We start from the raw sequence: 115,343 nt of genomic DNA, 5'->3' as shown, positions 1-115,343 counted from the left end.
TAACGCATCGCCGCCGGTTCGTCGCCATCAACAGAACCGTAGTTACCCTGGCCTTCAACCAGCAAGTAGCGCAAACTCCACTCCTGGGCCATACGTACCATGGTGTCATACACCGATTTATCACCATGCGGGTGATATTTACCCATTACCTCACCCACAATACGGGCAGACTTTTTGTAGGGCTTGTTATTTGTTAAACCAAGGTCGAGCATACCGTAAAGTACGCGCCTGTGTACGGGTTTCAGTCCATCGCGGACATCGGGCAGCGCCCTGGAAACAATCACCGACATTGAATAATCAATGTACGCCGATCGCATTTCCTCATCAATATTTATCGAAATTATCCTGTCTTCTGCGTGTGAATTATCGTTTTCTGTTCCTTCAGCCATTTTTTATTATTTGTAGAACCTTCTCTTATAATTGCGTGTTAAAATTGATTTTTCAACGACCTGCGAAGTTAAAAAAATACTTGGGATTGCACCAATTTAGTAACAATAAACCATGCTGCTTATTGCTGCAGAACCAACAATTTTGTTACGTTAATCAGGGTTTATTTAAGTTTCACCCAGTAATCTTCAACCTTGTTGCCGTTGGGTAAAACGGAAAGCAGTTTAAGTGTATCGTTACTGATTGTGTAGTTGTATTTTATGGTTTTGTTAAGCAGCTTTGACTCCTGCATGCAGTATGTTTGGGTTTCAAAGCACGTATCGTCTTTCAACTGATAATCGCCCTTTTCATATATCTGGGTCTTCTCCCCCTCCTCAATCACTTTGGCTTTATAGTGCTCATTGTCATAATCCCTTTGTAATTTATAAGCTGTGGGAGCAGCATCAAGTTTACCATTAATTATCCCTCCGCGATATTCCCAGCTGCCTTTCAGCGGACTATCAGCGGAATTAAAAGAGCATAACAGCAGTATCACTGCCAGAGGTAAAAAAAGCTTTTGCATAGATGATGTTTGTACCGGACTAAATTTTGATTAAGCCCAGTTAATACCTTTTTTTAGTAAAGATAGTGTTTTTTCCTCTTCGCTGCCGGTTACCGGATGATAGTCATAAACCCATTTGGCTGTAGGCGGCAAGCTCATCAGTATCGACTCAATCCTGCCGTTGGTTTCCAGCCCGAATTTGGTGCCGGCATCATAAACCAGGTTAAATTCGGCATAACGGCTGCGACGCTGGTATTGAAAAAGCTGCTGCGCTTCGGTAAATGATTTATCCCGGTTACGGCTCACCAGTTCGGAGTATATTGGTGCAAAAGAACGGCCAACCGTTTTTGAAAACTCAAAGATATCCTCCCAACTCAAGTCATCGTTGGCAGTGAGCCTGTCATAAAATATGCCGCCTATACCACGGGTTTCGTTACGGTGTTTGATGAAGAAGTAATCGTCGGCCCATTTTTTGAAGCGGGGATAAAAATCGGCATAGTATTGATCGCACGCAGCTTTCAAGCCACTATGAAAAAACCGGGCATCATCTTCAATTACATAGTGAGGGGTTAAATCAATGCCTCCGCCAAACCAACGAACAGGCTTTTGACTATCGCCCATAGTAGTGGGCATTTCAAAGTAACGGATATTCATGTGGATGATTGGCACCAACGGATGATTGGGATGGATCACAATAGATACACCGGTGGCAAAAAAATCATCCTGCTCAACCTGCAAAGCCCGCTTCATGGTATCGGGCAAATGACCGTGAACCGCCGAAAAGTTAACTCCGCCTTTTTCAAGGATGTTTCCGTTTTGGATAACCCGGGTACGGCCTCCACCTCCACCCTCGCGCTCCCAAAGCTCCTCCTCAAATTTTGCTGCGCCATCTAATTGCTCAAGTGCGGCACAGATCTCATCCTGTATCTGCTTATAATCTTCGGCTATTTGTTCTTTGCTGATCATAGGCCGTAAAAGTAATGAATTTTAGGAATTGCCGCAGATGACCTTTTTCAACGTGTAGTCCTGTGGCTACCTATATCAAACACGTGATAATGGAAAGTGTTCAATTTTTTCAGGCGTGAACACTTGCTAAAATAAAATTAATTGATAATCAATGATTTACATGTTCATTATTTTGCTATCAAAAACATAAGTAACTGATAATCAATGCCTGTATTTTTAATTTTAGACTAAGCAGAAGCTTTTTGAACACCCGTTTTTTGAAAATTGAACACCCGGCCGATTTTAACTTATTTCGACATAATTCAAATCCTTGCCAAAAGTTTCCTTTAGCTGGCTTAAGGATAATAGCGCTACCGCGGTAAGTATGCCCATCATGATATATCCCGATTTGATATATCCATATTTTGCGTTGAAAGCATTAAATGCTACAGTTATAGGGATCAATGAGCCGCGTACAAAGTTTGGCACTGTAGTGGTAACTGTTGAGCGGATATTGGTGCCAAACTGCTCGGAGGCAATGGTAACAAATGTTGCCCAATAACCTACTGTACAGCCCATAAAAAAGCTTAATACAGCAAATTTTTCGGGGGTAATGCCGTAGCTGCCTAGATAAAAATGCACACTTACTAATGAAAGTATTAGAAATACAGCCATGGTTAATTTCCGCGATTTGGTAACCTGGGCAAGCAAGCCCGCCACAATATCTCCAATTGCGATCCCTATATAACTGTAAAAAATACCGTCGCCGGGCTTAATCAGTGTTTTGGCCCCTAAGGCAGCGCCAAACTTATCCGAAAAACTGATCAATACACCTACCACATACCATAATGGTGCGCCTATCAGGATACAGAAAAGGTATTTTTTTAATCGTTCCCAATTAGTAAACAACATGAGCATGTTGCCTTTGGATACATCGCTGTTCTCGACATTTTTGAACATACCCGATTCAAAGGTACCAACACGAAGCAGCAGCAATAAAATTCCTAAACCACCACCTACAAAATAAGCATTACGCCATCCAAATTTAGCTACTGCATAAGCAGCAGTAGCTCCAAACAAGCCAATAACAGCCACCATCATGGTTCCGTAACCACGGTTTTCCTTGCTCAATGTTTCGCTAACCAAAGTAATGCCTGCACCAAGCTCACCTGCCAGGCCAAGACCGGCAATGAATCGTACAATTGCGTAGGTATTTACATCATGCACAAGGCCGTTGGCAAAGTTGGCCACAGAGTAAAGTAATATCGAACCAAAAAGCACTTTAATACGCCCCAGCTTATCGCCAACAATACCCCATATGATACCGCCAAGCAATAATCCAAACATCTGGATGCTGATAATGAATTGGCCTTTGTCAGTTATTTCCTGCGCATTTAAACCAATATCTTTAAGGCTGGGGATCCGTACTATCGAAAAGACCAGAAGGTCATATATATCAACAAAATAGCCCAGAGAAGCAACAAGTACTAAAAAAACGGCATTCCTTGTAACTTTGGCATTAGCAGCGTCGGTCATAAACTATAAAAATTGGTTGGCTAATGTAGGGCATTTACGCAGATAAAAGCAAAAAAATGAACACAAAAAAAACCCCTGTTGAGTCAGAGGTTCTGTGAGTAAATGTTGTTCAATAACTTTATATATTTTTATACCTTTTTCACGTTAACTGCCTGTAATCCTTTTCTTCCTTCTTCAACATCGTACGTTACGCTGTCGTTGTCTTTTATAGCATTTACACCGCCCTGAACGTCTTTAAAGTGTACAAAAAGATCTTTACCTTCTTCGGTAATAATAAAGCCATAACCTTTCTGCGTGTTAAACCATTTTACTTTTCCAGTTTTCATAATTATAATAATCGTAATAAAAAATTCGTGTTAAGATCAACTAAAACCAAACTGAAAAATAAAATAGGTTTATATGTTCAGAAGGAATAGATATCCCGCTTCCCTCAAATATATAAAATTATTAAATAAACCAAATAAAATTATTTATTTGGTTGCGGTGTCAGGCGCAAATAAGGCTTAACCGCAGTAAAACCCTTTGGAAATTTGGCAGGGATATCTTCAGTCTTGATTGCAGGTACTACAACTACGTCTTCCCCTTCTTTCCAGTCGGCCGGCGTAGCTACGCTGTAATTAGCGGTTAGCTGCAGTGAATCAATCACCCTTAAAATCTCCTGGAAATTACGGCCGGTTGATGCTGGGTAAGTGATGATCAGCTTTACCGCCTTATCAGGGCCTATAATGAATAAGGAACGCACAGTTGCATTTACCGATGCATTTGGGTGGATCATATCATAAGCTTCAGAAATTTTGCGGTCTTCATCGGCAATGATCGGGAAGTTAACCTCAACGCCCTGTGTCTCGTTAATATCCTGGATCCAGCCATGGTGCGATTCTACCGAGTCAACGCTAAGTGCCAATACTTTAACATTACGTTTGGTGAATTCGTCTTTTAAAGCGGCAGTTTTGCCAAGTTCAGTAGTACATACAGGTGTATAATCGCCAGGATGTGAGAATAATACACCCCAGCTATCGCCTAAATATTCGTAAAAGTCAATTTCGCCTTCTGATGTTTTTGCTTTGAAATTTGGCGCTTTATCGCCCAGTCTTAAACTCATAATTGATAGAATTTTGTTTTAAATTAATACTACTAAGTTACTATACATTGTTAAACAAATGCAAACAAACTTTAAATAATCATATTATTTACGCCAACATTACAAAGGCTGTGTTGTTGAAGTTTGAAACAAATAACAGCTATCCATGAGCAAACACACCTATGATACCGGGATAATTGGCAATTGCGCCTTTTTAGCCCATATTAATAAAAATACCAATGTCGACTGGCTTTGCTGGCCATGTTTTGACAGCACCTTTATTTTTGGCGGTTTACTTGATAAAGATAAAGGAGGTGAGTTCTCCATCCGCCCGGAGGGTGATTATACTTCCCAACAACATTACCTGGAAAACACCAATATTTTAATTACAGAAATAAGCCCGGCAAGCGGTGGCAAATACCGGATAACTGATTTTGCGCCACGTTTCTACCAGCATCAGCGTTACTACAAACCATTGATGCTGATCAGGAAGATTGAGGCTATTGAAGGCTCGCCAAGGATCATTGTTAAATGCGCGCCCGTATCTGAATATGGCACTATTAAGTTGAGCGTAAACCGCGGCAGTAACCACATCCAATACCAGGGGGGCGAAGAAAACATCCGCCTTACAACCAATATCCCTATAAGTTATATTTTTGATGAGCAGGCATTTGTGCTTAACGAAACCAAGTACCTGGCCATGACCTACGGTGAGCCGCTTGAGGCCCCGCTCATCAGCACCGCCGATCGTTTTTTGGCCGAAACAGTGCAATACTGGCGTACCTGGATCAAACACTCATCAATTGCAACTTATTTTCAGCCTTTTGTTATCCGTTCGGCCCTGGCCCTTAAAATACACCAGTTTGAAGACACGGGCGCCATTATAGCTGCAAGTACCACAAGTTTGCCCGAGTCGCCGGGAAGCGGCCGTAACTGGGATTATAGGTATTGCTGGCTGCGCGATACCTACTATGTAATAACTGCGCTTAACCACATCGGCCATTTTGAAGAGATGGAAAAGTATTTCAGCTATGTTACCGATATCACCTTCTCCGAAATGGAACGGTACCAGCCACTGTATAGCATCACCGGTAAAAAGGACCTTGTTGAAAATATCTTGACCGATTTGGTGGGCTATATGGGCAATCAGCCTGTGCGCATCGGTAACCAGGCATCTGAACATATTCAGAATGATATTTACGGCCAGGTGCTTATTTCTCTGCTGCCATTGTATACAGATCATCGATTTGTGTTTTCAGAGCGAAAAGACTCCGTTCGCTGGGTAGAGTTTTTGTTAAATAAGATAGAGCATACCATCGACGAAAAAGACGCCGGGATCTGGGAATTCAGGAATATGGCTAATATCCATTGTTACAGCAACCTGTTTCAGTGGGCAGGCGCATCTGCTGCTGAAAAAATGGCACGCACCATTCAAAATCAGGAATTAATTGATAGGGCCATAGCCCTTAAAGAGCGCGCAGCAGCACATATTGAAAGCTGCTATGACCCGGTGCGCAAGGTTTACACCAATTCTGCCGGGAGCAGTAACCTTGATGCCAGTACTTTACAGCTTATCATGATGAACTACCTTGATCCAAGCTCACAAAAAGCAAAAGACCATTTAGCTGCACTGGAAAAAGAGCTTAAGACACCTAATGGATTATTTTACAGGTATTTATATGCTGATGATTTTGGCAAACCTAAAACCACTTTCCTGATCTGTGCATTCTGGTACGTAGAGGCCCTGGCAACTGTTGGCCGGCTGGATGATGCCCAGCGGGAGTTTGGCAACCTGCTGCAATATTCTAATCACCTGTTGCTGTTTAGCGAGGATGTTGATGAGGAAGATGGCAGCCAATGGGGCAATTTCCCCCAGGCTTACAGCCACGTAGGTTTAATGAATGCGGCCTACCGGATAGCTATGAAATTGGACAGGCCGATATTTTTGTAAGTGCCCGTAAGGACACGGGCACGGGGGACAACAACAATATCTCCCGATCCGTGTCCTCACGGATCGTCCCCTGCCCGTCCATTTTCGCATTTTATTTATTAAAGCCGTTTTTTCTACACAGAAAAGCCCGATTGATCTTTTAAACCAATCGGGCTTTGTTTTTTTGCCGCTCCGTTGTTGGTGTTATCATTATATCTCGTACAGGGCATCAGCTTTAGCGTAAAGTGTGTCATTTTCAGGCTCATCATGAACCATAAAATTAAACAATGCTAATGCGTAAAAAATCTTATACCTTTCGGGATCACCCCCGTCCATCATTAAATCAGTTTTCCAATTGCCTCCGGGATATAGTATCCGATATTTTTTTTCAAAGTCTTCGAACTTCGTAAACAGATAGGCATGGTCAAACATATGCGGCAGCGCATAAAAACCGGTAATACTACCTACTTTATCGCGCATGGCATATTCACTTTTTTTTGCCTTGCCATAAAAAAAGCAGAAATAAACCCACAAAACTGCCGCTATAACCGATATAGTTAACATTAATAGCTTAAAGTTTGTATCAAAAATATCAGGCAGAAATCCTAAATAAAATGTTATTACCGCGATAGCGGCAGTAAATAACCGTGCATAAGCTGCACGTATGCTTTTACTGTTTGTGCCGATATCTAATCCGCTTCTGCTCCTGAAATCAGACCGGGTGACATATATTGAACTTACAGGGAAAAGCGGGATAAACATAAAGTGAAAAAACTTGCTTTCAATCCATTGATCGTTGTAGGTACCAACTTTACCGTAAAATGCGGAGCCAAAAAAGAATATCATGTGATAGGGTTTTAGAATACAAAACTGCATTATTCACTTACACTGTAAGCAATCGCGGTCAAATAAATGTTTAATATTTACCTTATCTCCACCACACCAGCCGCAACCTTAGGAAAGATCTCAAGCTGTTTTCCATCATGCCCCGGGATTATAAATTTAACATTACTGGCAAGCATTTTCATTCGTTTCATAGCCTTTACATAACCTGCCGGATCAAGCGTTCCACCTTGTGAAGGCGGCACCAAATGCTGAAGGCTATAATAGATCCAAATGTTATCCGACGCTACTACCACCCTGTTTTTTCCTGCTTGCACCAACACATATTGCGAATTATAGGTATGCTTTGAACCGGTATAAACTTTTATGCCTTTAATGATCTCTTTGTCATCACCATCAACCAATTTAAGCCGGCCAGCCAAATTTAAATTTACCATATTAACAACATCCCGTTTTGCGTAGCCGCCAGCCTCACCAGGCTTTTGCCAGGCCGATCCTACAAAAAAACCATAATCCAGCTTTTGCATCCAAACTTTTGCTTTCGGGAAAAGGCTTAAACCATCGATATGGTCCCAATGCGGGTGGCTTACAATAATATCGGTTATATCGCCGGCCTTAACACCCAACTTTAAAAGTGCTGAATCGGGACGCTGATAAGTTTTTAGTTTAAATTCCTTAGCATCTTCAATATCGCCCAAAAAACCAGCGTCAACCAAAATGTTTTTCCCGTTGCTACCTTTAATGAGCCATACCATAAAATCAATTTTAACAGGTTCGTTTTTGGCGCCATTCAATGCCCAATCGCCCACTTTAAATGGATATCCGGATTCGGCGAATTTTACAGCATAAATTTTATAGTTTGGGGTTTGCGCATAAATGATATGGCAGCAAAGCATCAAGGCAAAAGCAAGCAGGCTAATTTTCTTCATAGCAAGTTACGTATAATGAACCGAATATAAAAAATGCCCGCGGCTAAACCGCAGGCACTAATAAATTTTTAAAATTACCGCCACTAAAACCCACCACTTACTTGTCTGCCGTTTCCTCTACCGGCGTATACTTCGCAAAACTGGTAAGCAGCTTTCTCACTTCTCCCGGATTCCGCAAATAAAATTTCGCTGCCGAAAGATTGCTGCCTACTTTGATGGTTATGGCGCTTTCGGGCAGGGCTTTAAAAATATCTTCGTCGGTATAATCATCGCCAAAAGCTATTACAAAATCATAATCCTTACCTTCGGTGAGTGTTAAAGCTGCCTTACCTTTATTGATATCCATATTCTTCACTTCCAGAACCTTATCTCCTGCCAACAACTGCAACCCTTTATCGCTTGCGAGGTATTTCAAGTTGTTCATCAACTCATTAGCCCTTAGTTCACCAAGCCCTGCCTGTGCTTTGCGGTAATGCCAAACTAATGAGTATGTTTTCTCTTCAATAAATGAACCCGGTGTACGATCGACGTAGGTTTCCAGTATAGGGTATATATCATGCTTCCACTGATCGCTTAACCCTCCTATTTTATGCCAGGAAGTCCCCTGTTGTTTAAACCACGATCCATGTTCGGCTATAAGATAAATATCATTGCCCGCAAACCACTCATCAAGGTTCTCATGCTTTCTGCCGCTTATTAAAACCAATTGATTTGCAGGGTCTTCTGCAAGTTTATTAATGATACTATATAGATCTTTATCCGGACTGGCCTGATCGATATTCGACTTGAAATTTACCAGCGTGCCGTCATAATCTAAAAAGATGATACGCTTTTTAGTTTTAATGTAACGGTTAATAATGCTTTGCTCAGTTGTGTTGCTTACGTGCCTGGCCTGCATGGAGCGCTGCATGAGTTTTACCTCTTTCAGCCTGTCCATAAAAATTTTAACCCAGTGCGATGTATTGAATTTTGCAACCAGCTGCCTCATCGGGATCATGCGCCGGCGTTGCTCTTCAAGCGGCATGTTGATGGCTTGCAGAATAGCCCGACACACTTCGCCCGTGTTGTTGGGGTTAACAATTATGGCATCTATAAGCTCTTTAGATGATCCTGCCATCTCACTCATAATCAGCACTCCATCGTTATTTATCCTGCTGGCTACATACTCTTTGCTCACCAGGTTCATGCCATCGCGCATGGGGGTAACTAAACAAACATCGGCCGAATAATACAGCGCCGAAAGTGTTTCGATTGGGAAAGACCGATAATAATAATGGATCGGGCTCCAGTCCATAGTGCGATATAAAGCGTTGATCTTGCCTACTTTTTTATCTATTTCATCGCGAAGGTGAGCATATTGTGGTACGGTATCCCGGGACGGAACTACGATCATGTAAAGCGTGATATGCTCGATACATTCCGGACATTGCTCAAGCAGAAGTTCAAACGCTTCGAGCCTTTGCAGGATCCCTTTGCTATAATCAAGCCTGTCGATAGAAAGGATTAGCTTTTTATTTTGGAAATTCTCTTTTATTAAGCCAATCTGCTCCTTCACTTCATCTTGCAGTGGTAACGACGAATATCTTTTTTCATCAATCCCCATCGGAAATGACTCAATAACTACAGAGCGTTCACCATTACTGATGATATTGGCACTTGATGATACCGGGAGCAAGCGCGTAGCCGCGCCTAAAAAATGCCGCACATCATCAAAAGTATGTAAACCAATCAAATCGGCACCGAGCATACCCTCCAAAAGTTCTGACCGCCAGGGAATCAACCTGAACATTTCATTTGAAGGGAATGGGATATGCAGGAAAAAACCTATAGAAACATCGGGTAACTCCTGCCTAACCAATGCCGGCAGTAATAATAACTGGTAATCATGAATCCAGATCACATCGCCGGGTTCGGCAATGCTCAGGATCATATCCCTGAATTTTTTATTTACTGCCTTATAATAATCCCAGTTTGATTGCTTGTATGCCGCGTACGTTGAAGCATAGTAATGAAAAACGGGCCATAAAACCTCGTTACTAAAACCTTCGTAATATTGATTGATCTCTTCCTGATCTAAAAAAACGGGGATCAGGCTTAATTCCTTTAATTCTTTGGTAACCTGCTCTTTATCCTCTTGTTCGGCTATTTCTATTCCAGGCCATCCTATCCATACATTATCGCCCTGTTTATATATTGAACCTAAACCGGTAGCTAATCCTCCCTCGCTTGGTGATGAATGGTAAGCACCATCAGTTTTGGAAATTTTAACAGGTAAGCGGTTTGATACAATTATTGTTTTCGACATACTAACTAAATATTAATTAATATTTAAAAGGCGAAAACAGCGGTTTTGTTTTATAAAATGGCGTTTTATGACATAAAAACGTGATTTTTAACCATAAAAAAAGCCGCCCTAAATATCAGGACGGCTTTCAATTGTTATAATTTTTCGGAATTATTTTACTTGTTGGAAAAACTCAATGTTAGCTTGTTGAGTGATCCTTACTAAAACTTCGTGTTTGTCGTTTTTCAAGTCAACAAAGTATGAAGTTGGCTCGATAGCGTCATTGATTGAAGTGTTAGCCTGGTAAACGATAACTTCGCCTACTTCGTAACCTTTGTAATCGCTGTTAATTTGTTGAAGAGCTTTTGCGGGGATAGCTTTGTTGTCAACACGTTGAGTTGTACCTAAAAATTCACCTTGCAGGTTGTAGAAAGCAGTTTTTTGAACACCATCAACAGTGAAAGTAGCTTTTTGAACGTTTTTAGTTACAGTCCAGTTAACATTGGTAGCTTCAGCAAAATCAGCAGTAAAGCCGTGTAAAGCAATGTAAGAAACGTTGGTACCACCGTCAGATTTTTTGCCACCATCGGCGAAAGCGTTAACGGTAAATAATGCTGCGGTTGCTATTGTTAAAAATATCTTTTTCATGTTCGTTTAAATTTTAAATCCTGCAACAAAAATACAGTGTACTTATCAATATTTAAAATTTTCTGAAACTTTTATGAATATTTAATAATTATAGCCTTTTATAGCCTCAAAATTTAAATTTTATCAATGACCTTAGTGTATATTTTACAATATCTAAAAGAAAAAACGCCAATTAATGGCGTTTTTATAATGCTAAACCGATTTATGTTGTCATAAAAATGTCATTTAGCCATTATCTGCAAAGCCCGGGTATAAAGTCATGCCCCCATCTGCAAAAATTGTTACCCCTGTAATGTAATCCGACTCATCAGAAGCCAGCCAAACGGCCAGTTTTCCGATATCCGCCGGTTGTCCTATCCGGTTATAAGGAATGAGTGTCAGCAATTTATCCAGGGCTTCTGGCGTATCCCAGGCGTCCTTATTAATAGGTGTTTGTATAGCGCCCGGTCCTATACCGTTTACCCTGATCTTATGCGGGGCGAGCTCCTGCGCTATGCTTTTCATGAACATCATGATACCGCCTTTGCTGGCAGCATAGTTTACATGGCCTGCCCATGGGATAACTTCATGTACGCTGCTCATGCAAATGATTTTACCGGCCGCCTTGCTTTTGTCTTCAACAACACCTCTTTTAATAAATTCTTTAGCAGCTTCCCGGGCGCACAAAAACTGACCGGTAAGGTTAATACTGATCACTTTGTTCCAGTCGTCAATTGTCATATCAACAAATTTGGAATCTTTCTGCAACCCGGCGTTATTCACCAGAATATCCACGGTACCGTATTGCTTAAATATTTCGGCAAACATGGCCTTTACTTCATCTTCGTGGCTCACATCGGCCTGAAATGCAAATGCTTCGCCACCGGAAGATTTGATCTGGCTAACTACATCATCGGCCGCGGCCTTGTTATGCGCGTAGTTGATCAGCAATTTTGCGCCTGCTTCGGCCATGGCTAATGCAACGCCTTTGCCAATGCCACTATCGGCACCGGTTATTAAAGCTGCTTGTCCTTTTAATAGTTGGGGGGTATTGCTCATAGATAAACATTTTTGTGTTTAAGATAAGCAATTGAATTGAGAGCGTAATTGTTTTTTCTGAACCGGGATTTGGGTAGATTTACTGGATTACAGGATTAAGATTTCTGCTTTATAAATCCGGGGATCCTTTAATCCCATAAATCATGGTTCAGATTACAACGCCTTTATATAATCATGAAACATATACAAGGCTTTCTTCTTATCCACAGTAAGCTCGTAATCTATTTTAACCATCAAATAATCAACAAGGTCAAAGTCTTCACGCATTGGTAGTTCCTTGAACAGGTCTTCCCGGTGGTCGAGGCCGTATTTTAATGACGCATTAAACTCGTCCATAAAATGCTGCGGAATAGGTTTATTGGCTATCCAGGCCGCAAAGGTAAAAGGCAGGCCTGTCATCTTTTGCCACTCTTCGGCAAGGTCATAAACATATTTATATTGATGTTTTTTTCCAAAGGTACGGTCGCCTATTTGCACAAAGGCAGTGTGTGCATCTGTTGATTGAGCATAATCCGGTGCATTGGTAACCTGCTCCGGATTTACCTGCCAATGGTTTTTAAGCAAAACACGGGCAAGGTTATTTGATGAGCGCGACTGCGGATCAAGCTGAATAGTGGTTACATCCTTAATATCGCAATTGCTAAAAATAAAGACAGAATTAACTGCGCCGACCGCGCCAATGCAATAATCAGAAACAATTTCCCATTGTGGCAGGCTCAAAGCTGCTGCAACAGGGATAAGGCCGATATCAACCACATCGTCAATGAGCTTTTGGGCACAATCTGACGGGATGTCGAGGCTCAGGTCTATTTTATTTATGATGTCGGTATGTTGAATGCCGTATAAAAAGGGTTTGGTGTTAGTGTAGCTTACTGCTGATATTCTGATCTTGTTCACAAATGCGCTATTACTTTTCTTCGGAATGTTTTAGATGTTCGGCATTATTAAAGTCGGTAATCTCAAATATTTCACCGTTGTAGGTTACTTTATATAATACCAGGTTTTGGTGCGGGAAGGTATCCATTTCGGATAATGGCTTGCCGGTGAGGATACAAAGCAACAAGCGTAAAGCACGGCCATGCATACATATAAGTACAGTTTTTTCTTCGGGATGGCTCATAATCACCTTCATGGCCTCGCGCTGACGTACTTCAACCTCAAGCGGACTTTCTCCTCCTTCAAATTTGCTGTCGAGTTTTCCGTCCAGCCAATCACGCATGATCTGCAGGAAGGCTGCCTTATTATCCGTAGTTGGTGCCTGGCCTTCATGAATGCCCCAGGCCAGCTCATCCAAACCCGAAAGTTTTTCATAAGGAATGCCGAGGTCAATAAAAGGCTGAATACTTTGTTGCGTACGCTTTAATGCCGATATGTAAATTTTATCGAACGGAACGGTTTTGTAAGCCTCAAAAAACTGGCAGGCCTGTTTGCGCCCTTCGGCATTTAAATCGGTATCAACCCCACGGCCCTGTATAATACCAAGTTTATTATACTCGGTTTGGCCGTGGCGTACTATGTATAAGGTTTTTTGTACCATTTTTTTGAGCTGAAAGCTAAAGCCGAAGGCCGAAAGCTTTCTTGCTTTTTGAATCATTTTATTTTTGCTTTAAGCTTTCAGCTTTTAGCTTAAAAACTTAATTAATTACCGGTAACTTATAATACTGGGGCTTAGGTTCGTCACCAAACACAAAGTTGGTATAATCCGTGACCACATTATATAGAGTATCGCGTTCGATGGGTTGCCGGCCTACATGTTTAATTAACTCAACCACTTGTTTGGTGCTCATGCCCGGATGCTGCTCTTCGGCACCGGCCATTGAGTAGATCTTGGTGGTATCATCAAGCGTGCCATCAATGTCGTCAACGCCAAAGTTAAGCGAAAGCTGTGCGGTATTACGGCTAATCATAGCCCAGTAAGCTTTGATATGATCAAAGTTATCCAGGTAGATACGGGCCACGGCGTAATTTCGTAAATCTTCAATCACGGAAACCTCGGGCACATGCGACATCTGGTTATCTTTATTGCGGAACTTAAGCGGAATGAATGTTTGGAAACCGCCTGTTTTATCCTGCAACCGGCGCAGGCGCTCCATGTGATCAACACGGTGCTTATATTCCTCAATATGGCCGTAAAGCATGGTAGCATTTGAACGACCGCCAAGCTTATGCCACTCTTCATGAATAGCCAGCCACTGATCGGCAGTACATTTATCTTTCGAGATCTGATCCCTGATTTCCGGATCAAAAATTTCAGCACCACCACCAGGGATAGAATCCAGACCTGCTTCCTGCATGAGGCGCATGCCTGTGGCGTAGTCAATTTTGGCTTTTTTAAAGATGTAGTGATATTCAACCGGGGTAAGGGCTTTAATATGCAATTCCGGGCGGTGGGCACGGATGCGGGCAAAAAGTTCCTGGTAAAAAGGCACATCATATTGCGGTAATACACCACCAACAATGTGAACCTCTGTAACCGGTTCGCCATCATATTTGGTAACCATGTTGAACATCTCATCCATGGTATACTCCCACCCTTCTGATTTTTGTTTCAGCAGGCGTGAGTACGAACAAAATTTGCAGTCGTAAACGCAAAGATTGGTAGGCTCAATATGAAAATTACGGTTGAAATAAGTTTTATCGCCGTGGCGCTCCTCGCGGATGTAGTTGGCTAAAGTGCCAAGATATCCAAGCTCGCCCTGCTCATAAAGCAAAACGCCTTCATCAAAAGTGATGCGTTGTTTATTTAGTACCTTTTGGGCAATGTGCTTTAAGTCAGCAGATAAATTCGGATCCTGGAGCAATACCTGTAAATTATCTGAATTTTGCATCATTATAAATTTGGCCAAATGTACAAAAAAGCATAAAAGTAATATGCGTTATGACATATATTGGCCAAATTATCCGGTAAATTACATTAAGGTTACAGAGCCTTGATCTCACTGATGGAGATCCCTATTGAGCAATCGTCCTGGCAACCATTGGGTACATAACTGGCGCCTGATATCAAACCATTATTGTTGGTTTCAAAGTAAATGGTGTTCTTTTTCCTATCGACGGCAAGCCATTCGGTTTTGGCTTTTTGATAAACCTGGTCAAGCGTAAGTAATGCGGCACCCGAATTATGTTGCCCCAATGATGTTTTATCTTCATGCCACTGTTCCCTTATTTTTTTAGTGGGAGCGCTGTTGGGATTTTGCTCTAAAGTATATGATAGAAAATCTCGCCCTACCACCACGCCGTTTTGCACAGTAATTTTTGTTTCGGATCCATAGCCAAAAACCGAACCGGCGTTAACAGTATAAGTATATGAGTTTTTGCTTTCAATCTTAAAGCTTTGCCATGCCTTATAACTTTTATCATAAGCGGTTTCATTGGCATCTTTTTTACAGGCAATTAAGCTGCCAATCATAAGCAGGACAAGAATGCAGGCTCTTTTCATTTGGATAGGTTTTACAGCCTATTCGGATAAAAAGAAAAAAACGCTACAGTTAATAACAAATATTCTTTTTTACTTTGAGCGATAAGCACAAATGCCAATGAAAACTGAAACTATAGCCATACATGCCGGCAATCATATTGATGAAGCAACAAGGGCCGTTATACAACCCATTATTATGTCAACCACGTTTGAGCGTGGTGAAGATGGTGGCTTTCCGGCGGGGTATATTTACAGTCGCTCATCAAACCCTAACCGCCATGCGTTGGAGCATGTGCTGGCTAAGCTGGAAGGCGGTGATGAAGCGGCTTCTTTTTCATCGGGCAACGCTGCAGGTATGTCGGTATTTCAATCGCTTGAACCAGGTACACATATTATTGCTCCTGATGATATGTATCATGGCTTGCGTAACCAGCTTAAAACCCTGTTCAACGGCATCCTTACCTTTGATTTTATTGATGTAAACGACAAAGAAGTTTTACAACAGCATATTAAGCCCGAAACAGGTTTGATCTGGATAGAAACACCTTCAAACCCTTTGCTTAAAATAACCGATATTAAAAAGGTAATGGCAATTGCCAAAGCAAAAGGCATTAAAGTTTTATGCGATAATACTTTTGCCACTCCTATTTGCCAACGGCCGCTTGAGTTAGGGGCAGATATGGTGATGCACTCGGCCACCAAATATTTCGGCGGGCATAGCGACCTGATGGGCGGTGTTTTGATCACTTCTGAAAAGAATGATTGGTGGACAAAAATCCGCCAGGTGCAGGAAATGGGCGGCGCTATCCCCTCGCCTATGGATTGTTATTATTTGGTACGTAGTATAAAAACCTTGCCATACCGCGTAAAAGGCCACGTACAAAATGCACAACTATTGGCAGAATACCTTGAACAGCATCCTAATGTTGAACAGGTAATGTATCCAGGTTTGCCATCGCACCCGCAGCATGATATCGCTAAAGATCAGATGCTGGCGTTTGGCGGCATGTTATCCTTTATTGTTAAAGGCGATGAGAACGATACGCATAATATCATCAACAAGCTTAAACTGTTTATCAAAGCAACCAGCCTTGGAGGTGTTGAAAGCTTAATAGAACACCGTGCCACGGTTGAAGGTCCGGATACTAAAACGCCTCGTAACCTGTTGAGGGTTTCGGTTGGACTGGAGCATATTGATGATTTAATTGCCGATATGGAACAGGCTTTGGCTTAGTGCTTGTTTTTTTCTTGTTCCTTTTCCTTGTCTTTATTAAATGAATTAACCGGTATATCGGCAGTAATTATTACACCATAATCTTTATTCGTGACCCCATATTGTTTCATAAGCTGACGCTTGTTTATAATTATGAGCCCCTTGAATATTTTATCATTTATCCCAGCTAAATTACCTTCGTAATTATTGGTCAGTACCTTTTTATTAAGAATGTATTGGATCTTGGGGGCGTTTGCTGGTGTGGAAATTAGCCTGGTGTAATCAGCAGATTTCGATTTAAAATAGTTTTGAAACCGGTGAATATCAAATTTTTTAGTTTCTATATAAATTAGTCCATATTTCGCTTCGCGGCCATATTTTATTATTGCGTTTGCACCCCTGTAAACAGAAACCGTGGCTACATCATTACTATTTAACTTGTTTAGGCCTTCCCCGGTTACGCGCACACTGTCAATAAAATATACAGGTTCGTTGTTTTCAGTCTCACCTGTAACATACTGTTGAGTATCTTCCTTTACTGCCCCGTGACAAGACAATATTAAATCAGCTGCTTCCACAGGCTTATCCATATAATACGCTTCATCTATCGGGAATACTGATTTTTTGGCCGAATCTATCTTAACATAAAAAGAAATAGTGTCGTTAGAGAAATTCCAATAATCAGAACAGCCTCTCGTGTACCATTGCTCCTTAAATGCAGGATATAGTTTAAACAAGTCCTTAAGTAATAACTTACTAAGATCAATTTCCTTTCCGTCAGGTAGTTTTCCAGCAAATGCTTTAGTCAGCCTGATTTTGCTGATAAGGTCATTTTTTTGATCTTGCTGGAATATCATTCCAGGATATTTTGACGTTGAATATCCGCTACCTGCGATATATCTCGGATCATTTCCGACACAAACGGCGTTCAAATCCATTTCTTCAAGCACCGTGTCTTTCAAGTCCGAATCTGACTTTTTTAAATCAGCAATTGTAGTTTGACACAAACAGATATTATTTACAATTACTTTTTTCGAAAGAGTAGAATTATCTATTTGCGCAAAACCCTCTGTATAAAAAATAGATAAAAACAGAACGATTATAAATGATTTTCGAAGCATAGTTTCCTGCATAAGGGATAGGCATAAAAAATATCTGCTAAGGTATAAAGTTTTCATTTGTATTAATAAATGCAGCTTTCGAAAATAAAATTTGGTGCATTATCCCATAATCCCTTATATTCGCAACATTATTTGGTAGCAATACCAAGGTCGATCAATACTCCGCACGTAGTTCGGGTTTTGATTTATAAAGAAGCGGCGAGAGATCAGGCTCAATGACCCGCTGGCAACCCTTCAATGTTGAAGAAGGTGCCAATTCCTGTCCCGGCAAATAACACCGGGGAATATAAATTTATAACCATGAAAAGTTTAATTAAATTTACGCAACGCAACACTTTTTACACCGCAAACGGTAACGTACAATATATTGGCTCCCCTATTGGCTGTATTTGTATGTGTTGCTGCTGTTGATGCTTAACACGCTCTTTTTCATCTCTCTGAAAAACGCGTGTGTGGTTAACCGGTTATCTTAACCGGCATACTAAATCCATCTTAACATTAAAAATCTAAATTAAACACATTTAAAAATTTACAACTATGTCTGCCTTAAAATTCGAAACCTTACAATTACATGCCGGTCAGGAAGTTGATCCAACAACAGGTTCACGCGCAGTGCCCATTTACCAAACCACTTCTTACGTATTTAACAGTGCCGAGCATGGCGCAAACTTATTTGCATTAAAGGAGTTTGGTAACATCTATACCCGCATCATGAACCCTACAACCGATGTGTTTGAGAAACGCATCGCGGCTTTAGAGGGCGGTGTGGCTGCGCTGGCTACAGGATCAGGCCAGGCCTCGCAATTCCTTGCCCTGAATAATATATTGCAGGTGGGTGATAACTTTGTTACCTCCCCTTTCCTGTACGGCGGTACTTATAACCAGTTTAAAGTAGCATTTAAACGTTTGGGTATTGATGTGCGTTTTGCTAAAGACGATACAGCAGCTAATATCGAGGCGCTTATTGACGATAAAACAAAAGCTATTTTCCTGGAAACCATCGGCAACCCGGGTTTTACCATTGCTGATTTTGAAAAGGTTAGCGAAGTTGCCAAAAAACATGATCTGCCGCTGATTGTTGATAATACTTTTGGTGCGGGTGGTTACCTCTTCCGCCCTATTGAGCATGGTGCCAACGTGGTTGTTGAGTCAACCACTAAATGGATTGGCGGGCATGGTACAAGTATTGGCGGCGTTATTATTGATGCCGGCAATTACAATTGGGGCAATGGCAAATTCCCTCAATTTACCGAACCGTCTGAAGGTTATCATGGCCTGATCTTTAACGATGTTTTTGGCATCGGTGGGCCGTTTGGTAATATCCAGTTTATTATTCGTGCACGTGTTGAGGGCTTGAGGGATTTCGGCCCGTCACAAGCTCCATTTAATTCATGGTTGAATATACAGGGACTGGAAACACTTTCATTACGTGTACAGCGCCATGTTGACAATGCCCTGCAATTAGCTAAATGGTTGGAGCAGCACCCGCAGGTGGCAAGCGTAAATTATCCGGGACTGGAATCATCGCCATACCATGACCTGGCTAAAAAATATTTAAAGAACGGTTTTGGCGGTGTATTGTCGTTCGAGATCAAGGGTAATAAAGAGCAGGCCAGCCGGTTGATCAATAACCTTAAACTGGTAAGTCATTTGGCCAATGTTGGCGATGCAAAAACACTCATCATCCAACCATCGGCAACCACGCATCAGCAATTATCTGACGAAGAACAATTAGCTGCCGGTGTTACACCTGCTTCATTACGTGTGGCTGTTGGTATTGAACATATTGATGATATTAAAGCCGATTTTGAACAGGCTTTTGCAAAAATTAAGCAAAGCGAGGGTGAGTTAGTTTAACAATGTATAGTTTTTTTAAGTGATATAGTAAACGTTATTGCAGGTTGCAGCCGGAAATACCGGTTGCACCTGAAATAACAAATAACAGAATGAACGCAGAGATATTTAAATACACTGATACTTTTGAATTTGAATCGGGCCGCACAATTGAAGGTTTAGAGATAGGCTTTCATACTTATGGCCGGTTAAATAAAGAAAAAAATAACGTTGTTTGGGTTTGCCATGCGCTTACTGCTAATAGCGACGTGTTTGACTGGTGGAAAGGGCTTATTGGTGAGGGTTATTTTTTTAACCCGGAAGAGCACTTTATAGTTTGCGCCAATATTTTGGGTTCTCCTTATGGTACTACAAGTCCGCTGAGCATTAACCCGGTTACCGGCCAGCCTTATTATCTTTCCTATCCCCAGTTTACTACACGGGATATGGTTAAAGCGCACCAGTTGCTTGCCCAGCATTTGAACATCAATAATATCAGTGTATTGATTGGTGGTTCATTGGGTGGTCAGCAGGCTATGGAATGGGCTATTATTGAGCCGGAGCGGATTAAAAACCTTATCCTGATAGCAACCAATGCCAAGCACTCGCCTTGGGGCATAGCTTTTAACGAGTCGCAACGTTTAGCCATTAGTGCCGACCGTACTTTTTATGGCAATACACCGGAAGGCGGCCAAAAAGGCTTAAAAGCAGCCCGCAGTATCGCGCTGCTAAGTTATCGTACTTATAAAACCTACGGCATTACCCAACAGGAAGAAAGTGATGACGTTAAGGACGGATTCCGCTCATCATCATACCAAAATTATCAGGGCGAGAAATTGGTAAACCGTTATAATGCCTATAGCTATTGGTATTTAACAAAAGTGATGGACTCGCACAATGTAGGCCGCGGCCGTAACGGGGTTGATAAAGCATTAAGCCTGATTAAGGCAAAAACATTGGTTATCGGGATCTCATCTGATGTGTTATTCCCTATTGAAGAGCAGCAATATCTGTTCAGACATATCCCTAAAGCAGCCTTTGCCGAACTGGATTCGTTTTATGGGCACGACGGATTTTTAATTGAAACAGAAGCATTAACAAACATATTTACATCGTTTTTTAAAACGGATGTAAAAGGAAAAATTATAGAACTGCAACGTACAGCGTAATGAGTAAAAAGTTAAATATCGGCCTCTTCGGATTTGGAGTTGTAGGCCAGGGCCTATATGATATCATCAAAACAAAGCATTTAAATATCGAGATAGTAAAGTTTGCTATTAAGGATCCAAATAAAAAACGTTCTTTACCGGCGCATTTATTTACTACCGACAAAGAAGAATTGCTTAACAACCCCGAGATCAATACCATTGTTGAACTCATCAATGATACTGAAGCTGCTTTTGAGATTGTTTCAAGAGCGTTAAAATCTGGCAAGAACGTAGTATCTGCCAGCAAAAAAATGATCGCACTGCATTTGGAAGAACTGATCGAGATCCAGCATCAATATGGTACATCGCTATTATATGAAGGTGCGGTTTGTGGCAGTATTCCTATTATTCGTAACCTGGAAGAATACTATGACAACGAGTTACTGCATTCCATAAGTGGTATTTTCAATGGCTCCTCAAATTATATCCTTTCGAAAGGTTTTATTGAAGGGCTTGATTACGATAGTGCATTGAAGCAAGCCCAGGACCTGGGTTTTGCCGAAACCGACCCAACCAGCGATGTTGGCGGTTTTGATGCTAAGTATAAGCTGGTTATAGCGGCGGCCCACGCTTACGGCGTTGTTGTACAGCCCGATGAGGTATTTAACCTGGGTATTCAGAACCTTGCAGCTGCCGATTTACAGTATGCCCGCGAAAAGAACCTCAAAATTAAACTGGTACCTGTAGCCAAAGAACTTGATGACCGTAATGTTGCCCTGTTTGTATTGCCTAAATTTGTGAACGACAAAGAGTTTTTATATAACGTTGAGTACGAATACAATGGCGTAACCGTACAAGCCGCCTTTGCCGATCAGCAATTCTTTTTCGGAAAAGGCGCCGGTGGCCACCCTACCGGTTCGGCAGTATTATCGGATATAGCAGCTTTGCGTTATAACTATCAGTACGAATACAAAAAGGCTAAAGAGAAAACCGATCTTAATTTTACCAATAATATTGAGTTAACCATTTACCTGCGCTACGACGATGAAGAACTGGTTGAGGCGTTAAATTTTGAGCACATCAACGAACGCTACTATTCTGGTAACTACAAATTTGTTATAGGAAAAATCAATTTACAAAATCTGATCGCCAATCAACTACGTATATCGGAAAGTAAGGCCTTCGTGGCCTTTGCCGATCAGCTTACGGGGGTCAGCTTAGCATCGGCAGCTAAACAAACAGCCGAAGTTTTTTAGTAGATTCTTCAGCTGTTTTTAACATAAAAAGGCTTCTCAAATTTGAGAAGCCTTTTTACATTTAATTTATTTCTATGGCTTATTTAGCCGGTTCCGCAGCTTCTTTGGCTGAGTTCAGGAACACGAACTGGTTATCGAACATATCGATTTTGATAACGCTGTCTTTATCCACCGTACCGGCCAGGATCTGTTTACTCAACTCATTAAGGATCTTTTTCTGGATCACACGTTTTAACGGACGTGCGCCAAATTGCGGATCGTATCCTAATTGTGCCAGCCAATCCAAAGCTTCGTCGGATGCCTCGATAGTTACACCCATTTCTGCAAGGGTTTGCTGAACCTGTTTAAATTGCAGCTTAACAATATCATGGATCTCGTCGCGGTTAAGCGGGGTAAACATGATGATCTCATCAATCCTGTTCAAAAACTCCGGACGGATAGTTACCCTTAACAGGTTAAATAGCTCGTTCTTTGTTTTTGCAACCAGCTCATCGCGGTTTTCGTCTTCCAGGTTCTGGAAGTTTTCCTGGATAATGTTGGAGCCGATATTGGAGGTCATGATGATGATAGTGTTTTTAAAATTCACCACACGGCCTTTGTTATCAGTTAAACGGCCATCATCCAACACCTGCAACAAGATGTTAAATACATCGGGATGGGCCTTTTCAATTTCATCCAGTAAAACCACACTGTAAGGCTTGCGGCGAACGGCCTCCGTTAACTGCCCGCCTTCATCATACCCTACATAGCCCGGAGGCGCTCCTATCAGCCTTGACACAGCATGCCGTTCCTGGTACTCGCTCATATCTATCCGCACAAGCGCAGCTTCATCGTTAAACAGGTATTCGGCTAAAGCTTTTGCCAGTTCGGTTTTACCCACACCGGTTGTACCTAAAAATATGAAGGAGCCTATTGGCCTGCGTTTATCCTGCAAGCCTGCACGGCTGCGGCGGATGGCATCACTTATAGCTTCGATAGCTTCTTCCTGTCCGGCTACACGTTTGTGCAGCTCATCTTCGAGGTTAAGCAGTTTTTCGCGCTCACTCTGGATCATTTTGCTCACCGGGATGCCTGTCCAGCGGCTTACTACACCTGCAATATCATCGGCGGTAACTTCCTCTTTCAGCATGCGGCTGTCGCTTTGATTTTCAAGCAGGGCAGCTTTCAGCTTTTCAACTTCGGCCTGGGCTTCTACTATAGTTCCATAGCGTAATTCAGCTACCTTGCCATAGTCACCTGCTCTCTCTGCTTGTTCAGCTTCCAGTTTGTAATTTTCTATCAGCTCAACCTTGGTGTTAATGCCATCAACAAGGTCTTTTTCACCTTTCCATTTGGCACGTAACGAATCACGTTGTTGTGAAAGGTTGGCAATTTCTTCACTCAGTTCGGCAACCTTGCGATCATCTTTTTCACGTTTGATGGCTTCGCGCTCAATCTCCAGCTGCATGATGCGGCGTTCGAGCTCGTCAACCACTTCAGGTACCGAATCCATTTCCAAACGAAGCTTTGAAGCGGCTTCATCCATCAGGTCGATAGCTTTATCCGGTAAAAATCTATCGGAAATGTAGCGTTGTGACATTTCGACAGAAGCGATGATCGCTTCGTCTTTGATCCTCACTTTATGGTGGGTTTCATAACGTTCTTTCAGTCCGCGTAAAATAGATATGGCATCGGCAGTATCAGGTTCTTCAACCATTACTTTTTGGAAACGGCGTTCTAAAGCTTTATCTTTTTCCAGGTATTTCTGGTACTCGTTAAGCGTAGTGGCTCCAATGGAGCGAAGCTCGCCACGTGCTAAAGCTGGTTTAAGGATATTGGCTGCATCCATAGCACCTTCTCCCCCGCCTGCACCTACCAGCGTATGGATCTCGTCAATAAACAGGATGATCTCCCCGTCACTTTGGGTAACTTCCTTTATAACGGCTTTCAATCGCTCTTCAAACTCACCCTTGTATTTGGCACCAGCAATCAGGGCTCCCATATCCAACGAGTATACCACCTTGGTTTTCAAGCTTTCGGGCACATCGCCCTTAATAATCCTGAATGCAATGCCTTCGGCAATGGCTGTTTTACCAACACCGGGCTCACCAACCAATATCGGGTTGTTTTTGGTACGGCGCGACAGGATCTGGATAACACGGCGAATTTCATCGTCGCGACCGATAACCGGATCCAGCTTGCCCGAACCTGCGTATTCGTTCAAATTACGGGCATATTTATTAAGGGCATTGTAAGTAGCTTCGGCGTTTTGATCAGTTACTTTGCTATCACCGCGTAATTCAATGATAGCTTTTTTTAGGTCTTTTTCATTAACACCTGAGTCCTTAAGCATAGTGCTCACCGCACCGCCGGCTGCCAGAATACCTAACAGCACATGCTCAACCGATACAAATTCATCTTTAAATTCTTTTAAATATCCCGAAGCTTTTTGCAAAGCCGAATTTGCCTCAGACGAAAGATATACATTGCTTCCGCTTACTTTAGGGAACGATGCAATCTGTGCATCTAAAGTATCATTTAACCTTTTCAGGTTAACGTTTAGTTTCTTTAATAAGTAGCTAATTACGTTTTCATCAACCAGTAACAAGCCTTTAAGCAGATGTGCGGTCTCAATTGCCTGCTGTTGGTTACCAACAGCAATTTCGGAAGCCTTCTGCACGGCTTCCTGAGCTTTTATGGTAAAGTTGTTAAAATTCATAGTACTCAGTGTTAATCAAATTATCGGCCATAGTACACATAGTGAAAAATTGTCATTTAAAATTAAATTACAATGACACTTTGCCATGATTGTTAGCAATTTAGGCGTTAATATTAACAATAGTACGAAGCAATTTGTCGTTTAATACGTTAAAACAATAATAAAAGTATGCGTCAGGTGGAAATGTTTAAGGACGCCAAAGCTCAGTTGAACTTAACAAACACCTCACTAACAGACAGGCGTGGGCTTGCCTGTTAGTGAAATATTGTGTAACGGATAAAGCTGATTGCGAGGGTGCAATTCTTATTGTCTGTAAAATGGGGACTTATAATGTGACGAGGGTTTAGTCAGCCAGGCGCGGGTTTAATTATCCAATTTTTCAACTTTAACTAAATTGCAGGTCCAGGCAAGTCCTTTTCCGCCATTTCTTCCGTCAACCACGCCACTTGTCTTCATCGTTTTTCTATTGCTGCTTAACGTGTAATAATTGGCATACTGTCTTCCTTTGAGATCATATGTGGCGTTGGGCCTCGCATCTGTAATCGTCAATACATAAATACTGTCGGATAAGACTTTAAAAGTACCGCTGTGTGTAACAATCTGTACATTATTTTCTTTTGCAATGTTATAAAAGCTGCCATCCGACCTGAATACGACTTGAGATCCTGGATTGGTTGTATCCTTCCAAATGCCTACAAACGGTTTAATTTCTTTCTGATTAGCCCTTTCTACAGTTCTGCAGGAAAAAGTTGTTAATACAGTAATAACAATTGTGATAAATTTAATAGATTTCATTAACATGTGATTTTGGTTTTATGATGTGTAAATTATATTTTTCCTTTCTTTAAAAACAATCAAGGTTCATCAAAATAGGCTTATATGTTATCTGACCTAATATTTGTAAAAAGGGTTAATTGTGCTTTGTCACATTTCCGTTACGTTGTTTTTAAATATTTTCATAATTTTGTTTAATCCATAAAATATAATTGAACACCCATTTCTTTTTTAATAGTCTTCCAATCAAATACCGGTCGCAATACCGTGATCATTATACTTACCAAAATCTGGTGGCTATCAGGGGTGCCAGTATGATATTTTTGCTACTTAATTTAATTATCCGCATCCTTTACCTTGTATTCCCGGTTAGTTTAACCAAAGCACAAAATTTCCCTGAATTTAATTTCAGTAACTGGGTTTTCATTATCGTAACCCCGGTTTTCCTGATAGCCAGCAATCTTTTTATAGTTGGATTTAAAGGACGTAAAAAAGCAACAACAGGCATGTCTCTGCTTGTGTTTTTGTTTGCCCTGTATATTATTGTTTGTGGTATGTATTCGAGTTTTATTGCCACGTCCGATCCAAGCAATGCACTCACTTTGTATCTTGTTGCACTGAGCCTCATTAGTGTAATATTTGTATTTGAATACTATGAAACTGTATTGCTGCTTGTAGCAGTTGAAGTATTTTTTACTTCGCTGTTATTTTACAGCCAAACACCCGCTACAGATATGCTGTATAACCAGCTGATATCGGCCATTTTGCTTTCAGGATTTTATTTTACTTCCAGATACTTTTTTACTTATAAAGCCAACTATTATTTGCAGGTGATCGAGATTCGCGAAAAAAACTCGGAAATTGAAAAAGCAAGCGAATTTAAAAACCAGGTATTAGGCATGGTAGCTCATGATCTCCGAAATCCAATAGCAGCAGTAGAGTCGATTGCCATGATGATGGAACTTGATGAGGTTGATGAAGATACGCAGGATAATATCAATATGATGAAAGCTTCATGCGTAAAAGCACGAAGTATCATTGATGATTTGCTGGAGGCAGCCCAAAATGAAAACATAGCGGTTTTTGAAACCCGCAATACCGACCTTAACCAATGGCTTAACGGCATTGTAAACGAATGGAAATTGCAGCAAGGCAACAAGGTTGATGTGCTGTTCATCAATACGGCAGGTGCTGTTAATGCACTCATCAACCATGAAAAATTCCACCGGGTTATCGATAACCTGATCAGTAATGCCGTTAAATTTTCAAAAGACAGGGACCGGGTGGATATTCGATTATCTCAACAAAATAATGTGGTAACCATCGAAGTTCAGGATTATGGCGTGGGCATCCCGGCTGCTATGCTGCCTGAGATCTTCAATCAATTTTCAAAAGCAGGGCGAACAGGTTTGCGCGGTGAAAAATCAACAGGGCTTGGCTTAAGTATAGTGCGCCAGATTATTGAAAAGCATAAAGGGAGCATCAGCGTTACCAGTACCGAGGGTTTGGGATCAACATTTACGATCACGCTTCCGGCGGTTAATCCGCTTTAACTTTAAAAAGCGGATTAATCTTCATTTGACTTATAAAACCTGTTATCAAAGTTAACCAAAAACAGTTCGGTAGTGGCCCGGGTTAGGGCTGTGTAAAACCATCGCAAAAAATCCATATTGATCATCTCATCAGTTACATACCCCTGATCAACAAAAACGGCATCCCACTGGCCACCCTGGGCTTTGTGACAGGTGATGGCGTAAGCAAATTTTATTTGTAAAGCGTTGTAGTATGGATTAAGCTTTAGCTCGTTATGCATGACTCTTTTACTGGGCAAATGCTCATAGTCCTTCATTACTTCCTGGTAAAACCGTTTCTGATCTTCCTGGTTTAATGCCGGCGAATCGGCATAAAGCGTATCAAGCAGCACCTTGCAATCAAGGGTTGGATCTTCGGCATAATCTATAAACTCCAATTGCACATCGGCAAAACGAAAGCCATACATCTCTTCGGTGCGGCGCACTTTTACTATCCGGGCAATATCGCCGTTGGCAATAAACGCCGTACTGTTCTCGTCCTTATCCTGCAGCCAGAAATAATTGTTCTTCACTATCATGATCTGGTCGCCACCAGTGAGTTCTTCCTCCCGGTACAGGATGCGGTTACGGATTTGCCCGTTGTACAAATTGGCATTTTTGTTTGAGCGGCAAATGATAAGCGTGCGGTCATAGCCATATTTGCGATAAGCATACTCTAAGCCTTCCGGCAATCGTTCGCCGGTCATTCTGTAAACGTCCTTAAACCCTTTGGTTACAATTTTAGGTATCTCAATGAGCTCTTCGCGTATCAGATCACGAATATTGGTGGCGTTATATAAAATGCCTGAATTCTTTTGCTGTCGCAAAACCTCGGTAAGCTCATAACTGAATATTGACAGGCCAAATTTATCACCCATAAGCTGCCCATCGAGCGCGGGGCTATCATCAGCTCCAACCGGAGGCAGCTGTGCAGTGTCGCCTACCAGTATCAGCTTACAGTTTTTATCGTTATAAACGTATCTGAGTAAGTCAAATAATAACGATACGTGGTTATTGCCCATTGCTTCATCCGAGATCATGGAAGCTTCATCCACAATAAAAAGCGTATCACTGGCCAGGTTATCGGCAAGGGCAAAGCCATCATCAATAGTCAGCGCTGATTTTTTACGGTAGATGCGTTTGTGAATAGTAAAAGCCTTACGCCCGGAATAATTGGTAATTACCTTGGCTGCGCGACCTGTAGGGGCTAAAAGCACAGCTTTATAATTGTAGTGCCTCAACGCTTTTACCAGCGCACCCACTATGGTTGTTTTCCCGGTACCCGCATAGCCCTTCAGGATAAAGCATTCATCGCCCTCTGCGCTTTTTAAAAAAGCATGCAGTTTGCTAAAAAGCTCGGTTTGCTGGCCTGTTGGCTCATGCGGAAATGCCTGGCGGATATGATCGGGATTTGACACCCTGCAAAAATGATGATAAGTATTTAATTCAGTAAGATTAGTTTTACATTTGGGCCATGGAATTTGACGAAAACAAAGAGGAAGAAAAATACAACGAAGACGATTATGTAGATATTTACTCCAAAAGGGCAATATTTTGGTTCTCGTTTTTTAACCTGATATTTGGCGGGGTGCTGCTAGTTATCAATTTATACAACGCCGGTTATAGAAAAGCGGTTCCGGCGGTACTGGCCTTTGTTTTATTTTTTTCCTATCTCTCCTACTTTGTTATCATGCATTCGGGCGTTAACCTGCAACAGGTTGTTGATGCCATGAATGTAACTGCAAAAGGCGGCCAGCCAACACCGGCACAGGTTACAGCAATGCTTTCAGTAGCAGGACTTAACATAGGTTTTGGACTGATTGGCGCGTTAATTCTTAGCCAGTTTTTTTTCAAAAGATATTTTCCGGATAATGATTACTATCCTAAACCGGTGGGCTTACCAATTTTGATATTTATCTTCCTGATGATATTAACCCGCATTTTATAACGGCATATCAATTTGGATTGCGGTAATTGGTAATTACTGTATCTGCTAAAAAATATTACTTTTGTTAAAACCGGTATGAACGAACACAATTACACTTACCATGATGATAACTTTAGTTTAGATAGAACTGAAGATTACACTTTATTAATACAGGTTGAAGACAAATCGTTTTCGTATGCCATAAGCAATAATGAAACTTTAATTGCCTGGGCCGAAAACTATCCCTTTGATGAACTCAGTGATCCGCAGGAATTGCTCGATCTCTTATCTCCTAAGTACAGGCAAATAGTTATTGGTTTACCGGCACATAGCTTTACACTTGTGCCTGCCGAAATATTTAGCGCCGACCGCCTTCCCAACCTTGCCCGCTTTCTTGATGTAAAGGCAGACAGTAAAGTTTTAGCACAGGTGTTAGACCAGGAAAATGTTATTGTATACAAAACCAGCGAGGCTGTTGTAAATGCAGCTGAGGAATTTGGCATTCGTAATACCGTTTTTACATCAAAAGGATGGTTAACTGCCATTGCTCAAAATAACCCCGGCAGCAGTGACCTTTACCTCAATATTGAAAAAGATAAGGTAGAAATAAGCTATTTCGCAGGCGATAAACTCCGTTTTTATAATTCATTTGAGTTTAAGGAGGTTGATGAGCTTGTTTACTTTACCGTATTGGTTACTAAGGAGCTTGCCCTGGAACCCATAAACACGAATCTATACCTGAGTGGAGACCTTGAAGCCGATGATAAGATTTTAAACCGCCTGGCTGAATTTTTCGGCAAAGTTGAAATCAATAATTTACGGGTATTACAACTACCCACAGAAGTTGTTGCACACAGGGTGTTATCAATATCAGCTCTTTCATTATGCGCATCATAGGAGGCAGCTTAAAAGGCTTAAGGCTTAATCCTCCTAAAAACCTTCCCGTTCGCCCCACAACAGATCTGGCAAAGGAGGCTTTATTTAATATCCTGCTTAATCAAATTGAGTTTGAGGGGATTAAAGTGCTCGACTTGTTCAGCGGTACGGGTAACATTTCGCTTGAGTTTGCCTCACGTGGGGCATCAGAGGTTATATCAGTGGATAGAAGTATCCACTGCGTAAATTATCTTAAAGATACTTCGCGCCAGCATAAGCTTACACAAATAAAAACCTACCGCGAAGATGTGTTCAAATATCTGAATGTTGAAACTGAACAATACGATCTGATATTTGCTGACCCGCCGTACGACCTGAACAGGATTCCTGATTTGCCAAAAGTTGTTTTTGAAAAGAACCTGCTTAAACCCGATGGCTTGTTAATAGTTGAGCATCAATCGCTTCAAAATCTAAACAATCATCCAGCTTTCGTGGAACAAAGAAAATACGGGCATTCATCTTTTTCATTTTTCAGACCGGTTTAGACATCCGCCTTTAAAACAGCAATCTCGCTTTCCTCAAAGATTTTGACCTTGCTGTTATCAGCATCGGTAATGATTGCATTGATGATGTTTAAATCAGCGAAATTAAGGTAGGTTTCTTTTCCTATCTTGTCCGCGTCGCAAAGGATATAGGTGTAAGTGCTGTTTGCCGCGAAAGCAGTTGTTATAGATGCTTCATGCTCGCTATTGGCAAATAAACCTGCTTGTGAAATGCCATCAATACCTAAAAAAGCCTTGGTTGCCCGGTATTTTTGGATGTGCTCAATAGCCGTAGTGCCATGTACGGCCTGTCGCTCCCTGTCCAGCTCCCCTCCTATAACATTCACACTCACGACGCAGTCCTGGAGGTCATATATTACAGGCAGTGAATTTGTTATAACCTTTATCTTCTTATTTTTAATGAACTGGCAAAGCCTGAAAACGGTGCTTCCACAATCCATAAAAATAATGTCCCCGTCGTTAACTTGTGCTGCTGCCCTGCGACAAATAGCATCTTTAACAGCTGCATTTTGGGCACTTTTATTCGCGAAGCTGTGCGGCTTTTCGTGAGGGTTAACTTTTGTTGCGCCTCCATGTGTGCGGTAAAGAATCCCATCGGCTGCTAACTGGTTCAGATCGCGCCTGATGGTTATTTCCGAAATATTCAAATCGGCAGCCATTTGCTTTATATCAATTTCTCCGCAAAGGTTAAGCTGCTCAATTATTTTTTGTTTTCTCTTAGGAAAGTTCATTTTATTTGTTTTAATTCGATCAAAAATAATCATTATTAATCATATATGATCAATCAAATGAAACAAGTCAACATTCTTAATACTGAAATATTATCAGATAACTGGTATACCCTTAAAAAAGTAACTTACGAGTTTACCGAAAAAAACGGAGAAACATCTGTACAGCATCGGGAAGCATATGACCGTGGCAATGGTGCAACCATCCTGCTTTACAATAAAGCGCAGGCATCGGTGATATTAACCAAACAATTCAGGCTACCGACTTACATTAACGGCAACACCGACGGAATGCTGATTGAATGCTGTGCCGGTTTGCTTGATAAGGACAATCCGGAAGACTGTATCCGCAAGGAAACCGAAGAAGAAACGGGTTATAAAATAACCGATGTTAAGAAAGTTTATGAGGCATACATGTCGCCTGGGTCAGTTACCGAAATCCTTTATTTTTTTGTGGCCGAATATACCAAAGAAATGAAAGTTAGCGATGGCGGCGGCCTCGCTCACGAAAATGAGCATATCGAAGTTTTGGAATTATCTTTTAGCCAGGCTTTGAAAATGGTACATACAGGGGAAATAAAAGATGCCAAAACAATTATGCTTTTACAATACGCACAATTAGCCACCCTGGTTTAGGGTTGATTTTGTTCATTAGGTGAATGGTTTATACACTGTGGGTTTAATTAAATACAGATAAAAGATAAAAAACAACTGTGCATTTAACTAACCCTATCAACTATTCACTATTTTTGACCTATGAAGATAGCCCTTTTTCCAGGTTCATTTGATCCCATTACAAAGGCACACGTTGATATTGTAAAGCGATCTGTTGAGCTGTTTGATAAGTTTTATATAGGCATAGGCGTAAACAGCAGCAAAAAAGGACTTTTAACAATTGAACAGCGGGAGCAGATGATCAGGGCTGTTTTTGAGCACGATGAGCGGATCCATGTAATAGCGTACGAAGGACTTACCGTAGATTTTTGCAAAAGCATAGGTGCGGCCTACATGATCAGAGGGATCCGTACAGTATCTGACTTTGAGTACGAAAAAGCCATAGCCCAGATGAACCATTCGCTGGCACCCGATATTGAAAGCATATTTATTGTAAGCAAGCCAGGATATTCGTCCATAAGCTCAACCATTGTGCGCGAAATCATCCGCTATAATGGCGATGTAAGCCAGTTTATTCCGAAAGAGGCATTACCTTATTTGTAACCAGCTTTTCTTTATGCAGCACATCCATGATGGATGGAAAAGTATTTTCAACTATCGGTTCAATATGATGGTGCTCAAACCAGCGCACATCGGTAATACCTTCTTCTTTTTGAGGTTTTAGCTTTTCTTTGCCTTTGCTTTTCATTGCAAACCAATGCGTTTTTTTAAGTACTACCTCGCCTCGGTTAACATAAACATGGTAGGTTTTACAAATTTTTTCGCCGAGCTCGCTTACTTTTATGCCGCACTCCTCCTCTACCTCACGCACCGCAGCTTCTTTTACCTTTTCGTCTTTTTCAATTTTGCCTTTGGGTAAATCCCATTTATCATTACGATAAATGAACAAATATTGCCCCTTAGTGTTCATAACCAGCCCGCCTGCTGCTTCAATTAGTGTAATGTTTTTCTTAACAGCTTTAAAATACACCTTAGCATTGGCTGTTTTTATATAGAACAATTTGTTGGGGTTAGCGAGGATCCAGGTATATATAATTTTAAGATCAAATGTCTCTGCATCAAGCCTTTCAAAATTATCCGCATGCTTTGGTTCAGATTCTGTGAGCAGGATAACCTTTTCGTTAATATAAATTCTGTATTTTTGAGCCATGTTTACTAATAATGAGATCGAACAACAAGTAGCCGAATTCCTGCTGCAAATTAAAGCAATTAAATTACAACCCAATAATCCTTTTACATGGGCATCGGGCTGGAAATCTCCAATTTACTGCGATAACCGCGTTACCCTTTCTCATCCAACCATTCGTACTTATATCAGGCAGCAATTAGTTGCAGCTATTCAGGATAAATTCGGATCAGTTGGCTGTATTGCGGGTGTAGCAACTGCAGGCATTCCGCAAGGTGCATTAGTAGCACAGGAATTAGGCCTTCCTTTTATTTATGTGCGTTCAAAACCTAAAGAACATGGTACCGGCAGTATGATTGAGGGTGATGCTCCTACTACCTCAGGCAAACGTGTTGTGGTTATTGAAGATCTGCTTTCCACCGGAAAAAGCAGCCTACAGGCTGTTGAAGCTTTGCGTGCCGCTGGTTATGACGTTGCCGGCCTTGCTGCCATATTTACCTATGGCTTTGATATTGCCGACGAAAATTTCAAACAGGCCAATTGCCCTTATGTAACCCTGTCAAACTACAACGCGCTTATTAAATATGCCGAGGAGCATCAATTTATTAATGAGAAAGATGTAAACCTGCTTAAACAATGGCGCGAAAATCCATCAACCTGGGGCGAAATAGCAGCAAGTTAATACAGCTGAGTTTTTTAGATTTATATGATTACGTTGATTTTTTACAAAACGTATAATCTGTCTCAAATCTCACGTCTAATATCTCATATCTGTTCATGAATACATTTACCAGTACTATCAGCATTAACAAGCCTTTAACAGAGGTTTATAATTTTTTGGCCGATTTTAATAATCACAAGCAGCTAATGCCCGATAACATCCAGGAGTGGACATCTACCCGGGATGAGGCGCGTTTCAGCATTCAGAACATGGCTAAACTTGCTTTGAAAATTGATGAACGTACTACAAATGAGCTGATAAGGATTATCCCCGCGGAGAAACCTCCTTTTAATCTTGAACTAAAATGGTCGTTATCTTTCAATAACGACCATACCGATATTTTATTCACCATTAATGCAGAACTCAGCATGATGATGAAGATGCTGGCATCTGGTCCGCTTCAAAAACTGGCCGACCATGAAACACAGAGTTTGCTTAATATTTTAAGTTAACTCCTACAGCATCATAACAAAGTTTATTAGTATACTTTGCGTTTTTGTGTATTGTTAATGGCTATTACCACATTGATGATAATTAAACCTATAATTAAAGCTCCCATGACCATTGTTAAATATTTTTAGTAATTGTTATATCAGTTATTAGTCAAAGGCTGTACCATTATGAATAATTGGCGAAATGTCCCTTTAAAACGGCAGAAACGCACTTTTAGTCTGTAATCAATTATCATTTCTGTGTAATTGTATTCCCACGAAATAAATTATGGGGAAAATTGCTGCTCAAAAAAATTCCCCATTTATAATATCGGCACCTGATATCGTTAAAATGAAGATTTTAACGTACTTTTGCGCCAAATTAGAGGTGCAGCATGATCACGGTATCCAATCTTTCTTTACGTTACGGTAAGCGTACTTTATTTGAAGACGTTAACCTGAAATTTACACAAGGCAACTGTTATGGCATTATTGGCGCCAATGGTGCCGGTAAATCTACATTCCTGAAAATTCTTTCGGGCGATATTGACCCAACCAGCGGTTCGGTGAGCTTTACTCCCGGCGAGCGCATGGCTGTTTTAAGTCAAAACCATTACGCTTTTGACGAATTTACAGTTCTCGAAACTGTAATGATGGGCCATAAGGAAATGTATGCTGTAATGAAAGAAAAGGACGCCATTTACCTCAAGGAAGATTTTAGCGATGCCGATGGCGAACGTGCCGGTGAGCTGGAAAACCTTTTTGCCGAAATGGATGGATGGAACGCCGAAAGCAACGCCGCTACCCTACTAAGCAACCTTGGTATTAAAGAGGAATTTCACTACCAGTTGGTTAAAGACCTTGATAACACGCAAAAAGTACGCGTGTTGTTAGCACAAGCTCTTTTTGGTAAACCAGATATTCTGTTACTGGATGAGCCTACCAACGATTTGGACATCCACACCATTAGCTGGCTGGAAGATTTCCTGGCCTCATATGAAGCTATCGTACTGGTAGTATCGCATGACAGGCACTTCCTTGATACCGTATGTACCCACGTGGTAGATATCGACTTTGGTAAAATGACCATTTATACCGGTAACTACACCTTCTGGTATGAATCAAGCCAGTTGGCCCTTAAACAACGTGCTGAACAAAACAAGAAAGCCGAAGATAAAGTTAAAGAACTTCAGGAGTTTATCCGCAGGTTTAGCGCCAACGCCTCAAAATCAAAGCAGGCAACCAGCCGTAAAAAAGCTTTGGATAAGATCAACCTGGATGAGATCCAGCCATCAAACCGTAAATATCCTGGCATCATATTCAACAACCTGGGCCGTGAAGCCGGCGATCAGATCCTGACCGTTGAAAATCTGGGCAAAACATTGAATGGCGAAGTGTTGTTTAACAACATTACCTTCACGGTAAACAAAGGCGACAAAATCTCCATCCTGTCGCAAAATAGTTTGGCAACCACTGCCTTCTATAATATTTTGACAGGCCGTGATAAAGATTTTACCGGCACCTTCAAATGGGGTGTAACTATTAATGCCGCAGATATCCCTAACGATAGCAGCGAATATTTTGATGGTAAAAATGATAACCTGATCGACTGGCTGCGTGAATATTCACCTGGCGAAAAAGATGACCAGTTTATCCGCGGCTTTTTAGGCAGGATGCTTTTTTCGGGCGAAGAGGTTATGAAAAAATGCAGTGTACTTTCGGGTGGTGAAAAAATGCGCTGTATGTTTAGCCGCATGATGCTGCAGCAAGCCAACCTTTTGATGTTTGATGAGCCGACCAACCACCTCGACCTGGAATCTATCACCGCGCTTAACAATGGCATGAAAGACTTCCGTGGTACAATACTGTTTACCTCCCGAGATCATGAGTTAGTTGAAACAGTAGCTAACCGTATTGTTGAATTAACACCGGGCGGTTACATCGACAAGTTGATGACCTACGATGAATACATCAATAGTCCCGTGGTACAAAAACAACAGGAAGACTTATACGCTGCTGTATAATAAAAATACAACATTGAAACGGTCCGGTAGTATCACACTACCAGACCTTTATATTTTATAGCTTACCATAAGTTTACCCCAACAGCCTGAATTCGAGTTGATTGATAGTAGACTCGTCACTATAAAGGTAAAAATGATCTTTGGTATAAGAATATTGAACATTTAAACCATTTTGGGAGATAAAGTCTTTAACAACGCTTTCATACTGCAGCTTGTTAATTTTGAGTAATTTTCTTTTTTTCATAAGGAGTAGATATTAAGTTTTACAATTTAAGCAGCATTCATTGAAATTCCAATAAAAAAATCAATATTTTGTTATGAAGTTATTACTAAATCTATTTAGCAAGAACCGGTATTAGTAAAAATACCGGATAACATTGGCAAAAGTTTACTGCTGATGCTAAATTATTTTACAATGAGTCAATCAAAATAATTGTTAACAAAGGATGTTTTTCACAGCTTAAAAGAAAATAATTCGCATATTTGCAACCCTACCAAAATCTGGTACATGACTCCGTAGCTCAGCTGGTAGAGCAAATGACTCTTAATCATTGGGTCGAGAGTTCGAATCTCTCCGGGGTCACTTTTTTAGGCAAGTTGTCAATTTTATTGACAACTTTTTTTATGATTTCGTTTCCGATAAATCGACTATTTTTAGGCAAGTTGTCAATATATTGGCGACTTTTTTATGATCTACACAGTTTCATTTGTAAATATGTGAATGAACAATTTATATGTATTTAGAGAAACTAATATCACAAACCTTATTCAGATCTTAAATTAATTGAAGGAGTAACCATGGCCGCACGTAAAGTTTGATAACCTGATACTACTAATCCGATAATCAAAACGCATCCACCACTAATGGCAAATATCCACCAACTAATTGCTGTGCGATCATTAAAGCTCTGTATCCACTTATTCATTGCCATCCACGCAAAAGGAGCAGCTATAAAAAAAGCGATTAATATGAGCATTAATTGTTGCTTAGAGAGCATCACCATTAACTGGATGGTTGTAGCTCCCATTACTTTCCTAATGCTAATTTCCTTTCTCCGCTGATTTGTTGTGTAAATAGTCAAGCCGAGTAACCCCAAACAACTAATAAAAATTGATAGTCCGGTGGCCCAGTTTAACAATTTAATTATTTTATGTTCGCCTTCATAGAAGTGTGATATACTGTCATCGAAAAACCGATACTCAAAATCATATTCGGGATAAGCTTGTTTCCAAGCGGTCTGGATTCCAACAATAGTCTTATTCCAATCATTTTTTCCTGACTGAGACTTTAAGGCTATATGAAAAATACGATTAGAATATTGGCCTCCCTTCGTTGATATAATCAACGGTTTTATTGGATCATGCAAAGACGATTGATAAAAGTCGGCAATCACTCCTATAACACTACTTCGTCCCCCTTCGATATTTATTTCTTTACCTATTGCATTAGCATAATTTTTAAATCCTAAATCGTGTGCTAATTTTGTGTTTATAAGAATTCCACCTGTTGTATCTGCAATGGTAAGGTTACGGCCGCTCAATATTTTTAGATCATAAATTTTTGTATAATTTTCATCTCCTGATTTGACTATAACGTCAACGTTTGTTTCATGTCCCCCGTTGTTATAGGAGGCTTTCGTGATGTTGTTATTTTCAGAAGCTGGGGCATCTAAGCCCATACTTACCTGACCAATCTGGGGTATTTGTTTCAATTTTTCCCTGAAGAAATATTGCACCTGCATGGATTGGTTTTGCCAAGGCGTTTCAATAATTAAAATCGCATCTTTTTTGTAGCCTAAGTTTTTATTCAATGCATAGTAAATTTGCTTTCCAACAAAAAATGTACACATGACAAAAAATTGCGCTACGATGAATTGGGTAATAGTGAGCCCTTTACGCAAAACGATGCCTCGATTCTGGGCATTATTATGACCAATTTGATTTTTAATGACGCTTGATATGCCATAGCCAGAAAGAATCCTCGCGGGATAATATCCTGCGAGGACAGTTACCGTTAAGGTTAACAATATTAGAAACACAATAAGGTAAGGATCATTATAGTCGATTGTTATTCCTTGAGCAATAAAAACCGAAAAAATATTGAGCAAAATGGGGGTCGTAGCGACAGATATTAGGACCGCTATAATTGTGATAAGAAATGTTTCAAATAGAAATTGAATTGTAAGTTGTTTCTTACTACTACCCAAAACCTTTCGAACTCCTATTTCTTTTGCTCTTTGATTAGCTTGGGCAGTTGTTAAGCTGATAAAATTAATACAACCTAAGGACAACAACATGATTGCAATCAATATCAAACCATAATCAACAGATTTATTTGAGGTAGGTCTTCCGTAAAATGTGCCATATCGGGAATCAAAGTGCAATTCATTAAAAGGCTCCAAATGGAATTGATAGGAGCTATTTTTAAATTGCTGATCTTTCGCAACATGATCAATGAGCAGAGAATTTAATGATTTTTCAATTGAGTATGGATTTGCTGAAGCTGCGATTTTAACGAAATATTGGTCCCAAGGCAAATTAGTATTTGGATACCAGTCAGCAAATTTGTGTTTCAGGTTAACATTTGACTTTAAAGTGTTGTAAGAGATAAAATCGTGGAAAGTAAGATCTGTGTTTCCGGCTGGTAATTCCACGATTCCGGTAACAACGGCCGTTTGTTTATCGTAATGACGATCATAGACAATTGTTTTTCCGATTACATCTACAGGTGACAAATTGGGGAAATACAATTTTGCTCTTGTAACAGTTAGTACTACCTGGTTGATACCGGTTAAAGCATTTACTACATTTCCGGCAATCCAGCGATATTCGAACAAATTGAAGTAGCGCTCATCTGCAAATAGGATATCATCCTGCTCTTTATAACGCTTTACGCCACCAATACTGTCATCTACAATTACATCCAAATGTGCTATAGTTTCAAAAGGAGCAGCTTTTTCTATACCATTAAGCGTTTTAGCCGCTGCATCCGGCAATGCACCTGGAGCAGCACTGGTATAAGCCAAGTTTCCGTTCACAACGTAACTCGTAACGACCCGATATATTCTATCTCCTTCTGAGTGAAATTTATCAAATGTGAAATCATGATAGACTATGGAGAATATTGCAAGCCCGGCACTGATGCCAATGGATAAACCGATTACGTTAATTAATGTAAATAATTTGTGATTAACGAAATTCCTAATTGCAGATTTAAAGAAGGCTCGAAACATAAAGTTAGGTTTACTAAGTAATAATTTGAATTAACAATATTCGTATATTAAATGCTGCTTTTTCCCAGTACATGAAGATTAATCTCACTTGCGTGAGGTATGCCAAGCGTTTGGCCAGCTTTTGCTTTTATGTAATATTTCAAGTAACTCTTCATTATAGCAGTCGAAAAATACACATAGCGTTCTCTAAAAATTTCATCAGAGAATGGAATTAAGGGTTTATTGTAATGTAATTCTCCGTTAGTGTCTACAAATACACTGAACGAATAATAGAAATTAGTATACGCTTTATTGATGACTATATCAAATGTGGGGTTCATATAGCTTTCGGAAGTATCGAAATTATCAAAAAAGTCGCTTTCCACTGTCCACTTTTTTATTTTTACTAAAGGGCTTTTACTTGTTAGAATGACCGGCTGACGGGCAGCAAACGATTTATGATAATCACGATTTGATCTTTCTGCAAGGGATTTGATATATAAAGAATCTTTTCTACTTGCTCTTTTCAAAATACCAGTGTCGCTTCTTAAAATATTTTTAATAAACGAATCCGCATAAAAAGTCATGTAAACCTTTGCTCCACGTGTGTCAATCGTATCCCCATAAGTTTCTAAAATTTCAAACTTAAGGCTATCCTTGTCCATACTCTTTACTTTTAACCATGTTCGCGCGGTATTGAAAATTGAGTCGTAACCGCGAGTCAGTGGAAAATTGATAAATTGATGCTTTGTCGGGCTATAAATGCTAACTGAATCATTTGATATAAAATTTATGCGCCACTCTGGTGCTAATTGATAGCCGTATTCATTAAAAGATAGACCATCGGCTTTTCGACGTGAAATTTCAGTGTAATTAATGCCCCTTACTTTTTTAAACGAAATCCTGTCTTTTTCGCCGTTATGTTTGACAATATTGGGTTGTTTACATCCCCAAAAAAGGCAGGCAACGCCGATAGCAACTTGAAGTAACGATGTTTTAAACATTTAGTAGACGATCAAATTATTCAAAATTTAATAATAACTATGCCAATGTCTTAAAATGTTTGTTATCAGAAATATACATAACAGATACAATTTCGACATGTACGATATTGAACAGGTTATGAACGAAAATGATATATTGTTGTCAATTATTAAAATTAAGTATGGGTATTATAAACAAGCAATGAAACAATTAGTACAGAAATGGTCAGTGGAGAAAGGCCGTCACTTAGGCTTAAGTAGAATTACTAAAGTCGGATTAAAGGTCATTTAGAATGAGCGGTTGGAAACTTTGAACACTAATATATTCGAAAAAGATGATAGCAATTAAAAGCTATGTTTCCAATAGATAACGAATGAGCACCAAATCATTGTAATAATTATTGCTTCTTGGATTTTACAATCGTTTTTTAATCATAAGTCTAAATCAGCAATTACCCCCAAATCAAACAGAAAATAGTTCGAGATTTGTACAATAGGGGTCACTTTTTTAGGCAAGTTGTCAATATTATCAGCAACTTTTTTATGATCCAACATTACTATATTACCCGACTAACATTGCCGGCTCCTAATATCATTTCAACGCCAACGCTGCCGCTAAATAAATATTGGGATTCTCACTCCGTCCGCAAACTCTTCACCGGCTTACCGATGGCTGCTTTAATCGCCTGGAAACAAACGGTAAGCAATGCTACAAAAATGATTGCCATGCAACCTATACCAAAAAACCACCATTCAATAGTTATCCTGTATGCATAGGCCTGTAGCCATTTGCTCATTAACCACCATGTTATTGGAGTTGAAATGAATAAAGCTAATACAACAAGCCTAAAAAAATCTTTCGAAATCAGGCTGATGATAGTTGAAACAGATGCCCCCAGCACTTTGCGGATACCGATCTCTTTGGTGCGATTGGCAACTGTAAGCGCTGAAAGTCCCAGTAACCCCAGGCATCCCAACAAGATGGCGATTCCACTAACCCAGCTAATAATATTTCCCAACCTGGTTTCTGCTTTATAGAAGCGGTCGATATCTTCGTCGAGAAAATTATATTCTAAGGGGTAATCGGGTGCAATTTTTTTCCATGCGGATTGTACCACATTCAAAGTTTTTGACTGATCACCCGGTTGGAGGCGCACATAAAGAAAATTGGGGCTTTCCCCGCTTCTTTTAAACTGATGAAACAACGCGGGTGCTACACGATCTGTAAGAGGCTCATAGTTAAAATCACGAACAACGCCTATCACCGTCGGATTTTTAAAGCTCAGCTCACCATAGCCTTCCAATCGGCGGCCGGTACAGTTTTCGCGCTTCCATCCCAATTCATTCATCATGGATTCATTAATAATGACAGCGTTTACGGTATCTGAAGCTATTGTCGGGTTAAAATTTCGTCCCACAAGCAGTTGCATTCCCAGGGTGGGTATATAATCGGGGTCGATATGAAATTGTTTTGTATTGACAGACTTGCCCTGGTAACTAAAGTCTGTGAAACTCGTCCCTTCATGGTCACCGAGGCCATTATCGGCGCCGGTCAAGCTCGAAACGCCGGGATATCCGGACATTTCCTGTTTAAAGAGAGGCAGTAAGTGTTTCGTATTTGGAACGCCTAACGTCTGCAAAACAAGCACATTCTGTTTATTAAAACCTGGGTTTCTTAATTCCATGTAGCGTAATTGCTGCGTGATGATTATGGCAGAAACAATAAGCGTGGCGGAAAGTACAAACTGAAAAGTGACCAATGCCTTTGTGAAAAAATTGGCTCCGCCAAACTTGATTTTAGCCTTCAACACATCCACTGTATTAAAACCTGACAATATTATAGCAGGGTAGCATCCGGAAAGCAGACCAACAATTAGTACTAAGCCGGCAATGAGACCCGTTATCTGTGGGAATTGCACAAAAGAGAAACTCAGCTCCCTGCCCGACAATTGATTGAAGTAAGGTAAAAGCAGGTATGCAAGTGCCAGGCCTATCAGCGTCGAAAAAAAAGCGAGCATTAATGATTCTGTTAAAAACTGAACTACTAAAGCCTTTTTGGTGCCGCCAATAACTTTGCGGACGCCTACCTCTTTTGCGCGGTTTGCTGAACGGCCTATGGAAAGCGTTGTAAAATTAATACAGGCGATTAATAATACACCGGCAGCGATACTTAGTAATATCCAAATCGATTTTGGATCGACAGGCGGGATCTTAATACCTACCAACGCCGGGCTTGTGTGCACATCCTTGATTGGCATCAGGTTATACCCGCCCGATCCTGCATCTGGAAAATGCCTGTGCCAGAAATTGGCCAACAACTTATTGTTATTTGCCAGTGTGCTTCCGGGCTTTAGCTGAACCACGGTGACAAAAATGTTCATCCACCAGTCATGTGCACCCATCTTCCCTGACTTTGTGTTACCAAAACAATCAAAGTTGACAAGCATGCTGTATTGAAAGGAAGAATTAGATGGCGGATTTTCAGCTATAGCCGTAACCGTAAAAGTTTCAAACACATCGCCAATCTTTACCTGGAATGATTGACCAATGGCATTTGTTTTACCAAATAACCTATTAGCGGTTTCTTCGGTTAAAACCATACTGTGCAAACCACTGATAGCCGATTTGGCATTCCCGTATTTAAATTTAAACGAAAAAACATTGAAGAACGAGGAATCGGCGTAGGCTATGTTCTCCCGTCTCGCCTCATTTTTTACTTTTATAAATGTTTCATAGGGCTGAATATAACGGACATAGTTCGCCACTCCCGGCAGCTCCTGTTTCATAGCAGGGCCCAGAGGCATTGGGGTGTAAATTGTTCCTGCAAGTGCCTTTATATTTTCCTTCCCATTTTTATCCAAAACAAGGTAGGTATTAGCAGCATTTTTATGGAAACCATCAAAACTAAATTCATTGATGGCATAAAGCATAAATAGACTGAAACAGGCTATTCCAACAGATAAGCCAAATATGTTAATGAACGACAACGTTTTTTGTTTAGCCAATGTGCGAAGGGCTATTTTCAAATAGTTTCTAAACATATAATTGCGGTTTAATATTACAGGGGCCCTATTTGGCGGGCTTCCTGAACGCAATATTACCGCCTGCAAGTGTGATGGAATGGCCAACTTATCATTTGGCAACTCTTTCTTCAGGCCGTTCTTGTATTCTGCCGGGGTTTTGCCGGTCATCTCTTTGAAAACGCGGTTGAAAGTTCGTTGAGAATTAAACCCCGACTCGTAGGCTATTCCCAGTAACGTGAGATGGGCGTGTGCCGGGTCCCGCATCTTCCGGGCAGTTTCACGAACCCTGAACTCATTAATAAAGTCGTTAAAGTTTTTTCCCATTCCAACATTAATAATTCGTGATAAATCGTGCGGATGGATATTCAGCTTTACTGCCAGGGTGGTCAACGTCAATTCGGCATCCTCGTAAAAACGGTTTAAGGCTACAGCTTCCTTTAGTCCGCGGCTTTTTTCCTTTGCAGTATATCTATCTGTTAGCGGCATGGTCATTTCTGTGCCTTTATCCCATTTTAGCATCACTTCGGCGGCTACGCCAATAAGTACAAAAGCAACGATAAAACTCGAAGCGTCGTTAAACAGCCATAACACGCAAAGAAAGCCGAGCAGGTGAATGGCCTTTTCCAATCGGCGGAAGGCAAAGCGCGACCTATCCATTAGCACTGGCTGCAAGTGGCTATAAAAATGCTGGATTAACTGGTGCGACAGGTATAAATAAATAACAACAGATATTAGCACCAGCCAGCCGGGCATCCAATATGCAACCAACAAAGGGCAAAAATGAAGGAGATCATTTCGGCGAAATTTTAGTTTTGGAGACGTTAGCTGCCGTACATAAAGATAGAGCAACGGTCCCAGCGCCGGTAAAAAAAACGGCGAAAGCCCGCCAGTCTTCATTACAATTACAGTTAAAGCGGCACTTAGAAACAGATTGGCTCTTTGGTCTTGCCTTTTTGCGAAAGTCAAAAGCAATGCAAGCGTCAATCCCGAAAACAGGGTTGCCATGGCAGTCACGTGGGAAAAGTCAGTATGGAGTATATCAGGGTTCAAGTTATTTAATAAGTTCAGGCACTGTTCCAAATTTACAATATTGATCTATACAAATGACGTACATCATCACTCCGATGTATTATATCTTTAAGTTAAGCATTCCAAGTCGTTTCATATATCCAAATCCGCCATTAGACTTAAATCAGATAGAAAATAGTTCGAAATTTGTAAGGTACGGGACCTTCAATTGTTTGCCTTTAGTAGTTTTTGGGGCCTCTATTAATTCAAAACAGCGTTTCTTCGGTTCGTCAGGGTCCTTTTCCTTCAGGTTGTCTGTTTTGACATCCATGATATGCTCACCATGTACACATCAGAAGGCATCAGTTGAACCAGCTGTTCGAGCTCGCGGGAAGTGCCTGCCATCAATTTCATTTCGATCCAATGGCCCAGCAGCACGATGAGGGTCAGCGTGCCCGGCTCCAAACAAAGAAATCCATCCCCTTTAACCCAAAAGCGGCGGCGGCACTGTATCCCTTGGTAGCCGTTATGACAAAACAGATCAGCGTCATCATACCCGGATTTTTGCCTCTTATTTCCGAAAGCCAGTAGCCGCCATAAGCGATATAATACCGGAGAGCGCAAAAAGGACATACTGGCTTCCCGGAAAACCCATCTGTAAATGCAGCCATTGCCGGATCATTTGGGGTAAAAGCGATATGGGCACCGTTAGTACCAATACTACATAAAAACGTTTCCGAAAATCGGCGATCATGCTACTATGATGATGACCTGCGTGCGCCATGTGCTGGTGAGCCATAGTATTTTCTTCGTAGTGATGTTCATGCGGATGTTCCATATTGCTCATTTATTTTAATAGGTCAGGGTTAAGCCTGCGCCCAGTCCCATATCGCTGTCATAATGACTGGAAACAGAAAAGCTTTTATTTACGATATACCGTAGTCCCGTGCTGTATTCTTTATCGGTATTGCCCACGATAGAGAACCTCAGCCTGCTGGTTAAGGCAATATCCTCGCGCCCCAGCTGAAACCTTAACTTTCCATTGCCATCGATACGCGCGTCAGCGACAAACAGCATGGGCAGCGTATAAGCCAAACCGACGACTACCGTATGGCGGTTGTTTTTGTTACTGATTTGTCCGAACAGGTTTTTCTCCGGTTCATTAGTCTTTTTGTAATGATAGTCGAAGCCGGTATAGGCATACAACCATTGCATCCGGCCAAAGTAACGCCCTAACATGGTTTCGCTTTCGTAGCCCTTTGTGGCATTAATACCCAGGTGCCACATCGTGGAGAATTTCCAGCGGGTGTTGGCCAAAGCGGCATTGCCGTCACTGCCGTTCGTCTCTAAACCGGCCTTAACGGAGGCGTAAAACCGGCGGTCGTCAGCCGCGACTTTTTTAAATCCGGCTACAGGATCGGGCACTTCGGGATTTGCGGGCGAATTTTCGTAACTGAAGATACGCCCCATGCCGCTCATCATGTGGTACAGGATATGACAGTGAAAGAACCAGTCGCCGCTTTCGGTCGCACGGAACTCGATGGTATCACGCTCCATCGGCATGATGTCCAGCGTATTTTTGAGCGGCGAATATTCTCCTTGCCCGTTCAATACCCTAAAGTAGTGGCCGTGCAGGTGCATCGGGTGGCGCATCATGGTATTGTTGTATAAAATGATGCGCACATTTTCGCCTTGCTTGATCAATATTTTATCGGATTCGGAAACGGTTTTATTATTGATCGACCATACATAGCGGTTCATGTTGCCCGTCAGCTCAAAGTTGAGCACTTTGGTAGGGCCTTCGGGCAGCGTAGTGGTATGAACTGCCCTTAGCATCCCGTAGTTCAGCGTCACCGGCGGTTCGCCTTCACCGATCTCCGGATACATGACGGTGTTCATATCCATCACCTGGTTGGTCATTTTCATGCCTTCCATTTCTTTCATATTGCCGTGCATGTCCATCATGCTGTTCATCATGTTCATGCCGTCGAAGTATTTCAGTTTCGGCAATTTCTGAGCCGGATGCTTTGGCCCGCTACCCAACCACAATGAGGTATTTTTAGTACGATCTTCGGGAGTAGCCAGAAACTCATAGCTGCCGTCTTGGGGTATGGTGACCATAACATCGTAGGTTTCCGCGACTCCCACAATCATACGGTCAACCTCCACCGGCTGAACATCTTCGCCATCATTGGCTACGACTTTCAGTTTGCCACCAGCCCAGCCCAGCCAGAAATAAGTGGACGAACTGCCGTTGATCACCCGCAATCTCACCTGATCACCCGCCTTGAATTGCCGGGCGGTATTTTCAGCTTTGCCATTACTAAAAAAGCGGTCATAATACACATCGCTCACATCCATAGCCGTCATTCTTTTCCACTCGTTGGTGAGTTTTGTACTTAAATGTCCGGTTTGGATGGCCTGCAGATAATTCTGTGTACTGCCTTTGCGGATCGCGTACCAATCAGAAGCGTTATGCAACCTGCGCTGTACTTGCTCCGGGTTCTCATCGGTCCAGTCACTGAGCAGCAAAGTATATTCCTTCGTCAGTGAAGGCTGCTTTTCATGGATGATGAACGCGCCATACAAACCGCTTTGTTCCTGGGTCATGGTATGCGAATGATACCAGTAGGTGCCGTGTTGCACTAATGGGAACTTAAATAAATGCGTCTGTCCGGCTTGGATCGGCGTTGTGGTCAGATAGGAAACGCCGTCATAGCGATTAGGAAGGATTAGCCCGTGCCAGTGGATGGAGGTTTCCATCATCATTTCGTTGTGCACATAGATCTCGGCGGTATCGCCTTCAGTAAATTCAAGCGCGGGTGCAGGAATGCTGCCGTTAATGGCCATCGCCGGCCGCGCTTTGCCGGTATAATTGACTGTGGTATCATTAATATAAAGGTGATAGATCTCCCGCTTCCCAATCCTGGTGTAAAGCGGGAGATGTTTGCCTTTGTTCATGTTGCGTCCCATGCCCATCATGGCATGTTGGGCAAAGGTGCTTTGCAACAGGAGCAAAAGGAATAAGAATAAAATTAACTTCTTCATCGTAGTATAAAAAAAGGCCGTAGCTTGCACCCCGGCCCTCTGAAATTATTTTGCTGCGGGCAATGTTTCTTTCATTTCGCCGCAGGTTAACATTTGATTACCATAGTAAGGGTTTTTGATGGCCAGAGATTCGCTGAGCCAGTACGATTTTTTCATCGGACAGTAGTCGCGGTAAACCGGTGCGCTGTTAAACTTACCGTTTTTGACCAGCGTATACAGGTTTTCCGACAAGCTGGCAAAATGTTCCCGCTGGTGGGCAATATTATCGCTCTCGCCGATGTGCCGGGCATCAAACAGTAATTTGTCTTTTTGCGCCTCGGTCATCTGATCGGCTGGAACAGCATTTACCGCACTTTGAAATTCTTTGGCCCTGGTATTGGTCGTGGCCGCATCACCACTGATCAGCGCATTTTTTACGCCGTAATAAGCGGTCAATACCGCGTTTTTCGAGACATTGGTTTGTGCTTTTACTTGAATGGTTGAAAGCAGCGCGATAAAAGCGCATACAAAAATTTGAAGCTTTTTCATGTTTTGAAATAGTACAATAAGTGAATATCAATTGTCTGCCAGGCAGACAATTATTGATTAAAGAAGTTTTGTTGCAGGTTAGGTAACTATATAAGTCACATCTTTCTTCAGAACGAAGAAATCAAAAAAAGGAAAATCAGATACGAAAATTGCGGTTGCGGAGAAAAACGGGAATTGCCGCTACAGGTGGCGGTGCCTTGTTCACGGGATACTCAACGGTAACCGAAGGCAAATGATAGCCGACCCAAGCACAAGACGGAAATGCCGGAAGAATCACGGCACTTGTTCCTAAAGTGACCTGGGTGTAAGTAACCGCGCCGCTTTTCTCGGATTTCAACTGCTGGTGTTTATCCGTACAGCATTTTTTTGTCGCCTTTTCCTTCAGCGGCATACCACAGGTATGGCATTTTTCATTATGACTGTGCCATAAAGAAACCTTGATCAGCTTGCCCATGCAGTATTGGTAATGCAGGGTTGCCCCGGAAGAAACTCCGAGATACAACAGGGCTAAAAAGGTTACAAACAGCTTTTTGATCACGATACAAATATTAGGAATAAAACGAACAAATGTTTACATAATTATCAATACTTTTTATATTTAATTAATATTTAAAACACAGCTGATGGCGCAAATCTAAGATTAACCTGCGATATGATTGTGATGCCTGTTACTTTTTACGTGCAACTGATCAATGATTTATTTCGCAGGCGTCTGTTTATTTGCTAAAAGCGCTCATCCTATTCCTGACAACAGACGCTATCCTCTTAGTGTTTGCGCAAACGGAGCCGAAAAGGGTTCCGGCAACGAAGATTCATATCAATAAAAAACGCAAGATCCACAATCATAGAGGCCACCTGCTATGGCCCGCTATGGAACAATAAAATCGATACTGCCATAAAGACCATAGCGTCACTTTTGAGTTAGTTAAGCATTCAACTTACCCCGGGTTGGCTATATCCAGCACCGTTCTGCCCTCTATTTCACCTGCTTTCATCCTGTCAAATACCTGGTTAATATCATCCAGATTGGCGGTATGAACAGTGGCTTTCACTTTACCGTCGAGTGCAAATTCAATGGCTTCCTGCATATCTTTCCTGGTGCCTACGATAGAACCACGAATAGTGTACCGGTTTAAAACAGATTCAAAAATCGGCAGCTCGAAATCGCCTTTGGGGAGCCCGTTTAACGCTATGGTACCTTTTTTCCTTAACACCGAGATCCCCTGCTTAATGGCAACTGGTGAAACTGCTGTTACTAACACGCCATGCATCCCCCCTGTATTTTTTTTCAGGAATTCTCCCGGATCCTGATTGAGGGCATTTACCGTTAAATCGGCACCCAAATCTTTTGCTAATTGCAGTTTATCGTCTGCTATATCAATGGCAGCCACATGCATGCCCATAGCCCTGGCATATTGAACAGCGAGGTGCCCTAACCCGCCAATGCCCGATATGGCAATCCATTCGCCGGGTTTAGCTTCTGTTTCTTTTATGCCTTTATAAACTGTAACGCCAGCACAAATAATAGGTGCCATCTCAATGAAGTTTGCATTAGCGGGAAAATGGGCTACATAACGCGAGTCCGCAATTAAATATTCCGCAAAGCCCCCATCTACGCTGTACCCTCCGTTCTGTTGAGAATCGCAAAGCGTTTCCCAGCCAGTTATACAAAATTCGCAGCATCCGCAGGCGCTGTACAGCCATGGCACTCCCACAATATCACCTTCCTTAACATTTTTCACACCGTTACCAAGTGCAGCTACATAGCCAATGGCCTCATGCCCGGGGATCAGAGGCATTTTGGGCTTTACGGGCCAGTCTCCCTCACAGGCGTGCAAATCGGTGTGGCATACGCCGCAAGCCATAACTTTTACCAATATTTGGTTTTCGCCCGGTTCTTTCACGGGCATTTCCTCAATTTGAAGCGGTTGACCAAATTGATGGACCACCGCGGCTTTCATTGTTTTAGGCAGCATCTCTTTACTTTTTATTGATTGACGGTGAACGGCTTACTTTTTAGAAGGAAATACCAACAGCGGAATATTGAGGCGACCGGCCATTTTTTCGCTATGACTGCTTTTCAATAAGCGGTAAATTAAACTATGCGGCCGATGCACCATTACCAGCATATCAACCTGCCCGTGTTCGCAAAGCCAGCTTAAACCAGCTTCAACATGGCTGTTTTGTACACTGCGATAATAGATATTCGGATAATTGGCTTTATTCGAAACCTCAGTCATAAAGTCACTAATATTTTTTCTTAATTCCTCCGGCAGTGTTTCGCCATTATATATATGTGTCAGCAAAATTTCAGCACCTAATATTCTGGCAAAAGGTATTAAGTGAAATAAACTTTCAAGATCATTTTTGGGGTCGGTAAAATCTGTAGCGAACGCTATTTTTTTAAGTGGCACAAAACGGGTTTCCGGCGAGATGAGCATTAAAGGTTTGGTAGTAGCTTCGATCATGTTCTTACAATGATTGCCTAATAAAAAACTGTTCATACCCTCACCATGCGTTCCTATCACCACAAGGTCAATGAGGTTATTTTCGGCATAGCTTTCTACTACATCGGCTACGGTTCCGGATTCGTTTTTGAGTGCAATTGCCGGTTTAAACCCGTCTGGCCGGGCGTTTTTTTCCAGGTCTGATTTAAGGTTTTCGAGTTCGCAGGTACTTCCAAACAGTAATAAATCATGATCGTCCATAGGCCATACCAACACACCTGATTGCGGTGTTTCTGCAGGAACAATTACCGCGTTACAGAGTACCATATCAGCTTTAATCTGTTTGGCCAAATCATAACCATATTCAGCAGCATGCCTTGCATTAGCTGAAAAATCGGTAGCAACAAGCAGTGTTTTCATGTTTTGAGTGTGATTGTTTTACATCACAAAATTGCCTGTTTTTGCAGGTGGAGATAATGACTTCCGTCACCATTCCGCGTGATTCAAAACCCAAAACAAACTGGAGTAAACACATCCAACTTAGTACGCTCTGCAAGTTCGACATGACACGTTTAGCCGGATTGGATACCAATGGATGAGGTTGACAGGCTTAACATAAACTAGAAAGCAAGATTATAAATAATTAAAAATCAAATAAATAAACAATAACAAGATTAACATTGAATCCTTTGTTCAAGAAAGATTTATAAACTTTATGATATCAATCAATTAAAAAAGTGACGATGGTCATTTTTTTTAAACGGGCTGATGGCTACCCTTATAGTATGGAACAAATCAGTGTAAAACAAACCTGTCCCCTTCACCACGAATGGCTGCGCTGGCTTGATTTTTATCATTTTGAGCTGTTTCTTATCCAGGAACAACTGGACGAAGTAGCTGAAGACCGTGCAGACAAGGATATCTTAGAAAGAGCCAAACATTTTAAAGACCGGCTAACTATTTGCAAAAACGATATCGATAGATTGAGAAACCGGGTCCGCGAAAATCTTGCCCGTCTGGCAATCGAAATAGCAGATGAAACCAATATTGAATACACACTTAAGGCGTTCGAAATTTTAAGTCAGGAATGCCTGTCACAACAGCAATCGGTTAATGAATTAAAAAAAGAATTCAATCATTTTAACACTGAATTAGTCTAAAGCCAACTCGCATATAAGTAAAAAACGCAATCAAAAATTGATCAATACCATTTTTAAACTACACATGATTATTCCGTGCACCCTGCCGATGTAACCGGCAAAATGTATCAGTCCGGCTACCATTACCGAATTTGCTGGTGATCCTATCTTGCCCGCATTAGTTTTCAGGCTTCAGTCCGCTAAATGCACCTGAAAGTTCCATAAACCGGATCAAATATTGGAATATTCGCTTTTCCAACTAACTATTTCCTTGTTGTACAAAGCTTTATTAGCCAGATGGACACATATAGCTGTCCGGGCGCCAGTATAGATATTGGAATCTGGTAATTTGCCTGAACGTACTTTTTCATAAAAGTCATTCAGGGCATACCAGGTGCCATCTTTGGTGGGCTCGGGTAAAATTGGCGTGCCGCCTTCTTTATTCCAGGTAATACGGGTAGCACCGGTAACCCCATCAACCACGCCCTTTTCCTTTAGCAATTGCTTTTCGGGATAAAACATGCCCTGATCGGTTAGCAGGGATACAGTTCCTTGTGTCCCTTTAATCTTGAACAAAAAACCATCCCGTGCGTTACCGCATGTTGCACCAAAGTTACCAATCATGCCTTGCTGGGGATATCGCAGCATAACCTGTACATTATCGTAAGTTTCGCGTCCATCCTTAAAAACATCAATGCCTCCTGTAGCCTGAAAATCTGACGGATTGGTATCAAATGCCCAATTAATAAAATCAATCTGATGTGATAATAGCTCGGCCATCAGGCCTCCTGAATATTCTTTGTACATGCGCCAGTTGATTTGTCTTTCCAGCGATGGATCCGGTACCGGCCTACGCCAATTGCCATTACGGTCCCAACGGCAATCAATCTGGGTTATTTCGCCCAGGTAGCCCTTATTGATCATCTCTTTCACCCTGTAATAAAGCGGCGAATAACGATACTGGTGCCCTATCTGTACTGTTTGTTTAGGCTTGCTTTTTGCCAGCTTTACCAGTTCCAGCGCTTGTTCAATATTGTAAGTCATCGTCTTTTCGAGATACAGGTGTTTGCCCGCATTAAGCGCATCCGCAGCTATTGCATAGTGCATATTAAGCGGCACCGCAACCAATACCGCATCAACGGAATTATCACCTAACAGGCGCCGGTAATCAGCGTAGCTTTTATAAGGTTTATCTTTACTTAGTTTTTGTGCTTCGGACAGGCGAAAATCCAAAACATCACAAATGGCAACAATCTTAAATTTATCGGGCGACTGGTTGATTACCTGCATTACGCCTTTGCCCCTGTCCCCGCAACCAATAACACCAATTTTTATTACTTCCGCATCATCGGCTTTAGCAAAATCTATATTACCCAATAATAACCCTCCTGCTATCAGTCCGGTATTTGCAACAAAAGTTCTTCTATTCATTTTGTAGTTTCATATGGCTTTTAAACCCGGCAGTTACGGTATCGGCGACCATTCCATCAGGTTTTTTGTAAATAATGTATGCCCCAATATCTGTTCTATTATTCAAAAAACGAAGTGTTTTTTTTAAACCCATGGCAATAAAGCCATTATCATACCCGTCGGCTGTGATACCGTCTTTTGCCCAAACAGTAACACTGATCATTTCATTTTGGGTTGGGTAACCGGTTTTAGGATCCATGATATGCGAAATTTGCCTACCGCCGGCCTCTAAATGCTTACGGTAATTACCTGATGTGGTTACCGCGCCATTACCCGGTTCAATAATTTTACGTAAGGGGCCGGGGTTTATATCATTCCCGTCAATAGCTTCAATACCTATTTTAAATTGCTCACCACCTGGCTTATGGCCTTTTATGCGCAGTTCGCCGCCTATTTCAGCTAAATAATTATAAACATGGTGCTGTTCACACAAATTACCAAGCAGGTCGGCAGCATAGCCCTGGGCAATGCCGTTCAGGTCTATCTGTACACCCGGGGTTTTCTTGTGCAGAAAATTCCCTTTCAGCCAGATTTTATCACTGCCTACGTCTTTAAGTATACTTTTTACTTCCGCATCATTTGGGAAGATTTTCGGCTTTTTCACGCCGAAACCCCATGCGTCAACCAGGGGCTTTACGGTAATATCAACAACGCCGCCGGTAGCACGGTTTATCTCCAAAGCTTTTTTAACCAGCAGCTTAAAATGGCTATCAATGACTATACCTTTTGCTGACAGGTTAAACCTGCAGATTAACGAGGTAGGCTTATATAAGGATACAGATTGATCCAGTTGCGCCAGTAAGCTATCAGTTTGTTTCTGTGTAATTACGCTGTCGACAGCATAATAGGTAACCTGGTAAGTTGTTCCCTGCGAATAGCCTTCGATGTGAAATTTATTGGGATGGCCCTGCCCAAAAACATGCGTCCCGCCTGTCAAAAAGCATATTATGGCGATAGCAGCAACCCATTTGTTTTTAATATTTAAATATTTTACCATTTACAATAACCTCTTGCCTATTTTCGTCAAACATAGCTTTTCCACCGGTATCTATGGTCATAATGTTTGTAATAGCTTGATGACAACCTGCTTCAAGGTGTGCAGCAATAGGTGATTTTATACTCTAAATGGTTCCTTGCCAGAGGCTATAGTTATTTTATCAGTTTAGCATAAATCTCGCTTAGTTTAGCATTACGAAGCTCTTTTTCATCTGCCAGTTCACCCGCCTTCAGGAAGCCACCGTTTAGCTTGTTAAATTTTTCATCGATCAATACCGATTGACGTTTTAAGGCAATAATAGCCGGGCGATATTTATCTTTTGATGCCACATTAAAATGCGCGCTGTTCATGGCAGCCTCTACCTGCAATACATGGAGATAAAATAACCTGATTTCGGCCATTAACCTGTAATGTTCAAACTCACGCAGATTTTTCTGCGGTTTAAGTTTGTTCAACGTTGAAAGTGCGGTACCTGTACTGTCAATAAGTTCATCAAGCGATAAATTTGTTTTTCCTTTTACTTTACCCATAGCTACCGGGTATGGTGCTGTAAAAAGTGCCTGTTTAAACAGCTCGGCATCCGACTGGTTAAAGCCATAATTTGTTTTGCAATAATTGCGGATAAATGCTGTTACATCAAGCGGCTGATTACTTTTAACGGCTTCGGTGTAGGCCGTGATAAGCAAATTAAAGGCAGATAAAGGATAAACACGGCGTATTGGGTATAGCGCAACCGGATCATCATTTGAATCAAAAACGGTTGAGTATGCGCCTGATGTTGACCATGATGTCATCACTACGCCCTGATAATGCAATGATTTGATTTGCGGTACAAAATTGCGGATGTTCTCGAAATGGTTAAACCATTTTTCGATGTAAAAATTATCGGGTTCGCTACGGATTGACGGCGCTCCCCACACCTCATAGCCGCTGGCCAGTAATTTGCTGCGGTCGCCAAAAAGATTGGGGTTCCAGCCATAATTCCAGTCCACAAAAACGGTTTCCTTAGGCAGCAGATGAATATAGTCAGGATATTTCAGGGCGATATCTGCCCATACCACAGGCTTTTTACCAAGGCTCCTGACAATATCACAGATGAGTTTGATATGGTCAAAATACAGGCGTGAAAGCCCCACTTCAGCGGCCTTTTTCTTGCATTTTTCGCAATGGCCAAGCAAAAAGGTCTCATCGCCTCCAATATGTACGTAAGGCGAATCATGTAGACTGATCATATCTTTAACCAGCTTGGTGAACAATTCGCGGTTTAATTCGGGTTCACTCGGGCATACCTGCGAAAAATTTTGATCATCCTCCCTTAAAGCTGCATATTTATAATGCCTTAATATGTATTCAACATGGCCAAAGGTTTGTTGTAAAGGGATAACATCGATATGCAGCCCATCGCAATATTTTATAAATGCCTTAACCTCATCCCGCTTATAGGCGTACTTATTAGATATTACCGCTTCAGTGCTGTACGGATATGAACCCTCCCATTCCATAATTAACGTATTGATTCCCTGGCTATGAAGTTTCAGTGCCAACTGCTTTAACGCCGGCATAGTCATTACCTGTATCCGCAAATCAACATGAAAAGCCTTTACCTTCAGATTATCCTGCCCAAAGCTTTTGACAGTTATGGCACAACATAAAAAGGCTAATAATAGATAAAGTTTTGCGAGTTTGAGACCGTTAGTGCGAGGATTTTTCATTTTCGTGACTTACGTGTACGCACACGTAAACGAAAGTAATTGGTTCATTTTAATCTTCCAAATATTTGCACCAATAAAATTATGCTGAGGTTTTGTTATGTTTAAAGTTGATTTTATCATGTGCTCAGTTCGTTCTGCCATGTGATTTTAAAATGCTTATAAGTTTGTTTATTGCTAAACTGATCTTTTGGAAAGTTTCCCTTATCGACATCATTTAAAAATATATCTTTTGATATAAAAATTTCGCTAAATTGCATTGTGTACGTACACGCAAAATAACAAGCTAAGGAACAACTAATGTCACGTTTTTTAAAAATAAGTAACGCGCGTATCGTAACGCCCAATGGCATTTACTCAAACGGTACTTTAATAGCCGAAAACGGCAAAATCAAAGCCATTGAAAACGGCCCGATTGAATTTACATGCGATAACGAAATTGATGCCGGTGGCAATCTTTTATGCCCCGGATTTATTGATATTCATGTGCACGGCGGGGGCGGCTTTGATTTTATGGATAATAATGCGGATGCCTATCTGCAGATAGCAGAAATGCATGCCCGCTTCGGCACTACCGCTATGGCCCCTACCAGCCTCAGTTCAAGCTTCTCCGATTTAGAGAAAACTCTGGAGTGCTACAAATCAGCCTCGGGACTTAACGATAAGGGGGCCGAATTTATTGGTTTTCATATAGAGGGCCCTTATGTTTCAATGGCGCAAAAGGGGGCACAAAACCCCCGTTACATTAAAGATCCGGATCCTTCGGAATATAAATCGATCATTGAACGGTTCCCTTTTGTAAAGCGTTGGAGTGCGGCACCTGAATTACCAGGTGCAATGGATTTTGGCAGGTACCTGAAAAGCAAAAACGTATTGCCGGCCATAGCTCATACCGATGCTGTTTTTGAAGATGTGGTTGAAGCTTTCGATAATGGGTTTACCCATGTAACACATTTTTACAGCTGCATGTCAACCGTATTCCGAAAAGATGCTTATCGTTATGCCGGTTCAGTAGAAGCTGCTTACTTTTTGGATAATATGACAGTTGAGATCATTGCTGATGGTGTTCACCTTCCCCCTGCCCTGCTTAAACTGGTTTGTAAACTAAAAGGATATGACAATATTTCGCTGATCACCGATGCTATGCGCGCCGCAGGACTGCCACCGGGCGAAAGCTATCTCGGCACCATTGACGATAATTTTAAAGTTATTGTAGAGGACGATGTAGCTAAATTGCCAGATCGCTCGTCATTCGCCGGAAGTGTGGCTACCTGCGATAAACTGGTTAAAAACATGGTTCAGCTGGCCGATATCCCGTTAATTGAAGCCATAAAAATGATAACGATAAATCCGGCTAAAATAATGGGTGTCGATCAGCAAAAAGGTTCATTATCAATTGGTAAAGATGCTGACCTGGTGTTAATGACCGGCGATTTCCGTGTACTGCAAACCATTGTTAAAGGACAAACTATTTACAAAGCTTAACTGATATTAAATGACAAGCGCATATCAAAACCTAAATGTTATCATCCTGACCGACAAGCACGCCCTCGGCGTAAAAGCTGCTGCCGATGCTGCTGTAACCATTAAAACACTGCTGAATAAAAAAGAACACATCAATATCATATTCGCAGCGGCACCATCACAGTCGGCTTTTTTGGAGAGCCTTAAAAACGATATTTCTATCGTCTGGGAAAGGGTCAACGCATTCCATATGGACGAATATCTTGGTTTGCCAGCCAATGCCCCGCAAAGCTTTGGTAATTTTTTAGCGGATGCTATATTTGGGCATGTTAATTTCAGGAGCGTAAATTATATAAATGGCAATACTGCAGATACAGATAAAGAAAGGGAGCGTTACGCCAGCCTTCTGAATGATAACAAACCGGATATAGTTTTTATGGGAATAGGAGAAAATACCCATCTTGCCTTTAACGAACCCTTTCAGGCAAATTTTAATGATCCGGAAATTATAAAAAAGGTTACTCTTGATGCGGTTTGTCGCCGGCAACAGGTTAACGACGGTTGTTTTGAACGGCTGGAAGATGTGCCTGTAAAAGCACTTACTCTAACTATTCCTGTTTTATTAGGCGCTGATTATATATTCTGTATGGTTCCGGGGATTAATAAAGCTGAGGCAGTTGTAAAAACGTTGAAAGAGCCCATTTCTGTTAAATATCCGTCGACGATCCTGCGTGAACACCAGAATGCTAAGCTATACCTGGATTCGCAAAGTGCATCGTTATTGTAAACAAGCCATTGTTTGAGGCCAATTTCTGGCTACAGCATTGATGATGCTCAACAGAAACTATTGTTCCATTTTCTGCAATGACTGGCGATACGGTTGGGAACGATAGTTTCAAGCCTCTAATTTTTATAATAGTGAAAGTTTTCTTTGGTGATGATATCTATCGGCATATAAGTGATACGCTCTGCATCGCCTAAACCAAACAGGTGTTTGTAAAGCGCCATAACACCACGGTAGCCCTGTTCTTTTGGGCGCTGACTAATAATAAAAGAGATAGATTCATTTTGGAGGCAAAGGATATTCTCTTCGATAAAATCGTATCCAGCCAAAATCAATTTTTGAGGATGATTGGCCAATACTCCAGCCACCACATTTACCCTTGAGTTAGTAACAAATAATACCCGTGCTTTTGGAGCCGAGGCCAACGCTTTGCTCAATTGCTTTTTTACCGACTGGTTGTCAGTATGGTTGATATTGAGTGTGAGTATGGTATTGGCAATGTTGTGTTCCTCAAAATACCTGCGAAAGCCCTGCTCCTTTCTTAGCAAATGATGATCGGGTTCCAGTTCGGTAGAAATGTTCACGATGAATATATCATCAGCTTCACGTACCATCATACCGATAATTTGTGCGGCAAGCCGGCCGCTTTGAAACAGGTCGGGGCCAATATAACTCAGGCTCTCCTGACGTGGCAGATCAGAATTTATAAAAACAAAAGGAATATTTGCTACGGTAAGCTTTTGGGTAAACGTCAGTGACTCTTCAATAAATGACGGGGCCAGCAATATTCCCTGAAGATCAGTAGCCAGGACTTGTTCAGTTGCTTCAACAAAACTGCTTTTTGAGTCTAAATCGTAAAAGAAATGCATAACACTTACACCAAACTGTTTTAATTCATCAACAGCTTGTGTGATACCTGCCAGCGGGTACGACCAGTAATTGGTTTCCGCCGACGTTTTAGGTATAAGAACGCCAATGTTCACCTTGTTGCGCCGGGCCAAAAGACTGGCCATTTTATTGGGCCTGAAATCGAATTCCTCAATAATAGCATTGATCTTTTTACGGGTTTCATCCGATACCCCTTTCCGGTTATGGATCACCCGGTCAACCGTACCGATAGAAACGTTGGCAAGCCGGGCAATTTCTTTAACACCTGTTGAATTTGAGTTACTTTCTTTCATGTTCAGAAACCAAATATACAGACGAATTGGTTTATTCTATCTTCTTTTAAAAGCATCTGCATTGTCGTTACAGGCACGAAGTAAATGAAGTAATTATTAAATCAAGCGATAACAAACGTTTGCGTTGTTATTTATATCGTTTTGCGCACCCAATAATTTATTTTAGATGAACCCTTTTATTGATACGCTGAACAGGTTATGAAAAAATACGCATTACTCGTTTATTATATATTGCTTACTGCCGGTGTATTTGCGCAGACAGCTAAGCACGATATGCATTTTGACACACTTGCCAAACGTTGGGATGAAGCTGTACCGCTGGGTAATGGCATGATAGGTGCGCTGATATGGCAAAAGTCGGATCATTTACGCTTTTCGCTTGATAGGGCAGATATCTGGGACTTGCGCCCCATGAAAGGCTTGCACCGGCCGGAATTTAACTACCAATGGGTTGTTGACCACGTTAATAAAAAAGACTATACCCCGGTACAAAAGTATTTTGACGAACCTTATGATAATGAACCTGCTCCGTCAAAAATTCCCGGAGGTGCACTGGAGTTCAATACATTTGGGTGGGGAAAGGTACTATCCGTTAATTTACATCTGGCAGACGCGCTTTGCCGTGTAGAATGGGCAAACGGCACCATACTTAAAACATTTGTACATGCCAAGGCCCCGGTCGGCTGGTTCCGGTTTGAGAATGTTAATACTGATATTATACCGCAAATAATTGCCCCAAGATACCAGGGGGCCGTAAAAGTATCCGGCGACCCGGTTGGTGGCGATGACCTTTCAAGACTAGGCTATCCTCAGGGAACCATTACAAGGCAGGGGGATAATATCACCTACATACAAAAAGGCTGGAATGGCTTTTCTTATCAAATTAATGTAAGCTGGCATAAAAAGGGTTTACATACCGTTGAAGGTGTTTGGAGCATTTCTTCCCAATATCCGGATCAGAAAAGGAACGTTATTGCCGCTGTCACTAATGAGAAAGCGTTGGTTAGAGGATATGATAAAGATTACACATCGCATAGTGCCTGGTGGAAAAACTTCTGGAGCAAATCGGCCATTCACATCCCCGATGCTTTGCTTGAAAAGCAATGGTATTTAGAACAATATAAATTTGGCGCCGCTTCAAGGCCGGGGGCACCTCCTATCTCGCTTCAGGCCGTGTGGACTGCCGATAATGGCCGCCTGCCGCCATGGAAAGGCGATTTTCATCATGACCTAAATACGCAATTGAGTTATTGGCCAGGTTACAGCGCCAACCATTTAAATGAAAGCATGGCATATCTTGATCACCTTGATCAAAACAAAGCCAATTACAAACGGTACACCAAAATGTATTTTGGCAAAACCGGTCTGGCAGTACCTGGCGTTACTACCCTCGACGGTACCGAAATGGGCGGCTGGATCCAATATTCGCTATCGCCTACAGTATCTGCGTGGTTGGGCCAGCATTACTACCTGCAATGGCGATATAGTATGGACAGGAGTTTTCTGCGGCAAAGGGCTTACCCATGGGTTAAGGACGCAGCTACATTTGTTGAAAATATAACGGTATTGGATAACACCGGGCACCGTAAGTTGCCAATTAGCTCAAGCCCCGAAATTAATGATAATGATATCTCGGCCTGGTTTCATCAAAACACCAATTATGACCTGTCGCTTATGAAATTTATTTTCAAGGCCGCAGCCGAAATGGCTAATGAACTTGGCCTTAAAACAGAAGCATCGCACTGGAAAAAGATATCATCACAATATAATGACTTTGCCCTCACTGCTGCAAATGAGTTAATGTTTGCGCCGGGGATGCCTTATAGTCAATCGCACCGTCATTTTTCTAACATGATGAGCATCCATCCTTTGGGGCTCATTAAATGGGAAGACGGGCCCAGGGCACAATCTATCATTAAAAACTCTATTCACCTGCTTGATAGTGTTGGTCCGGCCTATTGGTGTGGTTATTCTTACTCCTGGCTTGCAAATATGAAGGCAAGGGCTAAAGACGGTGAAAGAGCGGCAAAAGACCTTACTATTTTTGCCAAAGCATTTTGTTCTGTAAATAGTTTTCACCTTAACGGCGATCAAACCAAATCCGGATATTCAAAATTTCAGTACCGCCCTTTTACGCTTGAGGGCAACTTCGCCTTTGCGTCTGGCTTACAGGAAATGCTTATACAAAGCTATGCAGGATTTATCGAGGTGTTACCGGCAATACCGGCTGCCTGGAAAGACGTGGCATTTGATAATTTACGTACCGAGGGTGCTTTCCTGGTAAGTGTTAAGAAATCAGAAGGTCAGGTTTCAGAAGTAAAGATAGTTTCCGAAAAAGGGAGTAAAACCAAATTGAAACTCCCTTTTAAAACATGGTTCACCAGCGCACGGAAAAATGTAACTATAAATCAATCTGAACCGGGTTTCTTAAACCTTGATTTTAAGCCAGGAGCTTCAATAACTATAAAAAATGGTTTCGAATAGAAAAGAGCCCCACTGGATAACACTTACGTAAGGTTTCTGTCTTTAAACCATACTTCGTCTGGTTTGGCGTTGAAATTATCCATCAGGTTCACCAATTCTATCGGATCGCCGGAGGTAAGGATGAGTTCGCGGTTGGTTGGTTTCAGGAAACGTTGTTCAACCATTACATCCATTTGTTTAAGCAACAGATCATAAAAGCCGTTCACGTTTAATAAACCAATAGGATGATTGTGTAAACCCAATTGTAGCCAGGTTAAAACCTCAAAAAACTCCTCAAGAGTACCCCAGCCTCCCGGAAGCGTAATGATGCCCTCACTAAGGTCATTCATCATTTGCTTACGCTGGTGCATATTTTCTACGATGTGCAACTCCGTTAAACCAGTATGTCCAACTTCCTTATCCATCAAAAACTGCGGAATTATACCGATAGCTTTACCACCCCGGCTTAACACCGCATCGGCCATTAAGCCCATAACGCCAACTTTACCGCCGCCAAACACGAGGGTGATATTACGGCTTACCATAACCTCTGCCAATAGTTCAATGGCTTGTTTCAATACAGGATCGCCGTTGAAATTAGCACCGCAGAATACACAAATAGATTTCATGCTCAATGATAGTAAAATTTGTTCGTTAGCCTATTAAGGTTTTGTTATGTGTTGATTGCATTACTTCAATATTGATATATTTAGAAAAAATTATCACATGAAAAAACCTATTTTAACCATTATCACTTTTTTTATTGTTGCGGCGCAGGCATTCGCACAAAACATCACTACTCCTAATGTAGAGCAAAAAGATGATCAGTCAACAATCATCAAAAAAATTGAAACCAATAGTCAGTATACTATTGTAACTTTTGAAAACTACGCCTACCAGGATAATGCATGGGTGCAGCTCAATAAAGAGATCTTTATTCAAACTGATTTAAGCAACGCGCATTATGACTATGTTAAGTCGGAAAATATAGCCATAGTGCCCAATAAAGACATCTTAAAAAAGGTCGGCGATAAGCTTGAATTTAAAGTTTATTTTAAAAAAATACCTGCTGCCGCAAAATCAATTGACATTATTGAACATGCAGGCTTACACAAATCCGGAATCAGTTACTTTAATTTTTATAATGTGAGTTTAACGGAACAAGCTAACACAAGCAAGCATGTCAAGATAACAGATGTAGTATTACTTCCGCCTCCGCCGGTTGCCGCAGATACGGCTGCTTCCACAGGTCTATTTTATGGAGGCCCTTCCAATGATATGCAAAATGCCATGAGCTCTATGGGGCCGATGTACGCATCGATGGCGAAATCAGTGCTCGATGCCCAGCTTGCATATTTTAAGCAGCCTGGCAAAATAGCCGAAATAGCTAAACTAAATAAAGACTATTTTGATGCGCTGGTTAAAGTAGGTTTCAATTATGACCAGGCATTAAAGATCATCACCGCCAACGGCTTAATTTCAAAGTCATCATCCGTGACCGGCCAATAAGGCCGTTAAAAACAAAAGCGTCTGAAAGATAATATCTTTCAGACGCTTTATTTTATGCAGTTTATGTTAAGAATTACCTGCTTGTATAGTTAGGCGCTTCTTTAGTGATAGTAATATCGTGCGGATGGCTTTCGCGCATACCGGCAGCGGTGATGCGTACAAATTTAGCACGTTGTAAATCTTCGATATTGGCGGCACCACAGTAGTGCATCCCGGCACGTAAACCACCAATGTACTGGAAAATAACTTCGGCCATGCTGCCTTTAAACGGCACGCGACCAACAATACCTTCAGGTACCAGTTTGGTAACCACATCTGTTTCATCCTGGAAATAACGATCTTTTGAGCCCTTAGCCATAGCCTCAACCGAGCCCATACCACGGTACGATTTAAATTTACGGCCTTCGTATATAATAGTTTCACCTGGCGATTCTTCAACACCTGCAAATAATGAACCAGCCATAATAGAGCTTGCACCGGCAGCAATAGCTTTAACAATGTCACCGGTTTGTTTGATACCACCATCGGCAATTACAGGTACACCACGGCCTTCAAGCGCTTTGGCACACTCGTATACCGCGTATAATTGAGGCACCCCTACACCGGCAATGATACGGGTTGTACAAATTGAGCCCGGGCCAATACCTACTTTAACAGCATCAGCTCCTGCATCGGCAAGTGCAATAGCAGCATCTCCCGTTGCAATGTTACCGGCAATTACCTGCAGGTTAGGATAGAGTTTCTTAACCGCCTTAACCATATCAATAACTCCTTTTGAATGGCCGTGAGCTGTATCAACCGTAATTACGTCAACACCTGCATTAACCAGGGCAGTTACGCGGTCGATATTATCTGCAGCAACACCAACAGCAGCACCTACACGTAAGCGGCCGTATTCGTCTTTACAGGCGTTAGGGAAGTTTTTAACTTTCTGAATGTCTTTATATGTGATCAGGCCTACCAGCTTCCCATCTTTATTAACAACCGGTAGTTTCTCAATTTTATTACTTTGCAAAATATTAGCAGCATCGGTTAGGGTAGTTCCTTCCGGCGCAGTGATCAGGTTTGTTTTGGTCATTACTTCACTTACGGGAACGCTCATGTCCTTTTGGAAACGAAGATCGCGGTTGGTGATGATACCTTTCAGGTTCTGGTCTGCATCAATAACCGGGATACCGCCAATGCTAAATTCTTTCATCAGTTGAAAAGCATCTGCCAGTAAAGCATCTTCGCGCAAAGTAACAGGATCCTGGATCATGCCGCTCTCTGAGCGTTTAACCTTGCGTACCTCATCAGCTTGTGCCTGTATAGTCATGTTTTTGTGTAGCATGCCTATGCCACCGGCCTGAGCAATGGCAATAGCCAAATCAGCCTCGGTAACGGTATCCATGGCGGCCGAGATGATGGGAATGTTTAACCGGATGCTTTTAGTTAAGTAAGTTCCGGTATTCACTTCGCGTGGTAACACTTCTGAATAAGCCGGGAGTAGTAAAACGTCGTCGTAAGTTAATCCTTCGGCAACAAATTTTGATGGGTCTAACTGCATAGCAAATAATTATTTTGGAGTTATTATTTGCCGGGCAAAGGTAATAAAATATTTCGGATTTCGGAATTTCGATTTCGGATTTATTTAAAATTGCCTTGGGATGATAATTCGGGATTTGAGATTTCGGATGTTCGATTTCGGATTTTATAATTAGACATTTAATAATTTAGATTTGGGATATCCAGTCTCCGAGGGTACGAAGCGAACATCTCAAATCCAAAATAAAAACAAATCCGAAATCGAAATTCCCAAATCCGAAATTAAATTAATATTTCCCTACAATCACTTTATAAAACTGATCGAAGTTGAAATAGGTATTAGCCAGTTGGATCAGCTTATCTGAAGTGATATTTTTTACAGTTGCGGTGTACCTGTCGTAATAATCATAATCCAAACCTGCAAAATAGATGGTTTTGAATTTATCGGCATGTGAAAACACATTTTCCAAACTACCAAGTAATGATCCAAGCATGTAGTTACGTACCAGGGATAGCTCCTCTTCGGGCACTAATTCAGTTTTTAAAACATTTATTTCCTTTTCAATTTCAGCAACCGCCAGCTTACAAACATCTGCCCCAACTTCAGTTGCTATAAAAAATGAACCGACTTGTTTAAATGAGGCCAGTCCGGAACCTATACCATACGTGTACCCCTTATCTTCACGGATATTGGCCATTAACCGCGATCCAAAATAGCCGCCAAATACCGTGTTTAAAACCTGTAATGATTGAAAATCGGCATGTGAACGGTTGATGATAGGCGTACCTATCCTGATTGCCGACTGCAATGCCTCCGGTTTCTCTGTAAAATAAAAAAGATCGGTAGCTGCCTTAATATCCGGTTGGCTTGTAATTGCCGGGGCCGCTGTGCTCGTCCAGTTTTTGTCAAATGTTTCTGCCAACAGCGTCAGCGTTTCGGGCTCAACTTTACCGGCTACAATGATGGTACAATTAGAAGGCTGGTACATTTTTTTGTAATGGGCCAGCATATCATCATGCTGAAGGGTCTGATAATCGGCCATTTCTGATGCATAACCAAAAATAGTAGCGCCATAAACAGCCCTGTTAAACGCGCGGCGCGCCACTACATCATTTTTTTGAAGACTAACCTGGAGTTTTTGCCGCTGATTACGCTTAAAGGTTTCCAGCTCCTTTTCGGGGAAGATGGAGTTTTGGAGTATATCTGCAATAACCGGTAAAGTGTGCTGCAGGTGTTTGTTCAGGGTATAAAGCGTAACCTGCGAGTTTTCATACCCATAGTCTACCTGTAAAAAAGCACCGTAAAAATCAATTTTATCGGCTATTTGGGCAGCTGTTAAAGTTGTGGTGCCATCGGTAAGCATGGAATTTACAGCCATGTTAAGCAATGGCTTTGCCGGATCAAAGCTAAGGTTGCCGAAGATCCACTCAATACGTACCAGTTCCTGATCGCCGGAGTTAAAACTAAAAACGTTGGCGCCATTACCAAGCTGTTGATGCTCCGGCCTGATAAGGCTTATATTATCGATAGCCCTAAACTCGGGAGCTAATTGTCTGTTGATCATATGAATATTGTTAATCTGAATCAGAATTTACAGATTTTTTTTAATTCGCAGAATGTAATTTCAAATTCAGCTAATTCTTAAATTCTGTAAATTCTGATTCAGACGATTTACTTCTCTGCTAAATAAATAAGCGTTGATGAATTATCTTTTCTGAACAGTTTACTGGCCTGGGCTTTCACTTGTTCAGCAGTTACAGCAATGTATTTAGCTGTTTCATGGTTGATGAGGTCTGCATCGCCAAGCAACTCGAACGAGGCCAGGTTCATTGCCTTATCCAATAATGACATTTCTGAAAATATCATTGTCGATTCGGTTTTGTTCTGAACTTTGGTAAGCTCATCTGCCGGAATCTCTTCTGTTTTTATTTTCTCCAGCTCATCCCATAACGCCGCTTCTGCCTGCTCAATACTGATACCCTCAAGCGGCTTGCCCTCCAACACAAACATGCCTTTATCCAAACTACCTGTGATATAGGCATGTACTTCACTAAAGATCTGTTTTTCCTTAATCAGCGATTTGTACAACCGTGATGAATTACCTCTCGAAAGGATATCAGAAAGCAATTCAACGGCATAATAATCTTCGTCTGTACGGGCTCCCATCTGAAAAGCGATATACACATCATTAAGCGGCACCTTTGCAGTCACCGTTTCACGGCGGGCTTCCTGTTGTTCCGGCTCCTGCGGCAGGTTGCGGTGATACTTTTCGCCGGCAGGTATCGGGCTAAACCATTTTTCAGAAAGCTCTTTTACCTGTTCTGTCGTTACGTTCCCCCCTACTACCATAATGGCATTTTGCGGGTTATAATGTTTTTTGAAGAACGCTTTTACATCCTCAATCCTGGCATCTTCAATATGTTTGATGGTTTTGCCGATGGTTGCCCAGCGATATGGGTGCGTTTTATAAACCAGCGGACGAAGCTTTAGCCAAACATCGCCATATGGCTGGTTCAGGTAGCGTTGTTTAAACTCTTCTATAACTACGTTGCGCTGTACCTCAAGGCTTTTTTCGCTGAACGCAAGGCTTAACATCCGGTCACTCTCCAGCCAAAAGGCGGTTTCCAGGTTAGCCGATGGTAAGGTGATGTAATAGTTAGTAATATCGTTGCTGGTAAAGGCATTGTTTTCGCCTCCTACTCTCTGCAGGGGTTCGTCATAAACAGGAATATTTACAGAGCCGCCAAACATCAGGTGTTCAAACAAATGAGCAAAACCGGTTTGTTCGGGATCTTCATCGCGTGCACCAACATCATATAAAATATTGAGCACGGCCATAGGTGTGGTATTATCTTCATGCACAATAACCCTGAGGCCATTGTCAAGTGTGAATCGGTTGAATTTAACCATGTATATATTAAGTTTTTTAATACGGATAGCAAATGTATAACTTTTGATGACATTGAAAGTGCATGCCAAAAATGAACAAGTGTTTTAGGTTAGGCACCGGTATTTTTTTACTTTTAGGCTACCAATGACCCGCGACGAACTTACCCAAAAAATAGCGAATACCATAGGCAAACTCAAAGTGCTTGAACTAAGTCGTATTTTGACCGAACAGCAGTTTGATTTGCGCGATTTGATCGACATTACCTTTCATGCCGATAAGCCCCTCGGCTTTCGTGCAGCCTGGCTATTGGAGAATATGTTTTTAAAAGATCCTGAGGTTTTTACCAATAATCTTGAATACCTGATTGCACGGTTACCACAGGTCACTAACCCGGGATGTCAAAGGCATTACACGAAAATACTGATGCACGCTACCGACGAAAAGGAACAATCGCCGGTAAAACAAAAACTGAACAGCCTTGATCTTGAACCTGTGGTTGAGCAGCTTTTTGACTGGATGATAGATCCCAAGGTAAAAATTGCAGTGAAAGTATTTGCAGGCTGGGCCTTACTCAATTTAAGATCTCGTTATCCATGGATAGCCGAAGAACTGCCGGCACAACTGGAATTTTTGATGCGCAATGGTACGCCAGCAATTCAATCGGCAGGGAGGAAAATGATGAAGGAGTTAAACCCCTCTAAATCTCCCCTAAAGGGGAGACTTTAAAAAGCCAAAAGCCGACAACCAATATCCCGCTGTCCCTACAGAAATATTTGTCGCCGACTTTTAACTTAAGATTTTCGACTTAAGACTGCCGACTTACGCAGTAGGCCTGTCTTCGCCATGCAGGTTGTGGCTCACCTGCCCATGGTGCAATTTTGCCGCCACGGCCGATGAACTGTCATCGGCATAGGTGCCGTAAGCATTTACCAGCACGCCTTTTAAGTTATATTTTGATGATGATACGGCGTATACAATCGACATATCCGATGGATTGCTGGCACCCTCAAAGCGGTAAAACTCATCAATCTCAAAATCATCGGCAGTCATATGGATATCTTTTTCCTTATCGTCAATGGTATCGCCATCCAGACTAAGGTTGGCTGTATATCCCCTTTTCAGGAGGTCATTAGTGGCATCCACTAAGGTTTCATAATTTTTCATGGTGATGTTTTTTGTATAGGTAAACAGTAGTTGGCCTCATCAGCCATTTTATTATTACAACTGCAAAAGCAACCGACTTGTTTGAAGCAGGGAAATAAAAAAGTCCTGCTGCCACCGGCAACAGGACTTAAACTAACAATTGAAACTTACCCTTAAGGATAAAAGCTTATGATACTTATTGAGCTTTAGCAAGCCACAATGAAGCATTTAAATGAAATGCTGAGTGAGAAGTATATCCTGACGGAGCATCGCCAGACCAGCCATTAAATAAATTGTCGCCGGTATCACCTGTACCGTCGTCAGCATCTGAGCTGTCACCGATCCAAACCACACGACCGCTGCCATAGGTCGCCAATAATGCCATAGCATTGGCTGTGCCGCCGTTGGTAGCGCTGTTACGCCAGAACAACCCCTGTACGCTTGAATTGTTGGCTGGGTATAAGGTTGCAGTTGAGCCATCATAGAATGCCATTTTTGAAGCCGCACCGGCTGCACCGTTCAATACTTTTTGAGCATCGGCATTTGAGCCGGTGTAAACGTTGGTTGATGGGCTTTCATTGATATCAACATAATTAATGTTAAAGCCGAAAGGATTGTTGTTGTTGATACCATTGTTGGTCATCAAATCATTCCAAACCCTTGGTGAATCATAGCCATCGCCGTCACGATCAGATGGATTGTAACCATTTGCATCGGTACCGGCAGTTGTTGCCGCGGTGTGATCAGCTATCATGAATAAACCACCACCGTTAGCCACAAAGTTCATCAGGGCAGTTTTTTCGGCAGCAGTAAACAAACGGTTTGGTTCGCAAACAACAAATACGTCGTAGTTGCTCAAATCCTGGGCACCGCCACCACCATAGGTAATTGCTGTACCTACAGGCAATGTTTCAACAAGTTCGCCGCGTTTTACCAGTTCTACAGCCCATGCTGAAAGGGCGCCTTTCCAATAGGTTTCAGAAGTAGACGAAGTAATACCTGTATATGATGGCGTAGGGATACGCTGTGCTTTGGTTTCGGTAGTTGTGCCACCGGTATAAATAGCAACCTGCTCGGTACCATCGGCATCTATTTGCCAGTCGGCACTGCCCGCGTTTTCAAGGTGACTTGCATCAAACAGGAATTTTTTGCCTGTAAGCACAGTACCGCCACCACCTGTACCACCACCTGCGTTATCATTAATGGTGATATCATCGATATTGATACGGTTGCTGCCGCCGGTAAGTTTACGAATCTCTAAACGTACATTACCGGTTTGGGTAAGCGTAAATGTTGAAACTGTTAAGCTTGCGGTAGTAGTAATGGCCGAACCTGACTGAGCCCATGATGAGCCGCCATCGGTTGAATAAAACAAGCCCCAGGTACTGGCGCTGTCACCATTGTAAGTGGCACTTTTGATAGTAACAGTGCTGATGCCGGTAGTGACATCAAACAGCATGGTGATTTTACCGGTGTTACGTACACGGGCACTCCATGAACCTGCCTTTTGATCTGCAGCCAGATTGCCGATCAGCGCATCGTACATATTCCATGAACTGCCTGATAAGGTAACATTATCACCACTTGAAGAGCCGGTTGGCGATACGTCATAAGCAGTTTTAGGACTGGTTGAGCCAACTTCAAAACCCTGTGTTAAGGATACAGCTAATGTTTTGATTGTTTTGTTGGTGATGGTTTGATCAGCATCTTTTAATGCAGGCATCTGGCCATTTTTCTGACAGCTTGCCAGCATGCCGGTTGCGGCAGCGGCCAATACCCACATACGTAGATTAGTAAGCTTTAGCATAATGATTTTTTAGGTTTTAATGTATAAGTTAATAATATTGAATTATACGGCAAACCTGCACAAAGGTTAATTCATAATCATTTCTATTTCATTAACTTATTGTTAAGTAAACCCGTTGAAACTTGTAAACAAGTTTTACATTCAGCCTAAAGCCTGCAAAGTATTCACTTAGTCGGGGTACAAATTATTCAAGGTAATAATGCCTGATCTTGTTCAAGCCCTCATCAAGCTCATAAACCCATGGCGTAGCAGTCGGGATTTCGAGGGCCGTCACCTCCTCATCGCTTAAATTATCAATGTATTTTATAAGTGACCGAAGGCTATTACCATGCGCCACTACAATAACCTTTTGATTACGGCGCATAGCCCTTACAATTCTTTCGTTCCAAAATGGCAATACCCTGTCCATGGTTTCACTCAGGTTTTCTGTTAACGGAAGTTCGCGCTCGGTCAGGTCTTTATACCTCAAATCATGTCCCGGATATCGTGGGTCTTCTTTGGTTACAGCAGGTGGATGCTCATTAGGATCGCGGCGCCATTTTAATACCTGCTCCTCTCCGTATTGAGCAATGGTTTCATCTTTATTTAGTCCTTGTAAGGCACCATAAAAGCGTTCGTTTAAGCGCCATGATTTTTCGACGGGGATCCACAGATGATCTAGTTCCTCCAAAATATAATGCAGCGTTTTGATAGATCGTTTTAAATACGACGTGAAGCCTACATCGAAATTATAACCATTTTTATTGAGGATTTTCCCTGCGTTATGGGCCTGGTCGTACCCTTGGGCCGAAAGGTCTACATCTTCCCAGCCCGTAAATCTGTTTTCCTGGTTCCAGACACTCTCGCCATGACGTATTAATACTAATTTTTGCATAGGTATTTACTTAACGCAAAAGTAGGTTAAGGGTTGTGAAAAACTTGCTTAATATTTATAAATCAGTTAGCTTGCGGTACAAACCAAATAAACTAAAACCTACTATGATCCCTACTACACCAGTTCCGGTAAAGGATGGTATTGCCAATCCGGCGCCGCTTGGCCTATGTGCTTTCGGTATGACCACCGTTTTATTAAACATCCACAACGCAGGCTTTTTTGAAATGAACACCATGATATTAGGCATGGGCATATTTTACGGCGGCCTGGCACAGGTTATTGCCGGTGTTATCGAAGCTAAAAAGAACAACACCTTTGGGCTTACAGCATTCACCTCCTACGGATTTTTCTGGCTTTCATTAGTTGGCCTGTTGGTGATGCCCAAACTTGGCTGGGGTACTGCACCATCTGAAGGCGCCATGATTGCCTACCTGAGCATCTGGGGAGTATTTACTTTCCTCTTATTTTTCGGTACGTTAAGGCTTAACCGCGCTTTGCAATTTGTCTTTGCATCGTTAACCATATTATTTTTCCTGTTAGTAGCGGGCGATGCTACCGGTAACACAGGTATTAAACACCTTGCAGGTTACGAAGGTATTATTTGCGGTGCTTCGGCCATTTATACCGGTATTGCCAACGTATTGAACGAGGTTTACGGAAAAACTGTTTTGCCAATTGGCCCTGTAAAGGTTTAAATTATTTCAGCTAAATTGCGTGGGTGAAAGATTATAAAAAATATTACAGCATACCGGCCACTCCCGAAGAGATCTATATGGCCATTACCAATCCTGTTACCATTGAATTATGGACCGGCGAGGTTGCCGAAATGTCGACCGAACCCGGCACCGAGTTTTCGATGTGGGATGGCAGCATTGTAGGCAAAAACATTGAGTTTGAGCCTAATAAAAAAGTGGTACAGCAATGGTATTTTGAAGGGCAAAGCGATAACTCTATCGTAACCATTAAATTACATGCTGATAAACAGGGTACTTCGGCCGAGTTAAGGCATACCAACATTCCCGATGATGATTATAATGACATTGTTGACGGATGGAATGACAGCTATTTTGGTGGCCTGATAGACTTTTTTGAAGGAGCTTAACCCCTCTCACCTAACAAAAACTAAATACTTTATACCCATGAAACAAGGTCTTTTAATTGATATGGATGGGGTAATTTACAGCGGCGAAGAACTGATATATGGCGCTGATAAATTCATCAAACATCTTATTGATAATGATATTCCCTTTACATTTATGACCAACAATAGCCAGCGCACCAGCCTTGAGGTAGTACGCAAGCTTAAAAGGTTGGGAATAACTGTTGAAACAAAACATGTTTATACCAGTGCCATGGCTACCGGCAAATTTCTGGGCGACCAAAGCCCCAACGGTACAGCATTTGTATTAGGCGAAGGCGGTCTACTAACCAGTTTACACGAAAACGGCATTACGCTTGTTGATTCAGATCCTGAGTTTGTTGTTTTAGGCGAAGGCCGCAATTTTACGCTGGAAATGGTACAGCGTGCAGTTGATATGATCCTGGCCGGCGCTAAATTCATAACTACTAACAGGGACCCCTCTCCTAAAAAACCAGGCTGGAACAATTTAGGCATTGCAGCAACAACAGCCATGATTGAAGAGGCTACCGGACGCAAAGCATTTGTAACCGGCAAGCCAAGCCCGGTGATGATGCGTTCGGCTAGGAAATTCCTGGGCCTCGAAACTGCCGAAACAACCGTAATTGGCGATACCATGGAAACAGATATCCAGGGAGGCGTGCAAATGGGCTACAAAACTATCCTTGTGCTATCCGGCATTTCCAGCAAAGATCAATTGAGCCACTATGCTTTCAAACCAGATATGGTGGCCAGCTCGGTTGATAAAATAACGTTTCCGCTTAAATGGTGGCAATAAGATAATACCTGTAAATCTATTTAAAAGCGGACGACCAGTAAGATGGCCGTCCGCTTTTTTTTATAATATTTTTTAATTGAGATTGGAAATAAGTTAACTATAACACAATATCATTAAGCTTTTTTTAAGTATTTTTTAATAGCGACCGGTTTTATTTGCTCCCAACCAATTAAACCAATGCTTCCCTAAATGGCAGCGGTTAAACCATTAAACCAATATTGCTATTTATGCCCGTTACCGTATTTAAACCTCCGTAGGTTTTTGCAGGTTATTCCTGTATCTCCGCTTAATAAACCAATCTATCAAAAAATTACATCTAAAATTATGAACTTAAAAAAACTTTATGTTTTAAGCTGCGCGCTTATCATAGGCATTGTTAGCGCCTGCTCAAAAAAAGAACTGGCAGGCAATCAGGCCAATTCACTGAATAATAATCAGCCAAAAATCAAAACAGCGGCTTCGGCAGTTGGCGATGTTGTGGGTAAAATTACAGTAGGCTACCAGGGCTGGTTTGCTGCTATCGGCGATGGCTCGCCCATTAACTTATGGTGGCACTGGTCAAACCCCAATAACCAGGCACCTAATTCAAATAATATCGGTGTAAAATCCTGGCCCGATGTACGGGAGTACACCAGCACTTATCAAACTGGGTTTGCCAATCTGAACAATGGCAGCCCTGCAAAACTGTTTTCCTCTTTTAATGATCAAACGGTAAATGTGCAGTTTCAGTGGATGCAGCAAAATAATATTGATTGCGCGGCGCTTCAGCGTTTTAACCCCACCGGCGGCGAAGGCCCGGTAAGGGATGCTATAACTGCCAAGGTTAAAACCGCCGCTGAGGCTACCGGCCGTAAATTTTATATTATGTACGATGTTGGCGGCTGGACAAACATGCAATCAGAAATTAAAACCGACTGGACAAACAAGATGTCGGCCTACACCACTTCATCGGCTTACGCTAAACAGAATGGGAAACCTGTAGTGTGTATCTGGGGCTTTGGTTTTAATGACGATAATCACCCGTTTTCGGCCGCGGTTTGCCTGGATGTGATCAATTGGTTTAAAAGCCAGGGTTGTTATGTTATAGGAGGTGTGCCCGCTTATTGGCGCGATCCTAATGCCAGCGAGGTACGGCCTAACTTTTTACCAACCTTTAACGCTTTAAATATGATCTCGCCATGGATGATCGGTAAGATCGGCACCATAACTGAAGCCAACAACTTCTATAACAATACGCAAGTAGGCGATCAGACCTATTGTAACGCCAACGGTATTGATTATCAACCTTGCGTACTGCCAGGTGACCTGCAATTACGTCAACGCGTACATGGCGACATGATGTGGACACAATTTTATAACCTGATTCGTGGTGGTGCGCAGGGATTATATATATCCATGTTTGATGAATATAATGAAGGTAACCAGATTGCCAAAACCAGTGAAAACTCATCATTTGTGCCTGCCGGATCCAATTTTTTATCACTGGATGAGGACGGTACCATTTGCTCTGCCGATTATTATCTGCGGTTAACCGGTGATGGCGGCAGGATGCTGAAAGGACAAATTGCACTTACTGCTGTGCGCCCGACGGCGCCTGTGGCAGGCGGCAGCAACCCAACCACACCACCCATAGGGCAAACAATAACCCTTAAAGGTTCAAATAATAACTATGTAAGCAGTGAAAACGGCGCACGGCCTATGAATTGTAACAGGGCAACTGCCGGGGGCTGGGAGCAATTTACCATTGTTGACGCGGGCGGTGGTAAAGTTGCCCTGTTAAATTCGGGTAAATATGTGTCATCCGAAAACGGTACCCAGGCTATCAACTGTAATCGCACGTCTATAGGCCCCTGGGAACAGTTTGATTGGGTAAGCAACGCCGACGGCACTATTTCGTTCAGAGGTAATAACGCCAAGTACATCTCAGGCGAGAACGGCACGCAGGCCATGACCTGTAACCGCGCTACTATCGGTGGCTGGGAATCATTTAGAGTCAATCAATAAGTTTATTTGGGGTTATTAAAAAAGGGAGGCTTAACCGGTCTCTCTTTTTTACCGTATAGAATATATTAAAGGGAGATTTTCGCCAATGGCACTATATCATCAGCCTCATCAAAACATCCACCAGTTCCTGAATTTCAAAAGGCTTACCAATATAAGCGTCTGCTTCTCCAAGGGCTGCTTTTTGTTTGATTGCCGGGTTGGCAGAAATCAGTACCACAGGGATTTCCCGGGTTACGGGCTTCGATTTAAATAAAATACAAATTATATGGCCGCTAATAATCGGCAGGTTCTCATCAAGTAAAAAACAATCGGGCTGTAAGGCTACCATTTCCTCCAGGGTGGTAAATGCCTTAAATCCAGACACCCGGAAGCCTTCGTTTTCAAGTAGCAACGTGGTAGATTCAAGGATATCGGGTTCGTCTTCTATTAATACAATGTGTTTGCTCATAAATTACCCTTATTCTACGAAAGTGCTTGCCTTAGTAGTTGTGTGGCCGCGAAAATATGATAAAATCTGTAACCATGTCGTTAATGCTTGCGTCTCAATTAGCATACACACTATACTCGGCCTTCCAATGAGAAATTACATACAATACTTATACCGTAAATGCCGCAGATCATTTATGCTTATCTGCTTAGTTTCATTTGTTTTTCGTAATATATCAGAAGCCCAAATAGCCACTTCAACCGGAGAAATCATCAGCAACGCCTCTATGGACAGCTTTCTGCAAAAGCAGATGGATTCACTAAAGCTCCCCGGATTGTCTATAGCATTTATCAATAAAGGCAAAATCGTTTATCGCCGTGCATTAGGTGTAACTGATATTAAAACGAAGAAGCCAATAGATGAACAATCAATTTTTGAAGCCGCCTCGCTTTCTAAACCGGTATTTACCTACTGGGCTATGAAACTGGTTGACCGGGGCGTATTAAATCTGGATACTCCTTTGTATAAATATCTTCCGTATCCAGATATCGCACAGGATGAAAGGTACAAACTGATTACTGCACGAATGGTGCTTTCTCATCAATCGGGCTTTCCAAACTGGCGCTTCTTCCCTGCCGATTCATCTTTACATGTTAAGCCGGGTGCGCTTTATTTGAATTTCAAACCAGGAACATCCTTTGGCTATTCGGGCGAAGGTTTTCTTTACCTGGGTAAAGTTGTTGCGCATCTGCTTAACCGGTCGTTGCAAAATATGGAGCCTGTATTTGAAAAAGATGTGGCCCAACTGCTGCATATGCCCCATAGCTCATACACTGCTAACCCATATATTTTGGAACACAAGGTAAAAGGACATCAAGATGGGCATATTGACCCTACGAATGGATTAAACTGGCCCATTTTGCCATCTTTAGGTATAGATTCAAATACGTTTAATCCTGCAGCTTCCCTGCATACCAACGCTTTGGATTACGCAGCTTTTATCATAGCGTTAATGAAAGACAAAGGATTAAGTTCAGCAAGCTTTAGAGAAATGTACCGCCCGCAACTGAATGTTCCGCTTCCCGAAGACTTTCGTAAGGCAGGCTATTCAACCTGGGGATTGGGCATAGCAATTGCGCAAAGTTCATCAGGTACAGTTTACCTGCATTCGGGCAATAATGGCAATTTTCAATCTGCTTTCATGATGGATAAAGCCCGAAAATCCGGCTATGTTTTTTTTACCAATTGCGATCACGGGAACGTTTTTAATGAGAAACTGGAGGCCTTCCTTTCGCTTAAATAGGATTACTATATTTGCTGCATGGATACACCACTCCAACTTTCCACTTTTGAATCTGAGTTTCGCGTACGCCCTGATGATATCGATATGTTTCAGCATGTGCATAACAGCAAATATTTTGATTATGTATTGGCTGCCCGTTATGATCAGATGGAACGCTGCTACGGTATGGCCATGGAAAAATTTATGGAGCGCGGCTTTGGCTGGGTGGTGCGTACAGCGCATGTTGACTATAAGCGCGCCCTAACCATGGGCGATTACTTTATTGTAAAAACCGGCATTGAAAGTATCGACGACAAGGGCTGCCGCGTAAAGTTTGCCATTACCAATAAAACTACAAAAAAAATCTGCTGCGATGGTTGGTTTGATTACGTGATGATTGATATGGCTACCGGACGCGGTGCAAAGATTCCGCAGGATGTGATTGATCAGTACCTGATCTGACCTCAACTCCGCGGGTGAAATTGGCTTATCGTACTTTTTAAATACTCCCGGTCTAAATGCGTATAAATCTCCGTTGTAGTAATACTTTCGTGGCCCAACATTTCCTGTACGGCACGTAAATCAGCGCCGCCCTCAACCAAGTGCGTAGCGAATGAATGGCGAAATGTATGCGGGCTTATCTTTTTCTTTAGCCCAATTGTTTCGGCAAGGCCTTTAATGGTTAAAAAAATGATCTGCCGACTTAGCCTTGTACCACGCCTGTTTAAGAAAACGTAGTCCTCCTCTCCTTTTTTGATGGGATTGTGGACCCTTACATTCTCTATCCAGAGCTTCATTGCTTTTATAGCTTCACTTCCTATAGGCACCAATCGTTCCTTATTGCCTTTTCCCGTCACCTTTATAAATTCAATATCAAGGTATAGGTTGGAGAGCTTCAGCTCGGTAAGCTCGGATACCCGTAATCCTGATCCGTACAGTGTTTCCAGGATAGCTTTGTTACGCATGCCTTCAGGTTTTGAAAGATCAAGGGCAGCTATAATTTTATTGATCTCTTCATAACTCAACGTATCAGGCAGCTTGCGCCTGATCTTTGGCGATTCGAGCAATTCTGATGGATCAGTTTTGATCATATCCTCCATCAGCAGGTATTTATAAAAAGCTTTGATGCCCGAAAGGATCCTGGCCTGCGATGAAGGGATCATCCCCAACTCATTTATCCAGTTGATGAACCCTCGTAAATCAGTTAAAGTAATTAATTCAGGTTTCAGTTTAACTATCTGTGAATCTGAATATTGATATAGTTTTTCTATGTCTCTGCTATAAGCTTCGATAGAGTTATCGGAAAGAGATTTCTCTAACTTTAAATATGCCTGGAAACCTTTTATTGCCGAACGCCAATCCAATTGATTTTAGTTTTGATGATTTATAGCTAAGTTTGAACTAATGAAGATACAAATTATAAATGGCCCAAATTTGAACCTGCTGGGCGTTCGCGAAAAATCAATCTATGGCGATGCCAGCTTTGAAACCTATCTTGAAACCCTGCGCCAACGCTTTGCAAACATCACTATTGATTATTATCAAAGCAATATTGAGGGCGAAATTATAAATAAACTGCATGAAATTGGTTTTAGTTACGATGGCATTGTGATGAACGCCGGTGCTTACACTCATACCTCCATCGCTATAGCCGATGCTATTGCCGCTATTAATACGCCGGTTATCGAAGTGCATATTTCCAATGTACACAAACGTGAGGAGTTCAGGCATAAATCAATGATAGCAGCCAATTGCCGCGGTGTAATTGCAGGTTTTGGAATGGATAGCTACAGATTAGCCATTGAAAATCTGTCGGTTAAATAAACTTTTGAGATTTCACCGATTGTATATGATTGCACCGATTTTTTGCGGTTTCGCAGATGAAAAGATTTTATCGATTTAGCGCTGACTGACTCACATTCAATGAAATCTTCATTGACTTTAAATGATGATTTCAAACGTTTAACGAACTAAATCGGTGGAATTATACAAAAATCAGTGTAATCGATAAAAAAAATAAAACGCTTTTGTCATAAAAGCGTTTAAACATTGCTTTTAGCTTATTGTTCCAGATGCTTAAAATATTCAGAGTTACCGCGCTAAGTTTACTTTTTGTTACGCTGCTATCCAGTGTTAATACGTTTGCTCAAACCAAAAAGAAAAAAACACATTCGGTAAGAGATTCGTTGCGGGCCTCTATCCTCTCGCGCGATTCGATGATGCGGGCGCTTAAACGTTCAGACACATCGGTAAATAATTTGCTACAAAAAGTAGAGTATTATACATCTGCTTTTAACCAGATTAAAAGCAATCTTTCAAAAAAGTTAGACACTGCTGATATCAGCACCAAATTGCCATCGTTTGAGCGGCGAGTTACGTTGATCAAATCGCTTATTGATAATGATAAATCAAGCACACTAAGATATCTATACACTATCAGAGATGTGCTTACCCGCAGCGATGACCAGCTTGACCTGTGGCAGGAGCAGCTTGCCGATATCAATAGCAAACTTGTTCAAAATCAAAATGATCTGGATGCCATATCACGCGATAGCGTACTGAAAATCCTGCCGGCCGATAGTTCATTAGCTACTACGTATCTCATCCAAAAAATAGCTATCGACAGCAAATACCACCGGCTTGATACTACCAATAAAAAGGTGATGGTAAAAATTGGGCTGTTGCAAAACCGAACTTCTGCCGTTTATATTACCATACTTGACCTTAAAGACCAAATTGATACCAAAATCAGGGATTTCAGTATCCGGGCCATGTCGCAGGAATATAGTAATATCTGGAACATGAATGCCGATGAGGGCAGCGACTTCGGCCCGGCAACAAAAGCTACAGCCGACATGAACGCCAAGCTGTTTAGCTTTTTCATTGGCCGGGATATTCTGCTCCATCTTTCGGGCTTGGTGGTTTTATTAGCATTTTTTGCTTGGGTACGTGCCAGTCGCCGAAGGATCTTACGGGATAATGATGCACCCGAAAATGTATTTGACCAGGCCAATTACGTAGTGAACTATCCGTTCGCGTCCTCGCTCATTTTAGCATTTACGCTGCTGCCTAATTTTTATGATCATCCACCGGTAGTGGTATTGGAGATGTTTTTACTGGTATTGATGATAGCCATACTTTACCTGGTAAAAAAGGCCTGTCCGGCGCCTATGTTCCGCTACATGCTCCAATTATTTGGCATTACCCTTATTTATAGCCTGAGCAACCTTTATATCCAGGTTACCAATATCGACAGAATAGCTATTTTAGTTTTAGGTCTTGCAGCATCTGTGCTAAGTTTCAGGTTTTTATCAAAAGTGCGTAAAGCTAAGGATGATTACCTGCCCTATACAAGTTTTATACTTAAGGTTTTTATATTTCTGCAAGCCTCATCGTTTTTATGCAATGTTTTCGGCAGGGTGAGTTTGGCTAAGATTATCGGCGTTAGCGTGGTGTATAACCTATGGCTCGCGCTGGCCTTGTATTACATAGTGCATATCATCATGGAAGCCTTATTCCTGCAACTGGAAGCAGGTAAAAAGAGCAACAACCTTACCTCTTTCATCGACTATAAATTACTTCAAAACAAATTCAGGAGCGTGTTAACCATACTTGCTACTATATTGTGGCTGGTGATGCTTACCCAAAACCTGAATATTGAGGATACAGTATTTGATTACCTGGGCGATTTCCTGACAAAGAACCGAAGCATAGGCGGCACAAATACCCAATTCACATTTCAAAGTGTGATCATTTTTGTAGCGGTGATCTGGCTGTCGTCTATCGCGTCGAAAATCATCAGTTACCTTTATGATATTGCTGCCAAGCATGCCAATGACATTGATGTCGCCAAGAAAAAAAACCGTACTTCTACCCTGCTTATCCGCATTGGAGTGATAGCTTTAGGCTTCTTTTTGGCGGTTGCTGCTTCAGGCGTACCTATTGATAAGATCACCATCATAATAAGTGCCTTTGGTATTGGTATCGGCTTTGGCTTACAAAATATTGTAAACAACCTGGTATCGGGTTTGATACTGGCTTTTGAAAAACCGATACAGGTTGGGGATATTATTGAGGTAGACAGCCGCTCGGGTACCATTATGGATATCGGTATCCGTGCAAGTAAAATAGCTACTGCCGATGGCGCCGAGGTAATTATCCCTAACGGCGACCTGATATCGCACCACGTGATTAACTGGACGCTAAGCAATAACAACCGCCGCGTTGAACTGATCATCGGCGTAGCATATGGATCTAATATTGAGCAGGTTAAGGCAATACTATTAAACTTATTAACTAACCATGATGATATCATGTCCCAGCCGTCGCCTTCTGTATTCCTGCATAATTTAAATGAAAGCTCGGTTGATTTCAGGATATTTTTCTGGGCTGCCGATATCAACACCTGGCTTAAACTTAAGAGCCGCGTATTAGCCGATATTTACGATGCATTTAATCGTGAAGGCATTGATATCCCATTCCGCCAGCAGGATGTGCGGGTTATATGGCCAAAGGGCTTACCACCTATTAAAGTAGAGGTTCCCGGCATAAACGAAACTGAAGAACCGGAACAAGGTACAGACGACACTAAAGCTCCGCAGGATCAAGATCAGTAAAATGGATTTTCTTTTTCACAAAGAAAGCCCAAACAATACTGCCTTTGTAAATACCTGCGGTATTTTGCACTGCGTTGCCTTTCGCCTTTTGCCTTTTACCTTTCGCCTTAAAAAGGCTTAACACAAAGCTTTGGTGCGCCCTGCTCACCGCCCAGGCATCTTTACGCTTGCCTTCCATTAAAAAACGGAGTAAAGCAAGCAAATCCATTATAAAACGGATACAGATCACCCAAAACGCACGTCCAAAAGGAAGGTTCTTTTTGATAAGAAACAAGTTGTTTCTGAAATTAAGATAAGTTTTAAATGGGTTTTCTGCGTTAAGTGTCCCACCACCAACATGAAAAATAGTTGATTCGGCGCAATACATCACTTTATAACCCATGTTTTTTAAGCGCCAGCAAAGGTCGATCTCCTCCATGTGGGCAAAAAAGCTTTCGTCAAAGCCACCAGCTTCATCCCATATTTTCTTTTTGATGAACAATGATGCGCCCGACGCCCAGAATACCTCACCCGATTGCTCGTATTGGCCGTTATCCTTTTCCAGTTCGTAAAAGATCCTGCCACGGCAAAACGGGTAACCATGTTTATCAATAAAGCCACCGGCAGCACCGGCATGTTCAAAATAATCTTTTTGAGCGTATGACCTGATTTTGGGAGCAGCTGCAGCAATTAAGCTATCGCTTTCCATTAATTCGATAACAGGTTCAATCCAGCCGGGGATAACCTCCACATCCGAGTTAAGCAAGATATAATAATCGGCATCAACCTGGGTCAATACACGGTTATAGCCCCCCGTAAAGCCGTAATTTTTATCATTTTGGATGACCCTTACCGACGGGTAGTTTTCGCGCATAAAAGCCACGGAATCATCAGACGAAGCATTGTCGCCCATCACAATCTCCAGGTTGGGATATGTAGATGATAGTACCGAAGGAAGAAATTGTTTAAGGTACTTTATGCCGTTCCAGTTTAAAATAACTACAGCAACTTTAGGTGTATGGGTCATCTATGTAAATCCTCCGGCTTAAACTTCCATCTCCGGTGCGACCATAACCAATACTGTGGTTCTCTCCTGATCATCCCCTCAAGGTATTTCACGTGCATATCTGTTATTTCGTGTTCGGCAGTTTCTTTTGGTGTTTCGGTAAGCGGGATCAGGGTGTATTCGTAGTACCCGCGCTTCACCCGTTTCATGTCGTAAAAAACAACGGCCGCGTCAATTGTTTTAGCAATTTTTTCAATCCCCAAAAATACAGCTGTGGGTTGGTTTAAAAAATTGGTAAAATAGTTTACCTCATGCATTACAGGGGTTTGGTCGCCTACCAGTACGGTTACAGTGAGTTCCTTGCGGTACTCCACCATTTTGCGCAGTGTTTGCTTCATGGCTACCGGCTGCCCGCCAAATCGTGACCGGATTTTAATAAAAAAATCATCGAACGTTTTATTCGATAGATTTTTGTAAACGATCATGAACCTTTTATCGGTAACGAAATTAAAATTGAGGGCCGCCATTTCCCAATTGCAATAGTGCCCTGCAACTGCAATAATACTCTTACCTTTAGCAAAGTACTCGAAAACCAGATCAGAGTTAGTAGCCACAACCCTTTTCTGAATTTGTTTTTCTGATACGGTGATCATTTTAATGGTTTCCACCATTAAATCTGACAGGTAGCGGTAGTATTTCCGTTCAATATCATGGCGCTCCTGATCTGTTTTTTCGGGAAAGGCATTACGGAGATTTTGCTGCACCACATCGCGGCGATAATGAACAATGTGGTAAATAATAACGAATGCTATATCAGATAAAATGTATAAAAACCAAAAGGGAAGCAACGATATCAGGTATAAAATTAATATACCAAACTTAGTAAAGCCCTTTTTTATCATTATTTTCGCCAATTTTGAGCACAAACATAAAATATATGATTGAAAAAGGCGCTGTATTACCTATGTTTTATCTTCCACCGGTAGATTATTTTGTACAGTTAAACACGTACAAGCCTGATATACTGATAGAAAGAGAGGAGCATTTTCCTAAACAAACTTATCGCAACCGGGCTAATATCTATTCGCCCGATGGTATGCTGGCATTGGTTGTGCCCGTAATAAAAGGTTCAAAAAATCATACCAAAGTTAAAGACGTAAAAATAAGCTACGATTTTATGTGGCAGCGCTTACATTGGCAGAGCTTACAGGCTTGCTACCGTCGCTCTGCTTATTTTGAATTTTATGAAGATGACTTTGCGCCTTTTTATGAAAAACAAATTACCTACTTATTTGATTATAACCAGGAGCTTTTTAACCTGCTGCTCAAGCTCACTAAAATAAAAACAGAATTAAGTTACACGGATGAATATCAACCCGAATACCCTAACCTGCATGATTTTCGGTTTTCTATCCATCCAAAAAGGGAACGCGAAATACAGCAGAAGCCATATTTTCAGGTATTTGAAGACCGGAAGGGCTTTATTAAAAACCTGAGTATTATCGATCTGCTATTTAACCAGGGGCCGCAAACAATAAACTATTTGTAAATGAATGGCAACTTGAAGCGTTTACGCTTTAAAAAACATAAACATGCAGGCAATGTAGGCGACAGACCGGGCACTATCAACGTGCCCAGCGATGCGCTTAAGCCCATTATCTCAGTTTATTCTTACAATAAGGCTGAATTGGTAACCTGTGAAGGCAAGGACATAAAAACTGCACTAAAGCAACTCCATAAATGTGATAATCATACCCATTGGATTAAAATAAACGGTTTGGGCGATGCCGACCTGATTGAGCAAATTGGCTTGCATTGCAATATTAATCCTTTGGTGTTGGAGGATATTGCTAACACCCATCAACGCCCTAAATTTGATGAGTATGATGACTATGCTTTTTGCACCAGCAGGATAGTTCATTTCAATAAAGAAAATGAGATTATCAACTGCCAGTTTTCGGCCATTATTAAAGATAACATTATTGTTAGCTTTGAGGAAGATCACACAGATCGTTTTGATGCAGTAAAGGCGCGATTGAAAGCCGGTAAAGGGGCTATTCGTACTGCAGGTCCGGGTTATATGTGTTATGCGCTTACCGATACCATAATCGACAACTATTTTGTTTTATTGGCGCAAATTGGAGATCATCTGGATGCGCTTGAAGATAAGCTTTATGAGAGTGCCGATAAAACAATCATGTTTGATGCCCAGCAGCTAAAACGCACGCTTATTGTGGTACGTCGTGCCAGCTGGCCCGAGCGCGATAAAATCAATGATATGATCCGGTCGGAAAGCCCGCTGATAACCCCAGAAGTTAAATTGTTTTTACGCGATGCCTATGATCACTGCATCCAGGCGATGGACCTTATTGAAAATTATAAAGAGGTAACCTCAAGCATTATCGATTTATACCTGTCGATGGTGAGCAACCGTATGAACGAGATCATGAAGGTGCTTACCATTATTTCGGTAATATTTATTCCGCTTACTTTCATTGCTGGTATTTACGGCATGAACTTTTCACGGCAGGATGATAAAGGCCATATCCTTCCGGATAACATGCCCGAGTTGTACTGGCACCATGGCTATATTTATGCCATTGTGTTTATGTTTTTGATAGCCATAATACAGGTGTTTGTATTCTGGAAAAAGGGTTGGTTTAACAGGTTGTAAAGTCCCTGTCCTCAAAAGGGAGTTATCGACAAAAAACAGAAAGAAGCATTACAGTGTGTAGTGCTTCTTTTTTATTTAGGGTGGTAACAAACACTATCAGAATCCTCCCCCTTTAGGGGGCCGGGGGGCTTGGATTTGTTTCTTCACCATGAAAAGGATCTCACCCAGGCCATTTGTTTTGATCTCGAATGTGGTTGATAACAACATCCCCATTTTATCTTTAGTAAAACCCTTGCCGGCCATCCACTCCAGGTATGATACGGGAATATCGGCTATGATAGTACCTTTATATTTGCCGTAAGGCATCCTGGTTTGTACAATATCGATGAGTATTTTGGGGTCTGGTTTTAAATTTTCCACACGGTAAAGGTAAGCACAAACCGGCGGGATTCTTCTTTATTCCTGTAATCCTCGGATAATAAAAAAAGTTGCCAGTGCAGCTGCAATACCGATACTTGCTTTTAATATCCCGCTGCTTACATATGGCGGGATATATTTTACGCCCATTTCATCGGCAATGGCAGGGTGGCCTACATAGCGGCCTTTTGCGGGTATTGCCAACTGCTCAAAATTATCTGCCAGCTCGTGCAGTTCATCATGAAGCTCACGACCGCGCATTACCGGGCCGTGGCCAGCTGCCACCGCGCGAGGCTCAAGAGCAGTAAGCCTGCGGACAGATTCGGCTGCTGCTTCCCAGTCGGTAGTGAAATACCGGGGCGGGCCGGTTAACTTCTTAAACGAACTAAAGGAATACAAAGCTGATTCGGCCTTAGTGGTTGAAAACGCATCGCCTACTACAAGGGTTGAATTTATTGGCAGGAACAGCGAAATATGCCCCGGTGTATGGCCAGGTGTGTGAATGACCTTCCATTCGGGCAGTTCAGGGATCCCTTCCTCCATATCGATTGCCTTTACTTTAGTACCGAGGTTTATGGGCGCTGTAGGAAAAAATACCGATAGCAGGCTCATTACCCCATCACGTAATGAAGGGTCGGCAGGCGGATATGATGACAGGCCGGTTAAATAAGGCAATTCAAGTGCATGAGCGTAAACGGGCACATTCCAGATCTTTAACAGTTCTTCAAGCCCTCCCGCATGATCGGCGTGGCCGTGCGTGAGTACAATAGCTGCCGGCCTTGTTCCGGGGCCAAAAAGTTCCTCGGCCATGGCAATGATCTTACCTGCCGAACCTTTTAACCCCGTGTCAACCAAAACCCAGCCCTTAGCAGCACCGGGACGGTTAGCTATCATGTAAACGTTAACAAACAATAATTTGGTTCCCCATACCCTTTGCGATACCTGGAAATATTTTGTGCTGAGCCTTCTGTTCATGGTTTATAATTGTTAACAAAACATAACTCGTATATTAAAAGTTTTAGCTGTGTTAAATTTAAAAAACAATTTTATCAGCTTAAAAACAAATAATATAGCGACTTACCTGATGCCGGCGCAAACAGAAGTTATCTAAGCCATGTTAGGTTAATAAATCGTAAATATTATGGAACAGCAATTTGATGCTACACTTACAGGAACCGATAGTGAAATTGACGGTATAGCGCAACAGGTAACCCGTCCCGGTTACCCAAATGCCTATGAATTTAAATCGATAGATGAAACGCTGCATTTGGTAATAGCCAGGGATCAAGACGGCGAATGGATCAGGCTTGATGGCACAGAGCCCTACCTTTCAAGCTGGATAGATGAACTTGCCGAACAGGCAGTAAGTCATTCTTTATAAAAAAGAAAGCCGGGGCTAATGCCCCGGCTTTCTGCGTAATAATTCAATCAGTTTAGTCTAACTCAATTGGTTTCATCCGGGGCACTAAAAAGTGCATGATGAGCCAGGCTAAAATGTAAGCGCTTCCGCAAACAAAAAACATAATGTAATAGGCAATCTCAATTTTATGGATTGAACGGTAATAAACGAACAAGTTTTTTTGTACGGCAAGCGACAGGAAAACCCCTCCAATAGACCCAAACATTCCACCCAAACCAGTTACCGAACCAATAGTACGTTTGGGGAACATATCGGAAACTGTAGTGAAAATATTGGCACTCCAGGCCTGGTGCGCTGATGCTGCTATTCCTATTACTATAACCGCAAGCCACATATTTACACCGCCCAAAATTTGAGCAAATATGATGGGTATTACTGCCAGTGCGTAAATAAACATAGATGTTTTACGGGCTTTAAACACCGGCCAATCTTTTTTGATCAGGTTCATGGGCAACCAGCCACCGCCAACGCTACCAAAGGTAGACATGGTATAAACCAGCGCAACAGGTATAGCTATTTGCGTGCCCTTTAAGTTATACTGGCTCTCCAAAAAATCGGGTAACCAAAACAGGTAAAACCACCATATAGGGTCGGTAAGGAATTTCCCTATTACAAATGCCCAGGTTTGCTTAAACGAAAGCAGTTTACCCCATGATATTTTCTTTTGTTCAACAGGCTGCAAAGCTTCGGTTTGGCTGTCATGATCGCTGTTAATGTAATCAAGCTCGGCCTTTGATACTTTACTGTGTTGCGCAGGTGCGCGGTAAATTACCTGCCAAAGTACCAGCCAAATAAAACCGATTGAACCGGTTATAATAAATGCCCAACGCCATCCCCAGGCTACCGCTATAAACGGAACCGTTAACGGAGCTACTATCGCACCTATGTTAGCTCCTGAATTAAAAATTCCTGTAGCAAAAGCACGCTCCTTTTTGGGGAACCACTCTGCAACGGTTTTAATAGCTGCAGGAAAGTTTCCGGCTTCACTGATACCCAAGGCAGAACGTACTACACCAAAGCCGAATGTGCTGCCTACAAAAGCATGGCATACAGCCGAAATACTCCACAGCAGCGTTGAAAGGAAATATCCAAGCTTGGTGCCGATCTTGTCAATGATCCTGCCGGCAGCCAGCAGACCTATAGAATATGCTATTTTAAACGCTATCTCAATATTGGCATAATCGCCATCATTCCACTTAAACTCCTTTGTAAGGTCTGATTTAAGCAGACTGATCACTGCCCGGTCAAGGTAATTAACGGTTGTTGCGAAAAACACCAATGAGCAGATAACCCACCGGTAGTTTCCAACTTTTTCTTCTCTCATTATAATTTAGGTTAACTGGCTATTTAATGGTTTGTACTATTTCCAGCAGCTTCAAAGTATCGTTATACAGCTTGTCGTACTCCTGGTTTTCGAGTACGCTTTTGCTAATGAGCTTGCTGCCCATTCCCACCGCGCATACACCGGCTTTAAACCAGGTACTGATGCTGTCATGGCTCAAGTCAACCCCACCCGTTGGCATGAACAACTGACCGGCAAATAAATCCCTGATAGACGATACAAATTCCGGCCCCAATATATTGGCCGGGAATATTTTTATTAAAGCAGCACCGTTTTGTTGGGCTAAATAGATCTCGGTTGGTGTCATGCTCCCCGGAATCCACAACAAGTTATGCTGCGCTGCAAGTTTGCCTACTTCGGGGTTAACAATCGGCGACACGATAAAATCAGCCCCGGCAGCAATAAAAGCCTCAGCTTCCTGAACACTTTTAATGGTGCCGATACCTAATTCCAAGCCAGGCATTTCGCCGTGGGCAAGGGCTTGTTTTAAAACCTTGAAATTTTCAAGGGCAGCCGGGCCACGGTTGGTATATTCAAATACCCGGATGCCGGCTTTATAAAGTGTACGGGTTATCTGCAGGCTCACCTCCGGATCTTTGTAAAAGAACAGCGGTAATGTGCCCTGCTTTAATATCGCGTCAAGTACTATATCTTTTTTACTCATTGTTTCATAGCATTATAAATTTCATTAACTGTTTTTGTTGTTGCATCACCTTCAATAAACAGCTTTTCAAAAGCAGCTGCCGTAGCAAAATCTAATAATTGCTGCGGATCCTGCTTGTTATAAAAGCCGTAAATAAGTCCGGCCATAAAGCAGTCGCCGCTACCTACCTTGTCAACCACTGTTTCGGTTGTATAGGTTGGTGAATGATAAAAGCGGTTGCCTGTATAAAGCGAAGTGTAATATTCAACACCTTTGCCGGCATCAAAACGGAAAGTATTAGCTACAGCCCGGCAACGCGGGTAAGCATCCATAATCCTTTCGGACGAATAAAGCCCTTCTTTCAGGTAGATGCTTTGCTGGCCCGACTCATGCATATCTGGCGTAACCGGGATACCAAGCATCGTTTCTTCGGCCCAAACATTGCCCATAATAATATCGGCATATTGTACCAACTTTGGCATAATCTCCACAGGCTTCTTGCCATACTGCCATAATTTGGGGCGATAATTAAGATCGACAGATATGGTAATGTGCTTTCTGCTGGCTGCCTGCAAAACCTCTTCGCAAACATCGGCGGCCAATTGGCTCAAGGCCGGGCAAATCGCACTGAAATGAAACCAGCTTACGCCTTCCAAAACAACATCCCAATTAACCATGCCCGGTTTAAGATCGGCAAAGGCCGAACCTGCACGGTCATATACAATGGCGTTATTCTTTACGTCTTTACCGCGGGTAAGGTAATAAAGCCCTATCCTGTTGCCGCTTTTGTGAATCGCTGAGGTATCAATATTTTTGCCTTGCAGATAGCTGACGATCTGTTCGGAAAGTGCATTATCAGGCAAAGCAGTAAAGTATTTTATCGGCTGCTCCCACAAGGCTAAGGCGTTGGCAACATTAAGCTCAGCGCCGCCTATAAAAAATGGCAGCTTATTTTCCGCAAGCCACTGGCCTTCGCCATCCGGACACATACGTAATAACAGTTCGCCAAAAGACAAGATGCTTCCCTTTGTATTTTCAATATTGCTCATTTAAAAATTGAAATAGTTTTTGGCGTTAAAGTAGCAAATATCACTCACGATCTTCCCTGTCCATTCAATATCATTTGGCAGTTCGCCATTTTCAATATCATCGCCCAACAGGTTACAAAGCAACCTGCGGAAATACTCATGCCTCGGGAATGACATAAAGCTTCGTGAATCTGTAAGCATCCCTACCAAACGGCTTAGTAAGCCCATGTTTGATAATGCATTCAATTGCTTGATCATCCCATCCTTCTGATCCAAAAACCACCAGGCCGAACCAAACTGCATTTTGCCTGCAACCGAACCGTCATTGTAATTGCCCACCATGGTAGCAAACAGCTCATTATCGGCCGGGTTAAGGTTATAGATAATCGTTTTGGCCAACTGGTTAGTAGTATCCAATCGGTTCAGGAATTTCGACAACGCCCTGCCTTGTGCAAAATCACCTATAGAATCCCAGCCTGTATCAGGACCTAAATTGGTTAATGCGCGAGCGTTGTTATTTCGTAATGCGCCAAGGTGAAATTGCTGCACCCAGCCTTTTTCGTGATCCCAAATGGCAAAGTAATACAACATAGCCGATTTGAATTTCAGGATCTCTAATGGCAACAATACTTCGTTGCTCCTGATTTTGGTAAAAATGGCAGCTATCTCAGCATCAGTATAATCTTCGGCATAAATTTGCTCCAGGCCGTGATCGGATAATTTGCAGCCGTTTTCGGCGAAGTAATCATGCCTTGCTTTTAACGCCGAAAGATATTCATCAATGTTGGATATGGATACATTTGCCACTGCTTCCAACTGGTCGATGTATTTGTTGAGCCCGGCAATATCGTCTGCATTCATAGCTTTATCAGGGCGGTAAGCGGGCAAGACTTTTACACTGAATGCATCCTGTTTCAGTTTCTGATGATAACTAAGATTATCCAGTGGATCATCGGTTGTACCTACAACCTCTACGTTTTTACTTTTCAGGATATTGCGGATGCTGAATTCTGGCGATTGTAGTTTTTCGTTACACTGGGCATATATTTTTTGTGCCGATACAGGTGAAAGTAACTCATCGATGCCAAAATACCGCTGCAACTCAAGGTGTGTCCAATGATACAATGGGTTTCTTAAAGTATAAGGTACGGTAGCAGCCCAGGCTGTAAACTTTTCCTCATCCGTTTTATTACCGGTGATATAGGCTTCATTAACTCCATTTGCACGCATAGCACGCCATTTATAATGATCGCCATAAAGCCAGATCTGGGTGATATTTTTAAAATTGATATCGTCGGCAATCTGATCTGGCGGAAGATGGCAGTGGTAATCAATAATAGGCTGATGGCTCGCAAACTCGTGATATAAGCGCTGTGCCGTTTTAGTTTGAAGCAAAAAATCCTGGTCTAAAAAATTCTTCATTGGTTGTTAACGGATGTATGCCAGGGTTAGTGACATAGTAGTTTATACTTGTAAGCGGCAAATTACACATCATATAGGCAAGTTGGAAGTAATAAGCCCAAACAATCCACGCAAACGTTTTCGTTAGCGGGTAAAAGTTATCGGCAATTACACAAAAAAGGCGACGAGTATTAACCCATCGCCTTTTCCTGTCTATTGGTAAAATTTCTGCTACCAGAAAATTGAGTACAATGCAACTACGATGCCGGTTACAATTAAGGCGCCTGCTAAGAAACCTCTTGAAGTTTTAAACATTGAACCATCAATTTCAAGGCCGTTTGTTGTAATGCCCCTGGCCTGGTCAATTTTTGAAATAATATACATACCGATAACGCAGAGAATAAATACAAAACCCATACGGTCAAGGAAAGGGATTTCATATAACTTGGTTACCTTATCATCCTGCAGGGCTAATTTTGAGAAACCATACGGCGACAGGAAACTCAGATCAATAAACCTTGGGCAAAGTTTAAAGAAGCATGAGAATATGAACCCGCCAATGGTTGCAAATAACGCGGCATTTGAAGTCGCTTTTTTCCAAAAGAAACCAAGGATAAACATAGCAAAGATACCAGGAGAAACGAAGCCTGTATACTCCTGAATGTATTGGAAGCCCTGTTTGCCTTCGCCCATTAATGCTTTACCGATAAGCTCAGATAACAGGATACCTAATAACAAGGCAACAAGTACGGAGATCTTACCCAGGTTAACCAGTTTTTTATCGGTAGCCTCAGGGTTGATTGCTTTTTTGTAAATATCTAACGTAAAGATGGTAGCAATACTGTTTGCTTTACCTGCTAACGAGGCCACAATTGCAGCTGTTAACGCAGCAAATGAAAGACCTTTTAAGCCGCTTGGCAATAAGTTTAACAGTGATGGATACGCTTTGTTAGGATCCAATACACCTGATGAGCTTGCCATTTCCTGGTGGAACATACCTTTTTGATATAACAGGTAAGCAGCAATACCAGGCAATACCACAATAACAGGCATCAGCAACTTAAGGAAAGCCGCAAACAGGATACCGCCACGGGCTGTTTTAAGGTTTGCACCCAGGGCCCTTTGCGTGATATACTGATTACAGCCCCAGTAGTTAAGGTTGGTGATCCACATACCGCCTATCAGTACCGATAAGCCCGGAAGATCCATATAATTTGGATTATCCTTTTTAAAGATCATATGGAAGTGATCGGTAGCTTCGTTATGCAGGATCTTGAAACCGTTTAATAGGCCCGTAGTACCTTCTTTTTCACTTAATAAAGTAAGTGCAAGGTAAGACGCCATTAACCCACCCAGTATCAATACCGCTACCTGGATAACGTCGGTATAGCCAATAACTTTCATACCTCCCAGGGTAATAACAGCCGAGAATATAGCAAGCAGCCAGATACACAGGTGAATATCCAGGCCTGATATTCCGCTTACAGCTAATGCACCAAGGTAAAGGATCGACATTAAGTTAACCACGATGTACAGCAACAGCCAAAAGATGGCCATGATCATGGCTACTGTTCCGTTATACCGCTGATGCAGGAACTGCGGCATGGTAAAGATCTTGTTTTTAAGATATACCGGGATAAAGAAAACCGCCACAATGATGAGGGTAATAGCAGCCATCCACTCGTAAGTAGATATTGCCAGCCCCATTTTAAATGCAGACCCACTTGTACCTATAAATTGTTCGGCAGAAATATTTGAAGCGATGAGCGATGCGCCGATAGCCCACCAGGTTAAAGATCCTTCGGCCAAAAAATAGTCCTTTGAGGTGGCATCGGCGTTATGTTTACGCTTATACACCCACCAGCCGTAACTGGCAACAATTACAAAGTAGATAAAGAAAACAGCATAATCGCCATTCGAGAGGGTTTTCAGGTTCATTGTTTTGGTTTGTCTTTGGGTTTAATATGTATGATTGACAATTATAAACTATATATATCGATTTATCAAATTTTCGATGTATTCTTGTTTACCGCTTGTCACTTTTGGTTCACCATTAGCGATCGCATAGTTACGCAAATCTTCCAAAGAAACCTTGCCTTCTTCAAAATCTTTCCCGGTGCCGGCATCAAATGAGGCATACCTTTCGGTACGTAATTTTTTGTATTCTGATTTCTGCAGGATGTTATCGGCAGTTATCAACGCCCTTGCAAAAAGATCCATACCACCAATGTGCGCATAGAACAAATCAGCAGGATCAGTTGAGTTACGACGGATCTTAGCGTCAAAGTTAATACCACCGCCCTGGAAGCCGCCTGCTTCAAGAATGATCAGCATGCATTCGGTTACTTCATTGATATCGTTCGGGAATTGATCTGTATCCCAGCCGTTCTGTGAATCGCCACGGTTAGCATCGATAGAGCCTAATAAACCAGAATCGGCAGCTACCTGAAGCTCATGCTGGAAAGTATGGCCGGCCAATGTAGCGTGGTTAACTTCAAGGTTCAGTTTAAAATCATTGATCAAATCGTATTTCTGTAAAAAGCCTAATACAGTAGCTGCATCATAATCATATTGATGCTTGGTTGGCTCACATGGTTTTGGCTCGATAAAGAATGTGCCTTTAAAGCCTTGTTTACGGGCATAATCTTTAGCTGTGTGTAAAAACTTAGCCAAATGCTCCTGCTCGCGTTTCATATTGGTGTTAAGCAGGCTCATATAACCTTCGCGGCCACCCCAGAAAACATAGTTTTCACCACCTAAAGCGATAGTTGCGTCCATTGCAGCTTTTACCTGCGCACCGGCATGTGCCAATACATGAAAATCGGGATTGGTTGAAGCGCCGTTCATGTAACGTTTGTGGCTGAACAGGTTTGCTGTGCCCCAAAGCAATTTTACACCACTGGCAGCTTGTTTTTGTTTAGCATAATCAACCAAAGCCTGTAAACGGCGATCATTTTCGGCAACGTCATTGCCATAGTCAACTACGTCAACATCGTGGAAACAGTAATAAGGCAGGTTCATTTTAGTCAGGAACTCAAATGCTGCATCCATCTTGTCTTTAGCACGCTCTACAGCGTCTGCTTTTTCATCCCAGGGGAAAACATGCGTTGCGCCACCAAATGGATCGGCACCATTACCGCAGAACGAATGCCAGTAAGCACCTGCAAAGCGTAAATGATCTTTCATGGTTTTGCCAGCCACTACCCTATCAGCGTCGTACCAGCGAAACGCCAGTGGGTTACCTGATTCAAGGCCTTCAAATTTTATCTGGCCTATTTCTTTGAAAAATTCCTTTTCTCCTGTTACTATCATTTTAATTATTGAATTAGTGAGTTATTGAATTAGTGATTTTTTTATTGGATAATTGTTGAATTATTTATTTGGATACACGGGCAACACTTTTCACCTTTAACCTTTTCCCTTTCACCTCAGTTTCGCCTCTAAAAGGGCCTTCCACTCCTGGTAAACCGGTTCAAACGCATCAGTTGTTGGTTCAACTAACTTGATGGCTTTGATATTGCTGAATGCGTCTGCAGGTGATTTGAAAATACCGGCACCTATCCCTGCCCCTAATGCTGCGCCAACGCTGCCATCATTATTATAAAGCTCAACGGGTACACCTGTAGCATTTACAAAGGTTTGGGTAAACAGATCGCTCAGGAAAAGGTTGCTTTTGCCTGCACGGATCACAGTTGGGTTCATGCCATTGCCGCGCATAATGTCAAAGCCATAGCGGAATGATGAGGCTATCCCCTCCTGCACAGCCCTGAAAATATGTGCCGGGGTATGCAGGTTAAGATCGATGTTTTGAAAATGCGCGCCTACCTGCTTGTTATTTAACATGCGTTCGGCACCATTGCCAAAGGGCAATACCTGCAGCCCTTCGCTGCCTAAAGGCGCTTTTTCGGCTTCGGCATTCATTTGGTTGTAGCTGTAGCCGGTTCCGAAGGTGTTTTTTACCCAGCGATACAAACTACCTGTTCCGTTAATGCAAAGCAGTACACCAAGTCTTTTTTGTTCGGAGGCATAGTTGACGTGCGCAAAAGTGTTGATGCGCGATTGCTGATCGTAAACCAGTTGATCATCAACACCATATATAACGCCTGATGTGCCCGCAGTAGCTGCTACTTCGCCAGGGTTTAACACATTTAACGATAAAGCATTATTAGGCTGATCGCCTGATTTATAGGTAACCGGGATGCCGGCTTTTAAATTCAGTTTTTCGGCGACGGATGCCTGCAAAGTTCCGTGTGAAGAAAATACGGGGTTAATAACCGGAAACAGGCTTTCATCAAAACCAAAGTAACTGACAACCTCTTTGGAGATGCCATTAGTCTTGAAATCAAAGAACACACCTTCAGACAGCGCCGATACCGATGTGGTAATCTCCCCGGTTAGTTTCATGGCAATATAATCGCCAGGCAGCATGATCTTATCAATTTTGCTGTAAATCTCCGGTTCATTTTCCTTTACCCAGGCCAGTTTTGAGGCCGTAAAGTTCCCCGGAGAATTAAGCAGATGCGACAGGCAATGCTCCTCGCCTATTGCTGCAAAAGCTTTATCACCAATTTCAACGGCGCGGCTATCGCACCATATAATACTATCGCGAAGTACGTTTTGATCCTTATCAACAAGTACAAGCCCGTGCATTTGATAAGCGATACCAATGGCAGCTATATCGCTTGGGTTGTAACCGCCTTTAGCATGACAGCGCTCCAATGCTTTTTGTGCCTGCTCCCACCACATTGATGGTGATTGCTCGGCCCAGCCGGGGTGCAATGCTTTTATTGGCGACTCCTGGTCGGGGTATTGTGCCGAAGCAATTGTATTTTGAGTTGCGGCATCAACAACACTTACCTTTACCGACGACGTACCTATATCGATCCCTAATAACAGCATAGCCTATTCAGATTTTTGTATGATTTTTTGGTTGTATTTATTAATTGGTAACTTAACGCAACGAAAATAAAGAAATAAATAAAAATTGCAATCGATTGCGTAAAATATTTTTTCCAACTTGCACGCTATAATGAAGAAAGTTAAACGTACCACCATTTATGACATTGCCGCCAAGCTCGGCATAACTGCCTCTTCGGTATCAAGGGCACTGAACAACAGCAGCCAGGTAAACGAAAAAACAAGGGAGCTGATCATTAAAACTGCCGATGAACTGAATTACAAACGCAATACCCTTGCTTCAAACCTGCGCAAGGGGCATTCAAAAACCATTGGCGTGGTGGTACCACGGATAAACCAGAACTTTTTCAGTAATGTAATAGCCGGGATTGAGGAAACAACCTATCAAAAAGGATACAACCTGATCATCTGCCAGTCGGGCGAGGTGCATGATAAAGAAATTCAGTGCGTAAATACTTTGATTAACCAACATGTGGATTGCATTGTGATCTCTGTATCAGCTGATAGCTATGATTACCAGCACCTGCAAAACGTACTTGACCATGGTATTCAACTCATCCAGTTTGACCGCGTTGCGGAAGAACTGGAAACGCTTAAAGTGATCAATGATAACGAACAGGCTTCATTTGAAGCGGTATCGCACCTGATAGAAAACGGATATAAACGTATAGCCTTACTGGAAGGCCCGCAAAACCTTAATATTTTTCGCCAGCGTAAAAATGGGTACCTGCGGGCCTTGGAAACTCATAAGGTGAAAGTTATTGATGAATTGGTAGTTGAAAACGCCTGGACAAAAGAGCTTGGTGCCGAAGCTACCCGTAAACTGCTTAATCTCCCCCACCCACCGGACGCCATATTTGCTTCAACATCTGATTTTTCGGCTTTAGGTGTTTTGGAGGTTGCTAATGTTATGAATATCAAGGTACCTTCAGAATTGGGCATTTGCGGTTACTCCAATGAAGCTTTTACAGAGATTACCAGTCCGTCGATAACTACTATAGATCAGTTCAGTATTTATATGGGCAAAACCATTGGCAACCTGTTTTTCCAGGAGAACGCCAGTACTGAGGTTTCGGTTAAACCAAAGATCATCAGTATAAAACCGGAATTGATCATCAGGGGATCAACGACGAAAAAAGGGTAAGCCCGAGCCCCTCTAAATCTCCCCTGAAGGGGAGACTTGAAAAAAGCAACTGGCGCAAGTATGAAGAGCTGGCAAAGAGCAGAAAGGTTAATTGTGACGATCTAAAACAGTCACGGGTACTTTACGCTTTCGGCCAGCGCTGCATGCTCGCGCCAGAAAAAGGTTTTATAGCTCAATTATTACTAAATAATCACTACTAATCCAACTTTTCTTCAATAAAAAACACACTTTAAATTCAATATCGATAAGCATTTAGTTACAGATTTGTTACATTAACATTTAATTTCAGCCATTATTTAAGTATAACACGTATGGATGATTTTTTAGCGGCCAGATCCCAAATGGCCTTATCGTTAGGTTTTCATATCATATACTCCTGTATCGGTATGGTGATGCCGGTTTTTATGGCCATATCACACTTCAAATGGATAAAGACGCAGGATCCTGTTTATAAAAACATCACTGTTGCCTGGAGCAAGGGCGTGGCTATCTTTTTTGCCACCGGTGCTGTATCGGGCACCATGCTCTCGTTTGAGCTTGGTTTGCTTTGGCCGGGCTTTATGAGGCATGCCGGACCTATCTTTGGTATGCCATTCTCCCTGGAAGGTGTGGCCTTTTTTATTGAGGCGATAGCATTAGGCTTATTCCTTTACGGGTGGAACCGGTTAAATAACTGGGTACACTGGACAGCCGGAATCATTGTTGGTGTGAGCGGTGTTGCATCCGGCATCCTGGTTGTAGCCGCCAATTCGTGGATGAATAGTCCGTCAGGATTTGATTTTGTGAACGGGCAGTATATTAATATCGACCCGGTAAAAGCCATGTTCAACAAGGCCTGGTTTTCCGAATCATTACATATGATCATTGCAGCGTTTTCAGCAACAGGTTTCGCAGTAGCGGGCATCCATGCGTTAATGATATACAGAAAGAAAAACATTGCTTTCCATACCAAGGCATTTAAAATCGCCATTATATTCGGAGCAGCCGCAGCAATTCTGCAACCCTTTAGCGGTGACCTTTCGGCCAAAAACGCAGCCAAACGTCAGCCTGCAAAACTGGCCGCAATGGAGGCATACTTCCACACTCAGGAATATGCACCGCTGGTTATTGGCGGCATTCCGGATACAGCAGCTAAAAAGGTAAATTACGGTATAGAAATTCCTGGTTTATTAAGCTTCTTAGTACATGATAACTTTAAAACGCCGGTAAACGGGTTGGATAAGATCCCTGTAAAAAATCAACCACCGGTAGCCGTTACGCACTACGCGTTCCAGATCATGGTAGGTATAGGCGTTTTGATGATGCTGATCGGGATCATCTATTTTTATGAACTCTGGAAAAAGAAAGACCTGATCTCCAAACCCTGGTTTCTGAAAACCTTCATTTGGGCTACCCCACTTGGTTTTATAGCCCTTGAAGCCGGGTGGACAGTTACAGAAGTTGGTAGACAGCCCTGGATTATACAGGGTGTTATGCGCACCAGCGAGGCGGTTACCCCCATGCCCGGCATTCAGTATTCGTTTTACCTGTTCAGCTTTATTTATTTTACGCTGAGTGTTGCTGTTATATTTTTATTGAAAAGGCAGATCCAGATGGTGCCCGAATTGTATGACCGTAAAACTGCACAGCCATGATGCTATATATTGTAATCCTCTTCCTTTTTGCGGCAATCACGCTTTACTTTTTATTAGGCGGGGCCGATTTCGGTGCAGGCATAATCGAACTTTTTACATCAACAGATAATAAACACCGCACCCGTAAGATCATGTACCAGGCCATCGGCCCTATTTGGGAGGCCAACCACATGTGGCTCATCATTACTGTGGTGGTGCTATTTGTTGGATTCCCGGTTATTTACAGCGAAATGTGTATTTACCTACATATTCCGTTATTGATAATGCTACTTGGTGTAATTGCCCGGGGTACGGCATTTTCATTCCGTAACTATGATGCTATTAAAGACGAAAAAACACAGGCTTTTTATACCCACATATTCGTTTATTCTAGCTTTGTTACACCGCTGTTCTTGGGCATCATCGCTGGCAGTGCTTTATCGGGTCAAATTGATCCAAAAGCTACTGACTTCGTACATGCTTACATATTTAGCTGGTTTAATTGGTTTTCGGTATCCGTTGGCTTTTTTACCGTGGCACTGTGCGGCTTCCTTGCAGCTATATATATAGTAGGCGAAACTGAAGACGTTGACGAAATCAAGCGTTATATCCGCAAGGCAAAAATCATGAACATTGCTGCGGTAATATGTGGTGCATTAGTGTTCTTAGCATCTCATTTTGAACATGTTCGTCTTGCAAACTGGATTTTTGGCAACCCCGTAAGTTTAGTTGCAGTAATAGCTGCAACAATTTCATTAGCTGTGCTTTATCTGATCATATCACATCGCCGAAACCGGCAATGGATCAGGGTACTGGCAGCTTTCCAGGTGTGTATGATATTGATATCGGTTGGGTTTTCACGCTTCCCAAGGTTTGTTATTTTTAAGGATGGCAGTTCGATGTCTTTACTTACCGAACACGCCAACAGCAACAGTATAGATGACTTAGGCATTGGTTTATTGGTAGGCAGTTTATTTATATTGCCGGCGTTGGGGTATTTGTATTATGCGTTTAAAAAGAAAGACCGCTGAGTTTTTTGATTACGCTGATTTCGTTGATTCTATATTGACCGGTAAAGCTCGACATAGCCATCTTTGTCTATCCTGTCGAGGGTAAAAATGCGCTTTCAAATATTACATTTGTGATGTGAAGAATTATTTAAAGATCTTATCGATAGACGAGTACTCCATTACGCCTAAATACCTGCAGCTATCTAATGCTATCATCGGGGCTATTGAAAGCGGGCAGATAGTAAAGGACGATATGCTCCCTTCTATCAATGACCTAAGCTACGCGCTGGATACTTCACGCAATACCATTGAACGTGTTTACAAGGAACTAAAAGAGAAAGGCATTGTAAGTTCGGTGCCAGGCAAAGGTTTTTTTATTTCAAATACCGATTTTCAGAAGCCGGTTAAGATCTTCTTGCTGTTCAATAAACTTAGTGCTCATAAAAAAATCATTTACGATGCCTTTGTAGCTACTATTGGCGAACAGGCTGCAATTGATTTTTATATCTACAATAATGATTTTTACTTTTTTAAAAAGATCATAACCGAAAGTATCCAGGCCGATTATGCAAAATACATTGTTATCCCCCATTTCATAGATAATGAAACCAAGGCGCATGAGATCATCAACACCATTCCTAAGGATAAACTGATTTTGTTGGATAATCTGGTTCCGGGTGTAAACGGCAAATTTGCAGCGATCTACGAAAACTTCGCTACTGATGTTTACGAAGCCCTTAAAAGCATGCTGGACAACCTGAGCAAATACCATACGCTCAAGCTAATCTTCCCCGGTAAAACCTATCACTCTAAGGAGATTATGAAGGGTTTCCTGAATTTTTGCAGGCAATACGCTTTTGAATACGGTATAGTTGAAACATTATCTACAGAAACTATCCAGAAAAATACCGTATATATTAGTCTTACAGAGGACGACCTGGTTGACCTCATTAAAAACATCATCGCCTCCGACTTAAAAGTAGCCAAAGATGTAGGTGTGATATCTTATAACGAAACAGCGCTTAAGGAGATCATTCTTGACGGTATTACCACCATATCAACCGATTTTAAACTCATGGGCAGCAAAGCAGCTGAGTTTGCTTTGAACAATTGCCATGAGCATTTTGCAGTGCCATTTACCGTGAGGTTGAGGAGTTCGTTGTAACCCCCTTAACCACCTAAAGGGGGGAACGATAGTTAGAGAGGTTGAAGCGTAACGAAGACTTACGAAGTTTCTGAAACTTCGTAAGTCTGGGTTCAATTCTTGCGTTTGTTAGCAATGAGCGCAAGATATATAGAAGAATAAAGAGCTCCCTTACTTCAATTCCCTAACCTTGATACTCCTGAAAAACACCTCATTCCCATGATCCTGCAATAACAAATGACCTTCGGCAGCTTCGCCAAAGTTTTTCCAGATCTTATACTTGCTTATGGCTACCAGGTCGCGGAAAGCTGTTGAACCGCGTTCATATTCCAATACTTTTACCCCATTCAGATAATGTTCAACATGATTGTTTGGATAAACCACCACGCGGCCAATATTCCATGCTCCTATCGGGTGAACAAAACGATCCTGTTTGTTGGCTTTTATCAGGTCGTATAATGAAGCTAAGGTGCGGTCACCGTCGCGGCCAAGTTTGGCATCTGGGTGCAGTTTATCATCAAGCACCTGGTACTCCAGACCAATAGCCGAACCCTTGGTAACCTCGGACAGGGTTACAAAATATTTAACACCACTATTAGCCCCCGGAGTAAGTTTAAATTCAAACGACAGGTCAAAAGCACTATAATTATCATTGGTTACAATATCGCCGCCGCCTGATTCTTCCTGCCCGGCAGATGGCAATACGTGCATGGTGCCATCAGCGTATTCCCAGCCTTTTTCAGGGAAACCTTTAAGGGTTGCACCGCGCCAGCCGGTATTGGTTTTACCATCGTATAAAAGTTTCCAGCCGTTTGCCTTTTCGGCAGCGGTTAAGCTGTTGGGTGTAAGATTAACTACATACACATCCTTTGGAAACGGGGTAGCCTTTAAGTTGGTGGTCTTCAGATTAATATTTTTGAAGTACACCTTTTTCCCTGCTTGTTTTTCTTCGCTTACAGCATGTACCTGCAAAGCTATAAAGCCTTTGCTATCAATAGTATCAACTACATCGCCGGCTGGCATTCCGTTTACCCAGGTTTTCATTTCGTTGCCGATGCATTCAATTTTGATGTGATTGTATTCGCCTACTTTAAAAGCATCTTTGGCTTTGGGATTGAGATCAAGCGGATAAAGCCAATCGCGCCGACCTTCGTCATAAATGCCACCAGTCCATTTGCGTGATGACGGGTCAATTTCAAACTGCCGGCCATAAACTTTGCCTTTGCCCTTATTACCTTCCGGGTCAAAATGGCTACGGGTTTGCACGCCCGAGTTACTTAGTTCACTTTCAATTTTAGCATCCAGTTCTAATATGAAATTGCCATATTCCTTTTCGGTAACTAAGAATGAATTACCTGAGTTAAGTACGGTGGTACCAACAATAGCTCCATCTTCTACTTTATAATCGGCATTGCCGGCAAGCCGTTTCCATCCTTTAAGGGTTTTACCATCAAATAATTTGGTTTGCGCGCTTACAGGGCTCAATGCCGTTGACGCCAAAAGCATAATTGCTGGGTAGATTATTTTTTTCATTGATTGATATTTTCTTGTTTGATTTTAAATAGATGTCATTGCGAGCGATAGCGCGGCAAGTTTAAACCGGCTGTCATGCTGAGGAACGAAGCATCTTCTTCACTCTGTATAGCGATTTTGCTTATCGAAGAAGATCCTTCGCTATCGCTCAGGATGACAAAAGGTTATCGCGGCCGTTTTTTAGTTAGCGATACTGGCATTATACCTTTACCTCCCAACCTTTCTCATACTCCCTGCTCCAAAGCTTTTGTGCTTCGGGATCTTTCAATATATGACCGTTGTTGGGATCGATGTGCAGCACCCGGTCAACGCGATATGAGATATTGCCTAATTGCGGCAACAGGGTTGATTTAAAACCAATCTCAATCGGGCAGTTCAGCTTATCCGTCCCCCGTATCGAATCGGCAAAGTTTTTCATATGGAAACCATCCAGTGCTTCGGTTGGGCTTACTTTATTGGTGCCATCTACTTTGGTATCATCTTTAATCTCTTTCACCAGTTTGTTATCGCCGTCATAAACGCGATAACTATTGCCACTGTCATAAAACAGCGTTCCTTTATCGCCATAAAACACCACTCCCCTGCTTAATTTTTCAATATCGAAGCCATTGCAACTGCGGCATTCCCATTCGGCCGCTGTGTTATTGGGGAAATTGTAAAGTATATTTTGCGTATCGGGTGTTTGCCAATCGTCATCAAAATGGAAGCGGCCACCTGTTGACACTACCTTATTTGGATAGTCGACGCCAAGCCCCCAGCGAATTACGTCAAGTTCGTGCGTGCCATTGTTCAAGGCCTCACCTGTGCCCCAGTTCCAAAACCAATGCCAATTATAGTGGATCAGGTTATCCTGGTAAGGCTTTCTTGGCGCTGGGCCCTGCCATAAATCGTAATTTAAATTAGCAGGTACCGGTACCTGTTTGCCTTTGCCAATGCTTGCCCGATGATTGGTATACCAGCCCTTCGCATAATAAGTACGGCCGATTACACCGTCATGCAGTTCTTTTACCATGGCCTGCACGTTAGAAAACGAACGGCGCTGGCTCCCCATTTGCACTAGTCGTTTATATTTATTTGCAGCTTCAACAGCCATCTCCCCTTCATGCGGATTATGGCTGCATGGTTTTTCAACATAAACATGTTTACCGGCCTGGCAAGCCATGATAGTTGCCGGCGCGTGCCAATGATCGGGCGGCGCAACTACTACAGCATCAATATCCTTTATCTCCAGCATTTTGCGGATATCTGTTAAACCCTGCGGCTTTTTCCCCGTTTGTTTGTAGATCGCATCAATCGTTTTAGCAACCACATTCGAATCAACATCGCAGATATACCCGATCTCAACATTGGGCAATTTAGCAAAGCTTTGAGCGAGATACAGCCCACGGCTGTTGGTGCCCATCATGCCTAATACAACTTTTTCATTGGGCGATCCTTTAAAAAATCCGGCAGCTTTTGACAGTTGAGGTGCAAGTAAAAAACTTGTACCCGCTACAGCGGTTGATTGAATAAACTTTCGACGGTTAATCATTTTTCAAAACAGGTTAATTGGATTTATAAGCATGCCCCGGCGGGCAGCCCCGCAAATTAGCTAAGTTTTGTAAAGGACTAAAACCATCCGTTGTTTTTTTTATGAAGCAATTGTAATTTAACTGTTACTTAATTGAGCTGAAAGCCGAAGGCTTAAAGCAAAAAGCTGCTGTTCATATTATTTGCTGCTCAATTAGCTTTAAGCTTTCCGCCTTTTGCTTTTAGCTTATAAAAACAGAAAGCCCCTAAACGGGGCTCAAGGGGGTATTAATTGCAGGGAAAGCTATTATACAAGTGGTTGTATTGAAAACACATCCAGCTTTGAAGTTTGAAAATTACGGACACGCTTGTATACACCGTTTCCGTTGCTGCTGCCATCGGTATTGGTATTTCCTTCAATAGTATCAAATAAATCGCCGTGCACACCGGTGATAAGCCCGGTATGAAACCAATCGTTAGGTGTTTTTTGAACAAGGAAAATATCACCAGGCTTAACTACCGAAGGATTAGCCCTTACTGTTGCCACGCGGCTCAGCAAACCCTTACTGATGCCGGTTGTGCCCACGGTATCGCAGCTATAGGTGAGCGGCATCAACGTGCGGAAATCTTTTCCTAATTGGGTTGCAGCCTGATCAATGATAGTTTGTACAAAGCCCATGCACCAAAACCAGGGTGTTCCTTCATTATTATCCATGTAAGCCCTCACCCACGGCCCACTATTACTTTGGCCTTTAATAACAAGTTCAAAAGGCGCATTGCTTAAATGCTGCATTGCTGTATTTACAATCAACTCCCTAAGGCCGGTACCGGCAACAGGACTCTTGAATGCATTTACCATAGGTTGGGTTAAAGCTGAAAAAACACTGCTGTCAACAATACCTGTTTGTGGGAGACCTTTTGCCTTCTGAAAATTTTTAACCGCCGTTTCGGTACCCGGGCCAAAACTGCCATCAATACCTGTAGCCGTACCTGCCGAAGGATTAGTAACCGCATACAGGTTAAGCCAGCTTTGAATTTTAGATACTTCTTTTTGATTATTTGAAGCGCTGCCTTTTTGCTGGGTAGCCGATATAACTATCTCCTTGAGGTACTGTTTTTTGATCATAAAGCAGGGGTTTAAATAGTGATAAGGTTTAGATATCGTAATGGCGGATATCTCATTACCTTTAAAACAAAACTAAAGGAATCGCCATAACAATAACAGCGTGCTGTTACGGTATTTAACAATAAAGCTTACGTAGTTTTACGTAAGCTTTATTGTTAAATGCATTTAATACTGTATTGGCAGCGGTACCAGTTTTAAGTTTTGGCGCTGGTGCCAGTATGGGTATATTGGATCTACTTCACTGGCGACATCCAGTTTTTTAACCTGGTCGATGGTTAAATTCCAACCAATGGCACCAAGGTTTTGCCTAAGCTGCTCCTCATTGCGTGCACCAATCACCAGGTTGGCAACGGTAGGCCTTTGCAGTAACCAGTTCAGTGCCACCTGTGCAACTGATTTCCCTGTTTCTTCGGCAACCTCATCAAGTGCATCAATAATGTTGTATAAATGATCAAAATTTGTGGCCGGGCCATGTGCGCCACCCTGTACTGTTCTTGAACTTTCGGGGATTGGTTGTCCTCTCCTAAACTTGCCGCTTAGCTGACCCGATGATAGCGGGCTCCAAACAATGGTGCTTACTTTCTGATCGATCCCTAAAGGCATCAGTTCCCATTCAAACTCGCGGTTAAGCAGCGAATAATATGCCTGATGGGCCACATAACGGCTCCATCCATATCTTTCAGATACAGACAGTGATTTCATTAAATGCCAGCCCGAAAAGTTGGAGCAGGCTATGTAACGTACTTTACCACTGGTTACTAGGTCATCAAGCGCCCTTAATGTTTCTTCAACCGGGGTGTTGGCATCAAAGCCGTGCATATGATAGATGTCAATCCTGTCGGTATTTAAACGGCGCAGGCTATCTTCGGCAGATTTAATCAAATGATATCGCGATGAACCGAAGTCGTTAGCTCCTTTTCCCATGGTAAAAGTGGCTTTGGTTGAGATCAGCACCTCATTACGAATACCTTCCAGGGCCTTGCCCAATATTTCTTCAGAAATACCCTGCGAATAAACGTTTGCTGTATCAAATAAGTTAACACCGGCATCAAGGCAAATATTAACCAGCTTCCTGGCCTCGTCAACCTGGGTATTTCCCCATGCTTTAAAAAATTCGTTACCACCGCCAAATGTGGCAGTACCAAAGCTTAATACGGGCACCCGTAATCCCGATGCGCCTAATTGTCTGTATTCCATAGTTTAATGTTTTTGTGATGTAAAAGACCGCGGCCTCTATCACAAATTTAGGCGGAATGGATTGCCGGGGGGATTTTTACACATCATAAGTTTGTCATTTATGGCTGACGTTTCATCGTACACACATAAACAAATATTAGTTTTGGGTAATGATTGCAGACCCGTTAAGCGTTTCCATTTTTGAAATGAGGCTGGAAGAAATCCATCGCCGCGACCCTATGCTGAGGTATGAGATCAGTATCCGTGATTTTATTGCCTTATTTCCGCTTAAAATAAAAAATGGCAAACCGGTAAAACCCGAACAGCCATCTTCATTTGCGCTTGACAGGGGTGTTTTTTTGCAGGTATTGGTTGCGTTCAACCAATCCTTTAATTGAATTACCTTCCCTGTTTTATCCAATCAGGAACACTTCTAAATAACAAATAAACCCTTTTGGGCCGATGCCATATTTTAACTTTGCGCAAAATTTAAAACATGGAAAAAACTAAACTTACCATTAATAATAACGGTTCGGTTAAAATAGAAGGCGATTTTGAAATTGTAGATATGCAAGGCAATGCTTATGGCTTACAGGGCCGTACGGTGCTTTCAATTTGCCGTTGTGGTTTATCAGCAAATAAGCCATTCTGCGATGGGTCGCACAAAGGCCATTTTGAGCACAATGCTATCGCATTTGATCTGCCACCTAAAAAAGTATAAACAATTGTTTTGTATAGATAAAGCCCGGTGTTTAATTACATTGGGCTTTTGTTTTATGCAGTGTTCTTAAAATAATCTGCATTTTTGAAAACTATACTTATAAATAATAATGCGTTACTTTTTTCATATAGGTTATCACGGCGCCAGGTATTCGGGCTGGCAAAAACTTTCTAAAGCTATTACTGTACAGGAGGTAATTGAAACAGCCCTGGAAAAAATTCTGAAACACCCGGTTGCCATTAACGGCTGTGGCCGTACTGATGCAAAAGTACACGCAAGTCAGTATTTTTTTCATGCCGATATTAATGATAATTTAGACTTTGACCTTTTGTTTCGCCTAAATAAGCTGCTTCCGGATGATATTGCCATATTTGATATTATCCCGATGCAGGGCGATCCACATGCCCGCTTTGATGGTGTGATCCGATCATATGATTATTTCATCCATAATTATAAAGACCCTTTCCTGGGCCGTTTCAGCTCGCTTTATCCTGATCAGGACCTTGATTTGGATGCCATGAAAAAGGCTGTTTCAATTCTGCCTGATTATACAGATTTCCGCGCCTTGTGTAAAACACCCGATAAAATAGAGCATACTATCTGTCACGTAAAATCTGCCGGCCTTTATATCGATGGGAACGGTAGTAAACTGAGGTTTAACATTACCGCCAACCGTTTTTTGTATAAGATGATCAGGATTACTGTGGGGCGGTTGCTTGAAATTGGTCAGGGAAAGATAAGCACAGATGAATTTGAGTTTTATATTGCCAACAAACAAACGCCCAAAATCATTATCCCGGCGCATCCGCAGGGTTTATACCTTTCAAAAGTTACTTACCGTTACCTCGATCTTGAACCGAGGTCGGCATTTTCATTGCTCAACAGTACCGACTGGTACCCTATATAACGCTTATCTGTTGATTTATAAAAATATGACGCGTTAATTTGGTACTTTTGCACCCTCATTTTAAATTTTAATTGATATCCTGATGGCGTGGTCTGATAAATTGAAGCTTAACAAGCAATTATTGCGTTCGGTAAACGAAGCCGGTTTTGCAAATCCTAAAGAGCTCCAGCTTAAAACCATCAACCGTATTATTGGCGGGCAGGATATCATTGCTATTGGCCCGGAGGGCAGCGGCAAAACCACCACTTATGTATTGGGTGTTTTAAACCGCTTTAACTACGCCCCGGAAGGTGTTCCGCGCGTGTTGATCCTCGTACCCGAAAAAGAAAATGTATTTGCTGTTATAGAACAGTTTGACAGGCTCAACAAAAATAAATCTATCCGCATAGTTGGTTTATACGTTACCCCTGGCTTTGAAAGCCAGATGGATGACCTTGCCGATGGCGCCGATATTGTTGTAGCCACTCCCGACAGGGCAAGGGCTATCTATCTTAAATTAGCCTTAAATTTAAATAAGGTTGATTTGCTGGTGGTTGATGATGCCGACCGGATAATTAAAAAAGGCTTACAGTTGCCGGTTGTTGAGTTGGCCAACAGCATTGACAAAGCCCAGCACCTGGTATTTACGGAGGTAATGCATGCTAAGCTTGAGAAAATGATTGATCCGTTCATGAGGCAACCGGCTATAATTGAGGTTGATGAATTGAGCGATACGGCTATTGAAACCTACGAGCAGTTGCTATATAACGTGCCTAACTTTGGCACCAAGCTAAACTTGCTTAATTTTTTCATGTACGATGAAGAGCTGTTCACCAAAACAGTTGTGTTTGTAAACAGTCAAACTACCGCCGAAAAACTTTTCCAAAGCCTCAAAAGCCGTTTGCGTACCGGAGTCGCTTACCTAAATCCAAAGTTTTTTGATACAAAAGGTTTTAAAGATATTGACGCTTTTAAAGCTGAAGCCGGCGCAAGGATCCTGATCGTAATCAACGAAAACGAGGAAGAACTTGACCTGGGCGGTATCCCCTTCATTATTCATTTTGATTTACCTGCCGATAATAACCTGTTTATTAGCCGTGTTGCAAACCATACCCAGGATACTAAGGAAGAAACACTGGCCATGACCTTTGCCACTGATATTGAATTGAGCCAGGTAAAAAAGATTGAACAGATGATCGGCAGCAAGATCCCTGTAGCCGATTTACCGGATGATTTGGTGATTGTAACCGAGTCAAAACCTAAAAAAGCCGATGCTAAAGAAGATGTTAAACCGGCGGGTGTTGGCGAAGCTTTTCACGAAAAGAAAGCATCAAATGCTAAAACTTATAATTTAAGTGCCAGTACCAAGGCCAAAATGAATAAGAAGAAAAAGCACGGGTAAAAAATCCGTTATATCCAGACTTACGAAGTTTTAAAAACTTCGTAAGTCTCTATCACAATGACATATGTGGAAAGTATCACACTATCTCCAAATACAACTCTTCTACCTTTTTCCTTGCCCAATCTGTTTTCCTCAAAAATTTAAGGCTTGATTTTATACTCGGATTATCATTAAAACAATTTATCCGGATCCGTGTGCCTAACTCTTTCCAACCAAAATGGGCTACCAGTTCGTTAAGTATCATCTCAAGGGTTTTACCATGTAAGGGATTGTTGGGCTGTTGCTGCATAGCGCAAAAGTAAATGTTTGTTTCGTTAAAATAATATAACCAAATCTGTTGCCATCTCGTTTAAATACTAAAATGATATTAACTGCTATTTAATAAATGTTTAAAATTATTAAATTTAGTGCAGCTAATAGGCTTGTTTAAAACCGCTTTCTTCAATTTGCCCAAATTTATTTTAATGAATAGCTATAAGTGTTACCTTGTTTTATTATTGCAAGCTATTTCGTTATGCGCATACTCACAAAACCATCCTATTCATTTTCAGCACATTGGTAGTCGTGAAGGACTTTCCGAATTAAATACAAACTGCATCATGCAGGATAGCCGGGGTTTCATATGGGTAGGTACCCGCGATGGCCTTAACCGTTATGACGGCTACAAATTCAAAATTTTTAAAAATATTGTCGGCGATAATAATAGCATCAGTAATAGCTTTGTTCAGGATATAGTTGAGGATCATAATGGTAACCTTTGGATCTCGACCAGCGGCGGCGGGTTAAATATGTACGACCGTAAATTCGATCGTTTTATCCATTATCGCCATAATCCCGGTAATATTAATTCATTAGCAAGTGATATTTTGGTTAAGATAGCGCTCGATAAAAGCGGCAACCTGTGGATCGCAAATCAAAAAGAAGGTCTTGACCAGTTTAATATAACCCAGAAAAAATTCACACATTACCGGTACAATGCTGCCGATACAGGCAGTTTAAGCGATAATAATGTCCGCAATGTTTATGTAGACAGCCAAAATAAATTATGGGTGGGTACAACCTATGGGGGCTTAAACCTTTACAATCAGCAAAGCCATAATTTCACCCGTTTTGCACATGACGGAAACAAATCATCTTCTCTTTCGGCAAATAAGATCAATGCTATTTTAGAAGATAGCAGCCACCGCTTATGGGTGGGTGTAAGCGACGGCGGGCTTAACCTGTTTGATCCGGCAACCAAAACCTTTACTCACTACAAAAACGATCCCCGCAACAAAAACTCCCTTTCTTATAATAGCGTACAGTGCCTTGCCGAAGACAGCAACCACGACTTATGGATAGGTACCGAAAATGGCGGACTGAATATTTTCAACTACGCCCAGAATAAATTTAGTAACCATCAGGAAGATGATGTAGATAACAGCAGTATCGCCAATAATTCGGTTGATGTGATGCTGAAAGACAAAAGCGGAAACATGTGGATAGGTGCATTTGCCTCGGGACTTAATTTTTATAAAAAAACAAGCGAAAATTTCACTCATTACCAGCATGGCGCGCAAACCGGCAGCTTATCCAACAACTTTGTACTAAGTGTGTACGAAGATAAAAAGAACAACATCTGGATTGGCACAGATGGTGGCGGCCTTAACCTTTTTGACCCTGAAAAAGGCGAGTTCAAAGCTTATAAAACCAACAATAGCAATATCTGCGGCAATTATGTTTTGACTATTCAGGAGGATGCTAAAAACAATTTGTGGATAGGCACCTGGGGCGATGGGGTAAGCATGATGAACCCGCAAACCCGCAGTTTCAGGTCATTTAAGCATAATGCCAATGACAGCACCAGCATTAGCGGCAATAATATTTATGCCATAGCCAAAACGCTCGACGGGAAACTGTGGTTTGGCACCCTCGGAACAGGGCTTGATCTGTTTGACCCTAAAACCAACAAATTTATTCATTACCGTCATGATGCCAACAACCCCAAAAGTATCAGCAGCGATAATATTAACTCGTTACTTGGCGATTCAAAAGGGAACCTGTGGATAGGCACCAATGATGGTGGCGTTAATTTATATGATGCGGCGACGAATTCATTTAAACCGGTACAATACGAAAAACTGAACAGCGCACTTGGCAACAACACTGCGCTTGACCTTTTTGAAGATCATCTGGGTAATATCTGGATCTGTACTTATGGTGGTATCTATCGTTTAAATCCGGTTACAGGTAAAGTTGCAAATTTCAAAGTAAAGGATGGCCTGCCCAATAATTATACTTATGCTGTTGAAGAAGACAGCAGAGGTAATTTATGGATAAGTACTAATAAAGGTCTTTCGAGATACAATCCTAAAACCAATAAATTCAGAAATTTTACTATTGAAGATGGCCTGCAGGCCGAAGAGTTTAAACCTCACTCGGCAGTAAAAAGCCATGATGGGGTCATGTACTTTGGTGGTGTTAACGGATTTAACATGTTCAACCCAGAAAGCATCAGGAATAACATATATGACCCGCCGTTGATACTCACCGATTTTCAGATCTATAACAAGTCTATCCGCGTAGCTCAAAACAGTGATGATTCCTCGCCATTGAAGGAAGACATTGCAGAAACAAAGTCTATTACCTTAACACACGACCAATCAGTTATATCATTTGAATATGTGTCGATGGATTATGCCTTAAGTAATAAGGAATCGTACGCTTATCAATTGGAAGGCTTTGATAAAAGCTGGAACTACGTTGGCAATAAAAATACAGCAACTTACACCAATTTACCCGCCGGTAATTATGTTTTCAGGGTAAAAAGCCGCAGCACCGACGGAAAATGGTCTGTAAGGCAAGTAAGTTTAAATGTTACCGTACTCCCCCCTTTCTGGCTCACCTGGTGGTTTATCAGTTTACTTGTTTTGTTTGTTGCGGTAATTATTTATACATGGCACCGACTTAGGATAAATGCCATCGTACAACAAAAGAACCTGCTTGAAGAACAGGTTACCGAACGCACTGCCGAAGTTATGCAGCAATCGGAAGAATTGAAGGCCCAGTCCGAAAATTTACAGACTTTGAATATCGAGCTCCAAAATCAGTCGGAAGAGTTACAGGCCCTAAATGAAGAGTTGCAGGCGCAATCAGAAGAATTGCAACTACAAAAAGAACAGGAACGTGAAGCGCGGGAAGAAGCCGATAAAGCCAACCAGGCCAAAAGCATATTTTTAGCTACGATGAGCCATGAAATCAGGACACCGATGAATGGAGTTATCGGCATGGCCTCCTTATTAGGCGAAACCGAACTGAATGCAGAGCAACGTGATTATACCGATACCATTATATCTTGTGGCGACAGTTTGGTAAATGTGATCAACGATATTCTTGATTTCTCCAAGATAGAATCAGGAAAAATGGAAATGGAGCAGGAAGATTTTGACCTGCGCCAGTGTATTGAAGAGGTAATGGATATCTTTTCGCAAAATGCAGCCAAGCGTGAGCTGGAACTCGTTTACCAGATCGATCCGGCTCTGCCTCATCAGGTTATTGGCGATAGTTTAAGGCTAAAACAGGTGCTTACCAATTTAACAGGAAACGCGTTGAAGTTTACCGAGCGAGGCGAGGTGTTTATCAAAGTGTTTTTGTCAAAGAAAATTAATGATAAAGAAATTGAGATAGGCTTTAGTGTTATGGATACCGGTATAGGTATCCCGGAAGATAAGCTAACAACTTTATTTAACGCCTTCTCGCAGGTTGATTCATCAACCACGCGCAAATATGGCGGCACCGGCTTAGGGCTTGTCATCAGTGAACGCCTGGTAAAATTGATGGGCGGCGAAATATGGGCCGAAAGTGTTTTTGGTGAGGGTTCTGTATTTGTATTTACCATAAAAACCGCCATCAGCAGCAAACAATCCAAGCAAGTACCTATTGTTTTTAATGCGGAAGAGCTTGAAGGCAAAAAGGTGCTTATTATTGATGATAATAAAACCAACCGCTTTATACTGCAAACACAGCTTGAACAATGGGGAATTCAAACCGTAGCTGCAGCTTCGGGTAAACAGGCGCTTGATGTACTTGCCGCTAATAATGGTTTTAACCTGGTTATAACTGATATGGAAATGCCCGAAATGGATGGTGTTGGATTAGCGCGGGAGATCAAAAATAACTATAAAGGCCTTCCGGTAATTATGCTTAGCTCTATTGGCGATGGTTCAAAGAAAAAATACCCGGGCTTATTTTCGGCCATTTTAACCAAACCGGTAAAACAATCGCAATTGGGTAAAAGCCTGCAGGCCGAGTTCGAGGGTAAAATGCAACCACCAGCACCCGAAATAAGGCCGGATAAGCTGCTCGATGTGAATTTTGCAAAGGAACATCCCCTTAATATACTCGTGGCCGAGGATAATACCGTTAACCAAAAACTTATTAGCCGCATGCTGGAAAAGCTGGGTTATGAATTTGACATGGCCCATAACGGGTACGAGACCCTCGATAAATTAAAAGCCAATCCAAAATTTGACGTGATTTTCATGGATGTGCAGATGCCAGAGATGGATGGTTTTGAGGCAACCCGCCATATTCGTCAATATGCCTTTAAGCAACCTTTTATTATTGCAATGACAGCGAATGCAGGCCCCGATGACCGGGACATGTGTATAAGCGAGGGTATGGACGACTATATAGCCAAACCCATGAAAACCGAAGCGCTGATCAATGTTTTAAAAGGTGCTTATAAAATGACGAAAAACGTAAAGGGCAAGTATGTTTAGTCATTATCGTGAGGCCACGCCCCAATAGCAACTATTCCGGATTTTTTTCAGAATAGCCGGCGTGATGCTTGAGACCTCATTTTTATATTTACTTTGATTATCAAGCAGGTACATGGTACCACTTGTGTTATTATAGATATATGAGCATAAACGGGTGTCCTCACCATCTTCCTCTTTCTTTACATCAACCCGTAAACCATTGGTTTTGTTGCTTGTATCGGGTCTTAATGCCGGCGCCGATGCTTTTACCCAGTTAATTGTAAAATTTATACTTTGCGGCGAAATGCCGTTTGTGTTTTCTTTATAGCTTTTGCTATCCTGTATAACGGCCAGCAAACATTTTACACACGGGTCGCTCACTGTTGCCTCTCCATATTTTTTACGCGGGTTGTTAATCACGCTATCTTTTTTTCCGGCCACTGTTACCGTTGTTTTCGAAATATCATTTGATACAGGTTTAGCTTTGGTTTGATTGCCGGATTGCTTACAGGCCGATATTGTCATCGCCAAAACACAAAAATAAATACAGGGTTTAAACAGATTCATGGTTTATAAATTAGCACTTTATTTATATACATCATTTTAACTGTTTTGTGTTAATGTGTTTTGGATATACCAAATGCAGTATTAATCTATAAATTAAGTTTAAACAATTTAAACATAGATTTTATTGCATTTATTGGATAAGTAATGGACAGTTTTTCTATAAAAATTTCTTAAAATTGCCTGATTTATTTTGACCCGGTCGGGTTGACTGCCGGCAGGACTTAAACCATCATAACAATTTTTCAAAAACGAGGTTTACCTTGGTATAAATAACACTGCAAACTAATGCAGG

102 protein-coding genes, 1 tRNA gene and 1 riboswitch (1 of these 104 cut by a window edge) are annotated in these 115,343 nt (G+C 41.9%); of the genes, 43 read left to right on the top strand and 60 right to left on the bottom strand.

Annotated features, from left to right (window positions below; genetic code table 11):
- The 6 genes from gyrA to AC59JO_RS07710 all read right to left on the bottom strand — a co-directional run.
- On the bottom strand, window positions 1-389 hold the beginning of the coding sequence (gyrA, locus tag AC59JO_RS07735; protein WP_413668119.1) for a DNA gyrase subunit A. Its footprint begins 2,206 nt before the window's first position; the window shows 389 of its 2,595 coding nt (coding positions 1-389); it begins with the start codon at window positions 387-389; its stop codon lies beyond the left edge, outside the window.
- Window positions 390-550: 161 nt separating this feature from the next.
- Window positions 551-949, bottom strand: coding sequence for a hypothetical protein (locus AC59JO_RS07730; protein ID WP_497304510.1), 399 nt, complete (start codon window positions 947-949; stop codon window positions 551-553).
- A 30-nt stretch (window positions 950-979) separates the two neighbouring features.
- Complete coding sequence (hemF, locus tag AC59JO_RS07725; RefSeq protein WP_413668117.1) at window positions 980-1,894, bottom strand: oxygen-dependent coproporphyrinogen oxidase; 915 nt, start codon at window positions 1,892-1,894, stop codon at window positions 980-982.
- Window positions 1,895-2,176: 282 nt separating this feature from the next.
- Window positions 2,177-3,409, bottom strand: coding sequence for an MFS transporter (locus AC59JO_RS07720; RefSeq protein WP_413668116.1), 1,233 nt, complete (start codon window positions 3,407-3,409; stop codon window positions 2,177-2,179).
- A gap of 128 nt (window positions 3,410-3,537) precedes the next feature.
- Window positions 3,538-3,735: a cold-shock protein gene (locus tag AC59JO_RS07715; protein ID WP_091207011.1), complete on the bottom strand. Its 198-nt coding sequence runs from the start codon at window positions 3,733-3,735 to the stop codon at window positions 3,538-3,540.
- Between the two features lie 140 nt (window positions 3,736-3,875).
- Window positions 3,876-4,511, bottom strand: coding sequence for a peroxiredoxin (locus tag AC59JO_RS07710; protein WP_091207009.1), 636 nt, complete (start codon window positions 4,509-4,511; stop codon window positions 3,876-3,878).
- 145 nt (window positions 4,512-4,656) lie between these two features.
- Here AC59JO_RS07710 and AC59JO_RS07705 point away from each other — a divergent pair, with 145 nt between their 5' ends.
- On the top strand, window positions 4,657-6,441 hold the full coding sequence (locus tag AC59JO_RS07705; RefSeq protein ID WP_497304507.1) for a glycoside hydrolase family 15 protein: 1,785 nt from the start codon (window positions 4,657-4,659) through the stop codon (window positions 6,439-6,441).
- 189 nt (window positions 6,442-6,630) lie between these two features.
- Here the strand turns inward: AC59JO_RS07705 and AC59JO_RS07700 are convergent, their stop codons facing one another.
- The 9 genes from AC59JO_RS07700 to AC59JO_RS07660 form a co-directional block, all read right to left on the bottom strand.
- On the bottom strand, window positions 6,631-7,266 hold the full coding sequence (locus AC59JO_RS07700) for a hypothetical protein (RefSeq protein ID WP_413668114.1): 636 nt from the start codon (window positions 7,264-7,266) through the stop codon (window positions 6,631-6,633).
- Between the two features lie 77 nt (window positions 7,267-7,343).
- Entirely contained in the window at window positions 7,344-8,192 is an 849-nt protein-coding gene (locus AC59JO_RS07695; RefSeq protein ID WP_497304504.1) for an N-acyl homoserine lactonase family protein, read from the bottom strand.
- A gap of 97 nt (window positions 8,193-8,289) precedes the next feature.
- On the bottom strand, window positions 8,290-10,497 hold the full coding sequence (locus AC59JO_RS07690) for a bifunctional alpha,alpha-trehalose-phosphate synthase (UDP-forming)/trehalose-phosphatase (protein WP_497304502.1): 2,208 nt from the start codon (window positions 10,495-10,497) through the stop codon (window positions 8,290-8,292).
- A 150-nt stretch (window positions 10,498-10,647) separates the two neighbouring features.
- Window positions 10,648-11,124, bottom strand: a complete 477-nt coding sequence (locus AC59JO_RS07685) for a hypothetical protein (protein ID WP_176624633.1) — start codon at window positions 11,122-11,124, stop codon at window positions 10,648-10,650.
- A 225-nt stretch (window positions 11,125-11,349) separates the two neighbouring features.
- Window positions 11,350-12,162 (bottom strand): SDR family oxidoreductase, encoded by an 813-nt coding sequence (locus tag AC59JO_RS07680; RefSeq protein ID WP_413668111.1) that lies wholly within the window; start codon window positions 12,160-12,162, stop codon window positions 11,350-11,352.
- Between the two features lie 153 nt (window positions 12,163-12,315).
- Window positions 12,316-13,059, bottom strand: a complete 744-nt coding sequence (locus AC59JO_RS07675) for a menaquinone biosynthetic enzyme MqnA/MqnD family protein (protein ID WP_497304499.1) — start codon at window positions 13,057-13,059, stop codon at window positions 12,316-12,318.
- Between the two features lie 10 nt (window positions 13,060-13,069).
- Window positions 13,070-13,756 (bottom strand): histidine phosphatase family protein, encoded by a 687-nt coding sequence (locus tag AC59JO_RS07670; protein WP_497304497.1) that lies wholly within the window; start codon window positions 13,754-13,756, stop codon window positions 13,070-13,072.
- A 40-nt stretch (window positions 13,757-13,796) separates the two neighbouring features.
- Window positions 13,797-14,990 carry an aminofutalosine synthase MqnE gene (gene mqnE, locus AC59JO_RS07665; protein ID WP_413671164.1) on the bottom strand — a complete coding sequence of 398 codons (1,194 nt, stop codon included), beginning with the start codon at window positions 14,988-14,990 and terminating at the stop codon, window positions 13,797-13,799.
- A 92-nt stretch (window positions 14,991-15,082) separates the two neighbouring features.
- Complete coding sequence (locus AC59JO_RS07660) at window positions 15,083-15,601, bottom strand: hypothetical protein (protein WP_497304495.1); 519 nt, start codon at window positions 15,599-15,601, stop codon at window positions 15,083-15,085.
- Window positions 15,602-15,698: 97 nt separating this feature from the next.
- On the opposite strand from AC59JO_RS07660, the gene AC59JO_RS07655 reads away from it, so the two are divergent.
- A complete protein-coding gene (locus tag AC59JO_RS07655) occupies window positions 15,699-16,814 on the top strand; it encodes a trans-sulfuration enzyme family protein (protein WP_497304493.1) in 1,116 nt (371 codons plus the stop codon).
- On the opposite strand, the gene AC59JO_RS07650 is transcribed toward AC59JO_RS07655, so the two are convergent.
- Window positions 16,811-17,971 (bottom strand): hypothetical protein, encoded by a 1,161-nt coding sequence (locus tag AC59JO_RS07650; protein WP_497304491.1) that lies wholly within the window; start codon window positions 17,969-17,971, stop codon window positions 16,811-16,813. The two genes, AC59JO_RS07655 and AC59JO_RS07650, sit on opposite strands and share 4 nt — an antisense overlap.
- A gap of 125 nt (window positions 17,972-18,096) precedes the next feature.
- A riboswitch (SAM riboswitch) is annotated at window positions 18,097-18,207 on the top strand.
- A 244-nt stretch (window positions 18,208-18,451) separates the two neighbouring features.
- Between AC59JO_RS07650 and AC59JO_RS07645 the strand changes: the two genes are divergently transcribed.
- The 3 genes from AC59JO_RS07645 to AC59JO_RS07635 all read left to right on the top strand — a co-directional run bounded on the left by AC59JO_RS07645 (window position 18,452) and on the right by AC59JO_RS07635 (window position 22,151).
- Complete coding sequence (locus AC59JO_RS07645; RefSeq protein ID WP_413668105.1) at window positions 18,452-19,771, top strand: O-acetylhomoserine aminocarboxypropyltransferase/cysteine synthase family protein; 1,320 nt, start codon at window positions 18,452-18,454, stop codon at window positions 19,769-19,771.
- An 89-nt stretch (window positions 19,772-19,860) separates the two neighbouring features.
- Window positions 19,861-20,916, top strand: a complete 1,056-nt coding sequence (locus AC59JO_RS07640; RefSeq protein WP_413668104.1) for a homoserine O-acetyltransferase family protein — start codon at window positions 19,861-19,863, stop codon at window positions 20,914-20,916.
- Window positions 20,916-22,151, top strand: a complete 1,236-nt coding sequence (locus AC59JO_RS07635; RefSeq protein ID WP_413668103.1) for a homoserine dehydrogenase — start codon at window positions 20,916-20,918, stop codon at window positions 22,149-22,151. The genes AC59JO_RS07640 and AC59JO_RS07635 overlap by 1 nt, the downstream gene beginning before the upstream one ends.
- Window positions 22,152-22,230: 79 nt before the next feature.
- Here the strand turns inward: AC59JO_RS07635 and clpB are convergent, their stop codons facing one another.
- Together clpB and AC59JO_RS07625 are read right to left on the bottom strand one after the other, a co-directional pair.
- Window positions 22,231-24,849, bottom strand: coding sequence for an ATP-dependent chaperone ClpB (clpB, locus tag AC59JO_RS07630; RefSeq protein ID WP_413668102.1), 2,619 nt, complete (start codon window positions 24,847-24,849; stop codon window positions 22,231-22,233).
- Window positions 24,850-25,212: 363 nt separating this feature from the next.
- Window positions 25,213-25,644: a DUF4488 domain-containing protein gene (locus tag AC59JO_RS07625; RefSeq protein WP_497304488.1), complete on the bottom strand. Its 432-nt coding sequence runs from the start codon at window positions 25,642-25,644 to the stop codon at window positions 25,213-25,215.
- Between the two features lie 191 nt (window positions 25,645-25,835).
- On the opposite strand from AC59JO_RS07625, the gene AC59JO_RS07620 reads away from it, so the two are divergent.
- Window positions 25,836-27,176, top strand: coding sequence for a sensor histidine kinase (locus AC59JO_RS07620; RefSeq protein WP_413668100.1), 1,341 nt, complete (start codon window positions 25,836-25,838; stop codon window positions 27,174-27,176).
- Between the two features lie 14 nt (window positions 27,177-27,190).
- On the opposite strand, the gene AC59JO_RS07615 is transcribed toward AC59JO_RS07620, so the two are convergent.
- Window positions 27,191-28,612, bottom strand: coding sequence for an ATP-dependent DNA helicase (locus AC59JO_RS07615; RefSeq protein WP_413668099.1), 1,422 nt, complete (start codon window positions 28,610-28,612; stop codon window positions 27,191-27,193).
- Between the two features lie 56 nt (window positions 28,613-28,668).
- On the opposite strand from AC59JO_RS07615, the gene AC59JO_RS07610 reads away from it, so the two are divergent.
- From AC59JO_RS07610 to rsmD, 3 genes are all read left to right on the top strand, one after another.
- Window positions 28,669-29,142: a hypothetical protein gene (locus tag AC59JO_RS07610; protein WP_413668098.1), complete on the top strand. Its 474-nt coding sequence runs from the start codon at window positions 28,669-28,671 to the stop codon at window positions 29,140-29,142.
- Between the two features lie 75 nt (window positions 29,143-29,217).
- Window positions 29,218-30,018 (top strand): DUF3822 family protein, encoded by an 801-nt coding sequence (locus AC59JO_RS07605; RefSeq protein WP_497304485.1) that lies wholly within the window; start codon window positions 29,218-29,220, stop codon window positions 30,016-30,018.
- The gene (gene rsmD, locus AC59JO_RS07600) at window positions 30,006-30,542 is read left to right on the top strand and encodes a 16S rRNA (guanine(966)-N(2))-methyltransferase RsmD (protein ID WP_497304483.1); all 537 of its coding nucleotides are present in this window, start codon (window positions 30,006-30,008) and stop codon (window positions 30,540-30,542) included. Before AC59JO_RS07605 ends, rsmD begins: the two co-directional genes overlap by 13 nt.
- Here rsmD and AC59JO_RS07595 read toward each other — a convergent pair.
- Window positions 30,539-31,291 (bottom strand): DeoR/GlpR family DNA-binding transcription regulator, encoded by a 753-nt coding sequence (locus tag AC59JO_RS07595; RefSeq protein WP_497304481.1) that lies wholly within the window; start codon window positions 31,289-31,291, stop codon window positions 30,539-30,541. The two genes, rsmD and AC59JO_RS07595, sit on opposite strands and share 4 nt — an antisense overlap.
- Before the next feature lie 57 nt (window positions 31,292-31,348).
- Here AC59JO_RS07595 and nudK point away from each other — a divergent pair, with 57 nt between their 5' ends.
- The gene (gene nudK / locus AC59JO_RS07590; RefSeq protein ID WP_497304479.1) at window positions 31,349-31,924 is read left to right on the top strand and encodes a GDP-mannose pyrophosphatase NudK; all 576 of its coding nucleotides are present in this window, start codon (window positions 31,349-31,351) and stop codon (window positions 31,922-31,924) included.
- Between the two features lie 120 nt (window positions 31,925-32,044).
- Complete coding sequence (coaD, locus tag AC59JO_RS07585; protein ID WP_114937978.1) at window positions 32,045-32,506, top strand: pantetheine-phosphate adenylyltransferase; 462 nt, start codon at window positions 32,045-32,047, stop codon at window positions 32,504-32,506.
- Here the strand turns inward: coaD and AC59JO_RS07580 are convergent.
- Complete coding sequence (locus AC59JO_RS07580) at window positions 32,475-33,113, bottom strand: NUDIX hydrolase (protein WP_110582603.1); 639 nt, start codon at window positions 33,111-33,113, stop codon at window positions 32,475-32,477. The two genes, coaD and AC59JO_RS07580, sit on opposite strands and share 32 nt — an antisense overlap.
- Between AC59JO_RS07580 and pyrE the strand changes: the two genes are divergently transcribed.
- The 4 genes from pyrE to AC59JO_RS07560 all read left to right on the top strand — a co-directional run bounded on the left by pyrE (window position 33,112) and on the right by AC59JO_RS07560 (window position 36,848).
- Window positions 33,112-33,771, top strand: coding sequence for an orotate phosphoribosyltransferase (gene pyrE, locus AC59JO_RS07575; protein ID WP_413668093.1), 660 nt, complete (start codon window positions 33,112-33,114; stop codon window positions 33,769-33,771). The two genes, AC59JO_RS07580 and pyrE, sit on opposite strands and share 2 nt — an antisense overlap.
- Before the next feature lie 95 nt (window positions 33,772-33,866).
- Window positions 33,867-34,262, top strand: a complete 396-nt coding sequence (locus AC59JO_RS07570; RefSeq protein ID WP_413668092.1) for an SRPBCC family protein — start codon at window positions 33,867-33,869, stop codon at window positions 34,260-34,262.
- Between the two features lie 374 nt (window positions 34,263-34,636).
- Window positions 34,637-36,265, top strand: coding sequence for an ABC-F family ATP-binding cassette domain-containing protein (locus AC59JO_RS07565; protein WP_413668091.1), 1,629 nt, complete (start codon window positions 34,637-34,639; stop codon window positions 36,263-36,265).
- A gap of 510 nt (window positions 36,266-36,775) precedes the next feature.
- Window positions 36,776-36,848 (top strand) — tRNA-Lys (locus AC59JO_RS07560).
- Window positions 36,849-37,029: 181 nt separating this feature from the next.
- Here AC59JO_RS07560 and AC59JO_RS07555 read toward each other — a convergent pair.
- From AC59JO_RS07555 to AC59JO_RS07545, 3 genes are all read right to left on the bottom strand, one after another.
- A complete protein-coding gene (locus AC59JO_RS07555; protein ID WP_497304476.1) occupies window positions 37,030-39,498 on the bottom strand; it encodes an ABC transporter permease in 2,469 nt (822 codons plus the stop codon).
- A 47-nt stretch (window positions 39,499-39,545) separates the two neighbouring features.
- A complete protein-coding gene (locus AC59JO_RS07550; protein WP_497304474.1) occupies window positions 39,546-40,481 on the bottom strand; it encodes a hypothetical protein in 936 nt (311 codons plus the stop codon).
- Between the two features lie 614 nt (window positions 40,482-41,095).
- Complete coding sequence (locus tag AC59JO_RS07545) at window positions 41,096-44,254, bottom strand: ABC transporter permease (RefSeq protein WP_497304472.1); 3,159 nt, start codon at window positions 44,252-44,254, stop codon at window positions 41,096-41,098.
- Here AC59JO_RS07545 and AC59JO_RS07540 point away from each other — a divergent pair.
- Entirely contained in the window at window positions 44,242-44,577 is a 336-nt protein-coding gene (locus AC59JO_RS07540; protein WP_413668087.1) for a hypothetical protein, read from the top strand. The genes AC59JO_RS07545 and AC59JO_RS07540 overlap by 13 nt on opposite strands.
- A gap of 360 nt (window positions 44,578-44,937) precedes the next feature.
- Here AC59JO_RS07540 and AC59JO_RS07535 read toward each other — a convergent pair whose 3' ends face one another.
- Together AC59JO_RS07535 and AC59JO_RS07530 are read right to left on the bottom strand one after the other, a co-directional pair.
- Window positions 44,938-45,162 carry a hypothetical protein gene (locus AC59JO_RS07535; RefSeq protein WP_497304470.1) on the bottom strand — a complete coding sequence of 75 codons (225 nt, stop codon included), beginning with the start codon at window positions 45,160-45,162 and terminating at the stop codon, window positions 44,938-44,940.
- A gap of 181 nt (window positions 45,163-45,343) precedes the next feature.
- Window positions 45,344-47,341 (bottom strand): multicopper oxidase family protein, encoded by a 1,998-nt coding sequence (locus AC59JO_RS07530; protein ID WP_497305037.1) that lies wholly within the window; start codon window positions 47,339-47,341, stop codon window positions 45,344-45,346.
- Between AC59JO_RS07530 and AC59JO_RS07525 the strand changes: the two genes are divergently transcribed.
- Window positions 47,267-47,518 carry a hypothetical protein gene (locus tag AC59JO_RS07525; protein ID WP_497305049.1) on the top strand — a complete coding sequence of 84 codons (252 nt, stop codon included), beginning with the start codon at window positions 47,267-47,269 and terminating at the stop codon, window positions 47,516-47,518. The two genes, AC59JO_RS07530 and AC59JO_RS07525, sit on opposite strands and share 75 nt — an antisense overlap.
- Before the next feature lie 66 nt (window positions 47,519-47,584).
- On the opposite strand, the gene AC59JO_RS07520 is transcribed toward AC59JO_RS07525, so the two are convergent.
- From AC59JO_RS07520 to AC59JO_RS07505, 4 genes are all read right to left on the bottom strand, one after another.
- Complete coding sequence (locus AC59JO_RS07520; protein ID WP_497304468.1) at window positions 47,585-48,067, bottom strand: DUF3347 domain-containing protein; 483 nt, start codon at window positions 48,065-48,067, stop codon at window positions 47,585-47,587.
- A 136-nt stretch (window positions 48,068-48,203) separates the two neighbouring features.
- Window positions 48,204-48,605 carry an HYC_CC_PP family protein gene (locus tag AC59JO_RS07515; RefSeq protein ID WP_413668082.1) on the bottom strand — a complete coding sequence of 134 codons (402 nt, stop codon included), beginning with the start codon at window positions 48,603-48,605 and terminating at the stop codon, window positions 48,204-48,206.
- A 400-nt stretch (window positions 48,606-49,005) separates the two neighbouring features.
- The gene (adhP, locus tag AC59JO_RS07510; protein WP_413668081.1) at window positions 49,006-50,043 is read right to left on the bottom strand and encodes an alcohol dehydrogenase AdhP; all 1,038 of its coding nucleotides are present in this window, start codon (window positions 50,041-50,043) and stop codon (window positions 49,006-49,008) included.
- 33 nt (window positions 50,044-50,076) lie between these two features.
- Window positions 50,077-50,934 (bottom strand): universal stress protein, encoded by an 858-nt coding sequence (locus tag AC59JO_RS07505; protein WP_497304465.1) that lies wholly within the window; start codon window positions 50,932-50,934, stop codon window positions 50,077-50,079.
- A gap of 365 nt (window positions 50,935-51,299) precedes the next feature.
- Between AC59JO_RS07505 and AC59JO_RS07500 the strand changes: the two genes are divergently transcribed.
- Window positions 51,300-51,674 carry a hypothetical protein gene (locus AC59JO_RS07500; protein ID WP_497304464.1) on the top strand — a complete coding sequence of 125 codons (375 nt, stop codon included), beginning with the start codon at window positions 51,300-51,302 and terminating at the stop codon, window positions 51,672-51,674.
- A gap of 210 nt (window positions 51,675-51,884) precedes the next feature.
- Here the strand turns inward: AC59JO_RS07500 and AC59JO_RS07495 are convergent, their stop codons facing one another.
- From AC59JO_RS07495 to AC59JO_RS07485, 3 genes are all read right to left on the bottom strand, one after another.
- Complete coding sequence (locus AC59JO_RS07495) at window positions 51,885-53,084, bottom strand: Gfo/Idh/MocA family protein (protein ID WP_497304462.1); 1,200 nt, start codon at window positions 53,082-53,084, stop codon at window positions 51,885-51,887.
- Window positions 53,077-54,120, bottom strand: coding sequence for an FAD:protein FMN transferase (locus AC59JO_RS07490; protein ID WP_497304460.1), 1,044 nt, complete (start codon window positions 54,118-54,120; stop codon window positions 53,077-53,079). The genes AC59JO_RS07495 and AC59JO_RS07490 overlap by 8 nt, the downstream gene beginning before the upstream one ends.
- A 152-nt stretch (window positions 54,121-54,272) precedes the next feature.
- Entirely contained in the window at window positions 54,273-55,832 is a 1,560-nt protein-coding gene (locus AC59JO_RS07485; protein ID WP_497304458.1) for a beta-N-acetylhexosaminidase, read from the bottom strand.
- A 297-nt stretch (window positions 55,833-56,129) separates the two neighbouring features.
- On the opposite strand from AC59JO_RS07485, the gene nagA reads away from it, so the two are divergent.
- Both nagA and AC59JO_RS07475 read left to right on the top strand, forming a co-directional pair.
- On the top strand, window positions 56,130-57,314 hold the full coding sequence (gene nagA / locus AC59JO_RS07480) for an N-acetylglucosamine-6-phosphate deacetylase (RefSeq protein ID WP_497304456.1): 1,185 nt from the start codon (window positions 56,130-56,132) through the stop codon (window positions 57,312-57,314).
- Between the two features lie 10 nt (window positions 57,315-57,324).
- Window positions 57,325-58,080 carry a 6-phosphogluconolactonase gene (locus AC59JO_RS07475; RefSeq protein WP_497304454.1) on the top strand — a complete coding sequence of 252 codons (756 nt, stop codon included), beginning with the start codon at window positions 57,325-57,327 and terminating at the stop codon, window positions 58,078-58,080.
- Window positions 58,081-58,196: 116 nt separating this feature from the next.
- On the opposite strand, the gene AC59JO_RS07470 is transcribed toward AC59JO_RS07475, so the two are convergent.
- Window positions 58,197-59,258, bottom strand: coding sequence for a LacI family DNA-binding transcriptional regulator (locus tag AC59JO_RS07470; RefSeq protein ID WP_497304452.1), 1,062 nt, complete (start codon window positions 59,256-59,258; stop codon window positions 58,197-58,199).
- 198 nt (window positions 59,259-59,456) lie between these two features.
- Here AC59JO_RS07470 and AC59JO_RS07465 point away from each other — a divergent pair, with 198 nt between their 5' ends.
- Complete coding sequence (locus tag AC59JO_RS07465) at window positions 59,457-61,742, top strand: glycosyl hydrolase family 95 catalytic domain-containing protein (RefSeq protein ID WP_497304450.1); 2,286 nt, start codon at window positions 59,457-59,459, stop codon at window positions 61,740-61,742.
- A 23-nt stretch (window positions 61,743-61,765) separates the two neighbouring features.
- On the opposite strand, the gene AC59JO_RS07460 is transcribed toward AC59JO_RS07465, so the two are convergent.
- The gene (locus tag AC59JO_RS07460; protein WP_413668071.1) at window positions 61,766-62,350 is read right to left on the bottom strand and encodes an LOG family protein; all 585 of its coding nucleotides are present in this window, start codon (window positions 62,348-62,350) and stop codon (window positions 61,766-61,768) included.
- Window positions 62,351-62,447: 97 nt separating this feature from the next.
- Here AC59JO_RS07460 and AC59JO_RS07455 point away from each other — a divergent pair, with 97 nt between their 5' ends.
- The gene (locus AC59JO_RS07455; RefSeq protein ID WP_497304448.1) at window positions 62,448-63,230 is read left to right on the top strand and encodes a hypothetical protein; all 783 of its coding nucleotides are present in this window, start codon (window positions 62,448-62,450) and stop codon (window positions 63,228-63,230) included.
- 73 nt (window positions 63,231-63,303) lie between these two features.
- On the opposite strand, the gene guaB is transcribed toward AC59JO_RS07455, so the two are convergent.
- The 3 genes from guaB to AC59JO_RS07440 all read right to left on the bottom strand — a co-directional run bounded on the left by guaB (window position 63,304) and on the right by AC59JO_RS07440 (window position 67,665).
- Window positions 63,304-64,776, bottom strand: a complete 1,473-nt coding sequence (guaB, locus tag AC59JO_RS07450) for an IMP dehydrogenase (protein WP_091206658.1) — start codon at window positions 64,774-64,776, stop codon at window positions 63,304-63,306.
- 265 nt (window positions 64,777-65,041) lie between these two features.
- Window positions 65,042-66,319, bottom strand: a complete 1,278-nt coding sequence (locus AC59JO_RS07445) for a M16 family metallopeptidase (RefSeq protein WP_497304446.1) — start codon at window positions 66,317-66,319, stop codon at window positions 65,042-65,044.
- 107 nt (window positions 66,320-66,426) lie between these two features.
- Window positions 66,427-67,665, bottom strand: coding sequence for a M16 family metallopeptidase (locus tag AC59JO_RS07440; protein ID WP_413668068.1), 1,239 nt, complete (start codon window positions 67,663-67,665; stop codon window positions 66,427-66,429).
- Between the two features lie 124 nt (window positions 67,666-67,789).
- Here AC59JO_RS07440 and AC59JO_RS07435 point away from each other — a divergent pair, with 124 nt between their 5' ends.
- Complete coding sequence (locus AC59JO_RS07435; protein ID WP_497304444.1) at window positions 67,790-68,371, top strand: HEAT-like fold family protein; 582 nt, start codon at window positions 67,790-67,792, stop codon at window positions 68,369-68,371.
- A gap of 93 nt (window positions 68,372-68,464) precedes the next feature.
- Here AC59JO_RS07435 and AC59JO_RS07430 read toward each other — a convergent pair whose 3' ends face one another.
- The 3 genes from AC59JO_RS07430 to gpmA form a co-directional block, all read right to left on the bottom strand.
- Entirely contained in the window at window positions 68,465-68,809 is a 345-nt protein-coding gene (locus tag AC59JO_RS07430; protein ID WP_110583138.1) for a phosphoribosylpyrophosphate synthetase, read from the bottom strand.
- 175 nt (window positions 68,810-68,984) lie between these two features.
- Complete coding sequence (locus tag AC59JO_RS07425; protein ID WP_413668066.1) at window positions 68,985-70,595, bottom strand: hypothetical protein; 1,611 nt, start codon at window positions 70,593-70,595, stop codon at window positions 68,985-68,987.
- Window positions 70,596-70,779: 184 nt separating this feature from the next.
- Window positions 70,780-71,469: a 2,3-diphosphoglycerate-dependent phosphoglycerate mutase gene (gene gpmA / locus AC59JO_RS07420; protein ID WP_413668065.1), complete on the bottom strand. Its 690-nt coding sequence runs from the start codon at window positions 71,467-71,469 to the stop codon at window positions 70,780-70,782.
- Between the two features lie 104 nt (window positions 71,470-71,573).
- Between gpmA and AC59JO_RS07415 the strand changes: the two genes are divergently transcribed.
- The 4 genes from AC59JO_RS07415 to AC59JO_RS07400 all read left to right on the top strand — a co-directional run bounded on the left by AC59JO_RS07415 (window position 71,574) and on the right by AC59JO_RS07400 (window position 75,389).
- Window positions 71,574-72,164: an acetate uptake transporter gene (locus tag AC59JO_RS07415; protein ID WP_413668064.1), complete on the top strand. Its 591-nt coding sequence runs from the start codon at window positions 71,574-71,576 to the stop codon at window positions 72,162-72,164.
- A 23-nt stretch (window positions 72,165-72,187) separates the two neighbouring features.
- Window positions 72,188-72,571 carry an SRPBCC domain-containing protein gene (locus AC59JO_RS07410; protein WP_121225310.1) on the top strand — a complete coding sequence of 128 codons (384 nt, stop codon included), beginning with the start codon at window positions 72,188-72,190 and terminating at the stop codon, window positions 72,569-72,571.
- A gap of 37 nt (window positions 72,572-72,608) precedes the next feature.
- Window positions 72,609-73,385 (top strand): HAD-IIA family hydrolase, encoded by a 777-nt coding sequence (locus AC59JO_RS07405; RefSeq protein ID WP_413668063.1) that lies wholly within the window; start codon window positions 72,609-72,611, stop codon window positions 73,383-73,385.
- A gap of 324 nt (window positions 73,386-73,709) precedes the next feature.
- Window positions 73,710-75,389, top strand: a complete 1,680-nt coding sequence (locus AC59JO_RS07400) for a hypothetical protein (RefSeq protein ID WP_497304440.1) — start codon at window positions 73,710-73,712, stop codon at window positions 75,387-75,389.
- A 91-nt stretch (window positions 75,390-75,480) separates the two neighbouring features.
- Here the strand turns inward: AC59JO_RS07400 and AC59JO_RS07395 are convergent, their stop codons facing one another.
- On the bottom strand, window positions 75,481-75,837 hold the full coding sequence (locus AC59JO_RS07395; RefSeq protein ID WP_413668061.1) for a response regulator: 357 nt from the start codon (window positions 75,835-75,837) through the stop codon (window positions 75,481-75,483).
- Between the two features lie 127 nt (window positions 75,838-75,964).
- On the opposite strand from AC59JO_RS07395, the gene AC59JO_RS07390 reads away from it, so the two are divergent.
- A complete protein-coding gene (locus AC59JO_RS07390) occupies window positions 75,965-77,119 on the top strand; it encodes a serine hydrolase domain-containing protein (protein ID WP_497304438.1) in 1,155 nt (384 codons plus the stop codon).
- An 18-nt stretch (window positions 77,120-77,137) separates the two neighbouring features.
- A complete protein-coding gene (locus AC59JO_RS07385; protein ID WP_091206624.1) occupies window positions 77,138-77,560 on the top strand; it encodes an acyl-CoA thioesterase in 423 nt (140 codons plus the stop codon).
- 2 nt (window positions 77,561-77,562) lie between these two features.
- On the opposite strand, the gene xerD is transcribed toward AC59JO_RS07385, so the two are convergent.
- Entirely contained in the window at window positions 77,563-78,462 is a 900-nt protein-coding gene (gene xerD, locus AC59JO_RS07380) for a site-specific tyrosine recombinase XerD (RefSeq protein WP_413668059.1), read from the bottom strand.
- A gap of 40 nt (window positions 78,463-78,502) precedes the next feature.
- Here xerD and aroQ point away from each other — a divergent pair, with 40 nt between their 5' ends.
- The gene (gene aroQ, locus AC59JO_RS07375) at window positions 78,503-78,922 is read left to right on the top strand and encodes a type II 3-dehydroquinate dehydratase (RefSeq protein WP_091206618.1); all 420 of its coding nucleotides are present in this window, start codon (window positions 78,503-78,505) and stop codon (window positions 78,920-78,922) included.
- 248 nt (window positions 78,923-79,170) lie between these two features.
- Window positions 79,171-81,714 (top strand): mechanosensitive ion channel family protein, encoded by a 2,544-nt coding sequence (locus tag AC59JO_RS07370; protein ID WP_497304435.1) that lies wholly within the window; start codon window positions 79,171-79,173, stop codon window positions 81,712-81,714.
- Here AC59JO_RS07370 and AC59JO_RS07365 read toward each other — a convergent pair.
- On the bottom strand, window positions 81,686-82,720 hold the full coding sequence (locus AC59JO_RS07365; RefSeq protein WP_413668057.1) for a glycosyltransferase family 2 protein: 1,035 nt from the start codon (window positions 82,718-82,720) through the stop codon (window positions 81,686-81,688). The two genes, AC59JO_RS07370 and AC59JO_RS07365, sit on opposite strands and share 29 nt — an antisense overlap.
- Window positions 82,717-83,601: a lysophospholipid acyltransferase family protein gene (locus tag AC59JO_RS07360; RefSeq protein WP_413668056.1), complete on the bottom strand. Its 885-nt coding sequence runs from the start codon at window positions 83,599-83,601 to the stop codon at window positions 82,717-82,719. The genes AC59JO_RS07365 and AC59JO_RS07360 overlap by 4 nt, the downstream gene beginning before the upstream one ends.
- A gap of 35 nt (window positions 83,602-83,636) precedes the next feature.
- On the opposite strand from AC59JO_RS07360, the gene AC59JO_RS07355 reads away from it, so the two are divergent.
- Window positions 83,637-84,248, top strand: coding sequence for a WbqC family protein (locus tag AC59JO_RS07355; RefSeq protein ID WP_497304433.1), 612 nt, complete (start codon window positions 83,637-83,639; stop codon window positions 84,246-84,248).
- Complete coding sequence (corA, locus tag AC59JO_RS07350) at window positions 84,249-85,373, top strand: magnesium/cobalt transporter CorA (RefSeq protein ID WP_497304431.1); 1,125 nt, start codon at window positions 84,249-84,251, stop codon at window positions 85,371-85,373.
- A gap of 96 nt (window positions 85,374-85,469) precedes the next feature.
- Here corA and AC59JO_RS07345 read toward each other — a convergent pair whose 3' ends face one another.
- Together AC59JO_RS07345 and AC59JO_RS07340 are read right to left on the bottom strand one after the other, a co-directional pair.
- On the bottom strand, window positions 85,470-85,733 hold the full coding sequence (locus AC59JO_RS07345; protein WP_413668053.1) for a DUF3820 family protein: 264 nt from the start codon (window positions 85,731-85,733) through the stop codon (window positions 85,470-85,472).
- 36 nt (window positions 85,734-85,769) lie between these two features.
- Window positions 85,770-86,705: an MBL fold metallo-hydrolase gene (locus AC59JO_RS07340; RefSeq protein WP_497304429.1), complete on the bottom strand. Its 936-nt coding sequence runs from the start codon at window positions 86,703-86,705 to the stop codon at window positions 85,770-85,772.
- A 166-nt stretch (window positions 86,706-86,871) separates the two neighbouring features.
- Between AC59JO_RS07340 and AC59JO_RS07335 the strand changes: the two genes are divergently transcribed.
- Window positions 86,872-87,111, top strand: coding sequence for a hypothetical protein (locus AC59JO_RS07335; RefSeq protein WP_121225340.1), 240 nt, complete (start codon window positions 86,872-86,874; stop codon window positions 87,109-87,111).
- 52 nt (window positions 87,112-87,163) lie between these two features.
- On the opposite strand, the gene AC59JO_RS07330 is transcribed toward AC59JO_RS07335, so the two are convergent.
- The 7 genes from AC59JO_RS07330 to AC59JO_RS07300 all read right to left on the bottom strand — a co-directional run bounded on the left by AC59JO_RS07330 (window position 87,164) and on the right by AC59JO_RS07300 (window position 96,463).
- Window positions 87,164-88,474, bottom strand: a complete 1,311-nt coding sequence (locus AC59JO_RS07330) for an MFS transporter (protein ID WP_413668052.1) — start codon at window positions 88,472-88,474, stop codon at window positions 87,164-87,166.
- Between the two features lie 19 nt (window positions 88,475-88,493).
- Entirely contained in the window at window positions 88,494-89,156 is a 663-nt protein-coding gene (locus AC59JO_RS07325) for a bifunctional 4-hydroxy-2-oxoglutarate aldolase/2-dehydro-3-deoxy-phosphogluconate aldolase (RefSeq protein ID WP_497304426.1), read from the bottom strand.
- Complete coding sequence (locus AC59JO_RS07320) at window positions 89,153-90,184, bottom strand: PfkB family carbohydrate kinase (protein ID WP_497304424.1); 1,032 nt, start codon at window positions 90,182-90,184, stop codon at window positions 89,153-89,155. The genes AC59JO_RS07325 and AC59JO_RS07320 overlap by 4 nt, the downstream gene beginning before the upstream one ends.
- Window positions 90,185-91,585: a glucuronate isomerase gene (gene uxaC, locus AC59JO_RS07315; RefSeq protein ID WP_413668049.1), complete on the bottom strand. Its 1,401-nt coding sequence runs from the start codon at window positions 91,583-91,585 to the stop codon at window positions 90,185-90,187.
- Between the two features lie 210 nt (window positions 91,586-91,795).
- Window positions 91,796-93,496, bottom strand: coding sequence for a sodium/sugar symporter (locus AC59JO_RS07310; RefSeq protein ID WP_413671163.1), 1,701 nt, complete (start codon window positions 93,494-93,496; stop codon window positions 91,796-91,798).
- A gap of 54 nt (window positions 93,497-93,550) precedes the next feature.
- Complete coding sequence (gene xylA / locus AC59JO_RS07305; RefSeq protein WP_497304422.1) at window positions 93,551-94,876, bottom strand: xylose isomerase; 1,326 nt, start codon at window positions 94,874-94,876, stop codon at window positions 93,551-93,553.
- A gap of 111 nt (window positions 94,877-94,987) precedes the next feature.
- Window positions 94,988-96,463 carry a xylulokinase gene (locus AC59JO_RS07300; protein ID WP_497304420.1) on the bottom strand — a complete coding sequence of 492 codons (1,476 nt, stop codon included), beginning with the start codon at window positions 96,461-96,463 and terminating at the stop codon, window positions 94,988-94,990.
- Between the two features lie 130 nt (window positions 96,464-96,593).
- Here AC59JO_RS07300 and AC59JO_RS07295 point away from each other — a divergent pair, with 130 nt between their 5' ends.
- The 4 genes from AC59JO_RS07295 (at window position 96,594) to AC59JO_RS07280 (ending at window position 101,413) form a co-directional block, all read left to right on the top strand.
- Entirely contained in the window at window positions 96,594-97,625 is a 1,032-nt protein-coding gene (locus AC59JO_RS07295) for a LacI family DNA-binding transcriptional regulator (protein ID WP_497304418.1), read from the top strand.
- A gap of 311 nt (window positions 97,626-97,936) precedes the next feature.
- Complete coding sequence (locus AC59JO_RS07290) at window positions 97,937-99,259, top strand: cytochrome ubiquinol oxidase subunit I (protein ID WP_413668045.1); 1,323 nt, start codon at window positions 97,937-97,939, stop codon at window positions 99,257-99,259.
- The gene (locus AC59JO_RS07285) at window positions 99,256-100,269 is read left to right on the top strand and encodes a cytochrome d ubiquinol oxidase subunit II (RefSeq protein WP_413668044.1); all 1,014 of its coding nucleotides are present in this window, start codon (window positions 99,256-99,258) and stop codon (window positions 100,267-100,269) included. Before AC59JO_RS07290 ends, AC59JO_RS07285 begins: the two co-directional genes overlap by 4 nt.
- A 115-nt stretch (window positions 100,270-100,384) precedes the next feature.
- Window positions 100,385-101,413: a GntR family transcriptional regulator gene (locus tag AC59JO_RS07280; RefSeq protein ID WP_413668043.1), complete on the top strand. Its 1,029-nt coding sequence runs from the start codon at window positions 100,385-100,387 to the stop codon at window positions 101,411-101,413.
- A gap of 150 nt (window positions 101,414-101,563) precedes the next feature.
- Here the strand turns inward: AC59JO_RS07280 and AC59JO_RS07275 are convergent, their stop codons facing one another.
- The 4 genes from AC59JO_RS07275 to AC59JO_RS07260 form a co-directional block, all read right to left on the bottom strand.
- Window positions 101,564-102,925 (bottom strand): 3-keto-disaccharide hydrolase, encoded by a 1,362-nt coding sequence (locus AC59JO_RS07275; RefSeq protein WP_413668042.1) that lies wholly within the window; start codon window positions 102,923-102,925, stop codon window positions 101,564-101,566.
- 199 nt (window positions 102,926-103,124) lie between these two features.
- Window positions 103,125-104,456 carry a Gfo/Idh/MocA family protein gene (locus AC59JO_RS07270; protein ID WP_497304415.1) on the bottom strand — a complete coding sequence of 444 codons (1,332 nt, stop codon included), beginning with the start codon at window positions 104,454-104,456 and terminating at the stop codon, window positions 103,125-103,127.
- Window positions 104,457-104,741: 285 nt separating this feature from the next.
- On the bottom strand, window positions 104,742-105,560 hold the full coding sequence (locus AC59JO_RS07265) for a peptidoglycan-binding domain-containing protein (protein ID WP_413668040.1): 819 nt from the start codon (window positions 105,558-105,560) through the stop codon (window positions 104,742-104,744).
- 165 nt (window positions 105,561-105,725) lie between these two features.
- Window positions 105,726-106,757, bottom strand: coding sequence for an aldo/keto reductase (locus AC59JO_RS07260; RefSeq protein ID WP_497304413.1), 1,032 nt, complete (start codon window positions 106,755-106,757; stop codon window positions 105,726-105,728).
- Window positions 106,758-106,906: 149 nt separating this feature from the next.
- Here AC59JO_RS07260 and AC59JO_RS07255 point away from each other — a divergent pair, with 149 nt between their 5' ends.
- From AC59JO_RS07255 to AC59JO_RS07240, 4 genes are all read left to right on the top strand, one after another.
- Window positions 106,907-107,134, top strand: a complete 228-nt coding sequence (locus AC59JO_RS07255; protein WP_413668038.1) for a hypothetical protein — start codon at window positions 106,907-106,909, stop codon at window positions 107,132-107,134.
- A gap of 98 nt (window positions 107,135-107,232) precedes the next feature.
- Window positions 107,233-107,457: a CDGSH iron-sulfur domain-containing protein gene (locus AC59JO_RS07250; protein WP_110583172.1), complete on the top strand. Its 225-nt coding sequence runs from the start codon at window positions 107,233-107,235 to the stop codon at window positions 107,455-107,457.
- A gap of 109 nt (window positions 107,458-107,566) precedes the next feature.
- Window positions 107,567-108,364, top strand: a complete 798-nt coding sequence (locus tag AC59JO_RS07245; protein WP_413668037.1) for a tRNA pseudouridine synthase A — start codon at window positions 107,567-107,569, stop codon at window positions 108,362-108,364.
- An 82-nt stretch (window positions 108,365-108,446) separates the two neighbouring features.
- Window positions 108,447-109,745, top strand: a complete 1,299-nt coding sequence (locus AC59JO_RS07240; protein ID WP_497304409.1) for a DEAD/DEAH box helicase — start codon at window positions 108,447-108,449, stop codon at window positions 109,743-109,745.
- 76 nt (window positions 109,746-109,821) lie between these two features.
- On the opposite strand, the gene AC59JO_RS07235 is transcribed toward AC59JO_RS07240, so the two are convergent.
- Complete coding sequence (locus AC59JO_RS07235) at window positions 109,822-110,034, bottom strand: VF530 family protein (protein WP_413668035.1); 213 nt, start codon at window positions 110,032-110,034, stop codon at window positions 109,822-109,824.
- 175 nt (window positions 110,035-110,209) lie between these two features.
- On the opposite strand from AC59JO_RS07235, the gene AC59JO_RS07230 reads away from it, so the two are divergent.
- Window positions 110,210-114,505, top strand: coding sequence for a hybrid sensor histidine kinase/response regulator (locus tag AC59JO_RS07230; protein ID WP_497304407.1), 4,296 nt, complete (start codon window positions 110,210-110,212; stop codon window positions 114,503-114,505).
- Between the two features lie 3 nt (window positions 114,506-114,508).
- Here AC59JO_RS07230 and AC59JO_RS07225 read toward each other — a convergent pair whose 3' ends face one another.
- Window positions 114,509-115,051 carry a hypothetical protein gene (locus AC59JO_RS07225; RefSeq protein ID WP_413668033.1) on the bottom strand — a complete coding sequence of 181 codons (543 nt, stop codon included), beginning with the start codon at window positions 115,049-115,051 and terminating at the stop codon, window positions 114,509-114,511.
- Window positions 115,052-115,343: the final 292 nt, after the last annotated feature.

This window comes from Mucilaginibacter sp. A5337 (assembly GCF_059690695.1).
This window is presented reverse-complemented; position numbering and strand designations above follow the sequence as displayed.

Coding starts and splice junctions, on each gene's coding strand:
- AC59JO_RS07440 (WP_413668068.1), bottom strand. CDS start 67,665: ATGGTTAAATTCAACCGATTCACACTTGACAATGGCCTCAGGGTTATT.
- AC59JO_RS07365 (WP_413668057.1), bottom strand. CDS start 82,720: ATGACCCATACACCTAAAGTTGCTGTAGTTATTTTAAACTGGAACGGC.
- AC59JO_RS07650 (WP_497304491.1), bottom strand. CDS start 17,971: ATGAAAACTTTATACCTTAGCAGATATTTTTTATGCCTATCCCTTATG.
- AC59JO_RS07455 (WP_497304448.1), top strand. CDS start 62,448: ATGAAAAAACCTATTTTAACCATTATCACTTTTTTTATTGTTGCGGCG.
- AC59JO_RS07700 (WP_413668114.1), bottom strand. CDS start 7,266: ATGATATTCTTTTTTGGCTCCGCATTTTACGGTAAAGTTGGTACCTAC.
- mqnE (WP_413671164.1), bottom strand. CDS start 14,990: ATGCAAAATTCAGATAATTTACAGGTATTGCTCCAGGATCCGAATTTA.
- AC59JO_RS07520 (WP_497304468.1), bottom strand. CDS start 48,067: ATGAAAAAGCTTCAAATTTTTGTATGCGCTTTTATCGCGCTGCTTTCA.
- hemF (WP_413668117.1), bottom strand. CDS start 1,894: ATGATCAGCAAAGAACAAATAGCCGAAGATTATAAGCAGATACAGGAT.
- AC59JO_RS07540 (WP_413668087.1), top strand. CDS start 44,242: ATGCAACCAACAAAGGGCAAAAATGAAGGAGATCATTTCGGCGAAATT.
- AC59JO_RS07390 (WP_497304438.1), top strand. CDS start 75,965: ATGAGAAATTACATACAATACTTATACCGTAAATGCCGCAGATCATTT.
- AC59JO_RS07670 (WP_497304497.1), bottom strand. CDS start 13,756: ATGATTCAAAAAGCAAGAAAGCTTTCGGCCTTCGGCTTTAGCTTTCAG.
- AC59JO_RS07550 (WP_497304474.1), bottom strand. CDS start 40,481: ATGTTTAAAACATCGTTACTTCAAGTTGCTATCGGCGTTGCCTGCCTT.
- aroQ (WP_091206618.1), top strand. CDS start 78,503: ATGAAGATACAAATTATAAATGGCCCAAATTTGAACCTGCTGGGCGTT.
- AC59JO_RS07660 (WP_497304495.1), bottom strand. CDS start 15,601: ATGAAAAGAGCCTGCATTCTTGTCCTGCTTATGATTGGCAGCTTAATT.
- pyrE (WP_413668093.1), top strand. CDS start 33,112: ATGTTTACTAATAATGAGATCGAACAACAAGTAGCCGAATTCCTGCTG.
- AC59JO_RS07655 (WP_497304493.1), top strand. CDS start 15,699: ATGAAAACTGAAACTATAGCCATACATGCCGGCAATCATATTGATGAA.
- gpmA (WP_413668065.1), bottom strand. CDS start 71,469: ATGCAAAAATTAGTATTAATACGTCATGGCGAGAGTGTCTGGAACCAG.
- AC59JO_RS07435 (WP_497304444.1), top strand. CDS start 67,790: ATGACCCGCGACGAACTTACCCAAAAAATAGCGAATACCATAGGCAAA.
- adhP (WP_413668081.1), bottom strand. CDS start 50,043: ATGCTGCCTAAAACAATGAAAGCCGCGGTGGTCCATCAATTTGGTCAA.
- AC59JO_RS07530 (WP_497305037.1), bottom strand. CDS start 47,341: ATGGCCATTAACGGCAGCATTCCTGCACCCGCGCTTGAATTTACTGAA.
- AC59JO_RS07295 (WP_497304418.1), top strand. CDS start 96,594: ATGAAGAAAGTTAAACGTACCACCATTTATGACATTGCCGCCAAGCTC.
- AC59JO_RS07370 (WP_497304435.1), top strand. CDS start 79,171: ATGCTTAAAATATTCAGAGTTACCGCGCTAAGTTTACTTTTTGTTACG.
- AC59JO_RS07565 (WP_413668091.1), top strand. CDS start 34,637: ATGATCACGGTATCCAATCTTTCTTTACGTTACGGTAAGCGTACTTTA.
- AC59JO_RS07230 (WP_497304407.1), top strand. CDS start 110,210: ATGAATAGCTATAAGTGTTACCTTGTTTTATTATTGCAAGCTATTTCG.
- AC59JO_RS07425 (WP_413668066.1), bottom strand. CDS start 70,595: ATGCTAAAGCTTACTAATCTACGTATGTGGGTATTGGCCGCTGCCGCA.
- AC59JO_RS07695 (WP_497304504.1), bottom strand. CDS start 8,192: ATGAAGAAAATTAGCCTGCTTGCTTTTGCCTTGATGCTTTGCTGCCAT.
- AC59JO_RS07285 (WP_413668044.1), top strand. CDS start 99,256: ATGATGCTATATATTGTAATCCTCTTCCTTTTTGCGGCAATCACGCTT.
- AC59JO_RS07610 (WP_413668098.1), top strand. CDS start 28,669: ATGGAATTTGACGAAAACAAAGAGGAAGAAAAATACAACGAAGACGAT.
- AC59JO_RS07690 (WP_497304502.1), bottom strand. CDS start 10,497: ATGTCGAAAACAATAATTGTATCAAACCGCTTACCTGTTAAAATTTCC.
- AC59JO_RS07260 (WP_497304413.1), bottom strand. CDS start 106,757: ATGGAATACAGACAATTAGGCGCATCGGGATTACGGGTGCCCGTATTA.
- AC59JO_RS07605 (WP_497304485.1), top strand. CDS start 29,218: ATGAACGAACACAATTACACTTACCATGATGATAACTTTAGTTTAGAT.
- AC59JO_RS07235 (WP_413668035.1), bottom strand. CDS start 110,034: ATGCAGCAACAGCCCAACAATCCCTTACATGGTAAAACCCTTGAGATG.
- AC59JO_RS07335 (WP_121225340.1), top strand. CDS start 86,872: ATGGAACAGCAATTTGATGCTACACTTACAGGAACCGATAGTGAAATT.
- AC59JO_RS07320 (WP_497304424.1), bottom strand. CDS start 90,184: ATGAGCAATATTGAAAATACAAAGGGAAGCATCTTGTCTTTTGGCGAA.
- AC59JO_RS07395 (WP_413668061.1), bottom strand. CDS start 75,837: ATGAGCAAACACATTGTATTAATAGAAGACGAACCCGATATCCTTGAA.
- AC59JO_RS07475 (WP_497304454.1), top strand. CDS start 57,325: ATGACAAGCGCATATCAAAACCTAAATGTTATCATCCTGACCGACAAG.
- AC59JO_RS07625 (WP_497304488.1), bottom strand. CDS start 25,644: ATGAAATCTATTAAATTTATCACAATTGTTATTACTGTATTAACAACT.
- rsmD (WP_497304483.1), top strand. CDS start 30,006: ATGCGCATCATAGGAGGCAGCTTAAAAGGCTTAAGGCTTAATCCTCCT.
- AC59JO_RS07500 (WP_497304464.1), top strand. CDS start 51,300: ATGGAACAAATCAGTGTAAAACAAACCTGTCCCCTTCACCACGAATGG.
- AC59JO_RS07385 (WP_091206624.1), top strand. CDS start 77,138: ATGGATACACCACTCCAACTTTCCACTTTTGAATCTGAGTTTCGCGTA.
- AC59JO_RS07255 (WP_413668038.1), top strand. CDS start 106,907: ATGATTGCAGACCCGTTAAGCGTTTCCATTTTTGAAATGAGGCTGGAA.
- AC59JO_RS07250 (WP_110583172.1), top strand. CDS start 107,233: ATGGAAAAAACTAAACTTACCATTAATAATAACGGTTCGGTTAAAATA.
- AC59JO_RS07290 (WP_413668045.1), top strand. CDS start 97,937: ATGGATGATTTTTTAGCGGCCAGATCCCAAATGGCCTTATCGTTAGGT.
- AC59JO_RS07405 (WP_413668063.1), top strand. CDS start 72,609: ATGAAACAAGGTCTTTTAATTGATATGGATGGGGTAATTTACAGCGGC.
- corA (WP_497304431.1), top strand. CDS start 84,249: ATGAATGGCAACTTGAAGCGTTTACGCTTTAAAAAACATAAACATGCA.
- AC59JO_RS07415 (WP_413668064.1), top strand. CDS start 71,574: ATGATCCCTACTACACCAGTTCCGGTAAAGGATGGTATTGCCAATCCG.
- AC59JO_RS07645 (WP_413668105.1), top strand. CDS start 18,452: ATGTCTGCCTTAAAATTCGAAACCTTACAATTACATGCCGGTCAGGAA.
- AC59JO_RS07635 (WP_413668103.1), top strand. CDS start 20,916: ATGAGTAAAAAGTTAAATATCGGCCTCTTCGGATTTGGAGTTGTAGGC.
- AC59JO_RS07465 (WP_497304450.1), top strand. CDS start 59,457: ATGAAAAAATACGCATTACTCGTTTATTATATATTGCTTACTGCCGGT.
- clpB (WP_413668102.1), bottom strand. CDS start 24,849: ATGAATTTTAACAACTTTACCATAAAAGCTCAGGAAGCCGTGCAGAAG.
- AC59JO_RS07265 (WP_413668040.1), bottom strand. CDS start 105,560: ATGATCAAAAAACAGTACCTCAAGGAGATAGTTATATCGGCTACCCAG.
- AC59JO_RS07225 (WP_413668033.1), bottom strand. CDS start 115,051: ATGAATCTGTTTAAACCCTGTATTTATTTTTGTGTTTTGGCGATGACA.
- AC59JO_RS07340 (WP_497304429.1), bottom strand. CDS start 86,705: ATGAACAGAAGGCTCAGCACAAAATATTTCCAGGTATCGCAAAGGGTA.
- AC59JO_RS07680 (WP_413668111.1), bottom strand. CDS start 12,162: ATGAGCAATACCCCCCAACTATTAAAAGGACAAGCAGCTTTAATAACC.
- AC59JO_RS07300 (WP_497304420.1), bottom strand. CDS start 96,463: ATGCTGTTATTAGGGATCGATATAGGTACGTCGTCGGTAAAGGTAAGT.
- AC59JO_RS07730 (WP_497304510.1), bottom strand. CDS start 949: ATGCAAAAGCTTTTTTTACCTCTGGCAGTGATACTGCTGTTATGCTCT.
- AC59JO_RS07490 (WP_497304460.1), bottom strand. CDS start 54,120: ATGGTAAAATATTTAAATATTAAAAACAAATGGGTTGCTGCTATCGCC.
- AC59JO_RS07270 (WP_497304415.1), bottom strand. CDS start 104,456: ATGATTAACCGTCGAAAGTTTATTCAATCAACCGCTGTAGCGGGTACA.
- AC59JO_RS07355 (WP_497304433.1), top strand. CDS start 83,637: ATGATTGAAAAAGGCGCTGTATTACCTATGTTTTATCTTCCACCGGTA.
- AC59JO_RS07640 (WP_413668104.1), top strand. CDS start 19,861: ATGAACGCAGAGATATTTAAATACACTGATACTTTTGAATTTGAATCG.
- AC59JO_RS07325 (WP_497304426.1), bottom strand. CDS start 89,156: ATGAGTAAAAAAGATATAGTACTTGACGCGATATTAAAGCAGGGCACA.
- AC59JO_RS07505 (WP_497304465.1), bottom strand. CDS start 50,934: ATGAAAACACTGCTTGTTGCTACCGATTTTTCAGCTAATGCAAGGCAT.
- AC59JO_RS07245 (WP_413668037.1), top strand. CDS start 107,567: ATGCGTTACTTTTTTCATATAGGTTATCACGGCGCCAGGTATTCGGGC.
- AC59JO_RS07460 (WP_413668071.1), bottom strand. CDS start 62,350: ATGAAATCTATTTGTGTATTCTGCGGTGCTAATTTCAACGGCGATCCT.
- xylA (WP_497304422.1), bottom strand. CDS start 94,876: ATGATAGTAACAGGAGAAAAGGAATTTTTCAAAGAAATAGGCCAGATA.
- nudK (WP_497304479.1), top strand. CDS start 31,349: ATGAAACAAGTCAACATTCTTAATACTGAAATATTATCAGATAACTGG.
- AC59JO_RS07495 (WP_497304462.1), bottom strand. CDS start 53,084: ATGAATAGAAGAACTTTTGTTGCAAATACCGGACTGATAGCAGGAGGG.
- AC59JO_RS07445 (WP_497304446.1), bottom strand. CDS start 66,319: ATGATCAACAGACAATTAGCTCCCGAGTTTAGGGCTATCGATAATATA.
- AC59JO_RS07485 (WP_497304458.1), bottom strand. CDS start 55,832: ATGAAAAATCCTCGCACTAACGGTCTCAAACTCGCAAAACTTTATCTA.
- AC59JO_RS07430 (WP_110583138.1), bottom strand. CDS start 68,809: ATGAAAAATTATGAAACCTTAGTGGATGCCACTAATGACCTCCTGAAA.
- AC59JO_RS07570 (WP_413668092.1), top strand. CDS start 33,867: ATGAATACATTTACCAGTACTATCAGCATTAACAAGCCTTTAACAGAG.
- AC59JO_RS07360 (WP_413668056.1), bottom strand. CDS start 83,601: ATGATAAAAAAGGGCTTTACTAAGTTTGGTATATTAATTTTATACCTG.
- AC59JO_RS07705 (WP_497304507.1), top strand. CDS start 4,657: ATGAGCAAACACACCTATGATACCGGGATAATTGGCAATTGCGCCTTT.
- AC59JO_RS07555 (WP_497304476.1), bottom strand. CDS start 39,498: ATGTTTCGAGCCTTCTTTAAATCTGCAATTAGGAATTTCGTTAATCAC.
- AC59JO_RS07715 (WP_091207011.1), bottom strand. CDS start 3,735: ATGAAAACTGGAAAAGTAAAATGGTTTAACACGCAGAAAGGTTATGGC.
- AC59JO_RS07470 (WP_497304452.1), bottom strand. CDS start 59,258: ATGAAAGAAAGTAACTCAAATTCAACAGGTGTTAAAGAAATTGCCCGG.
- AC59JO_RS07240 (WP_497304409.1), top strand. CDS start 108,447: ATGGCGTGGTCTGATAAATTGAAGCTTAACAAGCAATTATTGCGTTCG.
- uxaC (WP_413668049.1), bottom strand. CDS start 91,585: ATGAAGAATTTTTTAGACCAGGATTTTTTGCTTCAAACTAAAACGGCA.
- AC59JO_RS07685 (WP_176624633.1), bottom strand. CDS start 11,124: ATGAAAAAGATATTTTTAACAATAGCAACCGCAGCATTATTTACCGTT.
- nagA (WP_497304456.1), top strand. CDS start 56,130: ATGTCACGTTTTTTAAAAATAAGTAACGCGCGTATCGTAACGCCCAAT.
- AC59JO_RS07275 (WP_413668042.1), bottom strand. CDS start 102,925: ATGAAAAAAATAATCTACCCAGCAATTATGCTTTTGGCGTCAACGGCA.
- guaB (WP_091206658.1), bottom strand. CDS start 64,776: ATGCAGTTAGACCCATCAAAATTTGTTGCCGAAGGATTAACTTACGAC.
- AC59JO_RS07710 (WP_091207009.1), bottom strand. CDS start 4,511: ATGAGTTTAAGACTGGGCGATAAAGCGCCAAATTTCAAAGCAAAAACA.
- AC59JO_RS07330 (WP_413668052.1), bottom strand. CDS start 88,474: ATGAGAGAAGAAAAAGTTGGAAACTACCGGTGGGTTATCTGCTCATTG.
- AC59JO_RS07595 (WP_497304481.1), bottom strand. CDS start 31,291: ATGAACTTTCCTAAGAGAAAACAAAAAATAATTGAGCAGCTTAACCTT.
- AC59JO_RS07535 (WP_497304470.1), bottom strand. CDS start 45,162: ATGGCTGCATTTACAGATGGGTTTTCCGGGAAGCCAGTATGTCCTTTT.
- coaD (WP_114937978.1), top strand. CDS start 32,045: ATGAAGATAGCCCTTTTTCCAGGTTCATTTGATCCCATTACAAAGGCA.
- AC59JO_RS07720 (WP_413668116.1), bottom strand. CDS start 3,409: ATGACCGACGCTGCTAATGCCAAAGTTACAAGGAATGCCGTTTTTTTA.
- AC59JO_RS07400 (WP_497304440.1), top strand. CDS start 73,710: ATGAACTTAAAAAAACTTTATGTTTTAAGCTGCGCGCTTATCATAGGC.
- AC59JO_RS07580 (WP_110582603.1), bottom strand. CDS start 33,113: ATGGCTCAAAAATACAGAATTTATATTAACGAAAAGGTTATCCTGCTC.